Origin of the sequence: Vibrio lentus (genome assembly GCF_002875945.1) — a bacterium.
In the GTDB taxonomy this organism is placed as follows: Bacteria; Pseudomonadota; Gammaproteobacteria; order Enterobacterales; family Vibrionaceae; genus Vibrio; species Vibrio apostichopi.
Genome location: NZ_MCZK01000006.1, coordinates 1 through 101,850 on the forward strand (window position 1 = coordinate 1; position 101,850 = coordinate 101,850).

The 101,850-nt window shown below is 44.4% G+C and carries 95 protein-coding genes and 2 pseudogenes; 39 read left to right on the forward strand and 58 right to left on the reverse strand.

All coding sequences use genetic code 11. The annotated features are described in order from the left end of the window. Nucleotides 1–1,560 (forward strand): tetratricopeptide repeat protein (locus BCT49_RS00320; RefSeq protein ID WP_102433701.1); only part of this gene is annotated, 1,560 nt, incomplete at its 5' end. Nucleotides 1,561–1,670: 110 nt separating this feature from the next. Here the strand turns inward: BCT49_RS00320 and serS are convergent. From serS to lrp, 5 genes are all read right to left on the reverse strand, one after another. Then, entirely contained in the window at nucleotides 1,671–2,978 is a 1,308-nt protein-coding gene (gene serS / locus BCT49_RS00325; protein ID WP_102433702.1) for a serine--tRNA ligase, read from the reverse strand. A 142-nt stretch (nucleotides 2,979–3,120) separates the two neighbouring features. Next, on the reverse strand, nucleotides 3,121–4,476 hold the full coding sequence (locus BCT49_RS00330) for a replication-associated recombination protein A (protein WP_241908003.1): 1,356 nt from the start codon (nucleotides 4,474–4,476) through the stop codon (nucleotides 3,121–3,123). A gap of 64 nt (nucleotides 4,477–4,540) precedes the next feature. Further along, nucleotides 4,541–5,137, reverse strand: coding sequence for an outer membrane lipoprotein chaperone LolA (gene lolA, locus BCT49_RS00335; RefSeq protein ID WP_029222615.1), 597 nt, complete (start codon nucleotides 5,135–5,137; stop codon nucleotides 4,541–4,543). A gap of 238 nt (nucleotides 5,138–5,375) precedes the next feature. Then, nucleotides 5,376–8,495 (reverse strand): DNA translocase FtsK 4TM domain-containing protein, encoded by a 3,120-nt coding sequence (locus BCT49_RS00340; RefSeq protein WP_102433703.1) that lies wholly within the window; start codon nucleotides 8,493–8,495, stop codon nucleotides 5,376–5,378. A 163-nt stretch (nucleotides 8,496–8,658) separates the two neighbouring features. Further along, entirely contained in the window at nucleotides 8,659–9,153 is a 495-nt protein-coding gene (lrp, locus tag BCT49_RS00345; RefSeq protein ID WP_004734558.1) for a leucine-responsive transcriptional regulator Lrp, read from the reverse strand. 156 nt (nucleotides 9,154–9,309) lie between these two features. Between lrp and ald the strand changes: the two genes are divergently transcribed. After that, on the forward strand, nucleotides 9,310–10,434 hold the full coding sequence (gene ald / locus BCT49_RS00350) for an alanine dehydrogenase (protein WP_017107652.1): 1,125 nt from the start codon (nucleotides 9,310–9,312) through the stop codon (nucleotides 10,432–10,434). Between the two features lie 163 nt (nucleotides 10,435–10,597). On the opposite strand, the gene BCT49_RS00355 is transcribed toward ald, so the two are convergent. After that, entirely contained in the window at nucleotides 10,598–11,800 is a 1,203-nt protein-coding gene (locus BCT49_RS00355) for a methyltransferase (protein ID WP_102433704.1), read from the reverse strand. 184 nt (nucleotides 11,801–11,984) lie between these two features. Next, entirely contained in the window at nucleotides 11,985–12,959 is a 975-nt protein-coding gene (gene cysB / locus BCT49_RS00360; protein WP_102433705.1) for an HTH-type transcriptional regulator CysB, read from the reverse strand. Between the two features lie 322 nt (nucleotides 12,960–13,281). Between cysB and BCT49_RS00365 the strand changes: the two genes are divergently transcribed. Both BCT49_RS00365 and miaE read left to right on the forward strand, forming a co-directional pair. Further along, a complete protein-coding gene (locus tag BCT49_RS00365; RefSeq protein ID WP_102433706.1) occupies nucleotides 13,282–14,046 on the forward strand; it encodes a DNA repair protein in 765 nt (254 codons plus the stop codon). Between the two features lie 104 nt (nucleotides 14,047–14,150). After that, nucleotides 14,151–14,945 (forward strand): tRNA isopentenyl-2-thiomethyl-A-37 hydroxylase MiaE, encoded by a 795-nt coding sequence (miaE, locus tag BCT49_RS00370; protein WP_277869401.1) that lies wholly within the window; start codon nucleotides 14,151–14,153, stop codon nucleotides 14,943–14,945. Between the two features lie 119 nt (nucleotides 14,946–15,064). On the opposite strand, the gene pyrF is transcribed toward miaE, so the two are convergent. The 11 genes from pyrF to BCT49_RS00425 all read right to left on the reverse strand — a co-directional run bounded on the left by pyrF (nucleotide 15,065) and on the right by BCT49_RS00425 (nucleotide 26,436). Then, entirely contained in the window at nucleotides 15,065–15,760 is a 696-nt protein-coding gene (gene pyrF / locus BCT49_RS00375; protein ID WP_102433707.1) for an orotidine-5'-phosphate decarboxylase, read from the reverse strand. A 123-nt stretch (nucleotides 15,761–15,883) separates the two neighbouring features. Next, complete coding sequence (lapB, locus tag BCT49_RS00380) at nucleotides 15,884–17,059, reverse strand: lipopolysaccharide assembly protein LapB (RefSeq protein ID WP_102433708.1); 1,176 nt, start codon at nucleotides 17,057–17,059, stop codon at nucleotides 15,884–15,886. A 12-nt stretch (nucleotides 17,060–17,071) separates the two neighbouring features. Then, complete coding sequence (locus tag BCT49_RS00385; protein WP_017057039.1) at nucleotides 17,072–17,344, reverse strand: LapA family protein; 273 nt, start codon at nucleotides 17,342–17,344, stop codon at nucleotides 17,072–17,074. A gap of 129 nt (nucleotides 17,345–17,473) precedes the next feature. After that, a complete protein-coding gene (gene ihfB / locus BCT49_RS00390; RefSeq protein WP_010439923.1) occupies nucleotides 17,474–17,758 on the reverse strand; it encodes an integration host factor subunit beta in 285 nt (94 codons plus the stop codon). A 121-nt stretch (nucleotides 17,759–17,879) separates the two neighbouring features. After that, nucleotides 17,880–19,550 carry a 30S ribosomal protein S1 gene (rpsA, locus tag BCT49_RS00395; RefSeq protein WP_017057038.1) on the reverse strand — a complete coding sequence of 557 codons (1,671 nt, stop codon included), beginning with the start codon at nucleotides 19,548–19,550 and terminating at the stop codon, nucleotides 17,880–17,882. A 106-nt stretch (nucleotides 19,551–19,656) separates the two neighbouring features. Beyond that, on the reverse strand, nucleotides 19,657–20,337 hold the full coding sequence (cmk, locus tag BCT49_RS00400) for a (d)CMP kinase (protein ID WP_017107644.1): 681 nt from the start codon (nucleotides 20,335–20,337) through the stop codon (nucleotides 19,657–19,659). A gap of 278 nt (nucleotides 20,338–20,615) precedes the next feature. Further along, the gene (gene kdsB, locus BCT49_RS00405; protein WP_102433709.1) at nucleotides 20,616–21,362 is read right to left on the reverse strand and encodes a 3-deoxy-manno-octulosonate cytidylyltransferase; all 747 of its coding nucleotides are present in this window, start codon (nucleotides 21,360–21,362) and stop codon (nucleotides 20,616–20,618) included. Continuing rightward, nucleotides 21,362–21,541, reverse strand: a complete 180-nt coding sequence (locus BCT49_RS00410; RefSeq protein WP_004736429.1) for a Trm112 family protein — start codon at nucleotides 21,539–21,541, stop codon at nucleotides 21,362–21,364. The genes kdsB and BCT49_RS00410 overlap by 1 nt, the downstream gene beginning before the upstream one ends. Continuing rightward, nucleotides 21,522–22,529, reverse strand: a complete 1,008-nt coding sequence (gene lpxK, locus BCT49_RS00415; protein ID WP_102433710.1) for a tetraacyldisaccharide 4'-kinase — start codon at nucleotides 22,527–22,529, stop codon at nucleotides 21,522–21,524. The genes BCT49_RS00410 and lpxK overlap by 20 nt, the downstream gene beginning before the upstream one ends. 15 nt (nucleotides 22,530–22,544) lie before the next feature. Then, entirely contained in the window at nucleotides 22,545–24,293 is a 1,749-nt protein-coding gene (msbA, locus tag BCT49_RS00420) for a lipid A ABC transporter ATP-binding protein/permease MsbA (RefSeq protein ID WP_102433711.1), read from the reverse strand. A 31-nt stretch (nucleotides 24,294–24,324) separates the two neighbouring features. Further along, complete coding sequence (locus BCT49_RS00425; protein WP_372166549.1) at nucleotides 24,325–26,436, reverse strand: DNA internalization-related competence protein ComEC/Rec2; 2,112 nt, start codon at nucleotides 26,434–26,436, stop codon at nucleotides 24,325–24,327. A gap of 215 nt (nucleotides 26,437–26,651) precedes the next feature. On the opposite strand from BCT49_RS00425, the gene BCT49_RS00430 reads away from it, so the two are divergent. Next, on the forward strand, nucleotides 26,652–27,164 hold the full coding sequence (locus BCT49_RS00430) for a DUF2062 domain-containing protein (protein WP_102433713.1): 513 nt from the start codon (nucleotides 26,652–26,654) through the stop codon (nucleotides 27,162–27,164). A 198-nt stretch (nucleotides 27,165–27,362) separates the two neighbouring features. On the opposite strand, the gene lolE is transcribed toward BCT49_RS00430, so the two are convergent. The 3 genes from lolE to lolC are packed head-to-tail and all read right to left on the reverse strand — an operon-like array spanning nucleotide 27,363 to nucleotide 30,501. Further along, on the reverse strand, nucleotides 27,363–28,607 hold the full coding sequence (gene lolE, locus BCT49_RS00435) for a lipoprotein-releasing ABC transporter permease subunit LolE (RefSeq protein ID WP_102433714.1): 1,245 nt from the start codon (nucleotides 28,605–28,607) through the stop codon (nucleotides 27,363–27,365). Then, complete coding sequence (lolD, locus tag BCT49_RS00440; RefSeq protein WP_017083246.1) at nucleotides 28,608–29,300, reverse strand: lipoprotein-releasing ABC transporter ATP-binding protein LolD; 693 nt, start codon at nucleotides 29,298–29,300, stop codon at nucleotides 28,608–28,610. It lies immediately after the preceding gene. Continuing rightward, on the reverse strand, nucleotides 29,293–30,501 hold the full coding sequence (gene lolC, locus BCT49_RS00445; protein ID WP_198595797.1) for a lipoprotein-releasing ABC transporter permease subunit LolC: 1,209 nt from the start codon (nucleotides 30,499–30,501) through the stop codon (nucleotides 29,293–29,295). The genes lolD and lolC overlap by 8 nt, the downstream gene beginning before the upstream one ends. A gap of 227 nt (nucleotides 30,502–30,728) precedes the next feature. Here lolC and BCT49_RS00450 point away from each other — a divergent pair, with 227 nt between their 5' ends. The 4 genes from BCT49_RS00450 (at nucleotide 30,729) to BCT49_RS00465 (ending at nucleotide 36,278) form a co-directional block, all read left to right on the forward strand. Further along, nucleotides 30,729–31,298, forward strand: coding sequence for a PilZ domain-containing protein (locus BCT49_RS00450; protein ID WP_102433716.1), 570 nt, complete (start codon nucleotides 30,729–30,731; stop codon nucleotides 31,296–31,298). Nucleotides 31,299–31,304: 6 nt separating this feature from the next. Beyond that, nucleotides 31,305–34,766 carry a transcription-repair coupling factor gene (gene mfd / locus BCT49_RS00455; RefSeq protein WP_102433717.1) on the forward strand — a complete coding sequence of 1,154 codons (3,462 nt, stop codon included), beginning with the start codon at nucleotides 31,305–31,307 and terminating at the stop codon, nucleotides 34,764–34,766. 62 nt (nucleotides 34,767–34,828) lie between these two features. Then, entirely contained in the window at nucleotides 34,829–35,596 is a 768-nt protein-coding gene (locus tag BCT49_RS00460) for a peptidoglycan binding protein CsiV (RefSeq protein ID WP_017109953.1), read from the forward strand. Between the two features lie 136 nt (nucleotides 35,597–35,732). Next, on the forward strand, nucleotides 35,733–36,278 hold the full coding sequence (locus tag BCT49_RS00465) for a GNAT family N-acetyltransferase (RefSeq protein ID WP_017107634.1): 546 nt from the start codon (nucleotides 35,733–35,735) through the stop codon (nucleotides 36,276–36,278). 99 nt (nucleotides 36,279–36,377) lie between these two features. Here BCT49_RS00465 and BCT49_RS00470 read toward each other — a convergent pair whose 3' ends face one another. The 7 genes from BCT49_RS00470 to hinT form a co-directional block, all read right to left on the reverse strand. Continuing rightward, nucleotides 36,378–37,667, reverse strand: a complete 1,290-nt coding sequence (locus BCT49_RS00470) for an NAD(P)/FAD-dependent oxidoreductase (RefSeq protein ID WP_102433718.1) — start codon at nucleotides 37,665–37,667, stop codon at nucleotides 36,378–36,380. A gap of 511 nt (nucleotides 37,668–38,178) precedes the next feature. Further along, nucleotides 38,179–38,718 carry an alpha/beta hydrolase YcfP gene (ycfP, locus tag BCT49_RS00475; protein ID WP_017107632.1) on the reverse strand — a complete coding sequence of 180 codons (540 nt, stop codon included), beginning with the start codon at nucleotides 38,716–38,718 and terminating at the stop codon, nucleotides 38,179–38,181. A 108-nt stretch (nucleotides 38,719–38,826) separates the two neighbouring features. After that, nucleotides 38,827–39,681, reverse strand: coding sequence for a phosphotransferase (locus BCT49_RS00480; RefSeq protein WP_102433719.1), 855 nt, complete (start codon nucleotides 39,679–39,681; stop codon nucleotides 38,827–38,829). 154 nt (nucleotides 39,682–39,835) lie between these two features. Beyond that, on the reverse strand, nucleotides 39,836–40,426 hold the full coding sequence (gene lpoB, locus BCT49_RS00485; protein WP_102433720.1) for a penicillin-binding protein activator LpoB: 591 nt from the start codon (nucleotides 40,424–40,426) through the stop codon (nucleotides 39,836–39,838). Nucleotides 40,427–40,564: 138 nt separating this feature from the next. Continuing rightward, nucleotides 40,565–40,948 (reverse strand): YcfL family protein, encoded by a 384-nt coding sequence (locus BCT49_RS00490; RefSeq protein WP_102433721.1) that lies wholly within the window; start codon nucleotides 40,946–40,948, stop codon nucleotides 40,565–40,567. After that, on the reverse strand, nucleotides 40,948–42,339 hold the full coding sequence (locus tag BCT49_RS00495; RefSeq protein ID WP_102433722.1) for a COG3014 family protein: 1,392 nt from the start codon (nucleotides 42,337–42,339) through the stop codon (nucleotides 40,948–40,950). Before BCT49_RS00495 ends, BCT49_RS00490 begins: the two co-directional genes overlap by 1 nt. A gap of 525 nt (nucleotides 42,340–42,864) precedes the next feature. Beyond that, nucleotides 42,865–43,215 (reverse strand): purine nucleoside phosphoramidase, encoded by a 351-nt coding sequence (gene hinT, locus BCT49_RS00505; RefSeq protein ID WP_004736268.1) that lies wholly within the window; start codon nucleotides 43,213–43,215, stop codon nucleotides 42,865–42,867. Nucleotides 43,216–43,491: 276 nt separating this feature from the next. Here hinT and BCT49_RS00510 point away from each other — a divergent pair, with 276 nt between their 5' ends. After that, on the forward strand, nucleotides 43,492–45,483 hold the full coding sequence (locus BCT49_RS00510) for a methyl-accepting chemotaxis protein (RefSeq protein WP_102433723.1): 1,992 nt from the start codon (nucleotides 43,492–43,494) through the stop codon (nucleotides 45,481–45,483). 198 nt (nucleotides 45,484–45,681) lie between these two features. Next, complete coding sequence (locus BCT49_RS00515; protein WP_102433724.1) at nucleotides 45,682–46,848, forward strand: DUF1887 family protein; 1,167 nt, start codon at nucleotides 45,682–45,684, stop codon at nucleotides 46,846–46,848. A 223-nt stretch (nucleotides 46,849–47,071) separates the two neighbouring features. Here BCT49_RS00515 and udp read toward each other — a convergent pair whose 3' ends face one another. The 4 genes from udp to BCT49_RS00535 all read right to left on the reverse strand — a co-directional run bounded on the left by udp (nucleotide 47,072) and on the right by BCT49_RS00535 (nucleotide 52,711). Then, complete coding sequence (gene udp, locus BCT49_RS00520; protein ID WP_004736272.1) at nucleotides 47,072–47,830, reverse strand: uridine phosphorylase; 759 nt, start codon at nucleotides 47,828–47,830, stop codon at nucleotides 47,072–47,074. Nucleotides 47,831–48,113: 283 nt separating this feature from the next. Continuing rightward, nucleotides 48,114–50,465, reverse strand: a complete 2,352-nt coding sequence (locus tag BCT49_RS00525; RefSeq protein ID WP_102433725.1) for a zinc/cadmium/mercury/lead-transporting ATPase — start codon at nucleotides 50,463–50,465, stop codon at nucleotides 48,114–48,116. 168 nt (nucleotides 50,466–50,633) lie between these two features. Then, nucleotides 50,634–52,097, reverse strand: a complete 1,464-nt coding sequence (locus BCT49_RS00530) for an MATE family efflux transporter (protein WP_102433726.1) — start codon at nucleotides 52,095–52,097, stop codon at nucleotides 50,634–50,636. A 197-nt stretch (nucleotides 52,098–52,294) separates the two neighbouring features. Beyond that, nucleotides 52,295–52,711: a CBS domain-containing protein gene (locus BCT49_RS00535; protein WP_017109961.1), complete on the reverse strand. Its 417-nt coding sequence runs from the start codon at nucleotides 52,709–52,711 to the stop codon at nucleotides 52,295–52,297. A 301-nt stretch (nucleotides 52,712–53,012) separates the two neighbouring features. Here BCT49_RS00535 and BCT49_RS00540 point away from each other — a divergent pair, with 301 nt between their 5' ends. Together BCT49_RS00540 and BCT49_RS00545 are read left to right on the forward strand one after the other, a co-directional pair. Next, nucleotides 53,013–53,246 (forward strand): hypothetical protein, encoded by a 234-nt coding sequence (locus BCT49_RS00540; RefSeq protein ID WP_102433727.1) that lies wholly within the window; start codon nucleotides 53,013–53,015, stop codon nucleotides 53,244–53,246. A 164-nt stretch (nucleotides 53,247–53,410) separates the two neighbouring features. Then, nucleotides 53,411–53,707: a hypothetical protein gene (locus BCT49_RS00545; RefSeq protein WP_102433728.1), complete on the forward strand. Its 297-nt coding sequence runs from the start codon at nucleotides 53,411–53,413 to the stop codon at nucleotides 53,705–53,707. Between the two features lie 107 nt (nucleotides 53,708–53,814). Here the strand turns inward: BCT49_RS00545 and BCT49_RS00550 are convergent, their stop codons facing one another. Further along, nucleotides 53,815–54,771, reverse strand: a complete 957-nt coding sequence (locus tag BCT49_RS00550) for a glycosyl transferase family protein (protein WP_102433729.1) — start codon at nucleotides 54,769–54,771, stop codon at nucleotides 53,815–53,817. Between the two features lie 271 nt (nucleotides 54,772–55,042). Here BCT49_RS00550 and BCT49_RS00555 point away from each other — a divergent pair, with 271 nt between their 5' ends. From BCT49_RS00555 to BCT49_RS00575, 5 genes are all read left to right on the forward strand, one after another. Beyond that, on the forward strand, nucleotides 55,043–55,651 hold the full coding sequence (locus BCT49_RS00555; protein WP_102433730.1) for a TetR/AcrR family transcriptional regulator: 609 nt from the start codon (nucleotides 55,043–55,045) through the stop codon (nucleotides 55,649–55,651). A 102-nt stretch (nucleotides 55,652–55,753) separates the two neighbouring features. Beyond that, on the forward strand, nucleotides 55,754–56,086 hold the full coding sequence (locus BCT49_RS00560) for a hypothetical protein (RefSeq protein WP_102433731.1): 333 nt from the start codon (nucleotides 55,754–55,756) through the stop codon (nucleotides 56,084–56,086). 87 nt (nucleotides 56,087–56,173) lie between these two features. Further along, nucleotides 56,174–56,773 carry a thiol:disulfide interchange protein DsbA/DsbL gene (locus BCT49_RS00565; protein WP_102433732.1) on the forward strand — a complete coding sequence of 200 codons (600 nt, stop codon included), beginning with the start codon at nucleotides 56,174–56,176 and terminating at the stop codon, nucleotides 56,771–56,773. A gap of 224 nt (nucleotides 56,774–56,997) precedes the next feature. Continuing rightward, nucleotides 56,998–57,492: a peptidylprolyl isomerase gene (locus tag BCT49_RS00570; protein ID WP_102433733.1), complete on the forward strand. Its 495-nt coding sequence runs from the start codon at nucleotides 56,998–57,000 to the stop codon at nucleotides 57,490–57,492. 298 nt (nucleotides 57,493–57,790) lie between these two features. After that, nucleotides 57,791–58,933, forward strand: coding sequence for a BamA/TamA family outer membrane protein (locus BCT49_RS00575; protein WP_102433734.1), 1,143 nt, complete (start codon nucleotides 57,791–57,793; stop codon nucleotides 58,931–58,933). Nucleotides 58,934–59,040: 107 nt separating this feature from the next. Here BCT49_RS00575 and BCT49_RS00580 read toward each other — a convergent pair whose 3' ends face one another. Next, entirely contained in the window at nucleotides 59,041–59,463 is a 423-nt protein-coding gene (locus tag BCT49_RS00580) for a c-type cytochrome (RefSeq protein WP_102433735.1), read from the reverse strand. A gap of 150 nt (nucleotides 59,464–59,613) precedes the next feature. On the opposite strand from BCT49_RS00580, the gene BCT49_RS00585 reads away from it, so the two are divergent. Next, nucleotides 59,614–60,255 (forward strand): cytochrome b/b6 domain-containing protein, encoded by a 642-nt coding sequence (locus BCT49_RS00585; protein WP_102433736.1) that lies wholly within the window; start codon nucleotides 59,614–59,616, stop codon nucleotides 60,253–60,255. A gap of 17 nt (nucleotides 60,256–60,272) precedes the next feature. Next, nucleotides 60,273–60,701, forward strand: coding sequence for a MarR family winged helix-turn-helix transcriptional regulator (locus tag BCT49_RS00590; protein ID WP_102433737.1), 429 nt, complete (start codon nucleotides 60,273–60,275; stop codon nucleotides 60,699–60,701). 86 nt (nucleotides 60,702–60,787) lie between these two features. On the opposite strand, the gene BCT49_RS00595 is transcribed toward BCT49_RS00590, so the two are convergent. From BCT49_RS00595 to BCT49_RS00610, 4 genes are all read right to left on the reverse strand, one after another. Next, complete coding sequence (locus BCT49_RS00595; RefSeq protein WP_102433738.1) at nucleotides 60,788–61,654, reverse strand: DMT family transporter; 867 nt, start codon at nucleotides 61,652–61,654, stop codon at nucleotides 60,788–60,790. Nucleotides 61,655–61,765: 111 nt separating this feature from the next. Further along, nucleotides 61,766–62,863 (reverse strand): alkene reductase, encoded by a 1,098-nt coding sequence (locus BCT49_RS00600; protein WP_102433739.1) that lies wholly within the window; start codon nucleotides 62,861–62,863, stop codon nucleotides 61,766–61,768. A gap of 14 nt (nucleotides 62,864–62,877) precedes the next feature. Beyond that, entirely contained in the window at nucleotides 62,878–63,255 is a 378-nt protein-coding gene (gene gloA / locus BCT49_RS00605) for a lactoylglutathione lyase (RefSeq protein ID WP_048658258.1), read from the reverse strand. 203 nt (nucleotides 63,256–63,458) lie between these two features. After that, entirely contained in the window at nucleotides 63,459–64,394 is a 936-nt protein-coding gene (locus tag BCT49_RS00610; protein WP_102433740.1) for a LysR family transcriptional regulator, read from the reverse strand. Nucleotides 64,395–64,804: 410 nt separating this feature from the next. Between BCT49_RS00610 and BCT49_RS00615 the strand changes: the two genes are divergently transcribed. The 3 genes from BCT49_RS00615 (at nucleotide 64,805) to BCT49_RS00625 (ending at nucleotide 67,919) form a co-directional block, all read left to right on the forward strand. Further along, on the forward strand, nucleotides 64,805–65,752 hold the full coding sequence (locus BCT49_RS00615) for a hypothetical protein (protein WP_102433741.1): 948 nt from the start codon (nucleotides 64,805–64,807) through the stop codon (nucleotides 65,750–65,752). Between the two features lie 560 nt (nucleotides 65,753–66,312). Beyond that, nucleotides 66,313–66,930: a magnesium transporter gene (locus BCT49_RS00620; protein WP_102433742.1), complete on the forward strand. Its 618-nt coding sequence runs from the start codon at nucleotides 66,313–66,315 to the stop codon at nucleotides 66,928–66,930. Then, entirely contained in the window at nucleotides 66,930–67,919 is a 990-nt protein-coding gene (locus tag BCT49_RS00625; RefSeq protein ID WP_102433743.1) for an efflux RND transporter periplasmic adaptor subunit, read from the forward strand. The genes BCT49_RS00620 and BCT49_RS00625 overlap by 1 nt, the downstream gene beginning before the upstream one ends. Before the next feature lie 104 nt (nucleotides 67,920–68,023). Here BCT49_RS00625 and cyoE read toward each other — a convergent pair whose 3' ends face one another. The 7 genes from cyoE to BCT49_RS00665 all read right to left on the reverse strand — a co-directional run bounded on the left by cyoE (nucleotide 68,024) and on the right by BCT49_RS00665 (nucleotide 77,740). Continuing rightward, the gene (cyoE, locus tag BCT49_RS00630; protein WP_102433744.1) at nucleotides 68,024–68,893 is read right to left on the reverse strand and encodes a heme o synthase; all 870 of its coding nucleotides are present in this window, start codon (nucleotides 68,891–68,893) and stop codon (nucleotides 68,024–68,026) included. 8 nt (nucleotides 68,894–68,901) lie between these two features. Then, complete coding sequence (gene cyoD, locus BCT49_RS00635) at nucleotides 68,902–69,213, reverse strand: cytochrome o ubiquinol oxidase subunit IV (RefSeq protein WP_010439794.1); 312 nt, start codon at nucleotides 69,211–69,213, stop codon at nucleotides 68,902–68,904. Next, nucleotides 69,213–69,830 carry a cytochrome o ubiquinol oxidase subunit III gene (cyoC, locus tag BCT49_RS00640; RefSeq protein WP_010439790.1) on the reverse strand — a complete coding sequence of 206 codons (618 nt, stop codon included), beginning with the start codon at nucleotides 69,828–69,830 and terminating at the stop codon, nucleotides 69,213–69,215. The genes cyoD and cyoC overlap by 1 nt, the downstream gene beginning before the upstream one ends. Continuing rightward, complete coding sequence (gene cyoB, locus BCT49_RS00645; protein ID WP_102433745.1) at nucleotides 69,820–71,898, reverse strand: cytochrome o ubiquinol oxidase subunit I; 2,079 nt, start codon at nucleotides 71,896–71,898, stop codon at nucleotides 69,820–69,822. Before cyoB ends, cyoC begins: the two co-directional genes overlap by 11 nt. A 5-nt stretch (nucleotides 71,899–71,903) precedes the next feature. Then, complete coding sequence (cyoA, locus tag BCT49_RS00650; protein ID WP_102433746.1) at nucleotides 71,904–72,800, reverse strand: ubiquinol oxidase subunit II; 897 nt, start codon at nucleotides 72,798–72,800, stop codon at nucleotides 71,904–71,906. Nucleotides 72,801–73,517: 717 nt separating this feature from the next. After that, nucleotides 73,518–76,616, reverse strand: a complete 3,099-nt coding sequence (locus BCT49_RS00660) for an efflux RND transporter permease subunit (protein ID WP_102433748.1) — start codon at nucleotides 76,614–76,616, stop codon at nucleotides 73,518–73,520. 8 nt (nucleotides 76,617–76,624) lie between these two features. Then, a complete protein-coding gene (locus BCT49_RS00665; protein ID WP_102433749.1) occupies nucleotides 76,625–77,740 on the reverse strand; it encodes an efflux RND transporter periplasmic adaptor subunit in 1,116 nt (371 codons plus the stop codon). Between the two features lie 204 nt (nucleotides 77,741–77,944). Between BCT49_RS00665 and BCT49_RS00670 the strand changes: the two genes are divergently transcribed. After that, nucleotides 77,945–78,559: a TetR/AcrR family transcriptional regulator gene (locus BCT49_RS00670; protein WP_102433750.1), complete on the forward strand. Its 615-nt coding sequence runs from the start codon at nucleotides 77,945–77,947 to the stop codon at nucleotides 78,557–78,559. A gap of 49 nt (nucleotides 78,560–78,608) precedes the next feature. Here the strand turns inward: BCT49_RS00670 and BCT49_RS00675 are convergent, their stop codons facing one another. Then, nucleotides 78,609–79,520, reverse strand: coding sequence for a LysR family transcriptional regulator (locus tag BCT49_RS00675; RefSeq protein WP_102433751.1), 912 nt, complete (start codon nucleotides 79,518–79,520; stop codon nucleotides 78,609–78,611). 163 nt (nucleotides 79,521–79,683) lie between these two features. Between BCT49_RS00675 and BCT49_RS00680 the strand changes: the two genes are divergently transcribed. Then, nucleotides 79,684–79,989 (forward strand): monooxygenase, encoded by a 306-nt coding sequence (locus BCT49_RS00680; RefSeq protein ID WP_102433752.1) that lies wholly within the window; start codon nucleotides 79,684–79,686, stop codon nucleotides 79,987–79,989. 48 nt (nucleotides 79,990–80,037) lie between these two features. Beyond that, entirely contained in the window at nucleotides 80,038–80,412 is a 375-nt protein-coding gene (locus BCT49_RS00685; RefSeq protein WP_102433753.1) for a hypothetical protein, read from the forward strand. A 172-nt stretch (nucleotides 80,413–80,584) separates the two neighbouring features. On the opposite strand, the gene BCT49_RS00690 is transcribed toward BCT49_RS00685, so the two are convergent. From BCT49_RS00690 to BCT49_RS00700, 3 genes are all read right to left on the reverse strand, one after another. Further along, nucleotides 80,585–81,112: a cytochrome b gene (locus tag BCT49_RS00690; RefSeq protein ID WP_102433754.1), complete on the reverse strand. Its 528-nt coding sequence runs from the start codon at nucleotides 81,110–81,112 to the stop codon at nucleotides 80,585–80,587. A 109-nt stretch (nucleotides 81,113–81,221) separates the two neighbouring features. Further along, nucleotides 81,222–81,740: a lipocalin family protein gene (locus tag BCT49_RS00695; RefSeq protein ID WP_102433755.1), complete on the reverse strand. Its 519-nt coding sequence runs from the start codon at nucleotides 81,738–81,740 to the stop codon at nucleotides 81,222–81,224. Between the two features lie 149 nt (nucleotides 81,741–81,889). Next, the gene (locus BCT49_RS00700; protein WP_102433756.1) at nucleotides 81,890–82,852 is read right to left on the reverse strand and encodes a helix-turn-helix transcriptional regulator; all 963 of its coding nucleotides are present in this window, start codon (nucleotides 82,850–82,852) and stop codon (nucleotides 81,890–81,892) included. Nucleotides 82,853–82,904: 52 nt separating this feature from the next. Between BCT49_RS00700 and BCT49_RS25745 the strand changes: the two genes are divergently transcribed. Together BCT49_RS25745 and BCT49_RS00705 are read left to right on the forward strand one after the other, a co-directional pair. Beyond that, complete coding sequence (locus BCT49_RS25745) at nucleotides 82,905–83,081, forward strand: hypothetical protein (RefSeq protein WP_017078910.1); 177 nt, start codon at nucleotides 82,905–82,907, stop codon at nucleotides 83,079–83,081. A gap of 125 nt (nucleotides 83,082–83,206) precedes the next feature. After that, entirely contained in the window at nucleotides 83,207–84,961 is a 1,755-nt protein-coding gene (locus BCT49_RS00705) for an amidohydrolase (RefSeq protein ID WP_102433757.1), read from the forward strand. A 115-nt stretch (nucleotides 84,962–85,076) separates the two neighbouring features. Here the strand turns inward: BCT49_RS00705 and BCT49_RS00710 are convergent, their stop codons facing one another. The 3 genes from BCT49_RS00710 to BCT49_RS00720 all read right to left on the reverse strand — a co-directional run bounded on the left by BCT49_RS00710 (nucleotide 85,077) and on the right by BCT49_RS00720 (nucleotide 88,481). Further along, nucleotides 85,077–85,733 carry a hypothetical protein gene (locus BCT49_RS00710; protein WP_102433758.1) on the reverse strand — a complete coding sequence of 219 codons (657 nt, stop codon included), beginning with the start codon at nucleotides 85,731–85,733 and terminating at the stop codon, nucleotides 85,077–85,079. Between the two features lie 407 nt (nucleotides 85,734–86,140). Next, entirely contained in the window at nucleotides 86,141–87,622 is a 1,482-nt protein-coding gene (locus tag BCT49_RS00715; protein WP_102433759.1) for a serine protease, read from the reverse strand. 379 nt (nucleotides 87,623–88,001) lie between these two features. Then, nucleotides 88,002–88,481, reverse strand: a complete 480-nt coding sequence (locus BCT49_RS00720; RefSeq protein WP_012604442.1) for a hypothetical protein — start codon at nucleotides 88,479–88,481, stop codon at nucleotides 88,002–88,004. Between the two features lie 302 nt (nucleotides 88,482–88,783). On the opposite strand from BCT49_RS00720, the gene BCT49_RS00725 reads away from it, so the two are divergent. The 6 genes from BCT49_RS00725 to BCT49_RS00750 all read left to right on the forward strand — a co-directional run bounded on the left by BCT49_RS00725 (nucleotide 88,784) and on the right by BCT49_RS00750 (nucleotide 93,774). Further along, the gene (locus tag BCT49_RS00725; protein ID WP_102433760.1) at nucleotides 88,784–90,046 is read left to right on the forward strand and encodes a metal-dependent hydrolase family protein; all 1,263 of its coding nucleotides are present in this window, start codon (nucleotides 88,784–88,786) and stop codon (nucleotides 90,044–90,046) included. 318 nt (nucleotides 90,047–90,364) lie between these two features. After that, nucleotides 90,365–91,300 (forward strand): permease, encoded by a 936-nt coding sequence (locus tag BCT49_RS00730; RefSeq protein WP_198595798.1) that lies wholly within the window; start codon nucleotides 90,365–90,367, stop codon nucleotides 91,298–91,300. 76 nt (nucleotides 91,301–91,376) lie between these two features. After that, entirely contained in the window at nucleotides 91,377–91,769 is a 393-nt protein-coding gene (locus BCT49_RS00735; protein ID WP_008221742.1) for an ArsR/SmtB family transcription factor, read from the forward strand. 116 nt (nucleotides 91,770–91,885) lie between these two features. Beyond that, entirely contained in the window at nucleotides 91,886–92,344 is a 459-nt protein-coding gene (locus BCT49_RS00740) for a pentapeptide repeat-containing protein (RefSeq protein ID WP_102433762.1), read from the forward strand. A gap of 256 nt (nucleotides 92,345–92,600) precedes the next feature. Further along, the gene (locus BCT49_RS00745) at nucleotides 92,601–93,167 is read left to right on the forward strand and encodes a TetR/AcrR family transcriptional regulator (protein WP_102433763.1); all 567 of its coding nucleotides are present in this window, start codon (nucleotides 92,601–92,603) and stop codon (nucleotides 93,165–93,167) included. A gap of 100 nt (nucleotides 93,168–93,267) precedes the next feature. Beyond that, a complete protein-coding gene (locus tag BCT49_RS00750) occupies nucleotides 93,268–93,774 on the forward strand; it encodes a GNAT family N-acetyltransferase (protein ID WP_102344704.1) in 507 nt (168 codons plus the stop codon). 64 nt (nucleotides 93,775–93,838) lie between these two features. Here BCT49_RS00750 and BCT49_RS00755 read toward each other — a convergent pair whose 3' ends face one another. Then, complete coding sequence (locus BCT49_RS00755) at nucleotides 93,839–94,723, reverse strand: SMP-30/gluconolactonase/LRE family protein (RefSeq protein WP_102433764.1); 885 nt, start codon at nucleotides 94,721–94,723, stop codon at nucleotides 93,839–93,841. Nucleotides 94,724–94,822: 99 nt separating this feature from the next. On the opposite strand from BCT49_RS00755, the gene BCT49_RS00760 reads away from it, so the two are divergent. Then, nucleotides 94,823–95,719: a LysR family transcriptional regulator gene (locus tag BCT49_RS00760; protein ID WP_102433765.1), complete on the forward strand. Its 897-nt coding sequence runs from the start codon at nucleotides 94,823–94,825 to the stop codon at nucleotides 95,717–95,719. Nucleotides 95,720–96,062: 343 nt separating this feature from the next. Here BCT49_RS00760 and BCT49_RS00770 read toward each other — a convergent pair whose 3' ends face one another. The 3 genes from BCT49_RS00770 to BCT49_RS26035 form a co-directional block, all read right to left on the reverse strand. Further along, a complete protein-coding gene (locus BCT49_RS00770; protein ID WP_102433766.1) occupies nucleotides 96,063–96,455 on the reverse strand; it encodes a Rid family detoxifying hydrolase in 393 nt (130 codons plus the stop codon). A 194-nt stretch (nucleotides 96,456–96,649) separates the two neighbouring features. Beyond that, nucleotides 96,650–96,859 (reverse strand): hypothetical protein, encoded by a 210-nt coding sequence (locus tag BCT49_RS00775; protein ID WP_102433767.1) that lies wholly within the window; start codon nucleotides 96,857–96,859, stop codon nucleotides 96,650–96,652. Between the two features lie 184 nt (nucleotides 96,860–97,043). Then, on the reverse strand, nucleotides 97,044–97,289 hold the full coding sequence (locus BCT49_RS26035; RefSeq protein WP_241908004.1) for a hypothetical protein: 246 nt from the start codon (nucleotides 97,287–97,289) through the stop codon (nucleotides 97,044–97,046). A 168-nt stretch (nucleotides 97,290–97,457) separates the two neighbouring features. Here BCT49_RS26035 and BCT49_RS00785 point away from each other — a divergent pair. Together BCT49_RS00785 and BCT49_RS25750 are read left to right on the forward strand one after the other, a co-directional pair. Continuing rightward, a pseudogene (locus tag BCT49_RS00785) lies at nucleotides 97,458–97,973 on the forward strand (IS6 family transposase). Between the two features lie 12 nt (nucleotides 97,974–97,985). Then, nucleotides 97,986–98,141: a hypothetical protein gene (locus BCT49_RS25750; RefSeq protein WP_198595799.1), complete on the forward strand. Its 156-nt coding sequence runs from the start codon at nucleotides 97,986–97,988 to the stop codon at nucleotides 98,139–98,141. A gap of 435 nt (nucleotides 98,142–98,576) precedes the next feature. Here BCT49_RS25750 and BCT49_RS00790 read toward each other — a convergent pair whose 3' ends face one another. Continuing rightward, on the reverse strand, nucleotides 98,577–99,425 hold the full coding sequence (locus tag BCT49_RS00790) for an MBL fold metallo-hydrolase (RefSeq protein WP_102433768.1): 849 nt from the start codon (nucleotides 99,423–99,425) through the stop codon (nucleotides 98,577–98,579). A 197-nt stretch (nucleotides 99,426–99,622) separates the two neighbouring features. On the opposite strand from BCT49_RS00790, the gene BCT49_RS00795 reads away from it, so the two are divergent. Further along, the gene (locus BCT49_RS00795; protein ID WP_241908005.1) at nucleotides 99,623–100,510 is read left to right on the forward strand and encodes a LysR family transcriptional regulator; all 888 of its coding nucleotides are present in this window, start codon (nucleotides 99,623–99,625) and stop codon (nucleotides 100,508–100,510) included. Further along, nucleotides 100,507–101,163, forward strand: coding sequence for an ankyrin repeat domain-containing protein (locus BCT49_RS00800; protein ID WP_133151624.1), 657 nt, complete (start codon nucleotides 100,507–100,509; stop codon nucleotides 101,161–101,163). Before BCT49_RS00795 ends, BCT49_RS00800 begins: the two co-directional genes overlap by 4 nt. A gap of 125 nt (nucleotides 101,164–101,288) precedes the next feature. Here the strand turns inward: BCT49_RS00800 and BCT49_RS00805 are convergent. Then, a pseudogene (locus BCT49_RS00805) lies at nucleotides 101,289–101,825 on the reverse strand (IS6 family transposase). Nucleotides 101,826–101,850 lie beyond the last annotated feature (25 nt).

The window sequence follows — 101,850 nt, forward strand, 5'->3', positions numbered from 1 at the left end:
AATTACGCAACAAAGCCCATAGCAATGACCATCACAAATGACACAACCTTTGATGTGATCATTTGCGATTATAACTTTGGTAACACCATTAACGGCAAACAGCTATTTGAAGAGTTAAAACAGTCGAAAAGATTAAAGGATGACGGGATATTTATACTTGTCACAGGCGAAAACTCGGCTTTGTCGATCCGCCCTATCTTAGAGCTTCGACCTGATAACTACCTATTAAAACCGTTCAATCGTGAAACATTGAAGCAACGTATTACAAGCTCACTGAAAAAGAAGCTCGTTCTCCAAAATGTCTATAAGGCCGAAAGAGAAAACAACTACCAAGCGGGTTTGGAATACTGTGAAGAATTGGTCGCATTTCATCCCGAATATTTCGCGACGATTCAGCAGTTTCGCGGAAGCTTTCTGTCAAAACTTAAGCTCTACGACGAAGCCAAGAGCGTTTATGAGAAAGCACTTGATGAAGGCAGCTTCGATTGGGCACAAGCCGGGCTCGCGAACAGCCTTGCTAATCTAGGTCAGCTTAACGAAGCACAACATATGATCGAAAGCTTGATTGATTCTGCGCCCACCAGCACCTTGTATCGAGATCAAGCAGCTCAGGTCAACCTGATCAGCAACAAGGTTCCTGCGGCGATTGCACACTTTAAGTTGGCGAGTGAACTCACCCCTGGTAACTCGGAAAGAGAGCTAGCGATCGCGAATCTATGCTTATCAGTGAATGATTCAAAAACAGCGCTACTTCACTATCAAAACTATGTGCAGATCAATCGAGATACCTTTCGTGACAACCTGTATATGAAGCTCAATCATATTCGATTTTTGCTTTATTGCACGTCTGATGGCATTGATAAACAAGCGAATTTGGATCAAGTCAATTACCTGATCTCGAAGATCCCGACCGAGGCTCGACCAGGGCTGCAAACTGACTTAGCACTTATCGCTGCTCACATCGCGATGGAGTCCAAACAGTACCAAAAAGCGGTAACGATATTAACGGCACTGCACGACAAAAATGACTTCGACGCATTCCCAGTGATCTATCACCATGCATGGTTGTTGGACAGAATGAGCTGTGAGAACGAATTTAAAGTTGCAGAGAATCGCTGTGGTCTGTTGATTATCAAAACAGCAAACGAGACTGTTGTTTCCAGTCAAATAACGATGCGTGCTGAGATGAAGAATCGTAACTCAGAAAAGATGGAATGGCTTAAAGATAAGAACATCAGTATTAAGCAGGGGCAATCAGATTATAAATTAGTGCTCGTGGCTTACTTAGATATTCACAGACGTTGCCCGATGATCAAGAACGTATGTATGAACATCGTGAAACTGCTTTCTGTGATTTGGCCAGATTCAATGGGTGCTAAACAAGTGATTACTATCATCAAGCAATGTGATGAAGTGATCACCCAGCTTTATACGATGGATGAGCTGACAAAAAACAACTATCAAAGCTATTACCGAAAAGCGCTATTAGCCTGTAAACAAGCCGATCTAGCATGTAAGCAAGCCGATGAAGTTAATAACGCTAGTTTTGCTTATATGTAACTTCTGTTTATACAACGGCCACATACAAAAAAGGCTTTGCCATTACAGCAAAGCCTTTAAAATATTTTGGCAAATCAGATTAATCTAAATTTGATTAACCTAAATTGGCATTAACCGATGTGCGTTACGCCGCCCATGTATGGCTGAAGTACTGCTGGGATAGCAATACGGCCGTCTGCTTCTTGGTTGTTCTCAAGAATAGCAACCATAGTACGACCAACAGCAAGACCAGAACCGTTAAGTGTGTGTACAAGTTCAGGTTTCTTCTCGCCTTTACGACGGAAACGAGCTTGCATACGACGCGCTTGGAAATCCCACATGTTTGAACAAGAAGAAATTTCACGGTATGTCTCTTGTGCTGGAACCCAGACTTCTAAGTCGTAAGTTTTCGCAGAACCGAAGCCCATGTCACCAGTACATAGAATCACTTTACGGTAAGGAAGCTCTAGAAGTTGAAGTACTTTCTCAGCGTGACCTGTTAGCTCTTCAAGCGCTGCCATTGAGTCTTCTGGCTTAGTGATTTGTACTAATTCAACTTTGTCGAATTGGTGCATACGGATAAGACCACGAGTGTCACGACCGTAAGAACCCGCTTCAGAACGGAAACATGGCGTGTGAGCTGTCATCTTAAGTGGCAGTTCAGCTTCATCAGTAATCGTGTCACGAACCATGTTCGTTACCGGTACTTCCGCAGTAGGGATAAGCGATAGCGTCTTAAGCGGTACATCACTTACTTGCTCAGTTAGCGGGCTTGTGTGGAACAAGTCTTCGCCGAACTTAGGAAGTTGACCAGTACCGTATAGGCTATCGTGGTTCACTAGGTACGGTACGTACATTTCTGTGTAGCCGTGCTCATCAGTGTGAAGGTCCAGCATGAACTGAGCAATAGCACGGTGTAGACGTGCGAATTTGCCTTTCATCACGATGAAACGAGAACCAGAGATTTTAACTGCACTAGCAAAATCAAGACCGCCAGACATTTCGCCAAGATCTACGTGATCTTTCACTTCGAAGTCGTAAGTCTTAGGTTGACCCCAACGAGAAACTTCTACGTTGTCGTCTTCATCTTTACCATCTGGCACTTCTGCGTCAGGAAGGTTAGGAATCGACATTGTGATCGTTTCCAGCTCAGATTGAAGCTCAGCCAATGTTACTTTAGCTTGGTCTAGTTCTGCGCCTAAGTTGCCTACTTCTGCAAGGATACGCTCAGCTTCTTCATGGTCGCCTTTTGCTTTCGCTTGACCAATGGACTTCGATCGAGAGTTACGTAACGCTTGTAGCTCTTCAGTTTTCATCTGAAGGGACTTACGTTTTTCTTCAAGTTCACGAATTGTCTCTACATCAAGGGCGAAGCCTCGACGTGCTAATTTTGCCGCTGTTTCATCCAGCTCAGCTCGAAGTAATTTAGAATCCAGCATTGCTAATCCTATGCTTTAGTTATTTGAATATTCAGTAGTTTGCTACTGAATCACTGCTAAACCCCTAAAACTGGTGCTATTTCGACCAATTTTTAACGATTTAATATAAATTTTATGACTAGGTAACGATATCCAAAAAAGACTACTTTTCATAGCGTTTTTGTGGGCTTTTTGCGTCCAAATCCGCCAGATAATCTAGCTTCTCGCCAATTTTGGTCTCTAAGCCTCGTTTTGTTGGGAAATAGTATTGTGTTTCGCCCATTTCAGACGGCAAATACTTTTCTCCAGCGGCGTAGGCACCTGGTTCGTCATGAGCATAACGGTATTCTTGCCCGTAGCCCATGTCCTTCATCAAAGTTGTGGGTGCATTTCGCAAATGATGCGGCACTTCATATTCAGGAAGATTGTGTGCATCAGTTAAGGCTTGCTTCCATGCGGTGTAAACGGCATTGCTCTTAGGTGCACACGCTAAATAGACAACAGCTTGAGCAATCGCACGCTCCCCTTCAGCTGGGCCAATACGCGTGAAGCAATCCCAAGCTGACATCGCGACCTGCATTGCGCGTGGGTCAGCATTGCCAATATCTTCAGAAGCAATCGCCAGCAAACGTCTCACGATATACAAAGGGTCACAACCCGCCGCAATCATTCGTGCCGACCAATACAACGCGGCATCGGGATTAGAGCCACGAATCGACTTGTGAACTGCGGAGATTAGGTCGTACCAAATATCCCCCTTGTTGTCGAAACGAGCAACCTTCTCGCCAGCCACTTCAGCTAACAACTGCAACGTTATCGCTTTCTCGCCCTTATCGTTGTCTTCTGCCATGTCATACAGCAGCTCAAGATAGTTGAGGGACATGCGTGCGTCACCGTTGACCAGTTCAGCGAGGCGATCTAAGACGTTATCAGCAAAATCAGCAGTCACATCCCCCAACCCACGCTGTTTGTCTTCGATCGCTTGGCGAATGACGAGGGCGATATCATCGGTATTAAGAGAAGTCAGTTTGTAGACACGCGCACGCGACAACAAAGCGTTGTTCAATTCAAAAGAAGGGTTTTCTGTCGTCGCACCGATAAACGTAACCGTGCCATCTTCGATATGAGGTAAGAACGCATCTTGCTGGCTTTTGTTAAAGCGATGGACTTCGTCCACAAATAGAATCGTTCTACGACCTGCTTGCTTGTTCTCACGCGCTTTTTCAATGGCGATACGAATGTCTTTTACACCCGAGGTCACCGCTGATACACGCTCAACTTCTGCATTGGCGTAATTTGCTGCCACTTCTGCCAGCGTGGTTTTACCGGTGCCCGGAGGCCCCCATAAAATCATGGAGTGGATATGGCCCGCTTCCAGCGCTCTGCGAAGGGGTTTACCTGGACCTAATATATGCTGCTGACCGATGTACTGTTCAACAGTTTCAGGTCTCATACGAGCAGCAAGGGGACGAAAATCTTCGTCCCCTGCAAAATCTAAGCTGTAATTACTCAATTGCAATCTCTTGATTCGTTGATGGCATCAATGCCTATCGACTTACTACCAAACGATCTGCCAGTTTGGATCAGTTTCTTTGGTCGTCGACCTCGACACCTTCCGGCGCCACAAAAGTAAAGCGGTCTGCAGCAGGTTTACCTAAATCAACATTGTTAAAGGTAAACTCACCTTTTTGGCCGTCTTGTTCAATCACATTAAAGCCTTGAACAATGCCTTTCTCGGTGATGTTAATCTGGAAATCGCCCTGATTAGAATCTACAGCCGTTGGCGTTAGCGTAAATTGGTTACCCGTTTGCGCGACATTGTAGTTGTCCCAATCACTTTCTTGGTTACGAGTCAGCAACACAAAAGGTGTTTGCGATGTGGCTTGTTCTTGCCAGTAAATACTCACTTGCTCAATGAACGGGCTGTAGTACCACAAGCTTTGACCATCAGATACCAATAGGTTTTCATCAGGGAAAGTGGTTTCCCAGCGGAATAAGCTTGGGCGCGCAATCTCTACCGTACCCTCGCCTTCCATCACAACATCACCGTCAGGGCTGGTTACGACTTGTTTAAAGTCAGCGCTGAAGCCTGCATTCAGTGACAAGCGGCTACTCAACTCTTCTTTCGGAGAAGCGAATACGGAGAAGCTCATAAATAAAAGTGCGAATACTTTTTTCATCAATAGTCCTGTTAAATCATAATACCAATCACAGTAAGCAAGTGATCAGAAATAGCGCCGGGAAAAGGCTTGAGAACAAGGCATAATTTTTTGATAAGTAGTTATTCTACAATCAAAAATTATAACGCAGTTATCGAGCGTTTTAACCAGCTAGGGTGACCAGTTATTTACTACGATTGGTATAAGTCGGTCATGTTTTGGTTTTGACCGACTGAATAGTTATGAGTTCCTATTGGAACTAATCTTTTGGTGGCGCTGGCGCCAAGACTTCTCGGTTACCGTTATGTCCTGGAGCACTGACAATACCTTGAGCCTCTAATTGCTCGACAATTCGTGCGGCACGGTTGTAGCCGATTTTGAATCGACGTTGTACACCAGAAACTGAACCTCGGCGTGAATGAACCACGTGTTCGACAACTTGATCAAACAGAGGATCGACTTCTTCATCACCTTCCATCTTCTCACCCGGCAATAGTGTTTCTGGGGTTTGGTCGCCGTTAGTAATCTCTTCAATATAGTTTGGCTTACCACGAGCTTTCCAGTTGTTCACGACCGCGTGCACATCATCATCAGATGCAAATGCGCCGTGTACACGAGTTGTGTGGCTTGAACCCGGTGGTAAGTACAACATATCACCCATACCAAGCAATGACTCTGCACCACCTTGGTCAAGAATGGTTCGAGAGTCTGTTTTGGTCGACACGGTAAAGGCAACACGTGTCGGGATGTTTGCTTTGATCAGACCCGTAATAACATCCACCGAAGGACGTTGAGTGGCTAAGATCAAGTGGACGCCAGCCGCACGCGCTTTCTGCGCCAAACGAGCAATCAGTTCTTCAACTTTCTTACCCACTACCATGATTAAATCGGCAAATTCATCGACGACAACCACGATGTAAGGCAGTTTTTCCAACAATGGTGCTTCAGGGTCCATGCTGTCGCCCGGCTTCCACAGTGGGTCATGAATTGGGTGCCCAGCTTCCGCGGCCATCTTCAATTTGTCGTTGTAGCCTTTGATGTTACGAACACCGAGCGCCGACATCAGCTTGTAACGGCGTTCCATTTCACCAACACACCAGCGAAGGGCGTTAGACGCATCTTTCATGTCGGTAACGACTTCAGACAACAGGTGTGGAATACCTTCATAAATAGACAATTCCAACATTTTCGGGTCAATCATGATGAAACGAACGTCTTCAGGTGATGCCTTGTAAAGCATACTCAAGATCATCACGTTCACACCTACCGACTTACCAGAACCGGTGGTACCCGCGACAAGAACGTGTGGCATTTTCGATAGGTCAGCAATAACTGCTTCGCCTGCGATGTCTTGTCCTAGAACAACCGTCGTTGGTGATTTAGCCTCTTGGAACTGAGGGCTAGCAACGACATCAGAGAAAAACACCGTTTGACGGCTCATGTTCGGCAGTTCTAAGCCAACATAAGGTTTGCCCGGTATTACCTCGACGACACGCACTGCCAATGCAGAAAGTGAGCGTGCTAAGTCCATTGAAAGACCAGAGATACGACTTACTTTCACACCCGGAGCAAGGTCTAACTCGAATCGAGTGATAACTGGACCAGGGAAAATATCAACCACATCTGCTTTGATTTTGTAATCGGCTAATTTAGATTCAACCAAACGAGCGATTGCTTCGAGCGCATCACGATCAATGAAGGTTTCACGCTTTTCAGGGTGGAACAACAATTCAAGCGTTGGCAATGGTTCTGCTGGTTTAGGCAAGTTAACATCTTGCTGAACGAGGAACGGGTTTTGCGCTGCAGCCATGTTTGCTTGTGCTTCAGAGACAATGTTTTGGAATGCAGCTACGTCTTGGTCTGGATGTACAGGTTCTTCTTCTGTTACCTCTTCCCAAGGAAGATCAACAACTGGCTCTTGGTTTTGCTCAGTCGTTTGCGTCAGCTCTTGTTCGTAAGATGACGGAGCAAGTGGCTCTTCGTCATTATCAACAGGCTCAGCATCTAGCTCTGAATTAGGTTCAAAACTTTGCTCTTCCGTTGTATCGAAAGACGATGAGAATTCTTGTGGTGCTTCTTCTATTTCACCCATTGGCGAAGCGTATAGAGATTCTGGTTGAACATCTTCCGCATCGAACTCGTTATTTACTTCTGGTGAGCTATCCATGACTGGCTCAGCAGTTTCAACTACCGTTTCAGTAGGATTAACTGCGGTTTGCTCATTCTGCATGTATTGCTGATACGCGATCTGAGATTCATGCGCGTCAACCTGCTCCTGCTCAGCAAGATCATCTTCATACATAGCGGCATTTTCTAACTGCTCAATAGTCGCGTTCAATTGTTTAGAACGTTCTACACCTTCTTCTAAGGGCTCTTCTGGTGCTTGGTAAACGGGTGCAGCAGGAATAGGTTCTTGCTCTACGTGTTGAGGCTGAATCTGAGGCTGTTCTTGGACGGGCGCTTCTTGCTTAGCCGGCGCATCAACTGGCATATGAATATTGTAATGACGCTTCGGCGATACAGTATTGTCTAATGCATTCGCAGCATCTGAAGAGTCATTGGTCGCAGAGAAGCTCAGTGCAGGATCAAGCTGATCTTGCTCTGTTGATTCTTTATTGTCTTCTATAGCAGGGACATCGCGGTAAGTTGGCTCTTGATGCTGCTGATGACGTTCTTCGATTAAATCTCGGTCTGCCGACTCTCTTAATTGTGGCTCAAGCAACTCTTGGTCTTCACCACGCGCTTTATTAACAGCAGAGGTAAACAGCTTAATCGCACATTCGCCCAACCATTCAACGATGCTTAGCCAAGAAATACCCGTTAATAGAGTAAAGCCAGCACCCCATAAGAAAAGAAGAACCAATGTACTGCCAAGAACGTTAAGCGTTGGCAATGCAAGACTTGTTAATACGTCACCAACCACGCCGCCTGATGAAAAGTACCAGATATCATCAAAGTTAATATCAGCTAGACCACAGCTGGTAAGAATAAGAACGGTTAAGCCAAGTAAGCGAGTACCCCACAACATGAAGTCGATTTGTTCGTCTTCATTACGTTTGCGGAACAACACCCATGCAGCCACAGTCACTAATATAGGTAGCGGGTAAGCCAGTGAACCAAACACAAAGAAAAGCGTATCCGCCAACCATGCACCTAGGTAGCCACCCGCATTCTGAATGTCACCACCCCACGCCGTTTGCGACCATGATGGGTCTGCAGGACTAAAAGTTAATAACGCAACGGCAAGTAGAATAGAGAAGAGAACACCCAAAATCAGGCTGCACTCTTTGAGACGTTGAGAACCATTCAAACGAGGAGACTGAGGCTCTTCACTCGTTTTAATGATTGTTTCTACTTTATTACTGCTCTGCTTGAACATAAACCAACTTAATAATTAAACGGGATAAAAACATAGCGAACGGCACGAGCCATTCGTTTTCATGAAACTACTGTTGATTTAACCATATCAAACAGAAAAACCCAATTCCAGAAAGCAAGAAAGCGGAACAAATGTCCGCTTTCTTTCATTTCACCAATTATGATTAACGAGTTTTAATCACAAGTTGATTAGTTTGTTTCACTTCTTCCATTACAACGTAAGTACGAGTGTCGTTTACGCCTGGTAGACGCAGTAACGTATCACCCAGCAACTTACGGTAAGCACCCATGTCCGATACACGTGTTTTAAGAAGATAGTCAAAATCACCCGACACTAAATGACACTCTTGGATGTCATCCAGTTTCTGCACAGCGGTGTTGAATTGTTCGAACACATCTGGCGCACCACGGTTCAAAGTAATTTCAACAAACACTAAAAGTGAAGCATCTAGGTACTGTGGGTTCAGCAATGCTGTGTACCCAGTAATGTAACCTTGACGTTCTAAACGACGAACACGCTCAAGACATGGAGTGGGAGAAAGTCCTACTCGTTTTGAGAGTTCAACGTTTGAGATACGACCGTCTTTTTGCAACTCATTAAGAATGTTGCGGTCAATACGATCTAGTTCCTTGGACGGCTTCTTATAATTGTCTGCCATTTTTTATTCCACCTTATTACTTCCTTGCAAAAAAATATACTACAACTTTTTAATATTCGGTATCAAATTCTATCTGAACCTATCTATACTAGATATTAATTCGAAAGAATTACCCTACACATAGATAAAACAACCATAATATAATAAGGAGTCAGGATGATCATTGGCGTACCTAAGGAAATCAAGAACCACGAATACCGCGTTGGTATGACCCCAGCTAGCGTGAGAGAACTAATCTCACATAGTCACCAAGTTTTTGTTGAAACCAATGCCGGTACTGGTATCGGTTTTTCAGACGATGATTACATCGCTGTAGGCGCATCCATTCTTCCTACTGCTGCTGACGTTTTCGCGAAAGCAGAGATGATTGTAAAGGTTAAAGAACCTCAAGCTGTCGAGCGAGCTATGCTTCGTGAAGGGCAAATATTATTTACCTATTTACACCTTGCACCAGATTTTCCACAAACGGAAGAGCTAATCAAGAGCAAAGCTGTCTGCGTAGCCTATGAGACTGTAACAGATAATATGGGTCGCTTGCCACTATTAGCACCAATGTCTGAAGTCGCTGGTCGCATGTCTATTCAAGCAGGTGCACAAACACTAGAAAAATCTAACGGTGGTTGTGGTCTTCTTCTTGGCGGCGTTCCTGGTGTTGAGCCAGCGAAAGTTGTTGTAGTTGGCGGCGGCGTTGTTGGTGCTAACGCAGCACGTATGGCTGTTGGCCTTCGCGCAGACGTAACCATCCTTGATCGCAACGTAGATACTCTTCGTCGTCTTGATGAAGAATTCCAAGGTCGCGCAAAAGTGGTTTATTCTACTGAAGACGCTATTGAGAAGCATGTTCTAGAAGCAGACCTAGTGATTGGTGCAGTACTAATCCCAGGCGCAGCCGCTCCTAAACTTGTTACAAAAGATCACATCGCTAAGATGAAGCCAGGTTCAGCTGTTGTTGATGTTGCAATCGACCAAGGTGGTTGTTTCGAAACTTCACACGCGACAACTCACGCCGATCCAACTTACATCGTTGATGACGTAGTTCACTACTGTGTTGCTAACATGCCAGGTGCCGTTGCTCGTACTTCTACTTACGCACTAAACAATGCAACACTTCCTTACATTGTTAAGCTAGCGAACAAAGGCTACCGCGAAGCACTTCTATCTGATGAAGGTTTCCTAGAAGGTCTAAACGTAATCCACGGTAAAGTGACTTGTAAAGAAGTTGCAGAGAGCTTTGACCTAGAATACGTAGCGCCTGCAGAAGCAATCGCAATGTTTAACTAGTGATGTAGTGACTAACTGAGCGTAAAATTTTCTCGTTGAAGCGTTCAGTTACAACACACATTAAAAAGCCAGTCCGACATCGTCGAACTGGCTTTTTTGTATCTATACCTATTGTTCAATAGCGGTAGGTAACGAGCTTTCTTATACGCTCGTCAACTTTGATCTAACGTTTGTTCTTAACACCATGAATCAGGAGGTTTCGAGGGGTAACACTGCGCTCACAAAACTCTTCTATCGAAGCTTCATAACCTTGTTCTTGCAGATAGATAGCACGATCTAAGGCCAACCATATCTCTAATGGCCGTCTAAATACTTGTTGGACTAAACTCAACTTCTCCATTTCCCAGAAGAGCGTCTCGCCTTGAGCAAAATAGGATTCAAAGTCGATATCCGAACCAAGTGTTATCTCTTTCACTTCAGCTGCCCACTGGCAAAAGGATCTAAAACCCTCAGACAACTCTGATTTTTTGATGCTCGGTACTGGAATGTATTCATCGATATTAAGTTCGGCTTTGAGCAATTTACTGAAGCCCAAACGATAACTCATCTCTAATTGACGATGCCTCTTTACTCTTTCACCGCCAGTGACCGTTTCTTGAAGTGGAATTCTTAAATCACTCTTGCTCAATACTAATACAGAGCTTTTCGCGACAGATGACATCGCTTGATAGGTTTCATCACGAATAAGATGGTAGCAACATGGGGAAATGGTCACTGCTGGAAGCCCATGTGATACAGACTTTTTCACTAACTCGACATGAAGGTCGCCACAAGCATGGAGAGCGACAGCATGTTGGTTTGAATTAAACACATCACCTGCGCTTTCTGAAAAAGCATCGCCTTGAACAAAGTTCATCTCTAGCTTGTGATGATCTGCAATCTGTTGGCCGCTATCACATAGTGACTGTTGCCACTCAAAACTGGTGACTTTTTGATTCGATTGTTTAGCCAAGATTCGACCGAGAAAACCTTTGCCTGAACACCACTCCAGCCACTCTTGTCCTTGGTGATGCTCGAGAGAAGCCTCTCCCATCGCAACAATTTGTTGTAGCTTTCTGCCGGGAATACCATCGGCAGTTCCGCGCGGAAGATCGAGCCCAACAAGCGCAGTATGGTTGAACTGGATATTTTGGTTGGCTTTCTCTAACTGGGGAATGAAACGCGTAAGCTCAGCTAGCAAGTCTTGCGGTTGTTCTTTGAGAGTCTGAATTCTCTCGATACTCAAACTATCCAACCAATCAACAAGAGGACGATTCACATCAGCCCATGGCTGTTGCTGAGTTTGACATAGGTGAAAAGGCTCTGAACGCCAATAGACTTGGTGCTCTAACAAGAATGAGTCGAGAATTGTAAATCGTGAATGCATGCTTCCCCCTATGATGCGTGGATTGTAGGGGGAAGAGACATAAATAGAAAGGAGACATATAGAAAGAAGCTGTATAAAAAGGTGCTATATAAAAGGAGCGTTATCATCAGGCCAAGCTAAAACGAAAAACGGCCTGTTAATTGATAACAGACCGAATAGAAATCTAGGTAAACAAAGTTAGGACCTATCGAACGGGTAGCTCAATATCCTTAAACATCTCTTCAATCTCATCATTTGATTTAAGAGAAATCGCTTGCTCAACAACAGGACGAGTTAGGTGTGGTGCAAAACGCTCCATAAAGTCGAACATGTAAGAACGTAAGAAGGTGCCCTTTCTAAAGCCAATACTTGTGGTGCTCGCACCAAACAGGTGGCTTGCATCAATGGCAACCAAGTCGGTGTCTTGCTCGTGATCAATCGCCATGCTTGCAATCACGCCTACGCCAATCCCCATTCGAACATAGGTTTTAATAACATCGGCATCTGTCGCGGTAAACACGACACGCGGTGTTAGACCAACTTTGTTGAACGCGGTATCTAGTTCTGAGCGCCCAGTAAAGCCAAAGACATAAGTCACTAGAGAATAGGCGGCAAGGTCTTCAATTGACACTAATTGCTTTTGCGCCAGAGGGTGATCTTTGGTGACAACAATCGAGCGATTCCAGTGATAACAAGGCAACATAATCGCATCTTGATATAAATGAAGCGCTTCGGTCGCAATGGCAAAGTTAGCAGTGCCTTTGGCTACCGCTTCTGACATTTGACTTGGCGTTCCCTGATGCATGTGAAGCGACACTTTAGGGTAACGCGCCGTGAAACCTTTAATTACATCCGGCAGAGCATAACGAGCTTGGGTGTGCGTCGTTGAAATGTTCAATGTTCCCATTTCAGGGTGAGTGTGTTCACCGGCAACGGCTTTAATGCTTTCAACACGAGCGAGAATCTCTTGAGAGATACGAATAATATCTTCGCCAGCTTGTGTCACCTGCGTTAAGTGTTTACCACTACGCTCGAAAATCTGAATGCCCAACTCATCTTCTAGCAATCTAACTTGCTTACTAATACCAGGCTGTGATGTGTATAGACTCTCTGCAGTCGCAGACACATTTAGGTTATGGTTTAGAACCTCAACAATGTACTTCAGTTGCTGTAACTTCATATCTAACCTCGTAATCCTTTACTCATTTATGTGCTAACTTATTTGCAAAGAGAGCGTCATAGTCTCGTGTAATATAATTAATAGTTATAACGCTTCATGCACTAAATTGATAGAAAAATTGAGTTTTTATAGGTTAACAAACAAAAACATCAGTATCGCTTTGCAACCGACTCCTCATTCTCATACATTAGTTGGTAAATTTTGATTGCCGATTGCGCTCAACAAGAGATAATCAGAAATTGCAATTTACGAGTGCCGATACACAATGGAATCGTGTATCCTCTCCAGTTAGCTATAGAAAACAACAAGCAGACACAAATATATGAATATTGATTTAATAATCGCCTTAGTCGCCGTTCTTTTGGTGTTGGTTTTAGGCTACAACATCATGCTTCAATACAAAGTTAAGGTAGAAACAGCGAAGAAACAGGAAGCTTCTCGTTATCTAACCATTATTGACGGAACTGAAGAGTTGATTGGCAATGCTCATCACATGCCTTTTAGCCAAGACCTTCTTATATGCTTAAATAACCGAATCCTTGATGCACTTGAAAACATGTATCAACTTGATCCTAAAAATAAGCAGCTTCTGCAACGAATCGAAAGCGTAAAACAGCAGATCACACAGCTAAAAGAGAACTACCAAGGTGGTGAAAGTACTACTTTCCGTGTTCCTAGCAGTGATAAGCAAGCAATCATGATGCTTAAGTTGGTTAAACGCCTTCGCGATACGGTTCGTAACGAACACAATAAAGGCCGCTTTGATACTCAAGCTTACGTGGTTGAAAATGCTCGCCTAGAAACGATCCAGATTCGTATCAATATTGAAAACGTGATCAAACGTGCTAACGATTCAATTTCTCGCGGACAACCAGGTACGGCGATTCAGCTATTACGCAAAGGCATTGATGCTTTAGCGACTAAGAACGATGCGTACTCTAATCAAGCAAAAGAAAAACTTCAGCAGATGTTGAACGATCTTGATCAGAAACGCCAAGACAAAAATGCTCAAGACTTACAGCAAATGGAATCTAAAGAGCGTGACGACGATATGGATGCCCTCTTCGGTCAGAAGAAGAAATGGTAACCGTCTAACTCAAACACGAAAAGGCCGCCTCATTTGCATTAAATAGGCGGCCTTTTTTGTGCCTAGTGAATTTCCTTTCTTCGTATAGGGAGATCTCATGAGCTGTGATAAAATCGCGCATTATCAACAAACTTGCCCCGACCATGTATCAAGAATTATTAGCCCCAATCCACTCTTTTCTTAAAGCTGAAACGCCAGATTCATGGATAGATGAAGCCAAAAAGCCTGAAAACCTTCATATCATTTTACGCGATCACATGCTTTGTGAGCTCAAAGCCGCTCAAAGTGCTTTGTTCCTTATCCGCAAGTATGCGGTAGATAAAGAAAGCGCAAAGCAACTGAATGAGTGGATATTGCCATACGAGCAATTTGCTTATCGTCGTATCGGAGACTTAGAGTCTCTACGTGGTAAAAGTAACGTATCTAAGCAAATCACAGCAAAAGAAGGCTGTAATTACTGTGCTGACCTGATTGATAAAATGGTACTGCTAATTAAAGAAGAACTGCATCACTTTTATCAAGTTATGGAGTTGATGGTAAAGAAAGGCGTGACGTATCAACCGATTGAAGCGGGTCGTTATGCTAAAGGTTTAATCAAGCAAGTGAAAACTTACGAGCCAGACGCTCTGGTTGATAAGCTGATCATCGGTGCGTTTATTGAGGCTCGTTCATGTGAACGCTTTGCTAAGCTTGCTCCTTTCTTGGAAGAAGACATGGAGAAGTTTTACGTCTCCCTACTTCGCTCAGAAGCGCGTCACTATCAAGATTACCTTGAGCTAGCAGAGCAAATCGCAGGGAAAGATATCTCTGAGCGTATTGCTCACTTTGCGCAGGTAGAAGCTGACCTAATCACGTCAGAAGACAGTGACTTCAAATTCCATAGCGGCGCTCCGGTTTAAGCTCAGAACAGAGAAGCCGAGACACTCCGAAACAATTTATATCTCGTCAATAAATAAGAAGGCCAGCAAATTGCTGGCCTTCTTCATTCGTGTCGCTGTATTGCTATCTAAAAATAGACTTAAACTAGCGTGCCGTTGATTTCAGCAAGTACGGCTGCAGGGTCTGTTGCTTGAGTAATTGGACGACCGATAACTAAGTAGTCTGAGCCAGCTTGAATTGCTTGAACTGGCGTCATAATACGCTTCTGGTCACCTACGTCAGCGCCTACAGGACGAATACCAGGAGTCACAAGCTTGAACTCTTTGCCCAACTCACCTTTCAGTAATGAAGCTTCTTGAGCAGAACATACAACGCCATCTAGACCTGAGTTCTTAGTCAAAGACGCCAAGCGCATTACCTGCTCTTGTGGTTGAATGTTCAAACCAATACCCGCCAAATCAGATTGTTCCATGCTGGTTAACACGGTAACGCCGATGAGTAATGGACGGTCTTTACCGTAAGGTTCTAGAATTTCGCGTGAAGCCGTCATCATGCGTTCGCCACCGCTCGCATGTACGTTCACCATCCACACGCCCATCTCAGCAGCAGCACGTACCGCTTTTGAACATGTGTTTGGAATATCGTGGAACTTAAGGTCTAAGAATACTGAAAAACCACGTTTATGTAATTCACGGACAAATTCAGGGCCAAACAGGGTAAACATCTCTTTACCGACTTTTAAGCGGCAAGATGCTGGATCGATACGATCAACAAAGGCTAATGCATCCGCTTGGTTGTCATAATCCAATGCTACAATGATTTTTTGGTCGTTCATTTCATCTCCTAACGCAGTTAACTTTCTTTAAATAATCACTACAAGTAATAGCGACAAATAACAGTCATAAAAATGCAGCCCGAAAGCTGCAATTATTAATTTGGTCTAACAATGACCACAAATCTATTCACCATCTAGCCCACGAATAGGCTTGATCGTCCCCCACCCCTTACATGAAGGGCAGTGCCAATACATCGAGTGTGTCGCGAAGCCACACTGACGACAGCGGTAATGAGGTTTAACTTTAAGTTGTTCACCAACCATAGACTGAAGAGTCGTCAGACTGTCTTTCGCACGACCTTCTTCTGCTTCAGCAAGATGGTAATCGATTAATCGATAGAAGCCTTTCATGGTTGGGTTTTTAACCAGTTGCTTGGTCAACAGCTCTTGAGCTGAGCCAACATCTTCATGATGGGCAACCAACTGAGCAAGCATCAATTCAGCCGAAACACCGGCTTTCTTTTGAATACAGGCTTTTAGGAATTCAACAAGTTCAGCCTCTTGGCCAAGCTTGTGGTAACACTCAGCAAGGGTTGGAAGCACCTCGCTGATAAAATCGATATCTTGTTCAAGCACGGACTCAAGACAGGTAATCGTCTTCTGGTAATCTTCATTCGCTAAATGGAACTTACCTAAAGCAATACTAGCTCGAACACACTTAGGGTCTTCAGATAGCGCTTTTTTAAAATGCTGAAGTGCCTTAGAACGATTACCCTCAGCTTGCTCTTGCATTGCAAGCTCACACCAAAAGTGCGCAACAGTTGCACGCATCTTTCTTTTTTTCTTACCAAGCTTAACGAGAATATTGCCGTAATGAATCGCCTTGTTCCACTCTCGAGTTTGCTGATAAATAGCGACCAACTGTTGCAAAGCACCCTCTTTATGATCAGGTTCTTCTACAAGCTGTTCAAAGATTTTTTCAGCGCGATCGAGGAAGCCAGAGACCATATAGTCTTTTGCGAGTTGTTGCAGTGCGAGGTTTTTTTGATCGAGAGTTAGCCCCGAACGAGAGATAAGGTTTTGGTGAATTCGAATAGCTCTATCTACCTCGCCTCTTGAGCGAAATAGATTACCCAAGGCCAAGTGAGTATCAATGGTTTCATTGTCTACTTGAAGCAGTTCGATAAAGTGATCGACCGCTTTGTCAGATTGGTCCGACAACAATAGGTTCAAACCCGTCACATACTGGCGGGAGATCTGGTGTGATTGCTTTTGTTTTTCTTGCTGAGCATTACGATTACCCATATACCAGCCGTAAGCGGCTGCAATAGGTAAAAGTAAGAACAGTAACTCTAACATCAAATATAGCCTTTAAGCTTTAGTAGCAGCAGCTACCTGCTTTGATTGCTTATTGAGTTGTTTTTTCAAGCGATGAATTTTCAGCTGAGATCGCATGTGCATATTACCAAAGACCAACCAAGCAAGGCCAAAGCCTGAAACGAAGACAACACCTAATAAGCTTGATAAGTGGAAGTCACCTTGTGCTAGTAGGTAATTGAAGTTCACAGTGGTTTGGTTCTGAGAGCCTAAAGCCAGTGCAATTAGGAAAAGTGCGATAACGGCGACTATTTTTATAATTTTCATAGTTCATCACTCATTGGTTGGTTAGCTGTACGATTATGCAGGAAAATTACTAATCAGACCACCATATTATGGTCATAAAAAAGCGGCATACATTATAGTATGCCGCTTTTCTTAATTCCGATAAGTAGACTACAATCCTGAATTTACTCGTTCACGTAGCTCTTTACCTGGTTTAAAGTGAGGAACGTATTTACCTTCCAACTCTACCTTGTCGCCAGTCTTTGGATTACGTCCAACACGAGGCTCACGGTAGTGAAGAGAGAAGCTACCAAAACCGCGAATTTCGATTCGGTCACCACTTTCTAGTGTTGAAGCCATATGCTCTAAAATGTCTTTTACAGCGTCTTCAATTTCTTTTGCAGAAAGGTGCGTTTGCTCAGCGCACAGTCTTTCAATCAATTCAGACTTAGTCATAGTTACCCTCGTTGGTTTTCTTTTTAGAAATTATAGACCTATCGGAAAAATAAGCAAAAAAAAAGGAGCCTTACGGCTCCTTTCTTGGCTAGATAGCTATAATTCTCTTAACGAGAAGCTATTATTCGCCTTTAGCAGCTTTGAATGCGTCTGCCATTGCGTTACCGAACGCGCCTTCATCAGACTTGTTCAGTGAAGCCATTGCTTCTTGCTCATCAGCTTCATCTTTAGCTTTGATAGATAGGTTGATTACGCGGTTCTTACGGTCTACACCAGTGAACTTCGCTTCAACGCTGTCGCCAACGCTTAGGATTAGAGATGCATCTTCGATACGGTCACGAGAAACTTCAGAAGCACGTAGGTAGCCTTCAACGCCTTCGATTAGCTCGATAGTAGCGCCTTTAGCGTCAACTGCAGTTACAGTACCGTTTACAAGAACACCTTTCTTGTTGTCAGCAACGTATGCGTTGAACGGGTCGTTTTCCATTTGCTTAACGCCAAGAGAAATACGCTCACGCTCTGCATCTACTGCTAGAACAACAGCAGAGATTTCGTCGCCTTTCTTGTATTCACGTACAGCTTCTTCGCCGGCAGCGTTCCAAGAAATGTCAGATAGGTGTACAAGACCGTCGATACCGCCTTCTAGACCGATGAAGATACCAAAGTCAGTGATAGACTTGATCTTACCAGTAACTTTGTCACCCTTAGCTTGCATTTCTGCAAATGACTGCCATGGGTTAGCTTTACACTGTTTCAGACCTAGAGAGATACGACGACGTTCTTCGTCGATATCAAGAACCATAACCTCAACTTCGTCGCCAACATTAACAACTTTAGAAGGGTGGATGTTCTTGTTAGTCCAATCCATTTCAGAAACGTGTACTAGACCTTCAACGCCTTCTTCGATTTCAACGAAGCAGCCGTAGTCAGTTAGGTTCGTAACACGACCAGAAAGTTTGTGACCTTCTGGGTAACGCTTAGCGATTGCTACCCATGGATCTTCGCCAAGTTGCTTAAGACCTAGTGAAACACGAGTGCGCTCACGATCGAACTTAAGAACTTTAACTAGGATTTCGTCACCAACGTTAACGATCTCTGATGGGTGCTTAACACGCTTCCAAGCCATATCAGTGATATGTAGAAGACCGTCAACACCGCCAAGATCAACGAATGCACCGTAGTCAGTAAGGTTCTTAACGATACCTTTAACTTCAGTACCTTCTTGTAGAGTTTCAAGAAGTTCGTCACGCTCAACACTGTTTTCAGATTCGATAACAGCACGACGAGAAACAACAACGTTGTTACGCTTCTGGTCTAGCTTGATTACTTTGAACTCTAGCTCTTTGTTTTCTAGGTGAGCAGTGTCACGGATAGGACGTACGTCTACTAGAGAACCTGGAAGGAAAGCACGGATACCGTTAAGTTCAACAGTGAAACCGCCTTTAACTTTACCGTTGATGATACCAACAACAGTTTCAGCTTCTTCACAAGCTTTCTCAAGTACGATCCAAGCTTCGTGACGCTTAGCTTTCTCACGAGAAAGTTGAGTCTCACCGAAACCATCTTCAACAGCGTCTAGAGCTACGTCTACTTCAGCACCAACTTCAACTTCAAGTTCGCCAGCAGCGTTCTTGAATTGTTCAGCAGGGATAGCAGATTCAGACTTAAGACCAGCATCTACAAGAACGAAACCGTTCTCGATAGCTACTACAGTACCTTTAACGATGCTGCCTTGTTGGAATTCAGTTTCAGATAGAAACTCTTCAAAGAGTTGAGCAAAAGATTCAGTCATTATTTAATCTTCAATAATTAAACGTCCATGGGTATCCTACCGCATGGGGTTGATAAATTCGCCGGTCATCATCCTTGCGACCAACGTTCGTACTAGCTCGGCGAAATTACCCAGCCAGTTTCGATTCAATATAGTGTAGTGCTTTTTCTACTACTTGTTCGATGTTCATCGAGGTAGAATCAAGCACAAGCGCATCCTCAGCTGGGCGTAATGGCGCAACTGGGCGATTACGATCTCGATCGTCTCGCTCTTGGATCTCGCTCAAAAGGTCGTCAAATTTAACATCTAACCCCTTCTCTTGCAACTGTTTAAGGCGGCGGTTCGCACGCTCTTCAGCACTTGCATCTAAAAATATTTTCGCTTCAGCTTCAACAAATACAACGGTTCCCATGTCACGACCGTCTGCAACTAAACCAGGAGCAGCGCTAAAAGCACGCTGGCGACGCAGTAGTGCTTCACGAACACGAGGAAGAGCCGCTACTTTTGAAGCAGCCATGCCAGTTTCTTCTTTACGAAGTTCACCAGACACATCTTCACCTTCCAAGATAACCTTAACCAAGTCACCTTCAGCAATAAACTGTACATCGAGGTGAGTAGCAAGCGGTACCAAAGCATCTTCCGATTCAGTATCTACACCGTGGTGAATTGCCGCTAAAGCCAGTACGCGATAGATCGCACCTGAGTCTAGAAGATGAAAACCTAGCTTGTCTGCTAGTAACATACACAGGGTACCTTTACCTGCACCACTTGGTCCATCAACCGTAATCACTGGGCTTTGAGAAGGCATCTTTTACTCCACGTTTTGTCGTAAGTTGTATTCTGTACTAGCAGATCGCCACTACTTTATAGGCGGCATATTATAAAGAAAAATTGAAAGTCGAGCGAGGTAATTCTCAGATAATTCAGAGTTGATGATGCATAAACGAATGCAACCGACTCAATATCCCCTAGCTTAGTTCAATAAAACACACATACACGTTCTGTAGACGTAAAAAAGCCCCGCAATAAGCGAGGCTTTGTGATTTTGCATTTTTGTAGAGCAAAGAAGTAGTCGCTCAAAGAAGCTTAACCAATAATAGCGCGAACCGCTTCTAAGTCTTCTGGCGTATCAACACCCGCAGCCGGTGCTTCAGCCGCAACGTCCACATGGATTTTCTCTCCGTACCACAGCACTCGTAGTTGCTCTAGGCACTCAATACGCTCAAGGGAACTTGGTTCCCAATTGATATACGTATTGATGAAACCCGCTCGGTAAGCGTAGATACCAATATGACGCAGCAAAGGTGATTCCGCGGCCGTACCATTATTCGCGTAAGCATCGCGATCCCAAGGAATCGTTGCTCGGCTAAAATACAGTGCGTATCCGTCTTTATCCGTTACGACTTTCACAGCATTAGGATTAAACACTTCATCAGCGTGAGTAATTTCTACACCTAGCGTTGCCATGGGTGCTGTGCTATTCGCCAGGTTATTTGCAACCTGATTAATAATTGCAGGTGGGATAAGAGGCTCATCACCTTGAACATTCACGATAATATGGTCATCGGGAATGTTCATCACCTCAACCACTTCAGCTAAACGCTCTGTACCTGATTCGTGATTCGGAGATGTCATACAAACGGTCGCACCAAATGCTTTAGCCGCTTTCTCAACTCGAGCGTCATCTGTGGCGATAATAACGTTATCAGCACCCGCCTTCATTGACTGTTCGTAAACCCATTGGATCATCGGCTTTCCACCAATATCAGCCAATGGTTTTCCTGGCAAACGGCTCGATTGATATCTTGCCGGAATGACAACCGTAAACGACATTATTTACCCTCATCCATTGAAACGGTACGAGCTTCAGGCTCTAGAAGAACAGGGATACCCTCTTTGATTGGGTAAGCTAGGCGGTCAATTTTACAAACAAGCTCTTGCTTATCCTTGTCAAAAGTTAGTTTACCTTTACATACAGGGCAAGCAACGATCTCAAGCAGACGGTGATCCATAGTATTCCATAACCTCTTTTATTCTTTTTAAAATTTGCTGTTGCGAATCTTCATCAAACTGTGCAGAAACTGGAAGATACCACCAATTTTCTTGCGCATAGTCTTCGCATTTAACAGCGTCTTTTTCTGTCATAATCATGTTCATACCTTTTTTTGCTAAGGCATGAAGTTCATCTTTATCAAAATCTTGATGGTCTGCGAAACCCTGTGTGAAAACCACATCACCATCAAGATCTTCTAATGTTTTAAAAAAGCGCGGTGGATGACCAATACCAGCAAAAGCCACCAGCTTTTGCAGTTTTTCTACTGGTACTTTCTGACCCGTCTTAAGATTAACGGCTTGGCTTGGTAGCAAAGACATTGAGAACTCGCGCCCTTGGGCTTTACCACCATTGTTAACCAAAAAATCCACGGTATCTAAGCGTGATACAGGCTCTCTTAATGGCCCTAAAGGAATGAGACATTCACTACCAAAACGTCTCGAACCATCGATAACCGCAAATTCAATATCGCGTTCAAGGGCATAATGCTGAAGGCCGTCATCAGTGATAATGACATTAACACCTTCGTTCAGCAAAGCCTTCACTGCATTGGCACGGATAGGGTCAACCGCGACTGGCGCCCCTGTTCGCTTTCGAATCAACCGAGGTTCATCACCCGAATATTCAGCAGGCGTGTTCTCGTCCAACACTAATGGATAACTAGGGGCTTTCGCGCCATACCCTCGAGAAACCACACCAGGTTTGAAACCATTGGCTTGGAGCATTTCAACTAACCAGATAACCACCGGAGTTTTACCATTGCCACCCGCGGTAATATTACCGACAACGATAACTGGCAAAGGTGGGCGATAGGTTTCTTTCTTCCCAGAAAGATACGCTTCGCGACGTTGACTGCTGATCATTTTGAACAGCAGACTCAACGGCCACAGAAGTGGCCAAAGTAGATATTTCAACGGATGATTGTTAAACCAAATCTTTTCGATCACAACAACGACCTAATCTTATCCGCTGAACTGAATTCGATGCAGCTGCGCGTAAGCACCATCATGTTCAATAAGTTCTGCGTGTGCGCCTCTTTCTACAATTTGGCCATCATCAACTACTAAGATCTCATCGGCTTGCTCGATAGTAGATAAACGGTGTGCAATAACCAGTACCGTTTTATCTTTTTGCAACTCATCCAAAGCCGATTGAATGGCTCTTTCTGATTCCGTATCCAAAGCCGATGTTGCTTCATCTAGGATCAGTACTGGAGCTTCTCTTAACAACGCTCGTGCAATTGCAATACGTTGTCGTTGCCCACCAGATAGGCTTGCACCGTTCTCACCAACAATCGTATCGATGCCGTTTTCCATGCCTTCGATAAATTCAGTGGCGTGCGCAAGCTTAGCAGCATGTTCAATTTGTTCGCGCGAATAAACCTCACCAGCCGCATAGGCAATGTTATTGGCAACCGTATCGTTGAACAGATGAACATTTTGAGAAACAAGAGCAAAATGCTCACGAAGATTTTTCAGCTCATAATCTCGGATGTCGTGTCCATCAAGTTCAATAGAGCCTGAGTCCACATCATAGAAACGAGTAAACAGGTTGGCAATGGTACTCTTACCAGAACCAGAACGCCCGACCAGCGCGACCGTCTTACCTTTCGGAATGTTGAAGCTCACCTTATCAAGTGCTGGTTTCTCTGCGCCCTCATAAGTAAACGTCACATCTTTTACAGCAACTTCACCGCTTACGGTTGCAGGTTTCAACGTACCTTTGTTTTGTTCTGTGTCGAGATCCATCAAACCAAATAGAGTGGTACTCGCCGCCATACCGCGTTGGAACTCAGACGTTACGTTAGTCAGTGCTTTCAGTGGACGTAACAAACCAAACATAGCCGAGAACACAACCGTGAACGTACCAGCCGTTAGTTCAGCTTTAATAGAGTCGACACTCGCCAAGTAAAGAACAACCACAATTGCGATCGAAGCAATCATCTGAATAATTGGGTTCGCCGCCGCTTGAGCCGTTACCAGCTTCATGCTTTGTTGGCGCATCTGATTACTAACGGTATCGAAACGACCTCTTTCTAAGTCTTGACCACCGTAAGTTAGAACCACCTTATGACCTTTCAGCATTTGTTCTGCTGAAGAAGCCACGTGACCCATGCTGGTTTGCATGTTCTTAGAAATCTTTCTGAATCGCTTCGATACAATACTGATTGCCCAAGCTACAAAAGGAGCAACAGCAAATAGCACCAAAGACAACTGCCAGCTATTCCAGAACATCAGCGTCAACAAGCCAATGATGCTGGCACCTTCACGGACAATACTGACCAAAGCCTTACTGGTTGCAGCAGAGACTTGCTCTGAGTCGTAAGTAATACGAGATAGCAGCGCGCCCGTTTGCTCTTTATCAAAGAAAGACACAGGCATGTGCATGAAATGACTGAAAATTTTACGTCGAATCTCCATCACCACGTTGCCAGAGACCCAGCTCAAACAATAGGTTGAAACGAAGCCACTCACACCACGAATGAACATCATGGCAAAGATAATAATAGGGAGCGTGCGTAAAAAGTCAGATTCAGCGTTACCAAAGCCTTCATCAAGTAATGGCTTTAGTAATGAAATCATATAAGTATCAGAGACGGCATTTATAATAAGCGCAATAACCGCAACACCAAGGCCGGCCTTATACAGTCGAATATAAGTCCAAAGTCTTTTAAATGTGACCCAAGTGGTTTCATCTGTTTCTGTTGACATAGAATCGCTTAATTTTCTCACAATAATCTATCTATTCTACTCCCTTACGGAGCATCTGCCTATACCACTGCCTCCCCTGATGTTCTCTAATCGTATGATATTTCCAACCTTCCTTACTGGTAGTGATGGTTATTTGTCCACTTTCACCCGTATCTAGCCACGTACTTCCGGCTTCTCGATAACGTTCTACGACAGATTGGCTTGGCATACCCCACTGGTTTCCTTTAGACAATGAAGCGATAGCCAACTGCGAAAAAACAGCCTCGATAAATCGAGCAATAGAAGAGGTTGAGCTACCATGATGAGGAACCAGCATTACATCACTTTTGAGTCGCGTAGCTTCGCGTGCAAGTAACCACTCACTGACCAATTCAATATCTCCGGTAAGAAGCATCGAAAACTCAGTGCTTGGCTCATAGATACGGACAACACATGAATGAGGGTTATATGCTCTCTCAACACTTTGGGGCGGCCACAACACCTCAAATTCGACATCTTGCCAACGCCAAGACTCTCCAATCACACAAGCTTGATCATTAAACGTAGAGTGACTACTGAGCGAGACTGGAGGTTTAAGTCTTTGGCTGGCGCGTATCCATTTAGGCTTATAGTGAGAAAGTAATGCCTGATACCCACCTGCATGGTCAGAATCGAAATGACTGATAATCACCCCATCAATTTCCTTTATTCCCCTTCTTTCTATCGTAGGTATCAATAACGACTCAACCACAGAACCGCCCGGCCATGCATTACCAAGATCATAAACAACAATCTGGTTATTTTTTTGAAGAACAACCGACAAACCATGTCCAACATCCAAGATATCGACTCTCAATACTTCTGGTTTCAGCTTTCCAAATTCCCACCATAAAACAAATACAGCACTGGCGAAAAACATCATTCTACGATGAAAGTAATGACGTAAAAGACTTAATAGAAAAATGAAAAACACGAACAAAGCAACGAGTTCATCATCAACCGTGACCCAAAAACGTTCAGAGAAAGGCAGAGCGAAAACAACGGGTGTGAGCGATAGATCCACCAGAGTCCACAAATAACCAACGATATTGTCCTCTGCCCAGATGGATTCAAATATTAAGCTGATAAACATCGCTAAAAACAGCAAAGGAATCGTCACTATCGAAACCCAAGGCAGCAGGAAAAAGTTGTATAACACCGAGACCAAACTAAACCCTTGAAAGAACAGCATTGAAAAAGGAGCCAATAACAACGTCAGCATTAACTGGATTTTAAATAGCACGAAGAGTTTTGTGAGTAGAGGGCTTTTGTAAGAAGAAAGATGAGTATTAGAAGCAATATAAAGAACGGCTGCTAACGCTCCAAATGAGAGCCAGAAGCTACTCGAAAGTACCGAAAATGGCCAAATGAACAACACGACACAGAGACTCAAGGCCACATATCGAATCAAATTGATATTTTGACCTCGCCAAAGGAAATAGCTCCCAATGATGCACATGGTTAGCGCCCTAAGTGTTGGTAAAGTAAACCCTGCAAACCAACTATAAAAATACGCGAGCCCAAGACCAAATACAGTCGGAAGCCAAATTAAATGCGATGCCCCTAACCTAACGACTCTCCCCAATTGGTAACCGATTCCAAAAGCAATGCCAATGTGTAACCCTGAGATCGCCATTAAGTGAACAAGCCCACTGCTCTTAAGCAAATCCCAGCGCTGTGATTGAATGAATTCTCTATAACCAAAGCTCAACGCCACAATCAGATCAGAGTTATCCACCTGATTGATCGTTGTCAAAGTCCTTTCGAACCATCGAGCGCGAAAGTTTGTACTAGAATGAATGCTAAAGCCTGTTCCCGCTTGATAGGTAGCATTAGCGACGATTCTTTCACTGAACAGATGCTTTTCTAAATCAAACCCGGCCTCGTTGAGTTTTCCAAAAACCGGCTTCATTGACACCGAGAGATGAACCTTATCTCCAAGCGTTAGCTTGAAAGGGGTAAACAACCGCAATTTTATCAATTGTGGAAAGATTAATTTTTCGCCGCCAATTGATCTAACTACTATTACGCTTTCAAAACCATGGCTATTTTCACTAAAAAGGCTAACAACCGAAGCATTTATGGTAATATTCTGGCCAGATTGAAATAACTGACTCGTTTGTATTTCGATTGCATTTCCAAGGCAGATAACTAGTATCAATGCAGTTACTGGACCTCTTGCACACCGGAAAACGCTATACTTTATTAATGCGAAAAGTAACAACAGCATTAATGATGCCCAAACCCAATGTGGCATCACAGGCCAAAAGCTGGCAGACACAACTGTCGCAGCAAATGAAATTAAGAACCAAGTGTTAAACAAGAGAGTAGCTTCCTCCTATGCCAAGAAAGTTTATCAAACGATTTATGCCTGACCATGAGCTCATCAAGCGTCAGAAAGCATTGAAAATTTTTGGCAATGTTTTGTACAACCCCAACTTATGGTGCCTTAATCGTCGCTCTGCGGCTGGTGCGTTCGCTGTTGGGTTATTCATGGCGTTTGTCCCTTTACCAAGTCAAATGATTATGTCTGCAGGCCTTGCGGTTGCATGTGGTGTTAACCTACCGCTGTCTGTCGCACTGGTTTGGATCAGTAATCCCGTGACTATGCCGGTGCTGTTCTACTTTGCTTATAAAGTAGGCGCGTTTGTTATGCATGTGCCGCCTCAAGCTTTCCATTTTGAATTGTCTTGGGATTTCATCTTGGCGCAAATGAGCACCATCGGACCTCCATTCCTATTAGGTTGTCTGATTTGTGGTGTTATCTCTGCGATGATTGGCTACTTTGGTATTCGCGGGTTATGGCGTTATTCAGTCGTAAGAAGCTGGAAGAAACGACAAGCAAGGTACTGAAACTATCGTTGGGTGTGGGTGAATTGAAACTCACACTATGAGAAATCAGAACAATATCGGCTCTCTGCAATATTGGTATGTAACCAAAGTCGTAAGAAATGCAGTTTGAATTCAATAAAAAAGGATCCCATCAGGGATCCTTTTTTGTTTGTGTCGGTTGTACATAGCAAATCATGCCATGGCGTATTACTTAGAGCATTACTTCGAACTAAGCACCGATGCTGGGTTCAACTTAGCCGCTCGTGATGCTGGGTACCACGTAGCCAGTAGGCTTAGAACAATAGCAGTTCCAGAAACGACAACCACATCTGTCATATCGAGTTGCGAAGGCAAGAAGTCGACAAAATAGATATCACCGGACAAAAATTGGTGATCAATAAGCTTCTCAAGCCCTTTGATAATCGTGGTTAGGTTAAGCGCGACTAACACGCCTATTGCACTGCCCACCAAACTACCTAACACACCTGAGAATACGCCCTGCCAAACAAAAATGCGTTTCACAAGGCCGTCCGATGCGCCCATGGTTCTTAATATTGCGATCTCTGATGCTCGGTCTTTTACTGCCATCATTAGCGTCGAGACAATATTGAAACAAGCCACACCAATAACCAGTACCATCACTAGATACATGATGGTGCGAACCAACTGGATATCTCGATACAAGAAACCAAACTTCTGTTGCCAGCTTCGCAGGTACACATATACATCTAGTTGGTTGCCCACTTCACGCACAATCGAGTTTGCGTTCAGCACATCGGTCACTTTTAAAGAAACCCCTGTCACTGCATCGCCTAGGTTTGCGTAGATTTGCGCATCGCCAATCGGGATTAGAGCCAAGCTGTGATCTATTTGGCCGTTGAGCGTCAGCAAGCCAACGACTTTGACTCGAACACGTTTAGGTGCTTGAACTTTCACCGACCCATTCACCGTAGGGATCATCAGAGTCAGGTAATCACCGACTTTTGCGCCGAGTACATTGGCCACGCCAGAACCCAAGATAATCTGTTGTTGCCCTGCCTTAAACGCGCTCCAAGCTTGCTTATCGATAAAACTCGATAGGCTCGATACTTGTTGCTCAAGTTGTGGGTCAACACCTCGGACTTCAATCGCTTTTAGCTCTTTGCCCTTTTCGGCAAGCGCAGTAATTTTCACATAAGGTGCCGCCGCTACAACATCATCATGCTGGATCGCTTGTTCGATTACATGCTCCCAACGAGTTACAGGTTCATTGACTCCCTCGAACTCCCCATGTGGGATAACAGAAAGTACTCGTGACTGCAGTTCACGCTCAAAGCCATTCATCGCAGATAAACCAATGATGATCACCGCGACGCCGACAGCAATACCGATCGTCGAAGACAGAGAGATAAACGAAACCATCTTGTCTCGTTGTTTCGCCCGACTAAATCGACCGCCTATTAATAGAGATAAAGAAGAAAACACTTAGCTCTCCTCTTTTTCTACGTTAACCAGTAAACCGTCTTGCATGTGCAGTTGGCGATCCATCTTGCCCGCAAGTTCACCATCATGGGTTACAACCAAGAAAGCGGTATCGTATTCGCGGTTTAATTCACGCATTAAATCGTAAATAGATAGTGCCGTGTTGTGGTCAAGGTTACCTGTCGGTTCATCCGCCAACACCAAAGCCGGCTTATTAACTAAAGCTCGCGCAATCGCCACACGTTGTCTCTCACCACCAGAAAGCTCCGAAGGTCGGTGGTCAACACGATGACTTAGCCCTACTTTATCCAACAAACGCTGTGCTTCTTCTTTTGCTTTAGCAGGCTTTTCACCACCAATTAGCAACGGCATCGCTACGTTTTCAAGCGCCGAGAAATCCGAAAGAAGATGATGGAATTGATATACAAAACCAAGGTGTTGATTACGAAGCTTCGCCTGCTTATTCGAACTCAAAGACGCTAAGTCCTGCCCGAGAAAACTCACGCTGCCGTCGGAAGCATCATCCAATGCCCCTAAAATATGCAATAGCGTACTTTTACCTGAACCAGAGGTACCAATGATTGCAACCAGCTCACCTTTTTCTATTTCGAAGCTGACACCTTTGAGGACTTCGGTATCCAACGAACCCTCGCGGTACGTTTTACGGATATCATTACATTGAAGAAAATTACTCATAACGAAGGGCCTCAGCAGGTTTCACAGAAGATGCACGATAAGAAGGAAATACAGTCGCAACAAGGCTAAGTGCAATAGCCAAAACCACAACAACCGCAATTTGGATTGGGTTAATCAATATTGGCAGTTGTCCACCAAATGAGAACAGAGCAACACCCATCGCCTCTAAAATAGTATTGAGGTTCGATGCTAGAATCACGCCAAGAATGCCACCAGATAATGCACCTATCACACCACTACTTGCACCTTGAACCATGAAGATACCCATGACTTGACCATCACGCATGCCTTGCGTTTTTAAGATAGCGACTTCGGATTGCTTCTCCATCACCACCATGATCAGCGCAGAAATAATATTAAACGCCGCAACACCGATAATCAGCCCCAGCATCAAGCCCATCATATTTTTTTCCATACGAACAGCTTGGAAAAGCTCTCCACGTTGGTCACGCCAATCGCTCCACACCCAACCTTCCGGTAACGGGGTGTTCGATAAATCTGCGACTTCAAATGGGTCATCAAAAAACAGTCGCCAGCCTGAAATCGTATCAGACTTATAACGCATCAAACGCCCTGCATCTTGAATGTGTGTGACCATCAACTGCGCATCTATATCCGAACCCGTATTAAAAATACCGGCTACGGTGAAATTTCGTTGGCTAGGTATACGACCTAATGGTGTGTATTGGCTGGCACTGGTGACCATTAATCGAACTTTGTCACCCATAGACACTTTCAAGTTTCTTGCCAAGGTATGACCAAGGAAAAGCTGATACTGACCCGCTTGAAGTGAAGACAGCCTGCCAGCAATTAAGTGATTCTGAAGAGGGTCATCGGAATTGGGCTCAATACCGATTAACAGACCCGCAGATAACTGAGCTGGGCTTTGGATCACCGCTTCACTGCGAACAATAGGTTCAACGTGGCCATTGAGCGACATTTGCTCCGCAAAGCTAGGCGCTTGAGCAGAAAGTGACGTTGTGCCTCCTTGCTCGTAAACAACGGCTTGAGGAAGTACACCAAGAATTCGGTCTTTTAACTGCGCTTCGAATCCATTCATTACCGATAAAACAGTAACCAAAGACAGCACACCAATGGTGATTCCGGCCGTCGACATATAAGAAACAAAACGGCTAAAGCGATCACCTGAACGGCCTTTCAAATAACGCAGGCCAACAAACAATGAAATAGGATGAAACATACTTTGAACCATCTAAAGGAGATGCGGGTTAATGTAACGGGTATTGCCGTTACTGTGTAGGGGTTAATTGAAAATATAGAGTGAATTAACTCAATTAGTTAGGCTTGAAAAACAGAACCTTGTCAAATAGCCAACTTTCAAACAACTATTTGAGACTTTCAATTAACTGACCTTGATTACTGCGGCCACATAGCGATAATCAATAGATCACTTCAAGGAACTAACGCATGACAGAACAAGAGTTTTTCACCGTTCACCACAGCCTTACCGCTAATATTGAGACAATGGACAGTAACTTCGCTTTACCTTCTCAAATTCAGTTCGAATCGGAGATCCCTGCCCCTTTTGTTGTGGCAAGTGAGTTTAGCCAATTGGACCTATTAGCCGACAGTGCTCGCAACGAACTGAAAAACAGCGACTTGAAGAATGTCATCAGTTTATTGGATGCACAGAACTCTAAATTAAACCTCTTGTTGAGCTTTATGTTATCGCAACAAGATGATGAACAATTTCGTACCCACACTTATTCATTTGGCGCGAGTCAGTTCTCTTGTTTTTCAAAAACAGATATAGAAGCGGGTCGCTTAGTTAAAGCCAAGCTCTTCATCGAGCACCCTGCGGCCGCTATCTATTGTTACGCGGAAGTCTTCGCTAGCGAACCTAAAGACTCAGGCTTCGAAATCAAATTTAAATATGCTCATCTTCGTGATACTGACCAAGACTTGCTGATCAAGGCTGCACTTCATCAACAACAAAAGCTCTTACGTCAACGCTCTCTAGAACGAGATAACAAGTAAATAGACATGACAAAACAATCCATTTTTACACTACCTAAGCTCAAAGGCGCCGGTGATAAAAAACACATCGGTAACCTAGTTGGTTCATCTCTCGCGCTTGCTATTGCTAAACTCGCCGAGCAACATAACAGCCATACTTTACTTGCAGTGCCCGATCCTCAGATCGCACTCAAGCTTCAATCAGAAATTGAGCAATTTACGTCACATGAAGTGGCGCTATTTCCTGATTGGGAGACACTGCCATATGACAGCTTCTCACCACACCAAGAGATTATTTCTGACCGTATCGCCCGACTTTATGCACTGCCAACGTTAAAAGATGGCATCACGATCGTTCCGATCAGCACGCTACTACAGCGTCAGTCGCCGCGTGACTTCTTGTTGCAGCATACCTTAATGGTAAAAACCGGCGACCTCTACTCGCTGGAAAAGCTACGCCTTCAACTCGAAAAGTCAGGCTATCGCTACGTAGACCAAGTGTTTGGCCCGGGTGAATATGCGAGCCGAGGTTCAATTCTCGACTTGTTCCCGATGGGCAGCAAAGATCCATATCGTATCGACTTTTTCGATGACGAGATCGACACGATCCGTACTTTCGATCCTGAAAACCAGCGTTCTATCGAAGACATCTCTGAGATCCGTTTACTGCCAGCACACGAGTTTCCAACCTCAGAAAGCGCAATCGAAGATTTCAGAATTCGCTGGCGTCAGCAATTCGATGCGCGCCGTGAACCAGAATCTGTCTACATGCAGGTTTCAAAAGGAACGTGGCCTGCCGGTATTGAATATTGGCAACCGCTGTTTTTTGACCACACCGAAACCTTATTCGATTACGTTGCCGATGAAGCGCAACTCTTGGTTCTTGGTGACGTAGAAACAGCTGTTGATGCTTTCCTTACCGACGTTGACTACCGATACGAACAGCGTGGTGTTGACCCATTAAGACCCCTGCTGAGTCCAGAGCAATTATGGTTGAAAAAAGATGAGTTGTTCGCTCACTTTAAGCAAAAACCACAAGTGAACCTGAGCTTAGACACGATTGAAGAAAAAGCTGGCCGCATCAACCTGCCGGTTGCATCACTGCCAGACTTGAGTGTTCAGCATCAAAACAAAGAGCCTCTGGCCAATCTCAGAAAATTCACGGAAGCCTTCGATGGCAAAGTGGTTTTTTCGGTTGAGTCTGAAGGTCGCCGTGAAGCGCTGAGTGAATTACTCAGTGGCATTAAAGTACGACCAAGTGAAGTTGAAAACCTGGATGCGGCCATTAAAGCCAAAGACAAGTTCAGCCTCATATTAGGTTCGGCTGAACACGGCTTTATCCAGGAAGAGCAAAGCATCGCTCTTATCTGTGAAAGTGATTTATTAGGCGATCGCGTTGTACAGCGTCGCAAGAAAGATAAGAAAAGCGTTAACAGCGATACCGTAATCCGTCACTTAGCGGAACTTAAACCGGGTCAACCAGTTGTTCACATTGACCACGGTATTGGCCGCTACATCGGCTTGCAAACACTCGAAGCCGGTGGCATGAAAACCGAATACGTGACACTTGAGTATCAAAACGATGCCAAGTTATACGTGCCGGTTGCTTCTCTGAACTTGATTGGCCGTTATTCAGGTGGTGCTGAAGATTCTGCACCACTGCACAAACTCGGTGGCGAAGCATGGCAGAAAGCTCGCAAGCGCGCTGCTGAGAAAGTCCGTGACGTTGCCGCAGAACTACTTGATGTTTACGCTAAGCGTGAGCTCAAACCTGGCTACAAATTTGTATTGGACCGCGGTCAATACGCGACCTTCAAATCGGGCTTCCCGTTTGAAGAAACCGATGACCAAGCGATGGCAATCAATGCAGTGATGTCTGACATGTGCCAAGCAAAAGCCATGGACCGCTTGGTTTGTGGTGATGTGGGCTTTGGTAAAACAGAAGTCGCAATGCGTGCCGCGTTCGTGTGTACCGATAACGACAAACAAGTCGCGGTGCTAGTACCGACTACCCTACTTGCTCAGCAGCACTTTGAAAACTTCCGAGACCGTTTCGCCAACTTGCCAATTCGTGTCGAGGTTCTGTCTCGATTCAAATCAGCCAAAGAGCAGAAGTTAATCATGCAAGATGTCGCTGACGGTAAGGTTGATATCTTGGTGGGTACTCACAAACTGCTTTCTAGTGAAATCAAATTCCAAGACCTTGGCTTGCTGGTTGTCGATGAGGAACACCGCTTTGGTGTACGTCAGAAAGAGAAAGTGAAAGCGATGCGTGCTGATGTTGATATCCTAACGCTAACCGCAACGCCTATTCCACGAACGCTGAATATGGCGATGAGTGGCATGCGCGATCTGTCGATCATCGCAACGCCACCAGCACGACGCTTAGCGATAAAAACCTTCGTTCGCGAGAGTGACGATGCGGTAGTAAGAGAAGCGGTACTGCGTGAAATCATGCGTGGTGGTCAGGTTTATTTCCTGCACAACCAAGTCGACACCATTGAAAAAACAGCCGAGTCTCTACAGAAGTTGATACCTGAGGCTCGTGTCACCGTTGCTCATGGACAAATGCGAGAACGCGAACTAGAACGCATCATGAATGACTTCTACCATCAGCGTTTTAATCTGTTGGTATGTACTACCATCATCGAAACAGGTATCGATGTTCCGACAGCCAATACCATCTTGATGGATAGAGCCGACAATCTCGGTTTAGCGCAACTGCACCAATTACGTGGTCGTGTGGGTCGTTCACACCACCAAGCTTACGCCTACATGCTAACACCGCACCCGAAAGCGATGAGCAAAGACGCCATCAAGCGATTAGATGCGATCGCCTCTTTGGAAGATCTGGGCGCTGGATTTACCCTAGCGACTCACGATTTAGAGATTCGTGGCGCGGGTGAACTGTTGGGTGATGAGCAGAGTGGTCAGATCCAATCGGTTGGCTTTACGCTGTACATGGAAATGCTTGAGCAGGCCGTTGAAGCATTGAAAGAAGGTCGAGAACCTTCTCTTGATGATCTGTTGCGTGAGCAAACTGAGATAGAAATGCGCCTACCTGCGTTATTGCCAGATGACTATATCCCAGACATCAATACTCGATTATCGACCTATAAACGTATTGCGAGCGTAAGTGACACTGATGAACTGGCAGAGCTAAAAGTTGAGCTGATCGACCGCTTTGGTAGTCTTCCTGATGCAACCAAGAACTTATTATCAGTTTCTGAGCTAAAATTAGCCGCTGCGTCGATTAAGGCGAAGAAAATTGAAGCTCACGACAAGGGCGGATTCTTAGAATTCTACCCAGATGCTGACATAAACCCGGCCTACCTTGTTAAACTATTGCAATCCCAACCGCAAAAGTTTTCAATGGAAGGACCAACAAAGTTCAAGTTTACGATACCATTGGTAGACAGACGGAAACGAATTCAATTTGTTAGTGATTTATTGGGCGAATTCAGACAGAACTTGCTGCCTTCGGCATAAAACCCAATCCACTGCACATATAAATTATCCAGCCGTAACAGCGGCTGGAAGACGGAGTAAAAATGAAAAGACTGATCCCACTGCTACTATTGTTCGTCTCACTGCCAAGTTTGGCTCAGAGACAATTTGATATAGAAGTGATCATTTTCAAGCGCGCAGTTGATGCAGAAAAAGTCAACGAGTCTTGGCCGAACACTCAGCCGAAGATTTCACTTGAGCGCGTTGGTTCATTTCAAGATACCCAATACCGCTCAAAGAAAGGCGTACAAATGCTGCCTTACTCAGAGTACAAGCTAACGCCTCAGAAAGACAAACTGCGCAAGCACGCTGGCTTTGAAGTTCTGATGCATACCGCTTGGCGTCAAGGCGACCAAGGTAAGAGCTCGGCACCTGTTTTCCATATTCAAGCAGGCAAAGACTTCTCTAAAGATTTCAATGCAGATGGTTCTGAAAAAGGTGCTATCACCGCAGGCAGTGCCGATGGATTCAAAGAAGAGACCATTGATAAGCCACTCTACGAACTAGACGGTAAGCTACAGATCTACGTACAGCATTACCTATACGCTGAAACCACACTAGATTTAAAAGCGCCAAGCGTTCGTGAAGTGACTCTGAAAGAACAGCCTATTGAGTTAGACACACCAGTAAGCGGTGCAGACAGCAATGTTCAAGTGGGCAACTTAACTGAGATCTCACCGACAGTGCAGGTAGAAGAATTCCTTAAGAGCTACCGCATGGATCAAAAGCGTCGTATGCGTAGTACAGAAACTCACTACCTTGATCACCCACTTCTGGGCATGGTGATTCAAGTTAGACGTGTAGCTCAGTAAGTTACTTGCCGATTCGGCTATAATTACACAAACAATTCAAACCGCCCTCCTAGTGAGGGCGTTTTATTAAGTGCTATCTATCTTTATTTTGTACTGAATCTTTTATTCAGTACTTACATGTAATTCGGTATTTCTTATGAGCCCTGACTTCCAGATAAATACTCAACACCTCAGCCTCAAAATTATTGAAGCGACAGACGCTCCAGAGTTTTCTCGGTTGATCCAAACATCCCCTAGCTTATTTCCCTGGGTAGACTGGTGCCACGATGCGTTCTCTATTGTAGAAGCCGAGAAATTCATTCTGGCTACCCGCTTAAATTGGGTAAAAGCAGACGCATTTGGATTTGGTATTTTTGAACGCCACAGCAATCAGCTGGTTGGAATGGTGGCAATCAATGAGCTTTACCATACCTTCAATATGGCAAGTTTAGGCTATTGGGTTGGCGACGAATTTCAACGGAAAGGGATCGCGAAAGAAGCGATGTTGACCTTATTTGAGTTCTGCTTTGCCCAACTGAAACTAACGCGTTTAGAGATTGTTTGCGATACAGAAAACCTACCAAGCCAAAGGCTGATTGAGAAGTGTGGCGCAGAGCGTGAAACCATTGCCAAGAACCGTTTTATCTTTAACGGCAAGCCAAAAGACGGCGTGGTTTATTCCGTGTTACCTCCAACCTCTTAAGTTCTTTAGTTCTTTAGTAAGCATAAACAGCACATCATCGACACGATCAAAAAAGAGCTCCGAAGAGCTCTTTTTTATTCGCAGAAAATCACCAAGTAATTAGTGCAGCTTTAGGTTTGGACGCAACACACGGTTGATTCGGCCTACCAACATCATTAATGACGTTTTGATGATGCCATGAAGCGCGACTTGGTGCATTCGATACAGCGAGATGTATACCACACGAGCAATGCGACCTTCGACCATCATTGAGCCTTTAGTCAGGTTACCCATCAGGCTACCTACCGTAGAGAAACGGCTTAGTGAAACAAGCGAGCCTTTGTCTTTGTAGACATAATCTTTCAGGTCACGACCGTTCAGTTTAGCAATGATGTTGCTGAATGCGCAGCTTGCCATTTGGTGAGCCGCTTGTGCACGAGGTGGTACAAATGAACCGTCCGCCTGTGTACATTGTGCCAAGTCACCGATAGCAAAGATGTTGTCATCAAGCGTGGTTTGCAGTGTATTTTTCACAACCAATTGGTTGATACGATTAGTCTCAAGACCGCCAATATCTTTCAGGAAATCTGGTGCTTTGATACCCGCAGCCCAAACCATGATTTGCGCTGGAATCTTATCGCCATCTTTGGTTGTTAGGCCTTCAGAATCAGCCTGAGTCACCATAGTGTTAGTACGCACGTTAACACCAAGCTTAGTTAGCTCAGAATGCGCTGCGCTCGAAATACGAGGTGGTAGAGCTGGAAGGATTCGCTCACCCGCTTCAACAAGGTTAACATTCAGCTTGCTTGAATCTAGATCACCAAAACCGTAAGTTCGAAGCTCTTTCACAGCGTTGTGCAGTTCAGCAGAAAGCTCTACACCTGTCGCACCAGCACCAACAATCGCGATATCCACAGTGCCTTGACCGTTCTTAGCGTGAAGTTTTAAGAACTGGTTATTCATTTCCGTACGGAAACGGTGAGCTTGTTCTGGGCTATCAAGGAAAATACAGTTGTCACGAACGCCAGGAGTGTTGAAGTCATTTGACGTTGAACCAATTGCCATCACTAGAATGTCATATTCCAGTTCACGGCTTGGCATCAGCAATTCACCGTGATCATCTTTCAGTTCGCTCAGTGCAATCACTTTACGCTCACGATCGATGTCGTTCAGGCTGCCCATTTGGAAATCGAAGTAATGGTTTTTTGCATGTGCGCGGTAGCTTAATGCATCAACACCTTCGTCCAATGAACCTGTTGCTACTTCATGAAGTAATGGTTTCCATAGGTGGCTTGCTTTACGGTCAACCAGAGTAATCTGGGCACGTTTTTTACGACCTAAAGTGCGGCCTAGCTTAGTTGCTAGTTCTAAACCACCAGCACCACCGCCTACTACGATAATTTTTGTCACAATGACAATCCTCTACAAAATGAATAAATGGGGTTCGGCTCGATTACTCCAACCGATAAATTCTATGTATCTACTCGGCCTTAAATGCGAAGGCTGTTATAAATAGGATAACCGCGAAAAAGAATAACGACAGCTCACCGAGTAGTTAGAGGGATTACAAGCAACAAACATTGGCTTGTTGCTTTGCTCACGTGGATAAAAAAGGTGACTACCTGAGAGGTAGAGCACAAATAATGGGCAAGTTTTATCACTCGCTCTCAATTTTTCTTGATATTTATCAAAATATTTTGCTTGGGAACATTATATATAGCAATAAGATGACCGCAACAAAAATCCTTACCCTCAATGAGGATTCGGGGATAATTAGTTAACGTTTGCGCAAGCTTATCGATAAATGCGTAAACTCATCGATAAAACATATACAACTGTTTTATCAATGCCAGTTTCTAGGATTCAGATGTAAAAAAGCAGCACTCAAATGAGTGCTGCTTTTATAAAATAGAAGGGTGAATTAGGCGTTTTTAAACGCTTTCATTGCTTGAAGATGTTGAGAGATCTTTTTAAATTTATGACTCTCTTTTTCATCCCAGATTACCTCGTAGTAATCGCCAAGTTCAGCTTCCGTTCGCGTATTGTCGTGAATTTCATCTTCACGAGACAACACAACCAAACAGCGTCCCTTGTTTTTCATACGATACTGAGCGACACACTTAGTCGCAATATCTTCATACTCTTCAGGACGGTCAATTCGACCCACCATATTGTTCTCTGGTTGCAGATTAGGGTTGAAAACCACCTGCTTAATCCCACATAAGAAACCAATACGCTCTGACCAAAAACCCCCTAAACCAACACCACAGATAATGGGATGTGGATCATCAGATTGTTCTATCACTTTATGCACTTCTTTAAGAAGATGCTGCATATCGTGCTTTGGATGCAAAGTACTGTAGTTGATGAAACGAACGTCATCATCAATGAATTGCAACTGCAGTATTTTTTCGTGATTGCCCGGGCTAGTTGAGTCGAAGCCATGTAGATAAATAATCATTAGTACCTCCCTGTTGAATATTGGTACGTTTTAATTAATCTAACATGAAAAATAAGGTTTTAAAGGGAACACCAACGAAATTATATTTTTCACTTCCTAAACGTGATCCTAGCTACAGAAAGTGTGACTCAATAACTCAGCTTCACGCAGATAACTTTCATCGCCCCAGAGTTGATGTGCCAGTAAATACCACAACATGGCCATCATTCGACTTCGAGGCAACCAAGCCTCTACACCATCAAGCCAAGGCTGAACATCATGAATGCCTCTTAGCTGGCAGTACTTATTAACCGCTTCGATAACTGGCACCTCAGCAGCCGCAATCGTTAAGGTCAAGTCGAGCCTAGGGTCTGCTAGCGCCGCGTACTCCCAGTCAATGATCTTAATCCCACCTTGGTTCTTCACAAGGTTATAGCCACCGAGATCAAAATGACACAAAGACAGGTCAACACTTGGGATACTTGGAGCCACCCGCCACTCTTGATAAATCTTGGTGCAGATTTCAGTCTTATGAATCGCATCAAGTTGAAGCCAGTAATGATCGACTCGCGCTGTGAAACTGAACGGTTGGAGCGGCAATCGCGCGGTATTAACCAAATGCACCGAGATCAGCGTCTTCAACAAATCCTCAAGCTCTAAGCCTTCGTAAAGAGTCTCACCCGCAATCCATTCAACCAATAAGCCTTGCTCATTGACCACTATTGGACTTGGCCCAATACCTAGCCGCTCAATTGCAGAGAGCACTTGATACTCTTCATGACGAGAGATAAAGAAGGCTTTGGTGATCGGTGTGATTGGACGCCAAACATACGCAGTGCCATCGGCTAACACCAACTTCCAACATCGATTGGTCAAACCGCCTGTCAGCGTCTGTGCTCTAACCCGTGGTTCAGAAAAGTAACCATCCAGCGAACTCAAACTGGTATCAAGAAGCTTAGCCTCAGCCCAAGAAAAAATTGCCATTGCTCATTCCCTATAAACGTTTCCATTTCCCTACAAAAAAGACACTGACCAAAAGCCAGTGTCTTTTATTAACAGCACATCATGTACTGCATTGGCGTGTGACCAAATCAAACGCTGTCTTTACCGGCTGCGTTTGGTTGGCAAGTAAGCGAGATTAAAGACCCAGTAGGCTCTTCGATTGTTGCTTACGGATTTCAGTCTCGTCAGCCCATTCAATCAAGCCAGACTCAAGATCCATTAGACGCATTGTCATTTTGTAGTATACGTCTTCATCGCTACCGTCTTTCTTAACGATGCTTGATAGGTTGCCGTACAGCATGTACTGAGCACCAACCATTTTACCGAACTGGATTGCTGAGCTTTGGTTTACAAGCTCATCGTTGTTTTGGAAGTTCAGTTGGTCACGAACAGACTCTACACGGTCCATATCAACGAAACGGAACTTACCAGAGTTCAGCATTTTAGTACTGATAGTGTCTGTGATTGACTCAGTATCGATGTGCTCACTGGTTTTGTTCTTAATGCGTTCTACGAATACGATTGGACGCTGCTCACGTGTGATGTAAGAAACAGAACCAGAAGCCATCATGCTATCGACCATTTCGCCAGCAATCGTTTGAAGATCTGTTGAACCGAAATCGATTGTTGTGGTTTCTACTGCTTGTGCATCACCGTAGCTTACCTTGTTTGAACAACCGCCTAAAATAACCGCTAAACCTAGTAGCGTAATGACACTCTTTTTCATTTTGTTTCCTCAACTTATCACTGAGCGGGGTTACCCTCACTCTTAAATTCTTATATTAGCGAATCAATGAATCCGCTTTCTGTAGCCCGAATCGATATTAACTCGAGCTCACTTTAACTATGTCTATTCTCGTAGAGCTTACTGCTCTCGGAACTGAACTCGGAACTGAGTTGCTTTCGGGTTTACCGACACTTCCGACAACGAAATACTTTCAAAGCCACGAACAATCGCTTGCTTCCAAGGGCCTTGCTTTAAGTTGACCTCAAGCCCAGCATCGTCGTACCAGTAGAAACGATAAAGGATATGTTGATCGCCTTTATAGTTACTGTTTAAACGCACAATACCTCTTGTGTGACCATCAATTTGATCAGTGCGGATATCATCAACCACAAGTCGACTGCCTAGCACGTTGTCACCAAAGAATACGTTTTGAGTTAGGCTATCAACCCTTACGCCTGCTGTGTTATCAGCACAACCAGCCAGAGCGATGACCGCTGCTACGCTCACTAACCACTTTTTCATTACAGCCTCCCTAGCTGTTTATGCCACATTGTTGCGTTATTGCCTTGTCGAGAAATCCAAACCAAGGTGGTCTGCCCTTCTCTAATATCAAAGTCATACGTTCTAGCACCCGCTTCTAACGTATATTGACCGCTATTTGCTACAAACGTGCTGCTCTTGATCTCTGCGGGTAAAGATTGCCAGCTGCGCGTGTCTGGTTGTTCCGTAAAGGTATTCCAAACATTGAACAGAATGTTACCGACATCGTTGCCTTGGGTCGCTTCTTTACGAATGCGATCTTTCGCGACGACACGCAGTGCTTGGCGAATAACAATACTCGTCATGCGCTCAGATAAATCGTTTTGAGCCATTGCGTTTACATCCGTGATCAAGTGTTCTTGTAACGGTTGTCCACTGATTCGTAAGGCAGAAAAACGCTCTACGTTTTGGCTCGGATAATATGGCAGCGCCAGAGAATATATTGCCCCTTGATCGCGACTGTCATAAATAGGTAAATCTAAACGCCAGCTGTCCATGGCTTGAACCGCGCTCTGCTCTTGCAGCACAATCACACGGCCTTGACCGCTGCCAATCTTAGACGATTGTTTGTAGCGTTTTTCAAGTGTCGCTAAATCTTGTCGCATTCCTAAACGAGCGGCTGTTGCCATGGTTCTATCAATAATTTCTTGGTTCTCTGGCATCACGGCCAAAGCACGTCGATAATCTACATAGGCGCTGTTTAAGTCATTTGATGCTTCATAAAGCAGACCCGATAAAAACATCAGATACGCGTTCTGTACTGACTGCAGCTTTTTACCCGCGTCGGGGTAATTCGCAAGGATACTACCCACATTGGCAGACAAACCCTGCTTCTTCGCATCGTTGGCTGCACTTTCTAATTCAGCTTCACGTTGCTTCTTCGCTTGTTCTTGAACTTGGTTGGCGCGACGCATTTCGATCACCGCACCTTCTAAATCGTTCTTCTTGAGATAATTTAAACCGAGATAGAGATGAAGAAAGCCTAACTCGTAATCAGGCGGTACATACTCGGTAATATTATCATTCACAGCCAACGCACCCACACTGGTTGCACTGTCTGAAATAGAAATCACGGCTTTGTTTTGTTGATCTTTTACTGCCTGATCAGCCAATTCAAACGAAGACTTACTCTCAGGGTATTTTTGATCCAGCAGATTAATTCTGCCTCTTTCAAAGTTATCAAGGATATCGCCCGCTGCGTAATCTGGTAACTCTTGTTGAGCCTCTGAATAATCCCCAGATTTCACTGCTTGATAGATATCTTTGTTTTGCGCGCTGTAATGACTGAACAGGCTACCTGCAGACATACTCGCACAACCCGCGGTCAACGCCGATAATAGGGCAATGGAAGCGAATCTTAACTGTTGCTTCACTTATCGTCTCCGTGCATGTTTAAAATGCCAACTTTGTTAGGGTCTGCTGACCTTTCGTGGTTAAATTTTGTTCGAGATAGAATCGTTTTAGGCGCGGCAAGGAGTATATAGCCTAGTCATTCTAAGTTAATACTTCTTAACAAAGCATAAAACGATTCTAGCCGAACCCTTCGGGCAGTCTTTGTGGTTCATTTCTACTGCGTTATCAGCTTCTCATGTAGACTAGCTACACTTCAAAGCCTCTGCCTTGTAGAAATTTCCCACAAAGTGCTGCAAAAATCAGCTCGAAAGATCAACAGACCCTAGTCTCATTATCAAAACGAAACCTGTTGTTAAAAGGATCTCAGGCAAGTTGTTACCTGCTTAATTTAGCTCTGCCTAGGTGATGCCGATATTCAGACAACAGATAAAACTTAAAGTTGGCATACAAACAACAAATTTTCCAACTGGCTGTTTATGTTAGTTAACCCATTCACTTGTATTAACGAGCTCATTAACTTTTTCGTTAGCGCATTAGCCTTTTAATTAGCTCATTAAAAGAGGGCCAAGCGGACGACCACCCACTAAATGCATGTGAATATGGTAAACCTCTTGGCCACCGTGAGAATTACAGTTCACGATAAGACGGTAACCATCTTCTGCGATGCCTTCTTCTTTTGCTAACTTACGAGCAACAGTAAACATGCGTCCCATCATTGCTTCATCTTCCACTTCAACATCGTTGGTTGTAGGAATAAGCTTGTTTGGGATGATTAGGATATGGCTAGGAGCGCGAGGGTTAATATCACGGAATGCCGTTACTAAGTCGTCTTGGTATAGCAGATCTGCTGGGATTTCTTTATTGATGATCTTACTAAAAATGGTTTCTTCAGCCATGTTTCTCTCCGATAAAACATTGAATTTTTAATGCTTTGAGTATGCGCTATGCCGCATCAAACCACAATAAATCTGCTCTAAAGCATAATAAAAAACACCGTTCAAATCAAAGAAAACGAGTCTTAGCTCTCAAGAATGGCATATTGGTTATAACTGAGCGTTATTTTTGACGTGTGCGTCATAAAATGCGTAAGCGGAGCTCAATAGAATGCTGACAATTTTGTTAGTTTTACTTTGACCTGACATTAGGTCTGCATTTTTATTAGGGAGAAAGCCATGAAGGGATCTGTGATCAAGCGTATGTACGCTGGTTTCGCACTGATCATCATCATGTTCGCAGTCACGATAACCATCATGATGAACAGCATGAATCAGATACACAGCAATTTTGAGAGTGTCTCAGAAACCTCATTGCCGCTTGTTGCGCTTTCAAATCAAACAAGTGTCCAATTGCTCTCTGCTGATAAGTCATTCAAAGACTTCTTAACCACACAAAACGCTGAACGTATGGCTGCAATGCGTTCAACATTTGCCGAATCACAAGACGCTTTCTCTGAAGTATTAGGAAGATTAGAAGCCGCGAGTGAAGACAACATCACTCTCGTTGAGCGTGTTACTCAGTTAAGAGCCATGGAAGAGCGCTACTTTACTGAAGCCGCAGAAGCGATGACCAACTATGTGGCAATGTTCGAAGCACAAGAGCAAGTACAAAAAGCATCGCGTGATTTTCAGCGCTTACATTCTGAATTAACAGTTGGAATGAAAGAGTACGTTGCCGACCAAAAAAGCATCTCTGTAAAAGTAATGGCGAAAAGCTACTTCATCAAACTGCAAGACGCTGAGGTTATCACTTCAGATGCGCTAGCAAGCTCTGATGTGGCATTCGTGCAAAAAGCCGTGAACCAAAACAAGAAGGCCGTGACTCACCTAAATTACGCATACCGTGGTTTAGCGACACAACTGCCTGCGCTTAAAAATGTCTTCGATGAATCGGTTCAGAAATTCACCAAAGACGTAGGCCAGAAAGGCGGCGTACTAGATAAACACAACAACTACCTGCAAGCGAAACAAGCGCTGTACGTCAACATCGCAAACCTAGCCGTTGAAGTTGACCAAGCAATGGCGGTATTGGATTCATTCAATGTGACTGCTGAAGAGCAACTCAACGCATCTTTAGCTGACGCGAGTAGCATCTACGACAAAGGCCTATTCAACGCAATTGCGATTGGTATTGTTGTTACCGTATTTGCAGCCGCGATTGGTTACCACATTGCACACAGTGTAAGAGAGCCATTAACTCGTATTCTAGGCACATTAGAAGGCCTGACTGAAGGCGATATGACTCAGCGTATCGATATTCGTTATGACAACGAATTCAGCCGTGTGAGCCGTCACATCAACACCTTGGCCGACAATCTACGCAATATTCTGGTGAAGCTGAATGACGCTTCCGATGACTTAACGAAGACTGCAAGCGTAAACCAAAAAACCTCTACAGAAACACAGGCTCAACTGAACAGCCAACGCGAACAAACGGCAACCGTCGCGACTGCGATGACAGAGATGTCTCATTCAGTACAAGAAGTGGCAAACAGTGCGCAAAGCTCTTTAACCATGGTTCAACAAGTGGAATCGGCTTCTGAATCTGGTCGTCAAATCATGAACACCAACATCAGCACCATTAACCAACTTGAGGTTCGCTTGACCGAATCTGTAGGTGCGGTAGGTGAGCTGCAACAGATGAGTAGCCAGATTGGTTCTATTCTCGATGTTATCCGCGGGATTGCCGAGCAAACCAACCTACTCGCTCTGAATGCAGCGATCGAAGCGGCGCGTGCCGGTGAACAAGGTCGTGGTTTTGCCGTTGTTGCCGATGAAGTTCGAGTGCTTGCACAGAAGACGACACAGTCAACGTCTGAAATCGAGACCATGATCAGTAATCTGCAATCAAGCTCGAAAACGGCAAGCAACGTGATTGAAAGTTGTATGAGCGACATGGACATGTCGGTTCAACAAGCTTCAAGCGCAAACAGTGCCATGGAAGAAATCCAAGCATTGATTCTAGAGATCAGCCATATGAGTACACACATCTCTCAAGCAGCCGCTGAGCAGAGTGAAACTTCTGGCGATATCGCGCGCAACATCGAAGACATCAACCACATTGCAGATGCAAGTTATCAAGCAATGTCATCGATTGCAGAAGCGAGCCAAAACCTAACGATTCTGGCAAATCAGCAAGGTGATTTGGTTCATCAATTCAAGCTATAGGTAGCTGAGAAATTGATAGATATTTAGTGAAAATATTGGGACTTATTACCCAATAGTGGTAACTATTTGAACAAGGGCAACTTTTATCAAGGGTTGCCCTTGTTTTTTATGATCTTTGTCATTATATGATTATTAAGGCTTGCTGCTTCCCGTTTTTTTCTTTCACCTTTATGAGCGAGCCGCTATTAAGGAATTTATATGGCTGTTCATGTTGGCATTATCGATCAAGACCCCATTCGCTTGATCACCCCACTACTCGATAACCGAACGATCAGCACTCATATCGTGTTTATCGGCGACAAGAATCAAGTCAGTATGTACCAACGCTTAGACAGCGTTTTACAGAAGCGCGACATTACCAGTGAGTTTTTCGAGATTCCAACCCTCGTAAATACATCTGCGATTAAAGCCTCTATCCAAAACCTTGCCGAAGACCTCAAAGCTCGTGGAGAAGAAGTGAAACTCAACGCGAGTTGTGGCCTTCGTCACCGCCTACTTTCTGTGTACGAAGTGTTCCGCACTTACCACTGGCCAATCTTTGTGGTTGAACCGAACAGTGACAAGCTGTGCTGGTTATACCCAAGTGGTAAAGAAGACGCACAAGTACAAGACCGTATTACCATCGACGACTACCTAACGGTGTTTGGTGCTCGTGGTGAATTCAGCGATGTACAGCTGTCTCCGCAACTTGACCAGAAACTGTATGAACTGGGTGAACGTTGGGCAAGTAACGCATTAGAGTTAGGTCCAGGCCTCGCAACATTGAACTACCTTGCAACAACCTGCCGTAAAGAACAGAAGCTCGATGTCGGCTTGTCTGAAAAACAACAAGGCTACCGTGAACTCAACATGCTACTGAGTGATTTAGTAGAAGCGAAGATTGCCACTTATGACAATGGTATTTTGACGTTTGCCAATGAAGATGCACGACGTTTCTCAAACGGTGAATGGCTAGAGACTCTGGTTCACAGCACAGTTAAACAAATCCAAGATGACATGCCGACCATCCAAGACCGTTCTTTGAATGTTCAAGTTTACCGCCAATTAGGTGAGCGTGAGGTTCGTAATGAGCTTGATGTTGCTTCTGTCGTGAACAATAAGCTGCACATCATCGAATGTAAGACCAAAGGCATGCGTGATGATGGTGATGACACCTTGTACAAGCTGGAATCGCTGAGAGACCTATTAGGCGGCCTACAAGCACGTGCCATGCTAGTGAGCTTCCGCCCTCTTCGTCATAATGACATCACACGAGCAGAAGACCTTGGCCTTGCGTTGATTGGTCCTGACGAATTGAAAGATCTGAAAACACATCTAACGGCATGGTTTACCGCAGCCGGTGGTGATGAAGATTTAGAGTGCTAAAAACCAATAGACTCTTGAGAGCTCAACGCTCTTAAGTAAATTTAAAAAGGCGAATGACGATTAAGTCACTCGCCTTTTTTGTTCTCCGCCTATTCGTCTGTTTCGCTCTATTTTCATCTTTCAACTATCTATGCTTTTAATTTCTTTACCCCATAAAAAATGGCCGCATCATTCGATGCGGCCATTTTTAAATCTTGGAAACAGACTTAATGCATTTTAAAACTTAAAGCATTTTACGAGCAGCTTCTACAACCACTTTGATTGAACGAGCTTCTGTTACTTTTAGCGTTTCGTGATCAGGCGTCTCTTTTTGAGTACGGTTGATGATTACACCAGCAACACAACCTGCTTTCAGACCAGAACTTGCACACATTGTTAGTAGTGTTGCAGATTCCATCTCGAAGTTTAGAACGCCCATGTCTTGCCATTCTTGCATAGAACCTTGGAAACGCTTAACAACGCGACCAGAGAACGTGTCGTAACGCTCTTGACCTGGGTAGAACGTATCGCTTGATGCCGTTACGCCCATGTGAACTGTTGCACCTGATTCGTCAACTGCCGCTTTCATTGCTGTTGCTACTTCGAAGTCAGCAACTGCTGGGAACTCCATTGGAGCAAAGTGCAGGCTAGCGCCGTCTAGACGAACAGAACCTGTAGAAACGATCATGTCACCCACGTTTACGTGTGGTTGGATAGCACCAGTAGTACCAACACGAAGGAAAGTGCGAACACCCAGTTGAGCTAGCTCTTCTACAGCGATAGACGTTGATGGACCACCGATACCTGTTGAACATACAACAACTGGCTTGCCGTCTAGTTCTGCGCGGTAAAGTGTATATTCACGATGGCTAGCAAGAAATACTGGATTCTCCATCTCTTCTGCAATTTTTTGTACACGAGCAGGATCACCAGGGATGATCGCAAGAGTAGCACCGTTAAGATCTGCTTCAGTAACACCTAAATGGAAAACAGCTTGAGACATAGTTCGCTCCTTTTGGCTTATTGGGCTTTTTACCCTTATTTAAGCTCATAGTAAATTCGTGGGGTACGAACACACTCTAACCAAGCTCATTACAAAATGAAGTGACACGCGTCACACCAATGATCGCAACAAGATTTCAAGTTTCACGAAAAACCGATTGGCATCACAAAAATAAGCAATCCATACGCCTACGTTGCATACTAATGAGACAAAAAACGCCTTTAGCTTATTAAGGCTAAAGGCGTTTATTGGCATCAAAATACTGGATATTAGCTAGAAGTGCTTAATCCGCTTTAGATTTGAATCGAAGCAATCGCAATGCATTCAATGTGACCAATGCCGTCGCACCACTATCGGCTAATACCGCAACCCACAAACCGGTAATACCCAATAAGCTTGTCACCAAGAATACGCCTTTCAAACCGAGCGCCAGAGCAACGTTTTGACGGATGTTATTCATGGTCGCTTGCGACAGCTCAATCATCGCTGGTAGTTCAGTCAGGCGGTTATGGGTCAGTGCTGAGTCAGCCGTTTCCAAAGCCACATCGGTTCCCCCACCCATCGCGATACCCACATTAGCGGTTTTCATCGCCGGCGCATCATTGATGCCGTCACCGACCATCGCAACATGTGACTGTTGAGATAACTCTTCAACATAGGTCACCTTGTCACTTGGCAGTAGGCTCGCTTTGTATTGCATACCAATCTTGCTACTGATCGCGGCTGCACTGCGCGGGTTGTCACCCGTCAGCATAATAGATTGAATGCCCAGATCGTTAAGTCGTTCAATCGCAACTTTCGCATCACTACGCAAGGTATCTTGCCAAGCAATCAGACCAATCACGTTAGTTGCTGGCTCTTGAAGCTCTTCTTGATGCTTAACCTCTAGAGCAAGAACAACCGTCTTACCTTCGCCTTCAAGGGCTTCAACTTGTGCCACTACTTCAGAAGCGAGGTCGAACGTGACTTTAGACGGTGCGAGAACTTGGTATTTAACACCATCAACATCGCCTTCAACACCACTGCCGATCAACGCCTTCTTATTCTGAGATTCTGGAATCTCAATGTTCAGCTCTTTGACCTTGGCAACCAGTGACTGCGCCAATGGATGAGTAGAACCCACTTCAATTGCACCGACTACGCGTAGCATTGCGTCTTGCTGCCAATCAGATAAAGGTTGGATATCGGTAACCTGAGGTTTACCCTCCGTCAATGTGCCCGTTTTATCAAAAGCGATGGTTTGAATTTTACCAAGCTGCTCCAGTGCCGCTCCGCCTTTAATCAGCGCACCACGTTTCGCAGCTGCTGCCAAACCAGAGGTAATCGCTGCTGGCGTAGAGATAACCAATGCACAAGGACAAGCAATCAACAATAGCGCTAAACCACGATAGACCCACGTTTCCCATGGCTGTGCGAACAGCAATGGTGGTGTGATGATCACCAGAAGCGCGACAACCATCATCAATGGTGTGTACCAACGGCTGAATTTATCTAGGAAGCGCTCTAATGGTGCCTTGCGAGATTCGGCTTCTTCTATCAGGTGTAGAATACGGTCAATCGCATTCTCGCCCTGCTTTGAAGTAATCGTAATACGCACGACTTTATCAACCACCACGGCACCAGCCATGATGTTGTGACCTTCGATGTGTTCAACTGGGATAGATTCGCCCGTTAAAGCACTTTCATCAAAGCTTGCAGCATCGGTGATTAGCTGGCCATCAGCAGGCAGACGAGACCCTGCCGCAACTTCGATGACATCGCCAGGAACAAGATCGCTAACTTCGACTTCGACACGTTCGCCGTTAGTAATCTTGGTCGCATTCTCAGGGACGAGTGCCATTAAGGCTTGAACACCACTTCTTGCTCTTGATGAGGCAAAAGCTTCTAAGCGTTCACCGATCAAGAACAACAATAAAACCATCGCGGCTTCTGCGGTTTCACCAAGATATAAAGCGCCAAGAGCTGCGACACTCATTAGTGTTTCGATTGCAAAAGGTGTCCCTGAACGGGCAAGTTGAACCGCTTTTTTAGCAACAGGATAAAGCCCAAGTAAACAGGTAACGACGAATAAACCTTCGCTCAGTTGAGGCTGTGAACTTTTAAGTAAGGCGGCGATCAGCATAGAGACTGCAATCGCTATAATTTGCCAATTAGGTTGGATGTGAGCTTGCCAAAAGGTCTCTGGTTGTTGTTTTTGTTTCTTGGAACCCACTTCCGTCAATGGGAAACCCGTTTTGATAGAGACTTGTTCGATGGTTTCAGCAAGGTTTTCACTATCGAATTTAACAACAAGCTTTTCGGTAGCGAATAAAACTTTAGCTTCAATAACACCTTCGATGTTACTGACCGCTTTTTCTATTTTTCGAGCACAAGCTGGACAGTCCATTCCAGAGACCAGCCAACTTTTGGAAAATTGGGCGTTAAGAGACTCAGTTAAGGGTAGCCGGTCTTCTTCTCCACTGTCTGAACCACAACAATCATCTGCTGATGCAGAAGCCGTCGTAGAACTGCAGCATGATGAAGACGTGCCTGCGGCGGTAATGCTGGTAATTTTAGGACTAGAACAGGTCGCCCCAGTCGCTTGCGGTTGAACGTCCACTTTTGTTGAGCGGCACGCTGCATGTTTTGCGCACATAATGTATCTCCTTAATACTCAAAAAGCCTTAAGGTTGTTGCCAGTAGAATGAGCAACCAAACCTTAAGTTCCTTAAAAGTATAAACCTTGGAGGTAACTCCAAGGTCAAGAAGAAGTTTTCAATCTCTTCGATTTTTTATCGAAAGCCATTGATGTTCTTACATGGTGTTACTGCGGCTTCAGCTCAGTACCCTCTTCTCTATTCGCTGATACATCATCAATCAGAACCGCATCATGTGAACAGAAAGGTTGAGTGTTCAAGCTGACAATCGATACATCGTCTTCAACTGGGTCGATTTGAGATCCCGCCATCAGTTCAGCAACATGATAACGCAGTACCAAAATACCAAGCAGACCAAATACGACGTTACCCAGCGCTTGTCCATACAATACGCCCAGAGCACCATACCACTGCGATCCTAAATAAACAAAAGGCAGAGTCCCTAATGTCGCTTTTCCTAAGTTCAACGCCGTTGAATACAGTGGTTTACCTAAGTTATTAAACGACGTATTCGCGACAAAGAGTGCACCATTGAATGTGAAGGTCAAAGCAACATAGGTACAGAAAGCCGCGACAATAATCGCCGCATCTCCTTGTAGGCTAAAACCTTGAATGATGTAGTCTTGAACCAAGTACAAAAGAATACAGACCGCGATGGTATAAACCGTGGTCACCAACAATGAGTTATTCAGCGTCTCCTTCACTCTGTCTACTCGATCAGCACCAAAGTTCTGCCCGATGATTGGACCAACAGCGCCAGAAAGCGCAAATATCACCGCGAAACACACAGGGGTCAGACGGCCAATCACCGCGAAACCAGCAACGAAATCTTCGCCATATTGCGCGATACCTGTGGTGACAATCGCATTGCCAATCGGCGTAGCGGTATTAGTAATAATGGCAGGAATAGCAATCGCAAGAATAGGACGAATGTTAAGACGCCACTGCACCATCGAGGGCGGAGCCACCAGTTGATGGCTGCGTATCAACGGATACAGTGAGAAAAAGAGAACCGAGAAACGCGCAATAACAGAAGCAATCGCGGCCCCTTCAATGTTCCAGCCAAAACCAAAAATGAAGAGAGGGTCTAAGATTGCGTTAACAATACCACCAGACAAAGTTGCCCACATCGAACGCTTGGCATCCCCTGCAGCTCTTAACCCTGCACCCGCAGCCATGGCCAACGCTAACAGTGGCCCACTCGGCAACAAGATTTGCAGATAGGCCTGAGCACGTTCAGCAGCCACACCTTTGGCTCCAATCGCGGCCAATAATTCAGGGATGTGTGCAAACATAATCGCGGTAACGGTTGAGCTAATCACAAATGCAGTCAGCATTATACTGGTGCTTAAGTTTCGGGCTTGGTCTCTATTTTTTGAGCCAATCGCTTTAGAAACCAAGGCTCCCATTGCAATCGAGGTACCAATCGACACTGAGGTAGAGAAGAAAGTTAAGGTACCTGCAAAGCCCACTGCCGCCGCCAATTCGACCTGACCGAGCATACTGATGAACAGCATGTCGAGTAAATCGACGACAAACAACGCCATCAAACCGACAGAGCCAGCTCCCGACATCACCAATATGTGGCGCATCGTTGAACCTTCTACAAACTTTGCAGTTTGATTTGACATGAAACCTCCAAAAGCTGAAACACCACACACTAAAGCTCAATAGGCTTGGGATAGACAAATGCCGATCTACAAAAACAGATCTATAAAAGCTTACCTACAAAACCTGATCTGCCCAGAAAAGCTCTACACAGAAAAAAGGCGCTAGTGCGCCTTTTGTCAATTGTTGGTGTTGAGAAAAATAATCGTTCTTATCACTACTATACAGGATGTTTGAAACATTCATCCAAGTTCTTGCCGATTGCTCTTAAAACATCGGTTCGAGTGATGATCCCAACCAGCTTTCTATTATCGATAACCGGGTAAGCTTTTGGTTTACCTACTTGCATCATGTCAGCCAACTCAATAATGGATAGCTCAGGTGATACGGACAGTACCTCTTGGTACATGCAGTCACCTACAATGTGTGTGTCCTGACAAAAGTAGCTCACTTTAACTAGCTTCTCTAGTAGATCCTGCTCAGATAAAAAACCAATCACTTGTTCTGTTTCATCGATAACAGGGCCACCCATATGATGACTCTTCATCACTCGATCTAACGCTAGGCTTAACGGCATATCAGGAGTGAATGTCACAACCTGCTGCGTCATGTAATCTTTCACTTTTATTGAATGCATTGTGTTCTCCCTAAATACTTTCCGATAGTTCTTTTCTATCTCGTTAACTTAATTGTTGTCTAAAATCTTGATTTTACTAAATGGATTTCAACAATTTTATTGATAGGTAAAACCTTACAAGCCCCTAAAACGAGACGGTAAAAGGCTCGAGCGTGTTTTTATGAATCAAAAAAAAGAAAAAAAGAGCCCTTACAAAGCCTTACTTATTCTTTCTTAACCTTACTTAAGCGCACTAGCCTGAATGAACCAATCCTGTAACCTGCACCAAATAAATAATTTAAAAGTTACAATTGGACCTTTTATGCAACACAACAAGAGCATGTACGCGTACATCTATTCAGGAAAAGACGGAACCGAGAACACATTGGTTGCAACCATCAATAATGAAGAGAAACCACTGATCTCTTGTTGCGCTGATGAGATAAAACGAATGTCTAGCTTGGCTATTGATCTGGCCTCAAAACACAACTTGAAAGTGAAGCTGGTCAAATACCAAAGAGAACAAGAGATCGACTTCGGGTTATTCGTTAAATAGCCGACTTATCACTCATGCCACCGTCGATAAGGTTGCGGAGTATTGTCAATGACACATGAATACCGTATTTTATGAGCAGTTATTGAGTGGTAACCTAAGTAACGCCGAGTAGCCAAGGTTACCGACTTTGGTTACCCGCTTTACTCTTATCCAAACGGCCCATTATGACTTCGCTTCGTTCATCTCAAACTTATCTCGCTCACAATCTATCTAAGCTAAAAAGCTACTTTGGCGATCTATTGGATTTCCAGTCCCGCATCTGGGTAATACACATCTTTGAAGACTCCATTACCGATCAGTCATTTGTGATCAATGAAGATGGCTTCAACGAGCCGTTAGAATGGATGAAGAAACGCCACTACCAGCCTTCGATGTTAGAACGTGTAGAGAAGATGAAGATTTCACAAGTTATTGAATTGAAATTTGAAGACAAAATGCATCGACTGATGCGAGTAAAATAGCGTTTATTACTTACCCACGAGTAGAAGCAGCAAGACACAAAAAAGGCCAGCATTCGCTGACCTTCTCTAAATAACTCTCCGAACCGCTATACACTTATGACCAAGTGCTAGCGAGCACAATACGCATCCCAAAGGCGGATGGCTTTTGTGTAGGCTTCGGTTTTATCGTGCGTTTCAGCGAAAATAATCGCCGTCATGCTGTCGACAACAGTGTTTGCCATCAATTCCATCTCATCTTCCGGCGTACCTAGAACACACTCACTCGGCAATGAAATATCAGAGTTCATCATCTCTTCCCAATAGAAGGATTCAACCTTATCAGGAGAACTCATCCACACCGTTTGGCTAACCTTAGGGTTGTATTCCGACTCACCGTTCATGCCTTTGAATGAAATTACCGAGTGGGATTTATTGCCAATCACATACTCAACTTCTGCATGAAGTTGTGGGAAACCAGGGTGAAAACTGCCGCGTAAACCTAAACGACCGCCACCAGGGTTTAATGCACGAACCACGGTGTTGATTGGAGTACGTAGACCATAGCGGTGCTTCCAACCGATCATGGTTTGAGCTTCAGGTGCGAAATTCGCCAAAGGTAAATAAGCAATACCATCCGCTTCTAGTATCTGTTTTGCATCTTGTGGATCTTCAGCACGACGAACACCCACTAATTCCAAGTGAGTCTCTGCGTGTGTGCGACCGCTTGGCTTATCCATATAGCCATGCATCAATACCTTGTAGCCATTGTCAGCTAAGATTTTTGCCGCCAGCAAATTCCAAGGCTTACCACTCGCGGTATCATTACGCTTACCGGCGTAGCAAGGCCAATCAATATCCGCACCCAAATCAGGCACGCGAGATTGGAAAGCTTTTACAAAGCCTGCGATCTCTTCATTGGTTTCATTTTGCACACGAATTAACATCAGTAGCATAGCCATTTGGTCGTCTCCGACCTCTCCGCTTAAATACTCATCCATGATGCGATAGGCTTGTTCGAACGATAAAGGCTTACGCCCTCTTTCCCCTCGTCCAACAGTACGAATACACTCTAAAATACTACTCATTGACTGTTAATTCTCTTCCGTCGATAACAATAAAAATTCAATCCTTCTTCGATTCTATGACACCCATAGCGCGTTGAAAAGCGATTCAATCACTCTCATAGCTATCCACCCTACTCTCACAACTATCCATTTCCCTTATCCGAGCTAATAGTTAACGCAACCGTTAAGGTAACGGAATTCGAAAAGGAAACTCACTGGTGTTCTAAAAGTAAACTTCGTGGTGTAAAATTGGCGTAAGCAATGCTAACCGCACATATTGAGTAGTATCCAGATGACTGTAAAAAAAACACTGAGCCAAAGAAAACGCGAATCTATCGTGGCCGCTGCCATCGCAGAGTTTACCGAGCATGGCTACAAAGCCACCAGCATGGATAAGATCTCTAGCCGAGCAGAAGTTTCTAAGCGCACGGTTTACAATCATTTCGCCAGTAAAGAGCTATTGCTAGATGAGATTCTCGACAGTATTTGGAGCAAAACGCTCGCGGCGACCCATTTCCCTTATCAAGCGGAACAACCACTTGCTGAACAACTCGCATCGATTGCCAATCAAGAACTTGAGCTTTTAGAATCAGAAGGCTTTATCGACTTATCTCGTGTGCTGTTTTCGGAATACTTCCACAATGCAGAACTGGCAAGTCAGGCAATGGAGAAATATTCTCAAGCTGAAAGTGGCCTGACTATCTGGATAAAAGCCGCATTAGCGGATGGTCGCTTAGTGGAACTCGACCCATTGTTTGCCTCGACTCAGTTTATTGCTCTGCTCAAGTCGTTTGCCTTTTGGCCACAGATCATTGGTCATGCGCCCTCACCCGATGCACAACATAAACAAGTAATCATCAGCTCCAGTGTCGAGATGTTCCTGAAACAGTATCAAGCGTAATAAAAGTTGAGCTCGACTAAGTTTTGTTGGGTTTGATTAGAGATGCACAAACGAGTGAGGTATGATTCGCCTGCTTTACTCGTTCACCAAGACTAAGAATTCATGCCAAAGTTGATCAGCAAAATTTGGGTACACGCTTTCATGCTATTCGCTATGTTAATAGCCACCATTAGTGTGGATAGCATCGCGAGTAACAATGTTGCGCTGGCCTCTCAAAATCTATCAACGTCCGTAAGCACCTCAGCACCTTATTCAACAGCACAACCCAACATTGAACATCATTGTTGTGGTTCAGTCTGCTTGTTAAAAATGCCACCACTCATCGTTTCTGAGACATTCAACACTCAAATCGAGTCGTTGGCTTTAATCGAAAAAGAGCCCTCACACAAAGCGATCATGTCGCCTAAAGCGCCTTACCGCCCTCCTATTTCTTAATCGTTTGTCCTTTTTGGCACAACCTGCCACCACAAAAAACGGCGTTATCGCTGTACACAATGACATCCGAATTTAGGAAATTACCCAATGAAAAAGCTATTTAGCCTATTTGCAGCTCTGATCATGAGCGCATCTATTAATGCCGCTCAATTTGAAGAAGGCACTCACTATAAGATCCTTGATGTAGCAAAAGCCGACAAGCCCGTCGTGACTGAGTTTTTCTCGTTTTACTGCCCGCACTGTTACAAGTTTGAAGGGGTAATCAAGTACCTTAAACAAGACCTGCCAAAATCTGCAGAATTCCAAAAAGTACACGTTGCCTTTATGGGTAACGACATGGCAGTGCCTATGGCGAAAGCCTACGCCACCATGGTTGCGTTGGGTGCAGAAGAAAGCATGATTCCGGCAATGTTTGCTCAAATCCACGAGATGAGACAAACACCAAAAGATGAATCAGAACTGCGCCAAGTGTTCATCAATAATGGCATTGATGCGAAGAAGTTCGATGCGGCTTACAACGGCTTTGCTGTGAATTCAATGCAAAAACGTTTTGATAAAGAGTTTGATGCGAGCACATTAACAGGGGTACCTGGCGTACTGGTTAACAACAAGTACATCGTGAAACCAGAAAAAATCACCAGCTATGAAGAGTACAACCAGCTGGTGAACTACCTTCTAACGCTTTAATCAAAAACGATAGATTTTAAAACCTCAAAAGCCAGCGACCTGTTCGCTGGCTTTCTTGTCTGTATGTGTGAAGTGAGCTTGAGAATGAATGTTTGAAGATCACTCAGATCACCCTTGAATACACGTCAGAATCACAGTTCACTGGCATCCGCTGTTATTTCTCATATACTGCAACCATATTTGGTCATTCACGACTCAGCAGTACTTCAACATTAGGTAACTTTATGATTACTCTTACCACTAACTTTGGCGACATCGAGATCGAACTCAACCTTGAAAAAGCGCCAGTAAGTTCAAAAAACTTCCTTAAATACTGCCAAGAAGGCTTCTATGAAGGCACCACGTTTCACCGCGTGATTGAAGGCTTTATGATTCAAGGTGGTGGACACACCATCGACATGACAGAGAAACCAACACACTCACCTATCGTCAATGAAGCAAACCGTGGATTAAAGAACGTGATTGGCTCTGTGGCAATGGCTCGCACTGACGCACCGCACTCAGCAACAGCCCAATTCTTTATCAACCTTGACGACAATGATTTTCTTGATCATACCGCGACCAGCAACGCAGGTTGGGGCTACGCAGTGTTTGGTAAAGTATCGGCAGGCATGGACGTGGTTAACAAGATTGCTGTCGCTCCAACGACCACTCGCTGGGGACATGAAGATGTGCCATGCGAAGATATCGTGATTTCGAAAGTCACCATTAACGACTAAAAGTTACTATTAACGACTAAATGGTCTGGCTGACGACTGAGCTTTATCGCTAACGGTTTAACTATAGATCTAGCGACTAAGCCGCCACAATCGGCCACCAAGAAACAACCTCAAATGGTGAGTTCCCCTCTCACCATTTTTAATGTCCATGTTATCAATTGCACTTATTTTTGTACGGTATATTTCCAATACCTACCATTCACCTGCTATTAATCAGTATTCGTGACGTGTTATTATCGCCGCTCGCCGACTATGAAAGTTGAATGCGATTCACTATACATTGGACGTAACACCATACATGACTCGACACTCTTTTTTGACAACAGCCTTTCTTTCGACTGTTGCCAGTTTCTCCAGTTCAGCTTTTGAAGTTGATACGCGAGAGTCACAAGAACCTGAACTGAATGACCAATTTCGTGTCATTGCTATCCCCTTCTACGATCCAAGTGTCGATACTGGGATTTCGGTTGTTCCTATCTACAACTTTTACGCAGATGGTGAAACCAAGAACGCATCAACCTTATCGGCAACCCTGACTTATACCCAGAACGACAGCTACTACATAAAAGGTAATGCTGACCTTTTATTAAACGGTGATTCCTTGCGGTTCACTGGTGAAATGGGCTTCTCTAGCACCAACATCACACTGGTTGATCTTGTCGATACCAACCATCAAGAATACGCTTTCGATGGTGATTTTTATTTTAAGGTCTACGACAACATTTATCTGGGCACTGGGTTAAATTACTCTACCGCTCGCTATCTAGGGGATACGCCTCGCGATGATCTTTTGCTTAAACTCACAGGGTTTAATGAAGAGTATGAAGCGGACATGGGAGCAAAGCTTTCATTCTTATGGGACGAAAGAGAGCATTACTACTATCCGTATCACGGCTTTTTATTTGAGCTGACTTATGAAGATCATGGCGCTTGGTTAGGCAATGATGAAGATGCGACCTACTCTTCGTTGTTTTCTGACTACCGTTTTTTCTACAGCTTGACGCACAATGACAATCACATCATTGCAAGCCGATGGGTGACTCGATACCTACTCGATGCAGAAAATGCACCAAGCAGCGCATACAGTACTTATGGTCGACAAGGGCGAAACGTTCAACGAGGTTTTGTCGCAGGGGATCACATTGCCTCGCACATGACCAACCTTGAGATGGAATACCGCTACTCTATTTCTGGCTCATCAATTAACTTCTTGAACAACGTAGCCGTCGTTGGTTTAACTGGTGTGGGCAAGGTGTTTGGTGAAAGGCTCAACCCGAAAGACCCTTATCACAGCTTCGACGAAGGTGAGCTGTTATCTATGGTTGGCCTCGGATTACGTTATCGACTATTGCGCCAAGAACGTATCAACGTGCGCATGGATTTCACCTACAACAACGAAGATGAAGTGCTGGCGTATTTTAGTTTGGGTGAAAACATATAATTTAAGCGAACTTCAGCTAAGCCCTAGCTTATTTGTTATTTTCAGCATCAAGCCTGTCGCGATTCGATTCGCACAGGCTTTATTGTTTTTAGGAGCGTCAAAATGACTTACCAACGCGAACGATAAGTACGATGACACGCTCGGCATGTGTTGTTGGCAGCATCTAACCCACGCTCAGCCTTGCTAAGGTCCTGTTCAATACTCGCTTGCTGTAACTCTGTAAAACCTTGGTTCATCTGTAGCATCAGTTGGTTGAATTTCTCAGGCTTACTCCACACAGCTTCTGTTGCCTTACCGCCCATGTCACTCACAGCAAAACTGTTACTCAGTACGATTCCGTGCTCAACCAAACTCTGGCTTAACTCCTCAACCTTCTTCCAATCTGCATTTCGGTTTCCTAATTCTGAAGACACTTGTTTATTGAGCTTTTCAATTGAGCTAAAAGCCTGCTGGCGATTGTTCACGGCTTCAGTTGCAGCAACAGCCATCACTGGCACGGAGATAAGTAAAGCGATAGTCAGTTTTTTCATAGTGTCATTCCTGTTCATTGGTCGGTTGGTTTGTTGATCTTTCAATCGTAATCGATGAGATGCATTTAATTTACACAACAACAGTTGCATACGCAACTATTGTTGTGTAAATTAATATCACTTTGAAAATGACAAGCAGGAAACTGAACAATGAAAATCTGGGATCTACCGACTCGACTCTATCACTGGCTGCAAGCAGCTCTGTTTATTGGCCTTGCCGTATCTGGCTTTAGTGGCAATGGCCCACACATTTATTTAGGGTTAGCACTGTTTAGTTTGATTCTGTGGCGCTTGGTCTGGGGAATGATTGGCAGTGATACCAGCCGTTTTTCGCAATTTGTTAGTTCTCCTCGCTCTGCTTGGCAGTACTTACGAGGCCGAGTTCAACCTAAGCCGGGACACAATCCTCTAGGTGCTTGGATGGTTGTAGGCATGATCACTACGTTGTTCGTGCAATGCATAACTGGCCTCGCAATTGCGGGGTTCTTCGACACATTGCCGTATTCAGAAGTCATCATCACAGACGATGTCTTTGACCTATTCGCCACGCTTCATGCCATTGCCGCACGTATGTTAATCGCTTTTGTCGTGCTGCATTTATTGGCTATCTTGACCTACAAACTGCGCTCAAAGCCTTTGGTTCTCGCTATGATCACAGGCAAACAAAATCAATCGTTATCTACCGCTCATTTCGGAAATGGCACTCAATTGGCTTTTTCATCAAATAGAAAAGCGTTGTTGGTGCTAATTGCGTCGGTATTAGTTACGATGGCAATAGTTGTTATGTCATAAAAATTAGGGACTAACGAATGCCAGAAGAGTTTGATAGACAGAATAGTTTTGGATGGATGATCAATGTGATCGCCAACAAAGCGACCAAAGATTTCGACCTTGAGTTAAAGAAACACGGCTTAACCATCGCATTGTGGCCAACCTTGATGTGTTTATGGGAAGAAGAAGGGGTTACCCAGCGTGATATTGCCGCGAAGTCTAAAGTAGAAAACTCAACAACAACACGAACATTAGATAAGTTGGAAAAGCTTGAACTGGTAGAACGTAGAGCCGACCCACACAGCCGCCGCTCTTTTAGAATCTACCTAACAGAGAAAGGTAAAGCACTTGAAGAAGTGTTAATACCCATCCCAGTTAGGTTAAATGAAGAACTGATGGCAACGCTTGATGCACAAGAGCAACAACAGATGATCGGCTTACTTAAGAAAATGGTCGCCGCTGTCTAGCTCGATAGCTCGATAGCTCGATAGCTCGCGCTGAAGAAAGCACTTAGAAACTAGACATCAATAGACCCTCGCCCTAAACGAGGGTTTTATTTTCTTCGCGACCATTTGATGTAGCAAAACAGTGAACCGATAATCAAGGCTCCACCCAACAATTTCTGCATTTCGACCGTTTCTCCCAACATGCTGACACTAAGTAATAGTGTCCATACTGGCTCTAGAATCATGATAAGCGCCGCTACTTCCATGTTCACGGAGTGCTGCCCTACCGTTTGCAATAAGTAACGAATAGAAGTTGCGATAACAGCAGACACGATAAACCAAAAGATGAGCGTTTTGGTGATTTCAAACTCCGGTTGAGCGGTCATAGACGCAAACGCCATCCCACTGATACCGACCACAAAAAGCTGTACGCAAATCGAAGCAATTGGCTTGATGTTAGTAATAACACGCTTGTTCATCACAAAGTGGACAGAGAGCAACATTGAAGCCAATAGGAAGTAGATCTGACTTTGTTCAACGTGCCAACCGTTGGTGAGAGTAAGCAGCAACATACCCATGATCGCGATAGGAAATGATTTCCAAAATGCACGATTAGGCTTAACTCGAAACAGAATCCAAGAGACAAATGGCGCGATGATCATAGCCAAGCTCATGATGAATGCACCTTCAGACAAGCTTTCAGTTACCGATACGGCAAACACCCAAACCTGCAATGAGGCAGACAACAATAGACCAACGCCACAAAGCGACAGGATCTGCTTAAGAGATAGCTTGCGAATATGATGAATACAGAATGGCAGTAAAATCAGGCTCGCCACGAAAAATCGCACACCAATGAACACTGGCCCAGGCATTTCCATGACCACCAACTTAGAGGCAATCCACCCAACACCCGCCAGCAAAGTGGCACACAAGAGGTAAAGCTCGCCACGCATCGCTTTTACGTTCATCATTTTTATTCGATCCAATAACAAAAAAAGCAACCTGACTCTGCAAGGTTGCTTTTTATAAACTCTTAACAGGATCAAGATACTATCTCAATACTCTGCTTCAGGCAGCAGTTTTTAGCCTGCGTATTCAGGGTAATCAGTTAAGCCTTTTTCAGCACCACCAAACAAGGTGTTTGGATCGTGCGGAGCCAGCGGAAAACCATTTTGAATACGAGCGGGTAAATCAGGGTTCGCAACGAATGGACGACCAAAGCCAACCATGTCTGTTACGCCTTCAGCAACCGCTTGCTCGCCACGTTCGCTATCGTATTTACCTGCATAAATCAGAACACCTTTGAACGCTTCACGAACGGCAGCTTTGAATGCTTTTGGCGTTTCAGGCGCGTCATCCCAGTCTACTTCTGCGATGTGCAGGTAAACGATCTTGTACAGATTTAGGAATGCTGCCGCTGCTGTGTAAGTTTCTACAGGCGTCGCATCAACCGTGCCATTTAGCGAAGTAAACGGAGCAAGACGAACACCAACACGCTCAGCGCCAATCGCCTCAACCATAGCTTCAACCACTTCACCTAAGAAACGTAAGCGGTTTTCAGTTGAACCGCCGTATTCATCGGTACGGTTGTTTGCTTCAGAGTCAATGAACTGGTTAATCAGGTAGCCATTTGCTGCGTGAAGTTCAATGCCATCAAAGCCTGCTTCGATTGCATTAAGCGCCGCTTGGCGATATTGCTCAACCACTCCTTTGATGTCTTCTTTGGTCATTTCACGAGGTTCAACCACATCAACAAAGCCCGGCTCATCAGTGCCATTATCGATGAAGACTTTTACGTTTTCCGCTTTCATCGCAGAAGACGAGATTGGCTGTTCACCGCCGATGTTATCTGGGTGTGTTACACGGCCTACATGCCAAAGTTGAGCGAAAATAACGCCCTCTTTTTCATGCACTGCATCGGTTACTTTTTTCCAACCCGCGATTTGCTCTTCAGAGTAGATACCCGGTGTCCAAGCGTAGCCTTGACCCAATGGTGAAATCTGAGTGCCTTCTGCCACAATCAAACCCGCAGAAGCGCGTTGAGCGTAGTAAGCCGCCATCATTTCGTTTGCAGAATTACCAGGTTGCGTTGCACGAGAACGAGTCATCGGAGGCATAACAATACGGTTTTTTAGTTCGATGTTACCAAGTTGAATTGGTTGAAATAGGGCGTTTGTCATTGTCATTTCCTCGATTAACCTAGTTGAATCAGTTCGATTTGGTAGCCGTCTGGGTCAGTGATAAAAGCGATGTGTGTTGAACCGCCTTTTACTGGACCCGCTTCGCGAGTCACATTGCCACCCAGCGATTTAATCTTGTCACACGCCGCGTAAATGTCTTCCACACCCAATGCTAAATGGCCAAAAGCGTTACCCATTTCGTATTCGTTGGTATCCCAGTTATGAGTCAGTTCGATGGTTGTGCCGCCTTGCTCGTAACCAACAAAAACTAAGGTGTAGCGGTAATCGTTATTGTCATGGCGCTCAAGCTCTTTCATACCCAATACCTTGGTGTAGAACTCAATAGACTTATCTAGATCAGCAACTCGAATCATTGTGTGTAGGAATTTCATATTTCACCCTTTTTAGCCCAGCAACGTGGGCCGATATAATCGTGAGTGGAGGTTATCCACTTCTTTCTTAGGGTTAATATACGGACTGACAGCAAATAAATGAAATTATCAAAAATTCTCATTGTGATAATTTTTTGTTATGAGGAATTTAATACAGATGATTTGCTATGGGTGGTATTGACAAGCGAAAGGCAGGGGTGCAATCAGAAAGCGGAACGCCAACTGTTGAGCGTCTTAGACATGTCATTCGTGGTATTGATAACCTGCTCTCTGAACCACTTATGGGCCGGATCGTTATTCTGCTTTTTCAACCAGATAAGGTAATGAGAGATCGGTTGGTAATCGAAAGGTGGTTTGAATAACTGTAAATCAAAACGATCCTTAAACTGAATCGCCAATGACAGCGGCGCAACCGTGATGTAATCAGACTGACTGCACAGCAGTAAGTTATTGAACAAAGAACTGCCGTGAATCACAATCTTACGTCGAGATAAGTCTAATGAGGTGTAGTGGCTCAAGCTTCTCACTTGGCGACGTGTCCTAGCCAAAACCGCATGTTGCTCACTCAAATACTGCGCTTCGGTGATCTCGCCTTTGATTCTCGGGTGTCCATTTCGGCAAACAATCACAAACTCACTGTCATAGAGCTTTTCGCTAACCGTACTTGGATGCTCAGGCAACACAATGTCGATCATCACATCAAACTTTTGAGTCAGGAGATCTTCGTGAACTTGATCATCAGTATCCGGTTGATCATAGACCTCTAGGGAGAGTCCTTGGTTAGGCAACTGAGAAAACCGGTTGAGCAACAGCCACTGCAAATGTTCAGGAACCGAAGCCACAAACCTGCGCTCTGTGGAGGCTTCATCAAACAGTGTCATGCCTTGAAACACGCCGTTAAGCTCTTGGATCGGTGTTTTAACTTGTTCATACAAACTTTGAGAATAGGCAGTAGGCACCACTCCTCTTCCCTTACGAACAAATAACTCTTGCCCTATCTCTGCCTTCAAACGTGCCAGTGCCGTACTAATGGTCGACTGATTGGTGCCAAGATGATCAGCGGCTTTACTCAAACTGCCTTGCTCCATCACCGCACAAAATACAGCTAATAAGTTAAAGTTCGGAATGTCATTACTCATGATTCTGTACTCATTAGGCGATAGATTTAATTATCTTATCGTAAAACCGATAGAATGAAACAACCGACGCCCATCGAGAAACAAAACTGAGAAGGAAACAGCATGCGGTACAGTGAAGGTCTTCCATTTGATGAGTAAAATACCACTTAAACACCTCGCGGATATCGTGGTCAACCGTATGACCAGCATGCATGGCCAACGCTCATAACTAATGCCAATATCGTATATTGAGACAATTCTTAAATCGCTTTTACTCACCGTCAGATTTTTACGACATTTAACTACCAATTCAACGTAACATCGCTCAAATTGTCTCACTTATCATGACACTGTGTCCCCGTACGGTTTATATACATTCCCATTTTGAACTCTACAATAGCGGGATATTAAAACGACCCACGGTATAAAAAATGAAAAACAATAAAATACTCCCGCTACTTCTTAGCTGCGCGGCAGTGGCTTACTCAGGTTCGGCTCTTGCTGAAGCCGAAAAACTATCTGTTACAGAAAAGCTGCCCGTTAAAGAAAAACTCTCCGTTGAAGAAGCCGCAAAGAAATCGGCAAACCCAGTATCGGATGTGTGGATGCTGATCACTCAAAATGACTACACCTTCCTAGAGAAAGAAGATGGCCACCATGAGATGCAGAACCGCTTCAGCTTTCAACCAGTAATGCCTGTTCCTATTATGGATGGTGAATGGAACTTGGTGAACAGAATCGTCGCTAACCATTACAGTGCACCAGGTGATCGCGAAGACGGTGACTTCTTTGAAGGTCGTACAAACGGGATGGGCGATACAGTTTTCCTATCTCTTGCAGCTCCAAACCGTGACGATGGCTTTATCTGGGGTGTGGGTCCAACCATGATTGCACCAACCGGTACTGATGGCTTAACTCAAGATAAATGGCAAGTAGGCCCTGCAGCTCTAGTGGCAAGGTTAGGTAAAGAAACTGGACAGCCAATGAACATTGATAGTTGGAACGTCGGCATTCTTGCTCAGCAATGGTGGGATGTGGGTGGCAGCGACAGCGTAACCGAATCAACCAACCAAGCGGATATCCAATACTTCTTAAACTATCGAGTGAGCAACACCGCATTGATCGGCATGACACCGAACATTCAAATCGATTGGGAAAAAGACGGCTCAGACCGATTCACGGTGCCAGTTGGCCTTGGTTACATCGACATGTTTAAAGTTGGCCCAATGCCTGTCCGTTGGGGTATTGAACTTCAATACTACGTAATGAAACCAGATGCGAATGTTGGCGCAACGAACCCATCAGAATACGTTCCCTACTCGCCAGATTGGAATCTAAAGTTCTTTGTTGCTCCAGTTACGCTTAACCCGTTCAAATAACACCCCTGACGCTGGTCAAATTTTTTCATATTTTTTGGCCAGTCTTCCTGATGATTTTTTACTCACTTCTATGATCCAAGCCAATTTAATCAACAAAATTTACCTCCTTAGTTTGAGCCTATTCAAATAAACGTGTCTATTCATGCAATCCCCCACCCATCTATCGTAATTACGATAATTCAAAATCGGATTCTCCGGTAGATACCACCTATAACACTTTCTATCATTCGGCCAACAAATCAATTCTTAACCTAAACAGCACACCTATAAATGTGTAGATAAATCGCGTTGCGCGCATCACGGAGGATGTTCCAAAAACCAATGCAAACCTATTCTCACAATGGTTAACGTTACTTTAAGAATGATTTCTTCAGGTCTAATTAGCCCTGTATTTTTGAGAATTCGTGGCCAGTTGTGGCGAATCGATTTTTAATTGTTATCTATTACTTTTGTTTATCACACGTCATCGTTTTGACCGATATTCAACACCCTTTCAGATGCCATCTAAAAGTCTTGCCTCTCGGCTGCACGTTCTCTCTCCTTACTTTTTAGGTTGAGATATGAAATTCCTTAAAATTGTTCTGCAGAAAGTCTGGGCTGTGGTGATGGTTCTCATCAAGTTCTGTCTATTTATGGCACTCATGTTTGCAGGTGCTTGGGTGCTCGCTCCGATGGGTAAAATCCACTCTAAAGACATCGATCTTTCTCAGTTCAATAACCATCCGAACGAGATGATGATGACGTTCTTCCAAACTGAGTTCTTCTCCGGTTATCTATTTTCCGTAACGATGGCTGTGGTTCTTGCTGCGATTTACGGCATGTGGCAGGTACACGAAGTCGGTGTCCATAAAGCGAAAGAACACAAAAGTGCTCACGTACAAATTGTCTTCGCACTCTCTCTTTGTGGCTTGTTCATTAGCAAAACCTTCTGGGTAATCGCACTGGTTATTGCACTCGCTAACTGGAAACACATCGGTCAATCGATCAGTGATGTGATTCGTCGTGGTGTTCAACCTAAATCAGTTAGGAGCAAGTCTGTTGAGAATGAGTCTTCTAAAACAGATGCAACTCCAACCAAAGATGAGAACAAGACAAGCGACGACAGCAAAGTAACCGACGAACAAGCAACAAAAAAAGCAGAGTCTGAACAGACACCCACTGGAAAAGAGGCCGCATAATGAAAGAGATGATGATCCCATACATTCTGATTGTATGGTCCCTGTTCGCGACTGGCGCATTAAAAAAGAGCATTAAGAACTACACGTGGGCTGCGATTGGCGGTGCCGTGATTCTAGGTTTATTGGCTATCGTGTCTCGCCTATGGGCTCCGGTTGATATGACCAATTCGACAACGGTTAAAGCGCCACACGCTGTGATGTCTCCAATCTTTGGCCAACAGATTGATGAAGTGTTTGTTGATCACAACCAAATCGTTAAGAAAGGCGATGTCATTTATACCTTAGTCGATATCGACTCAGCCGCAGACAAAGCGAAGATTGAGTCTGAGATCGTGCAAAAAGAAGAAGAGATCAAACAGATGTCTCGCGATTTAGATCGCGCAGAAACATCGCCTGAAATCTTCAACATGCGTGACGTGGAAAAATACAACTCAGACCTTCGCGTGATGCATGCTGAACTGACATCATTAAAAGCCGATCTACAGAAAGTAAACTGGGCGCAAGATAAGAAAACCATCAAAGCAGAATTTGACGGCCAAGTATCGATAGTCAACATTGCTGAAGGTTCTGTGATGGGTAACATGCACCTTTACAACACCAGTAAAAAGTTCCTAGAGATGCGTATCTCAGATCAAACTTACGGCTATGTTCAAGTAGGTGATTTTGCAGAGTTCTTTGTGGATGCTTACCCTGGTCACGTATTCAGAGCCAAAGTTCATAGCTTTACCACAGGTACAGGTGAGTCGAGTATTTCTCCACTTCAAGGACCACAAAGCGTTGGTCAACACGTAGTGCAAAATGGCAATGGCCTAGGCCGTACTATCGTACTCGAAATCTTCGAACCAGAAGGTTACAACATCCCAATTGGCGCAGCTGGTTCTGCTTGGATTTCAGCTGAGAAGCCGCATCCATTCTGGGGCTTCATTGATGTGATTGGCGCAGCAACCGTTCGCCTACAATCGTACAAGTCTTACCTAGGCGCTTGGTAAACAAGTTACTCACTAACAGTTAAATAAAAGACAAACAAAAATACCCCGCTGGTCGGGGTATTTTATTTGTGCGAATAGCTTAATAGATTATCCCTGCTTAAACCTCACAAAAAAGGCAGTGGAATCAGTTCGAGCCCGAGGACACCACTGATACTCATCACCACCAGCAGAGAGACCTTGAAGACGGTCTTTGACCACTGAATGTAGTTGAGGCAATCGACTTTTCGAAATGTCACTTTGGTCCACATAAAGCAAACCGCTGCCGACACCGCTAGGTATTCGTAACCCGCTTCTCCGAGCAAAAATAGCCCCAGAGCAACCGCGCCAAACGCCACCACATACGCTTTCATGTGTTGATGTGCTTTGTCGACGCCCTCTTTCACCGGTAACACAGGAATGCCTGCATCGCGGTAGTCTTGAATGCGAAACATCGCAATCGCATACGAGTGTGGCATCTGCCATAAACAGAACATGATGAACAATAGAACGGCTTCTAAGCTCAGGTAGTTCGTGACACCAAGGTAGCCAACTAGCGGCGGAACCGCGCCAGAAATACTGCCGACTAAGGTGCCGTAAACGGAATTACGCTTGTACCACATGGTGTAAAAAAAGACGTAAAACACATAGCCAAGCAACACCACCACCGCAGACATCGGATTAACGAATTGAAACAGCAGCGCCGTGCCTGCCAACAACATGACTAACGCATAGATAAACGCCACGTCTGTGTTGATGTTGCCCTGAACCAATTCACGGTTCTGGGTACGTTTCATTTTCTGATCGATATCTCGGTCAAAGATGTTGTTCACCACACAACCTGATGCAATCACAAGCCCTACACCCGCTAACGTTGTCAGTAACAACATCGCACTGGCTGGTTCTGTTTTTGCAGCGAGGAAGAACCCCGCCGCAACAGAAATCAGGTTGCCGAAAATGATGCCCGGTTTGGCAATAGACAAATAACTTTTCAGCATACCCTAGCCTACAACTTCATGTTGACGTTCATGTTGTAGATGATCCATACCGAGCCAGCGATAAGAATCAATACAACAATGGCGGTAAACATCAGTGACACCAAGTTCCAACGCCCATCGGACGATTTCGCTTCCATGTGCAAGAAGTACTTAAAGTGCACAAAGATTTGTACTAGCGCACAACCGAACAAGATCACGTAAGTTTCAGTGCTTGGTAACGCATGCGACCACACAATGTAGAACGGAATAATGGTCAGAATCAGTGACGCAATAAAGCCTTTCACGTAATCCGTTGCACCGCTATCTAGATGCTGTTCCATTACATCACCCCCATTAAGTACACGATGGTAAATACACAAATCCAAACGATATCAAGGAAGTGCCAGAACAAGCTCAAGCACTGGAAGCGCATCGACATGTTATCGTTCAAGCCTTTGGTTGATAGTTGGTGATACGCCACTGCCATCCAAATCAAACCGAACGTTACGTGCAAACCGTGTGTACCAACCAAGGTAAAGAACGCAGAAAGGAACGCACTCTCTTGAGGACCATAGCCTTCTGCAATCAAATGATGAAACTCATACACTTCCATACAGATAAAGGCTAAGCCCAATACGAAAGTAACTTTTATCCATCGCTTCAGTCCGGTCACGTCTTTGCGCTTCATTGCAATCATGCCAAAGCCAAAGGTGATACTACTGAACAGCAGCATCATGGTTTCGACAAACACGAACGGCAGTTCAAAGATGTCTTTACCTGTCGGCCCTGCGATAGATCCACTCTCAAGCACGGCATAAGTCGCGAAAAGCGTGGCAAACAGGACACAGTCACTCATCAAGTAAACCCAGAAGCCAAACAACTTATTGCCCGCAGCTTCGTGGTGATGATCATGCGAGTGTGCAAGATCATAAGTGTGTGACGGAGTATTAGCTTGCATACGTCGTCTCCAAGTCATCTTTATTGTTGTTATCACTGTCACCGTCAGCGCTGTTACCACGACCAGAATTGTCGCCTTTCACTGACTGTTTCTTTGCTTCTTCAAGTTGTGCACGTCGAGTCGCTTCAATCGCTTTGATCTCTTCAACTTCCACGTAGTAGTCCACATCGTCGTTGTAGCTGTGTTGAATACACGTCACCACGATGCCTACTAGGCTTGCCGCCGCTAGCCACCAGATGTACCAGATCATTGCGAAGCCAAATGCCAACGCCCATGCAGACACATAAATGCCTGTTGGTGTGTTCTTCGGCATGTGAATACGTTCGTATTCTTCTTCCTGAGTTGGATCAAACTCACCACTTTGCTTTTGATACCAGAACGAATCGATCTCATCGCCCTTAGGCAGTTTTGCAAAGTTGTAGAACGGCGGTGGTGAAGACGTTGCCCATTCGAATGTTCGTCCGCCCCACGGGTCACCGGTTAGATCTCGGTTTTGGTCGCGGTCACGAACACTCACGTAAATCTGCACGAACTGACAAACAACACCCATCGCAATCACGCCCGTACCTGCAGCCGCAACCGCCAGTAAAGGGAAGAACTCAGGATTGATGTCTTGGCTCAAACGACGCGTCATGCCCATAAAGCCCAGAGCGTAAAGCGGCAAGAACGCCATTAAGAAACCAATGATCCAGCAGTAGAATGCGCGTTTGCCCCAAAGCTCATTCAGAGTGAAACCGGTCGCTTTCGGGAACCAGTAGCCAATTGCTGCAAAACAACCGAATACTACGCCGCCGATGATCACGTTGTGGAAGTGCGCAATCAGGAATACCGAGTTATGCAGAATGAAATCCGCGCCCGGAACCGCCATCAACACGCCCGTCATACCACCAACGGTAAAGGTGATAAGGAAGCCCACGGTCCACATCATTGGCGTGGTAAAGCGGATACGACCTTTGTACATGGTGAACAGCCAGTTGAAGATCTTAACCCCGGTTGGGATAGAGATAATCATGGTCGCGATGCCGAAGAAGGCATTCACATTGGCGCCAGAACCCATGGTAAAGAAGTGATGCAGCCAAACCACAAACGCTAAAATAGTGATCGCCACCGTCGCCCATACCAGCGAGGTATAACCAAACAGCTTTTTGCGAGAGAAGGTTGCCGTCACTTCAGAGAACACACCGAAGATAGGCAAAATCAGGATGTACACCTCAGGGTGTCCCCATGCCCAAATCAGGTTCACATACATCATCACGTTGCCACCAAGGTCGTTGGTGAAGAAGTGTGTGCCGATGTATCTATCCAACGTCAGTAGCGCGATAGTAACCGTTAAGATAGGGAAAGAGATAATGATCAGGATGTTGGCACACAAAGATGCCCACGTGAATACTGGCATCTTCATCATTGGCATAGACGGAGTACGCATGCGCAAAATAGTCGCGAAGAAGTTCACACCCGTTAATGTGGTACCCACACCGGATATTTGCAGCGCCCATATCCAATAATCGACCCCGACTCCCGGACTGGCCTCAATGCCAGAAAGCGGCGGATACGCCAACCAACCCGTACGGCCAAATTCACCTAAGCCCAATGACATGTTGGTTAGGATGATACCCACCACAAACAGCCAGAAGCTCAGGTTATTCAGATAAGGGAATGCAACATCACGAGCACCAATTTGCAGCGGCACGATGATGTTCATCAGGCCGATAACCAAAGGCATCGCGACGAAGAAAATCATGATCACGCCGTGAGCCGTGAAGATCTGGTCATAGTGGTGCGGAGGTAAATAGCCCGTCTCACCGGCTGCAGAAAGCAATTGCTGACTACGCATCATTACTGCATCGGCAAAGCCACGAACTAACATCACCATTGCCACAGCAATGTACATGAAGCCCAATTTTTTGTGGTCTACAGAAGTAAACCATTCATTCCAAAGGTATTGCCACTTACCGGCTTTTGTTACCGCATACACCACTAAACCACCCACTAAAGCGATCATGGTTAACGTGAACAAAATAATGGGTTCGTGGTAGGGAATTGAGTCTAGAGTTAATCTTCCAAACATGACGATTATCCTTGGGTTTCCGGCAAACAGTTCATTGAACCAGGGTGCTGGGTCACGACATCAGTGAATAAAAATGGTGGGATACTGGAGAAAAAAGTCACAGGTTCAGCAACACTTGGCGCAGCCAATGAACGGAATTGCTCCCAGTCTTCAATACGGTCTGGGCTAGCTTTCACTTTTTCCACCCAGTTTAGAAACGCCACTTGGTCAGGCATTGCTGATGCGGTGAATTTCATTTGAGAGAACCCTTTACCACTGTAGTTCGATGCAAAACCTTTGAAGTCACCTTCATGGTTAGCAATCAAGTTCAGCTTGGTCACCATTCCCGGCATCGCGTAGATCTGCGAACCAAGACGCGGGATAAAGAACGCGTTCATGATGTTGTCTGAAGTTAGCTTAAACGTCACCGGTACATCTTTCGGGAACGCAACATAGTTAACCGTCGCAATGTTTTGCTCCGGATAGATGAACAGCCACTTCCAGTCCAGAGAGACCACTTCTATCACCATAGGTTGCACATCACTTTCCAGAGGCTTTGAAGGCTCTAGTTCGTGTGTTGTTCGCCAAGTGATGGTGGCAAGAATCGCGATGATGATGATTGGAATCGTCCATACCACCACTTCGATCTTGGTTGAGTGCGCCCAGTCAGGTGCATACTCTTCTGTGTTATTACTTTCGCGGTATCTATAGGCAAAGTAGATGGTCATCAGAATCACGGGGATGACGACAATCAGCATCAGCAACAGAGCCGTGATTATCAGCTCCTTTTCCTGAACGCCAACGCTACCTTTTGGGTCGAGCAATGCGGAGTTACATCCTTCGAGCATCAGGACGGTTCCCACCAAACCAATCCTCGACAGATTTGCTCTCGATAAAATGCGTTTATATCTTGAAGCTTCCATTAACTTTCTCGATGGTTATCCAGCCTCAGAACGAACGCCCGAGTACTGGTTGTCATGGTCATTAGAATATTTATGTGTTGAGCATGTGAAACGACGCATCTCAAAGCGAAACTGAATTAAACCCATCTCAACACAGTTAAAACGACAGCACAGCGCAGCCGAAACATTGCCGCGCGGTTAAAACCACACAAAAAACATGACTTAATTGTTACACTTTGAAATACATTGTTACATTTGGCGCATTATGAGGAGTCGAAATTGAAAGCTCACCAAACAAACTTGGAAACTAACCTTCCAGTTATGAAAGTGAAACATGGAAAACAGAGAGGAAATCAGCTGCACGACATAGATGTGCTACACATGCAAAACCAACGCTGATAAGGGATGAGTAAGAATCTTAGAAACTAGCGACCAACAACGATGAAGCGAGGTGATGTTTGGGTACATTAGAAAGAGCGAATTAAACAAAGCGTGATGAACGTCAAATTTATGAATTCACATAGGATTTTAATGGTATTTAGAAAAGATATTGCTCCAATCGGAAACCCATTAGATATTCGAATAACACACGGCTCTTCATTGATAATAATGCCAGTTAGGTGTCGAAAAACAGTGGCAAAGATCGACCTGGAAAGCCGATTTGATGAGTATTTTGATCTGTTTAAAGTGGGTATTACTCCCCTCAAAGGAGAGGAGTAATCGTCATTAAGAGAGGGATTATTCTGTTGCTGTGACGACTTTCTTGCGCTGGTTTTTAGTCATTAAGTGATAAACCACAGGCACAAAGTAGAAAGAAATAAGCGTGGTTAATACCGTTCCGCCCACAATTGCGACCGCGAACGGAGGCCAGAAGCCACCACCAGCGATGATCAATGGCATAAAACCGCCAACGGTTGTGATCGTGGTTGAACTGATATGACGAGTACACGACATCACGGCCTCAACTACCGCATCCACATTGCCTGATGAAGCTTGTTCATCCAGTTTCAATTCCGTCAGAATCACGATGGCAGCATTAATCGCTAAGCCCGCAATCCCGAGCATGGCTATGATCACCGTAAAACCAAATGGATACCCGAAGATCCACACCGACAGCAAACCTAGGCCACCAGCCAATCCTGCTACCATGAAGATGATGCTACTCATTCGGAACGAGTTAAACGACATCACCACCACCAACACCATCAATACCACCACAACGGCGACATTCGAGATAAGGCTGTTGACTGAATTGTCACGCTCAGCGGATTCACCACCAAAACCTATCGTATAGCCCGATGGCATCTCATAGCTTTCTAAGCGTTTTTGGAACTCATTAAGGACAGTTTGAGGCAAGACACCCGCTTCAATGTAACCCTCAATGGTATTCACACGCTGCCCGTTACGACGAGTAATCGCGCCGCGACTGGTGGTCAGTTCAAGCTCTGCCAGAGTCGAAACATTAATCCCCGTGGAGTAGACATCAGAACTGATTGGCAAACGAATATTGCTTAAGTGCGCCAAGTTTTCACGCGCATCATCCGCGACACGAACACGGATTGGCACCGATTCACTGCCCTCAATCACTGAGCCACTTTCACGACCTGTAAGCGTAGTTTGAAGCATGCCAGCAAACTGATTGAGTGAAATCCCGTTAAGTTTCGCGGTGTCTTCATCGACCTTTAACCACACTTTAGGCGTACCAGGCTGCAGTGTTTCTCGCGTGTGAGTAACATGAGGAACACCTGCCAAAATCAAACGTACATCTTCACCAATCGCTTTTAACGTATCGAGGTTTTCACCATACACACGCAGCTCAACTGGCGCAGTAAATGGAGGCCCTTGATTAAGCTTTCGTACCAAGATTTGTGCTTCCGGCACCTCGTTATCTAACACCTTTTGCAACTCAGGAATCAGCGCATTGGCTTGGTCAAAGTTCTCTGTTTTGACCATCGCTTGCGAGAAGTAAGGCGCATTGTTTTGCCTTGCCTGCAAGTTGTAATAGAAAGATGGGAAGTTAGCGCCCACTAGCCAATCTATACGCTCTACTTCTGGATAGCGATGAATGATGTCGTCGATTTTTTCAGAGGTGTTTTTCGTCGCATAAATGCTCGCTTGAGGCGGCATGTACACCTGAATCTCAAACATGTCTCGATCTGATGGCGGGAAGAACTGCTCAGTCAGTTGAGACATACTCCAGTAGCCAGTAAACGGAACCAACAAAACCAAAGCAATAGTGATGATTGGATGCGTGACACCAAAGCGAACAGAAGACGAAAACCAACGTGTTAAAGCGGGGATTCTTAAGCCCGTCATGTACCAATGGTGCTGCCCTTTCTTATCAACGTCGCTGAGTTGTTTAGGCAGTAACTTGGTCGCTAAACCTGCGATTAAGGTATGCGAAATCACGTAAGAACCGATCAATGAGAACGACACAGTAATCGCGATGCCACCGACAAACTCACCCGAAGCACCCTGCATCAGAATGATCGGCGCAAACGCCAATACCGTGGTTAATGTTGAGCCCAGTAACGGCACCCATAAATGTTTCAATGCATTCATGGTCGCTTCTGCTCGCTGTTGTCCTTTCAAGCGATACGCCTGAATGGTATCAACCATTACCACCGCGTTATCCACCATGATCCCGAGCGCTACGATTAAGCCAGTCACCGACATCTGGTTGATTGGCACACCGGTCATCTTCATGATCGACAGCGTAAGCAGTGAAGTCAGTGGCAGAGAAATCGCCACCAATATTGCGGCGCGCACACCTAAGGTCACGAACAGAACAATCAAGATCAAGCCAAAACCGATCATCAAGCTTTTGCCTAAATCGTCTAAACGAGTTTCGGTATAGCCTTGCTGATTGAACAACACGGTGACATCGATATTGCTGGGCAGCTCTTGTTGAAACTTCTCAATAAGAGCATTCGCTCGTGATGTCCAATTATCGACACGAAGATCAGGATGCATTCTTGCTGCGACAATCACGCCCGGCTCACCATCAATAATGGCAATCTGATCTTGTGGGGTTTTCTCGCCACGTCTCACCGATGCAATGTCTTCCATGCGGATGATGTGACCATTGCTGTCAGTCGCGATTGGGACTTGCTTAATACGTTCAATGGAATCAAGTTCAGACTGGATTTCTAAGCCGAAACGAGAATAAGCACTGACCAATTCACCTGCCGAGTTCTTAGCATCAGCCCCTTCCAAAGATTCTGCGATATTGGCACTGGAACGACCTAGCGCGGCAGCATCGGCAGTGCGTAAACTGATTTGAATCTCTTCTTGTGGCATCCCGTATTCATCAACGAATTCAGTTCCCGACAAGGTTCGTAATCGCTTAGCGAGTTCTTTGGCATAACGCCCGAGTGTTAATCGGTCAGGCTCACCGGCACCAGACCAAGTCAGCGCAGTAATCGTGGTAAAAGCGTAGGTGTGGTCACTGTCGAGATCGGGAGAATGAGAACCCGCAGGTAAAATGGATTCGATGTCAGACAGTTTGTCACGCGCTTGAGACCAAACCGGCTCTGGCTCGGTGATGGTGTCATTCAATTCGAGCGTGACAATAGACACGCTCGGCCTTGAAGTTGAACTCACCAGTTTAACTTCACTCAGCTCACGCAGTTTGTTCTCAATTACCTCAGTAACTAAGGTTTCAACACGCTCGGCACTGGCACCGGGGAAGCTGGTTGTGATGTTTGCATAACGGTTGATGATGACTGGGTCTTCTGCACGTGGTAGCGTCATGAACGCAGAAATACCACTCACCATCAGTAGTGCCGTCATTAAAATAAGCAGTCGAGTATTGGAAATAGTCTCTATGATTTTCATACTATTTCCTATTCAGCCGTCACGTTGGCTGGCTTCACGGTTTGACCTGGAACCAAGCGATGTAGACCACTCGCGATCACCTGCTCGCCTTCGGTAATGGCACCACTGACATAGGCTTGTTGGTTATTAGCAAACAGAACCTGAACACTTCGGCGCTCTACTTTATTGTCTTCACCCACCACGAAGATGTTCCACACACCACGTAATCCATCAATCAAACCCGTTAACGGCACCCAATAACCTTGGTCATCGATTTGCTCGTCAAACTTAAGGTAAGCAAGTTGACCTTCTAAAACAGACGCTTGCTCAGGAAAAAGATAACGTAAACCGACACTGCGAGATTGCGTATCCACCATTGCGCCCGGATTCAGCAGAGTCACGGCGAAATCATCTCGCCCGACACGAATACTTGGTGTAGAAAGCGAGCTTACTTTTTTCATCTGATGAGCAGGAATGCCGATAAAGGCTTCTTTGCCTTCAGAAGCGAGCAATGTAAGAGTTGGATTACCGACATTCACCACATCACCCAGCGACACAAAACGCGTTGCGATAGTACCCGAATAAGGCGCACGAACCGTCGACTTAACCAACTTCAATTCATTGCCTTTTACCGAAGCATCAATACGCAGTAAGTTCGCCTGCAACACGCGCTGTTCACTGGTTAACGAATCAATTTCTGCCTCAGCACTGAAGCCTTTTGCTTTCAATGAGCGCTGACGCTTTAAGTTCGCGGCCACGAGACTCAGTTGAGCTTTCACTTCTTCGGCTTGTGCTTTCAATTGGCTAGATTCAGTCTGCAGCAGTTGGGTATCTAACCGGATTAACGGTTGACCTTCGGTTACTGTGTCACCGACGTCCACCAAAATCGCATTTACTTTTCCTGCCAGTTCGAAGCCTAAATTGGCCTGCTGACCCGCCTTAACCACACCCACATATTCACGCTGCACTGCATAAGAGGAAGACAGCGCCAAGGCCATCGTTTCTACAGTTAAAATGGTTTGGACGCTCGAAGCCGCTTCAGCGGTTGAATCAACCGACTCTTGGGCTTGTTCCTTTTCGCCACATCCAACAAGAAAAGCCGATAGAGACAACGCCACCGCACTTCCCTTCATCAATTTATACATACTCACTGTTCCTATGCAGTACTCAATCATGTTCTTTTTTTAGACTAACCAAACCAAACTAGACTGTCTAGTTTGATTATGTTAAAAATAAGTTTCATCGTTAATGATTGATAAAACCATCACAAAAAGCATAATGCTTAGCGCAGAACGAAATGCATCGAACTGAGCAAAGCCAAGTACCAAGCAAGTAACGAGAAACAGCACGTGACAAAAATCATCAAGAGTGAACAGAAGAGATCGCAGATCCTAACCGCAGCAAGCCAGCTTTTCTCTGAGCATGGCTTCAAGATCAATATGGATCAGATAGCGAAAGCAGCGAACGTTTCCAAGCAAACGGTCTACTCTCACTTTAAAAACAAAGACGAACTTTTCGAAACCTGCATGCAAACCAAGTGTGCGGAGCGCGAACTCAGCCCTGCAGCCTTTGATATGAATGCCACTTTGGAAGAAGAATTGGTGAAGTTTGGTGTAAAGTTTCAAGATTTGTTACTTGATGAGCAATCTAGACAGACCTTTCAAAATGCAGTTAGCCAATCCAACACACATCCAGAGATCGCCTCTATTTATTTAGAAACAGGGCCACAGAAGACCACTAAGTTACTCGCTGATTATTTACAGTCGAAAATAGATTCGGGTGACTTAACGCTTTCAACATCAAGTTCACCAATCATTGCTGCACGCCAACTGTTGCTGATGTTTCACGGCAAATCGGCGTATTGGGGATTCTTCGGACACGATAGCGGAGAGTCACAAGAAGAAAGACTTCACTACACGCGTGAATGTGTCGCACTATTCTTAAACGGCAACCAACCTCGTTAATAGCTCTTAGCTCTTAGTTCATAGTTCATAGCTAAGTTTCTCATAGCACTTAGTCCTCATTCTGGGCTGATTCAAGAAGCAGTTCATAGAAACGTTTTGCGGCTGGACCTGTCTTGGCACCTTTCGGCAGAGTCAGGTGCAGCGGTACGTGATAACCACTGCCATTTTCTACATTCAACACCGTGAGCTTGCCACTTCCTCGGCTATCGACAATATGTTTAGGTAGTCTGCAATATCCCACACCCTGCTCTACCGCTCCAAAGGCATGGTCGAAATTATCGACCGTAATACGCTGGCTCGATTTTAACCAACCCACATCCTTTTTCTCGCCTTGCTTTTTACTGCCTTGACTAGCTTGAGCACCTAAATCTCTCACCACAATTTGTGGCAGCGACGACAGCTGATTGAGCGATATGGATGACATGCTAGCTAACGGATGCGAATTCGCTACAACGGGCTCCATCTTAGTGAACCCAAAAGCTTCAGCCGAGTAATTAGTAATTGGCAGGTTGATGATGGCAACATCGGCTCGTTCTTGGGTGACCATTTCCGTCGTCTTAGACAGTGACGTTTCTACCACTTGGATTGAAGTGGTGTTGTTCTCTGCCATAAACGCAGCCATCGGCTTATAAAGACGCTCAAGGCAGCACAAATGATCAACGGCGACCACAATTTCAGACTCCACACCTTTCGCCAGTTGTTCACTGATAAGCTCCAGCTCTCGCGCTTGTTCCAACATGCTGCTCGCCCTGCGCAATAAGGCTTTGCCATCTTCCGACAACACCGCCCTACGACCTTCAACCTGCACCAAAGACACACCTAGTTGGTCTTCCAACTTTCTCAGCGCATAAATCAGCGTGGTGTGGCTCTTATTCAATTGCAGTGCCGCCGCCTGAATGCTGCCAGCGCGGTCTATCTCATAGAGTGTTTGCCATTGGTCTAGGGTGGTCTTTAATCTCATCGGTCTAGAATCCTGACAGTTAATGGCAATATTATGAACTTTTCTGTCTGTTTTTTACAGGTAATATAAATTTCAACAACAAACGAGAATGGCTTGTTTGTCTTAAACACCTATTTTTTATAGCGGATTTTGTTAAACGAAATTTGTTAAACGGAGAAACACCATGAAACTACTACAAGTTGATTTTGAATTTTCAGGCCCATTTGGTGAAGAGATGTCGAACGCACTCGTTGACCTAGCCAAGTCTATCAACAACGAACCGGGCATGATCTGGAAAATCTGGACAGAAAACCAAGCCGAAAAGCTGGGCGGTGGTGTTTACCTTTTTGAAGATCAACTCAGTGCGGAAACTTACTTAGCCATGCATGCCGCTCGCTTGAAAGAGATGGGCGTAGAAGAAGTTCGCGGCGTGATTTTTGACGTAAACCAGCCATTAACTACCATTAACAAAGGCCCAATCAACGGCTAATGGAATGAATAAAGAATTAGCAAAAGGTACGAGATAGAGAGAGAACAAATGAACAACAAAACATTTTTAAGCCTACACGGCATCATTTACGCAGGCTTTGCCTTCGCGTTGTTTTTCCTACCAACGGTCATGTGGCCTATGTACGGCGTGGAAATTAATGACAAGTACGCTTACTTTCTGTCTCAACACACCAGTATCTTCCTTGGTGGTATTGCAGCGATAACATGGTTACTGCGAGATATCGAAGCGGGAATCAGCGCCAAAAAGCTCATCCAAGGTTTGGTTATCGCCAATATGCTGGGTGCGATCATCACACTGTATGCGGCTTTCACCGGTATCTTTGTTGGCTTTGGCTGGAGTGACCCTGCGTTCTTCCTTTCGCTATCAGTACTGAGCGTATTGCAGGTTCGTAAGCAAGCTTAGTGAGTATGATTTTCAGGTAACACAAACAAAAAACACTCGGTACATGCCGAGTGCTTTTGTATTCACCGTTCTATCAAGACCAAAGTTAGGTTCACTAAATAAGAAGTAATCTTGATGTCTGGTTTTGGCTATTGGAGCTTAGTTATTGATAACCCGTTGTTGGTAAAAACAACTATGAGCGACCAAGCATGCGGCTCAGTGTGCCATCTTTGTCCACTAATTGGTGTTTCAATGCACCTAACACATGCAGAGCAAACGCCACCATAATCAAGTTCACAGCATTAACGTGAACGAAAGAAGCTGCAGACTGCAACCATTCCGTTTTCTCACCAGCAGCAATCAACTCAATTCCGAATAGCTCTAATGCACGTCCACCCGCCACACTCATCACTGCACCAGAGATGGGCATCGCCAATGTCACCAACAGTAAAAAATGATGGATACTTTTCGCGGCAATTTCTTGTGCTCTCGTTAACACAGCAACGCTAGCAATCGCGCCTTCTTTCATACGCCATGCCAGACGTGAAAGAGCGACAACTAAAACAATCAAACCTAAAGATTTATGCAGCCCCATTAACTCGCCTTTTTCGGGGCCTCGCGGCATGTCTTCGAATTGAAGCCCAATAACAAACACAGCGATGAACAAAATGCCGGTAAGCCAATGGAAAATAACAGTCTGTTTCGATAATGATTTATTCATAATAACTACTCTATGTCTCTGACCTAGATGTTATTTTGACTCATTATCATTACACATAACATGGTCTTTACGTAAAGTTACGTAAAGACCAATTAACCTCTATATACCGTTATTTTGAGTGCTCCACATAAATCAATTCATCAGTATTGAAGCCGCGCTCTTTAGACATCTTTGTAAACTTCTCCATTACCTCAGACGAAACTTCTGGGGTTCGAGAAAGTAGCCATAAGTAATCGGTATCTGGGCCAGAAACAAACGCGTATTGGTAGTTCTCTTTGTCCAACTCAAACACTACATAAGCGCCATAGAATGGGCCAAAGAATGACACCTTCAGATACCCCTGATCACTGCCTTCGACAAAGTAGGCTTTGCCTTCCGCTTCGTTCCATTCGCCATCTTCATCCGAATAGCCGCGGTTAATCACCTTCACACCGCCATCATCACGCAGGCTGTATTCGGCACTGATGCTATTGAGGCCTCGCTCAAACGAGTGGTCCAAACGAGCCACTTCGTACCATTTGCCCAAATATCTATCCAATTCAAACTGTTGAACGGGTTTTACTGTTTCAGGCATGCCGACACACCCACCCAATAAGATGACACTCAGCAGCAATAATATTTTCTTCATCCTAACCTCGACTTGTTTTAATAGTAATTCGAGTAAGTCATGTGAGAGCCTTAACTTACATCCTTGGTAATACGTTAAATCCGTTTAATTGGTTCATATAACAGTAAATTATTCAGAAGCTTATGTGAATCGTTTAGTCAGTAAATGAATCAGTGATGCTTCATTGCTGACCGGTACTGAGTCGGTGTCACTTGCTTATAGGATTTAAACTGACGATTGAAATTAGCTTGGTTGTCGTATCCCACTTTTTCCAAAATCAAATTCACTGGCAAAGAGGTGTTAAGCAATAAATCACACGCCACATTGAGCCTAATTTTCTTCAATCGTTGGCTAAAACTCTCATTGTAGTGCTTTTGAAATAGCCGCCTGACACTGCTCTCACTAATATATAAGTGACTGGCTAAGTCGTTAACCGAGATATCTCGGATAAAGTTATTCACCAAGAAAGCTTCAATCTTATCCAGCTTATCGCTGACCTCATCTTCGTCTCCCGCATTAAAGACAGGGTTGATCAACTGAATCACGTCTTGGTCATCAAGCAATAGCGCAAACAAAGAAAACAAGATTAGCAGTTGTTGATGTGGTGGCTGGTCCATCACATTGTTCAACAGTTCCGTCGCTTTTTCTGCGGTAGCAGGCGAAAACTGCAGACCTTTCTTTGAATCCTCTAGCAAAGCACGCAGCGGTTCGAGCTCGCGGCAACACGTGATTAATTGCTCTATCCAATCTTTGCGAAACCAAACCACATGCGTTTCACATATTCGTGAGTCGTCCGCGCTCTCTTCTGAATAAATAGCATGAGGCAAATCAGGCCCCACCAAAATCATGTGATTGTGAAACACATCGCTTTGATGGTGCCCAATGAAACTATGACCAGCAAAGTGACGATGTATCGCTATCTCGTATTCTTCATGTCTATGCCAACCGTAGCTTTTACTGTTCTCGACAATTTTCTTATAGCGCCATGACGTGCCAATTCGTTGTGGCACTTTTTCCAAGTAACCTTTCATTACGATGCTCAGTGACTTTTTAATATTGAAAGTATACGCATCAAACCATTCAAATGAGTACATTGACTGAAAAGTATTGAACATTGCGCTAACGATACTCATCCGGTTGTCACCGCTAAATATACTACAAGTGAACTTAACCAGGAGAGCAACTATGGACACTTTATTATTAAAAATCCGCGATATGATTCTTGCCACTCGTCAACAGTGGATAGGCGAGATCACCTACAACCACAACATTAAAGGTGAAAACACTTGGAAACTTTATGGCTATAACTCTCATGAAGAATACAAAAAAGATCTGCGTAACAGCCTAAGACAAGAGTCGTAACTAGAAGCTCATTCAAACGACAGCTTGTTGATTAATCTCAGTTTTTATTTGTCATTCATGTAGAGTTTCACACTGGCCACTCGCTTTCTATACTTATTAAACAGTGGAACATGGGAAATATAAGAATGAACAACAAGCTCACTTTGCCACGCACTGCATGGATTGCATTACTCGCTAGCTTAGGCACTATTTCGCCGGTACTTGCACAAGACAGCACAGCTGCTCAAAGCCAACCGACTATTCAAAATCAAGTAGAGACGAATAGCCAAACCGCAGACCAGATCTTCACCAATGCCGACATCTACGGGCATCGTGAGTCGGACTCGATCGTTACCCATAAAGGCAAGATCATCTTCATTGGCGAACGCTCGCACGCGAAAACTTTTCAAGGGCAGAATACCGATGTCATCGACTTAGAAAATGCCTTTGTGTTGCCGGGGTTCATTGATAATCACAATCATGTTTTTGAAGCCGCCTCAGAGCTAGGTGGCAATTGCGAACTGGATTCTGAAGCCACACTCGAAGAACAAATCCCTTACTTAGAAGCCTGTAAAATCAATGCCGAAACCGATGGTCGAGGCTGGTTAATGGGTTATGGTTTTTCTCTGGAGTCGACACTCGACAGCGACTCTGAATACACACCACTTGAGATCATCGATAGTATTTTTCCAGACCGCCCCGTGGTGATTATGGAGCAAACTTCACACTCAATGTGGGTCAACTCAAAGGCACTGAAAATCGCCCGAATCAGCCAGCAATCGCCAGATCCACAAGGCGGTGCATATCTAAAAGATTCTGATAGCGGAAAACTTAACGGCATCTTATTGGATAATGCTGGCGACCAAATCATGGAGATGGCTTGGAACAGCCAAAGCGAGCTCTTTGAGCAAAATTACCAAGGGTTAATGTTCGGACTTGAAGAGGCCGCTGCACACGGCATTACCACCATAGGTGACGGCCGAATGTACTGGAAACGCGGTTGGTATGACGTTTGGCTAGAGGCAGAACAAAACCAAGATTTAACAGCTCGTGTATCTTTGCGCCCTTGGGTTTACCCATCAATGGCGATCCCGTCTCAGCTCGAAGTATTCGAAAAGATGTATTCCGATGACAAAAGCCGTCTGCTACTGGTCGATCAGGTGAAAATGTACAGCGATGGTATCTTCATTAATGGCACAGCAAAAACACTCGCACCCTACTTGGATACTTATCTACCGCAGTCGCCGAATGGCTTGAACTACATTCCACCAGCACAGATGAAAGAGTGGCTCAGCGCGCTCGATGAAATTGGTTTTAGTGCGCACATTCATGCGATTGGTGATGGTGCGGTTCGTGAATCCCTTGATGCAATCGAAAGCGTCCGTAAACAAGGCTCGAAAAAACCTTACACCCTAACCCACATTGAATTAATCAATGATGAAGATGTTCCTCGCTTCAAACAACTCAATGTCTCGGCAGATTTCCAAGTCGGTTCCGATTACGTAGCCAAGCATCAACACCAATGGGCCGAAGCTTTCCTTGGCGCTCGCCGTGCCAAAGCCATGATGAACCTAGACGCGATACTCAAAACCGACGCTAATATCACCTTAAGCAGTGACTGGAACGTACACGACATCAACCCATTGGTCGGCATCGCGAACAGCTTAATCATGGGAAAAACAGGCCTAACCGATATTTACACAGCCATCGACGCTTATACGATCAATGCAGCTAAAAGCCTTGGGATTGAAGACGTAACAGGTTCCATTGAGGTGGGTAAATCGGCTGACTTCGCCATTCTCGACCGAGACATAACCACAGTGTCAGCAAGACAAATAGCCAAAACACAGGTGTTGATGACAGTGTTGCAAGGAGATGTGGTTTACGACGGTTCAAAATAAACGGACGACGAAAAAGGGTTGGTATTAATACCAACCCTTTTAAATTATTAAATGTTATTTAACTTAATAAGAAAATACGATTCTAGTTTTATATTATTAACTATACGGTCATTTGTTAAATTGCATAAAAATTAACAAGTCGCTCACTGTAACCTAAATTAGCAGGAGTATGATTAATTTCCACTGTAATATTACCAGAAAGCTCACCGTCGGCCTTATATACAGGGCAAGATGCTATATCTGATAAGTATGACTCTTCCGTAGGCGCACTAAAGTAATAGATTTTTTGTAGGTTACATTCACCTACCTTCATTCCCAACGCTTCAACTTCCGAGCGTTGACGGTAATAATTCGGGCCAATGTCTAGAAGATATTCAGGGCTATGAGTATAGATCTCGCTGGTATAATGCTCAGCAAATTCACTCTCAGCAATGAAGTTTTCATTCTCCATGCTGTAAAGAATGTTCAAATGCCAATAGATGAGCTCAGACTCATCACTCGTTGATTGACCCGGTTTTGAATATACACATTGGATCTGACTATGAGGGACTTCCAAGCCTTGATTTGCTTGGATATTATTGCGAAGCGTGTTGATCCCACAACGATGCAACGTAAAGCCATCTTGCTTCATCGATTCAGTCACTTGATTCATCGATTGGTATTGAACGTAGACACCTTCAGGCGATTCACCTGTGATAACGTTACTATTATCAGCATAAGCAAACGGACTTAGGCAGGCGGTTACAGACACTAACGCTATTGTTTTTTTCATTATTATTTTTCCTTTATGATTGGCGGCAGGAAAATAACTCAAAAATAAAATATGCAACATAGCGCTTATTGATATTTGTGATCTTGGTTAAAGCAATGATTGGTTTTATGAATGTTAAAGTTTGCCATCAGGTATATCTTCCCTCTAGAACTAACAACACCTCAAAAATATAATGGTTAATTGGGAAAGATGAATATTTAAAGAACATCTACATTTCACTAGCATTAACTAATCAATATTTAAACCAAATTGAAAATTATTAATCATTCTGTTTAATTATCAAAATAAAAAAGACGAGCCTATATGACCCGTCTTTTTATTATTAATTTAGTCTAACGTATTGGCTCGATAATGACCGTTATATAAATAGAGTTATCGAGTTAAATATTTTCTTGATTTGAATATGGTCACTGAGATTGCGACACAGAAAGAGACACACCAGAGAAACTGCGGAACGCGTTAATCATAATGTAGAGGTCTTCATCAGCCTTAAGTGCATCGCAAGACTCGAAGTTACCGGAACGATACGGGCGACAGTCGTAGTCACTTTTGGTTGGCTGTTGTCCAGAACGAATGTATAGGTCGGCATCCCCAACACCAGAATTAATCGTAACGGTAACACCAGCAGTACGATTCGCCGCCTTAAGTACAAACAGTTTTTGGTCGCCTGAAGTCAGTGCGATATCGGAGACTAAACTGTCTAAAGTCACTTCCGGGATTTCATTCTTAGGCTCACCAACCGAGCCATTAGGTAGCACGTCATTGAAATGCGAAGCCACCAATGGCCAAATCTTGCTGATTTTCACGCCTTGGTTTTCGCAGCCTCCGAAATGATGTAAAGCAATGGCTTTGTTGTTATCGGTTCGCAGAACAGGTGACCCAGAAGAGCCTCCAATCGTGTCACAGAAATAACCAGTATCCGTATTTGACCCTCGGCCATTCGCTGAAGCCACATCGATCTGACACAATCCTGAACCATTTTGATCACTCTCAATGGCAAGCTCTTTCGGATTACCCGCTCCGTGTTGAGGAATATAAATCCCATCACCGAACATCGGCTCTTGAGCGTCTAACCCTAGATAACCAAACGACGCTATCTTTGAAAAATCATCGACGGTAAATAGCGTGTAATCCAGGTCATAATCGGTGCTGAGTATTTTATTCCCCATCACTTTAACCGTTGTCGCCATAGAACCATCACACGTGCGACGCTGATAGTTAAACCACACCTCGGTATTTCTCAACTCAGACTCTGATGCGACACAGTGGTTATTAGTGAACATATGGTTGTCTGGCCCCACACGCCACGCCGTACACAAGCTGCGACCATTAATGAGTAGCCTTGCGACGGGTGTTGTCCAAGCCACTTTGTCTGCGTGAGAGTCTTCCCAGCAAACAACGTCTTTGCGTTCATTCACACCACAAGTCGATAGCGTCGCTAAGGCCTCTTCGTCTGCACTTTTACCTGCCATGTAGTAATCAATTTCAAACTGAACATGCTGACCGTTTGAATTGGAGATTGATTCAATGACGACAGAATCACTGGAGATCGATTGAGCAAACCAACCTATTTGGCTGTCACGGTACTCCAGAACCTCACTACTGGTGCTTGACTTAAGACGTAGCACGCTGCCTTTCGGTACATTAAGAGACTTGAAATGAAGCTTAATGAATGACGCACCAGCGTGTTCAAGTTGCAGTGTGTGTCTACCACCCGATGTCTCAACCAACTCTTGGTTCGACAACTGATATTTCACTTCATCGGCAATAACCGGAAGATCTGGTTGAACGGGAGGATACGGTTGAACGGAAAGGTGCGGTTGTGCATTAACGAGCGAAGAAAAGAACCATATTATCGCAAGCCCAAGGTTAGATAAGATTACTTTCATTGGATTTCCTTTATCGGTTTGTGGTGTTCCCTTCACAAACATATGTGTAAAAAACACATATGACACAATATGCATATTGATTTTTGAGTAAAGAAATATCGACACTAACGACAGTTTATGAATTTCAATGAGATAGCGCTCTATTTCGCCAGTTTTGGGCAAAGTACCTGTACACCATAGCGTCCTAAGTAAAACGAAAAAGAATCATGACTTCGTTATGGTTTTTGCTAATCTGAAGATAGGTTCGGCAGAGCTCTTGCGGGATATTTCGTACTTTGATTGGCGATTAATACAAAACTAAAAAAGGGCTAGCAAACCTGCTAGCCCTTTTCAATTGTGGGTTCATTCCGAACTCCCCTATGTTCTATTCTACTTATGCTTAAGCTGTCTTTTCTTTCAAGTTTGATTCTTGTTTATCATCAAGTGCAAAGTAGATCTTCGATACAATCACTTCAGCAATCAGAATCGTAAATACCACGGCGAAGAACGCCACCACACCATTCCAAGGGCCAGTAAAGCTCACCTTCTCGCCAAACAGTAAGTTAATCGCTTCTAGCATCACGAACTTTGAACCCACCAAGATGATGTAAGTCGTGATTGCTCGGTAAACCTTAGGTGCGGTACCCGGCTTACTTTTGAAGTGCTCGGCAATCTTGTGTTCCAAACCAATAGAGAGCTTCAACAATAACTGCAGCAGCAAAGCCGCTATCAAAGAGATAGTGAAGGATTCAATGTTGACGAAGTCCCAGTACTCATCGAAAAAGTTAAGGACCACTAAGTCCACCAGCACAGCTAACGTGTAACCTACGAATAGACGTTGTGGTGTGTTGAACCCATAAACTTTGTCTGATTTAGTCATTCTGTTTCTCTCTAATTGGATAAGTAGCCTCGATTTGAAATACATCTTAGCGTTCGAATCGGAGCAAAACTTACCATTTGATGACACCACAACCATTCCATTCAAAATTGTTAGTTTTTATCGGCTGTTCATTTCTCACGTCAGTAATTAGCTTTCCTCTATAAAGCAATTTTTAAAAATATAGAAAAGCACCAAAAGATAAGTCTCGTCATTGCTTGTCACCAAATGGCCATTCTTCAAATGCTGCGCCCCATATGATGACCCCATCAGCGACACACACTCATTTCCAAAAGGTGGAGACTATGAAAAAGCTAATCACTAACGCGAACGTATTTAACGGTGTTGATAACAACCTAATCGAGAACGTATCACTTCTTATTGAAGACAACTTGATTACTCAAATTGGCGAGATTGATGCAACGTTAGCGGATGAAATCATTGATGCTCAAGGTGGCACGGTAATGCCAGGTTTGATTGATGCGCACGTTCATATCACGCTATCTGCGTCTTTTAATGTCATTGACACCATGACTCGTGAAGAAGTGGCGATTCGCTCAGCAAAGATTTCAGAAGAGATGCTGATGCGCGGCTTTACCACCATTCGTGATGTGGCGGGTAACACCCTCGGCCTTAAGAAAAGTATCGACAACGGCTACGCGACTGGCCCACGTATTCTTCCTTCGATGGCGGCGATATCTCAAACCTGTGGTCACTCCGATTACCGTCAAAACCAAGCGCAAGAACGATTAGCTAATGGACACGAAGACTCGCCAATGATGAAGCAAGGCGCAATGAAAGTGGCCGATGGCCGTTCAGAAGTATTGAAAGCAGTACGTGAGCAGCTGTTTATGGGTGCTTCACAAATCAAGATCATGGCTGGCGGCGGTGCATCATCAACCTTCGACCCGCTAGACACATTACAATTCACTTCTGACGAAATGGAAGCCGCAGTACAAGCCGCTTCAGACTACGGTACTTATGTTGCTGCGCACATCCACACCTCCGATGCGATGCGCCGAGCAGCAGAAGCAGGCGTGATGTCTTTCGAACACGCGACAATTATGGATGACGACATTGCCGAGATCATCAAAGAGAAAGGCATTTGGGTGATTCCGTCTTACTTTACCTCTTCATTGATTGCAGAACGCAAAATTCCGCTGCCGAACGAAGAGACATACCGCAAGACAGAGCGTGTAGGTAAAGCGATGTTTAAGTCGGCAGAACTGATTAAGAAATACGACATCCAAAACATCGCCTTTGGTACCGACTGTGTTGGCGAAACCTACGTCCATGCCACTCAACTGAATGAGCTTGGTGCGATTGAGCAAGTGTTCGATACCATCACGGCACTTCGCATGGCGACATCAAACTGCGGACGCTTGTTCGAAATGTCGACTTACCAACACCCTTACCAAGAAGGCAAGCTAGGTCAGATTGTTGAAGGTGCGTATGCCGACCTATTGATTATCGACGGTAACCCACTGGAAGGCGTAGCGTGTGTGGCAAATACAGAGACACAAAAGCTGATCATGAAAGACGGCAAGGTGTATAAAAACACCCTTTAGTTAAGAGCCTAAAAATTAAAATAAACAACCTAAAGATCAGAACAAACAACGGTGTTATGGCGGATTCGTCATAACACCGTTTTTATTTCAGCCTCTAATCCTCTTCCCTTAAACACCCTCCCCCCACTTCTCACAAAAACCTAATCCACTGATTATTAAAATTAAATCCATTCAAAACGCAGCCATCCCGAAAGAAAACCACAGGCCACAAGCACGCTTATCCTTGTCTATTTTCAACCAATCCAAATATACACACTTGCACGATTGTGCATGTATGTATATGATCAAGCCTCTTTTCACTTGCTAGAGATTCCAATTGTGGATGCTAAATTAGTTATTGCGTTAAATGAGTTCTTTTATGTGGCCAAAGGTCTGGTCGTTATCATCGCTATTGTGTCGGTTCTGACTGGCATCATGCGGGAGTATATCCCTCAAGATAAACTCCAAGCGACGCTGACCAAGCACGATAAATGGGGAACCTTGTTAGGCGCATTGTTCGGAATGTTGACCCCATTTTGTAGCGCAGCCGTGGTTCCGGTGACCATGGCAATGGCGTCGATGGGTGCATCATTAGGTACTGTGATGAGCTTCATCATCTCCGCGCCACTGTGTAACTTCATCGTATTGGCGATGGTGTACGCCGCGTTCGGATTGAAGATCACCGTGGTCTACTTCTTGGTAACCTTTACCGCAGCTGTTCTTGGTGGTTACTTGATATCCAAATCACCTTGGAGAAACGAGATCAAACGTGGTGCTGAGCTTGAAGACACCAAAGGCAAAGGCTGCTCCGGTTCGAGCAATAACAAAAACACAGGCAACACTTGTGGCGCGGCTCCTTCTTCAGCATCAAGAATGCGTAATGCAATGGGCGGAGCTTGGGCTTTATTCAAGCGAATCATCCCGTATGTACTATTGGGTGCGGCGATCAGTGGATTCTCGGCGGCTTACTTGCCTGCAGACTTGGTAGAGAAATACGTGGGCGGTGACAGCTTCCAATCTATCGTGATCGCTTCATTGATTGGTATCCCGCTTTACCTGCGTATCGAGATGGCAATTCCGCTGCTTAACGTGTTAATTGCCAAAGGAATGGGCTTAGGCGCGGCATTGGCACTAATTATTGGTGGTACAGGTGCCAGTTTGCCTGAAATCGCGCTAGTATCTGCAGTTCTAAAAAGAAAAGCCGTAATCGCGTTTGTAGGAATCGTCTTAACGACAGCCATCATTGGTGGCGCTATCTTCCAATACGTTGTGTAAAATCGGTTACTCAGAACAAAATAAAACTTCGCGCCGCTCATAAAGAGTGGCGCTACTCAGTTGGAAGGGTAAAACCATGATGGATGAAAAATACATTGATTCGCTAAAAGCCTTATCAGAGCCTAATCGACTGCGATTGTTCTGGTTGTTCCTGCATGTGGATGAATGCATGGCAGTGGCTGAAGCAATGGACATCATTGGTGAAACTCAATACAACGTGTCTCGTAATCTAAAAATGCTCTACAAAGCTGGCCTGCTCAACCATGAGAAGAAAGGCAAGTGGGTGTTCTACACCTTAAAAGAGCAAACCGCTCCGCACTGCAAAGCCTTGGTCGATTCAGTAAGACACTTGCCTGAAGACGATTTCAAAGAAGTGGTTAAACGATGCCTGATTCGTTTATCAATGCGAGTGGATGGCGAATGTGTTGTCGGCCCAGACAGCGAGATATGGCACAGCAAGATTAGCTAGCTCTCGATAGAAAGAAGCTCAATAGATAGAAGCACGATAACAAAAGACGAGACAGCGAGAGACGAAACAAAGGGATACCCAATATCAGTATCTCTTTTGAAAATGGTGGTGTAATTATGAATACCTACACTCAGCAAGAGCTTGATTCTATTCTTGAACAACACAAACTGTGGCTAGAAAACCAAGGCGGCGAACGAGCGCAATTACGTAATGCCGACCTAAGCCACTTAGTACTTCAAAACCTAGACCTGCGTTGTGCCAGCCTAATCCGAGCCAACTTTAGTGGCGCCGATTTATCAGGCACAAACATGAATGAGACTGACATCACCTACGCCAATTTCAGCCACGCGAACCTGAACAACGCGACGTTTCGCGATGCCGACTTACGAAACGCAGACATGAGCCACGCACAAATGCTCAACGTTGATCTGTATCGTGCGGATCTATTCCGTACCGATTTCAGTCACGCCAATCTCGATGATGATGCCCTCAACTGTGTCGACCCAAGCAAAACCATAATAAAACTGCGTAACCCGAACCAAGAATGTTTTGCCGCCTCGTTAGGCAAACAATAAACCAACTAACTCCGTTCTATAGCTAAAGAGCCTCCCCGTTCTTTAGCTTGCTGCTCTTCCTAAACTTCCGTTCCTGATAAATCTCGAATCCAAACAAAATGCAGTTCGACGTCACTCTCACTTAAGAAAAACCAGCCAAACATCGATCCTAAAAAACGATCTTTAAAGATCTTGCGCCCCCCTTCGTTGTTGTATATTATCCGCACCATGAATTACAGACCGGATAGTCGGTTTGTAAATTAATTGAGTGATTCCCATGGACAAGAAGCAGCAAGCAATCCAAGCCGCGATTGAATTATTCGCGACACAAGGCTTTGAAAAAACGTCTATCTCACAAGTGTGTGAAACGGCGAAAGTATCGAAGGGCTTAGTTTTTCATCATTTCAAAAACAAAGATGACCTACTAAGACAAGTGTTTGTTCGCATGGCTGAAATCATTAGCGAAGTCGGTGAAAATGTTGACCAATCTAGTGAAGGAATGTCGGTAAAAGAGAGATTTGTGAATCTTATCGAGCACATCTTCTTGTCAATGGCCGACCCACAACAAAAACGGTTTTATCAACTTGATTACCAATTGAAATGCCAGCCCTCAACAAGGCTGATATTGAAGGATCTGTTGGATGAACGATACCAGCAGATGATGACCTCTTTCGAAGTCATTTTATGTGACATCTCAAATGCCAACAGCATTGTCGATGGCCACATGTTAATCGCCGATATCGATGGTATCGCACTCAATTACTTGTTCTCGGATGGTGATTACCCGTTAGAACAAATTAAAGAACGCTTCATAGCTAAGTACTTACTGCTACTGGATTTATAAGTACCTCGCTTAAAAGCTCAATAAAACGTTGTTGGCTATCTAAAGTAATTAGATATCTGAAAACGCTGACAACCAATAATTTAAGTTAGGAATTTTTCAAATGAAAACCCCTTATGAAATTCAATACGAAGCTTTCGCCGCTGCAGGCGGGCTTTACGACGAACGCCATGCAAAACTGTACGCAGAATTTGCCGACGATCTTATTGCCGACGGCAGCTTTTCTATCGTGCATGAAGGCGTAGCACACGCATGCTATACCCCAATCACAATAGACGCAGCGCCACACCTGAAGTGTTATGTACTTGCACCTTTAGCGGTATTGCCAGAATACCAAGGCAAAGGCTACGCGACTCGATTAATGGAAGAAGCCGAGAAACAACTCGACGCTGACGTTATCTTCGTGATGGGCGAACCGTTCCACTACGGCAACCGTTACAACACGCCACACAACGTGCTTCCACCAGTAAGAACACTTGCACCTCTTGAGTGCTGGTTCGCTAAAGCACTTACTCCTGGCGCACTAGATGGCGTGGGAGAGTCTACCTCTAGCGTCACTGGCCCTTACGCAAGCGAGCTAATGTGGGGACACCCAAGCGAGCAGGTTTAAGGTAAAGCAGATACGAAAAATGGAACGCTCGGGCGTTCCATTTTTGTTTTCGCTTTGTAAGACGTTACTTAAGCTTAAACACCAACACTTTGTTGTATGCCGTCACCATTAGTAAGTCTTGCTGTTTTCCGCCAATTTCTAGATTACTAATATGGCCCGCATCGATAGCAACAAAGTCTATTTGCTTACCGTCTTTATCGAACACACCCACACCACCATGCGCTGCAACAAACAGGTTGTCATCAGCATCAACAGCAACACCATCAACCATAGGTTCTGAGCCAGATACCGCTTTCACTTGGGCAAACTGAGTCTTATTGCTGAGTGACTGGCCATCAACATCAAATCGGTATACCCAGCCATCAGACGTGTCGGCAACGTATAACGAAGATTCATCAGAAGAGAAAGCGATGCCGTTTGGTAGCTTGAACTCCCCCGTGATCAGCTTTAGATCGCCATCTAAGTAACGATAAACGCCGTTAACCGGTTGCTCGGGTTCTGCCTTTGTTGGGCCGTAACCTTGGATGCCAAACGGAGGATCAGTGAACCACACGCTGCCATCGCTGTTAACGGTTAAGTCGTTCGGACTATTAAGCAACTTGCCGTTATACGTTGCAGCGACAATCACTTTCTCTCCGTTGCCCTGACGGTACGACAGCTTTCTATCATGGCGAGCAGCCCAAAGATTGCCTTTAGCATCAATATCGAGACCATTGGCATAACCAGAGTTGTCATCAAAAACGCTTAACTTGCCTTCAAGATCGTAAGAATAGGTTGTGTTGTTTGGAATATCGCTAAACAAGAAACGTTGATGTTTCACATCCCATGTTGGGCCTTCAACAAACCCGAATGAGTCTCCAACCAGTGTTGGATTACCTTCTACAACAGAGGCTGCTGAAACATTCATAGAGGCTGCCATTGCAGCGGTAATAAGTAGTAATTTGTTCATTGTTCTTCTCCTTTCTGTTTACGTTTTGAATCTTAGTTTCTTGAAAGAGTAAGAAAAACAGTACAAAATGACTTCACTGTTTACTAAATGGTGTTAATGATGAATTTGATTTATATGCAGACCTTCTTGACTGTCGCCGAAGAGCAAAGCTTCACCAAGGCCGCTGAAGTATTGGATGTGTCAAAAGGTTTGGTGTCTCGGCATGTACAACGACTCGAAGAAACATTGAACTCTAAGCTGTTTCACAGAACGACTCGTTCTATCAGCCTCACAGAAGTGGGTGAAGAGTTGTATTCGAAAGCGAAGCAAATTCAACTATTAGCAACCGAAGCGGAAATGCGTGTCTTAGACATGACGCAGGAAGTGGCAGGCGATTTAAAAATTACCGCACCGATAGAGTTTGGGCGTGCGCTTTGTCGTCATATCATCCCTACTTTCAAGCAAGAGTATCCAAAAGTGGATTTGATTCTCGACTTTGGGCCGATGAAAAAGAAGATAGAGTCTGGCGACTTTGACATTGCTTTTAGAGCCTACGATGAACTGCCTAATGATGTGATTGCCAACGATCTCGGGCATATCCGCAATGTTCTCGTTTGCAGTGCGGATTACGCATCAACTTACCCACTCGCCACCACCAAAGACATCCATAAATGCAGCTTCATTCTTAACAGTCAAAATGAACGTTGGAATCAGCTGGAGTTGATCAATGGTGAGCAAACCTACCATGTTGAAGTAACCGGAAGCGTTAGTTCGAATACTTATAGTTCAATTTTAGAGTTAGCGATGCAAGGGATAGGTGTCGCCAGCTTGCCGTTCTATCAAGTTGAAGAGCAGCTCAAGCAAAGTGAGCTTATTCACGTGTTCCCAGAATGGTCGATAAAAGCCCAAAAGCTAAGTCTTATCTATGCTCAAAGAAGGGTAACACCGCAGAAGTTGGTCACTTTTAACCGAGCGGTAAAAGAGTGGTTGGAATCGAATAACGCTTATACGTTGTGAGTTTTAGAACGCTGAATCTTTCAATTGGAATGCATGTGCGTTCCATTCATATCAGGGTCAATCGCAGTGCTTTCAATAGCTGATAGGCTGCCATGTTTTAGTATCGAGATGATCATACATCACCTCTTAATCAGGTGGCCAAATTAACTATACCACTACACTCGAAAAATGTAATTCTTACTCATTTCGCGATACTTAGGTGATAAAAGCCATAAATATAATAGGTTGCATTGGATTTGTAAGATTTACACCATTAAACATAAGGAGAAAAAGTACGCACTAAGGTATGTCTAAATAATAACCCCAGCTCTAGGCTGGGGCTAAAAAACGAAACAAGTAACAGCTAAGGCGCGACAGCAACGGCCTCTATTTCAATCAGGGCATTGAGAGGAAGTTTCGATACTTCGATGCAGGTTCTCGCGGGAAAAAAATTGGCGCCGTTCTTAATAAAGAAATCGTTATAAATTTCATTTACCACGGAAAAGCTCATCATATCGGTAAGGTCGACGGTTGTTTTCACTACATCTGACATGTCAGCGTCTGCATGGAGCAAAATCGCTCTCATGTTCTCTAGACACTGCACGGTTTGCTTCTCCAGACTACTTTTGACCAAAAGTCCGGTATGAGGACTTAATGGTAATTGACCTGAAGTGAAAATTAGCCCACCAGTGATGACCCCTTGAGAATATGGTCCTATCGCTTTTGGGGCTGCTTGAGTATCAATGATTTTGCGCATGTTTTCCCAACCCTATTCGTTTTATATTTCTCAACCAAGCTATAGGATTAGCTGAAAAAACACTTATTATTTAATCATAATTAAAAATAAATTACTGATAGAAAAGAAAAATGTGTAATGAATTTGCTTCATTTGGTTTGGGGCTTTGAAGTGCGAAGCACGGACAAAGCCCACCATCTGGCTAACTAGCCCATTCACTCACTAAAACCCCCGCTCGAGCTTTCGGCTTGGAATCGTTCTACTTGTTCAATGAAATCACAAAAATCCTGCTTACTTTCAATGTGAGAGCCAGATTGCTGTAACACAACATTTAAAGCCTTCACCATTTGACCAACTGGTGGGTTAAGGGCAGCTAACCTTTCAAACAGTCGAACTAGTCGGGTATCTAATACAAATGCTTTCATTACTTAACCTCAAAACGTGTTTGAACCATCTCTTTATTCTGCGCTTTAGCTACACGTACTTTTTCAAACGCGCTCTGGTGGCCATTGGCCACTTGTTGTCGATTGAGTTGATATGTTTTCAACAGCTCTATTAGTTCTTTGCCTTGCGGGTTCGTTAAATACCAATGATTCGGCTCTGATTTCTTTAGAGATTCAGAATATTCCAGAATGCGAAAGCAATGATCAGCGAAGCCGATTTCAGTGCGATAGCCTCAAAGATTTCGAAATCGAACTCTTCATCTTTTTTTAGCCTTGAAGATTCAGAGCAGTGAATCAAAACTGACAGCGGCGCAATTTTCATTGTTGTAGAGCCTGACGGATGCAACGGGGATACGTTGCTCGCTTTTACGGGCTTAGTGCTGTGAGTGTGCAAAGAAAGGGAATGTGGCATGGTGTGCTTCCTTGGGTTATTAGGGTTTCATCGTCGTTTTCGCCTAACTTCCCAACTGACGGCACGGTTTTCACCGTCAAAAGCGCGTAGCGTTCATTTGGTTCTGTCGCAAAGTTTGAGCCTTTAAGTTAAAATTTGCTTAATTTCTATTCATGATACTGATTCTCAATGTTTAAAGGCTGCCACTTTCCCTCTGAAGTTATTCTCGAAACTATCCGCTATTACCTTGCATACAAACTCAGCTATCGTGAAATTGAATAGATACAATTAGAGCGAGGTGTCGTTGTAGATCATGCCACTATCAATCGTTGGGTTATCAAATTTGCCCCATTATTAGAGCATAGAGCGAGGCGAAGAAAGAAGCCGGTGTCTGACTCGTGGCGTATGGATGAAACCTACATCAAAGTTAAAGGTAGGTGGGTTTACTATTACCGAGCCGTCGATAAATTTGGAAATGTCATTGATTATTATATTAGTCCGAAGCGTGATGAGGCTGCTACTAAAGCCTTTCTGAATAAGGCTATTTCACAAAATGGCTTACCAAGTAAAGTAGTCATAGATGGAAGTAAGAGTAACTCCGCGGCCATCGATTCGATGAATGTTCAGCTCTGGTTGACGGGTTACTTTATGCTCTCAATAGTAGAGATATTAGACATTAAATATTTGAACAATATCGTTGAGTAGAGTCACCGTTGGGTGAAGCAGAAAGCGCATCAAGCGCTAGGTTGGAAATCAATGAAAGGAGCCTTGGCCAGTTTGCATGGGCGTGAAATGTGGACGATGTTGAAACAAGATCAGATAGATGTTGAAGGCCAGACGGCCTTTGAGCGATTCTACGCACTCGCAGTATAATTGTATCTGTAGGATGGGCCTGTCACGCCTCTAACTAGATTTGCGACAGAACCGATATCATTTTTGGTGAGCTTTCGTGTCCAGCGGCGAAACGCTGGTCGCTGAACATCGATTTAGAGAAAGTTGGGGTTGAGTTTCGTTGTGCTAATGCGTTGGTTCCACTCTTATCGATAACCACTTTTTCTGGTAAAGAAGGCGCGAGCCGCTTTCCATCACGGCGATCGCAGAGTGAAAAATCAACGATATGGCCGTGCTTATCAGTTGCAACAGCACTAATGCAGAGTTTATGACGCGCCTACGGATAGAGCATTGTAGGTAGAAGCTGCTGAGCTTCTGCCACAAAACATCCAAAAATATAGTTATCGTTCGATTCGATAGACTATCTAATGAGCTGAATTATTGTATTACAATCCGTCTCGATATTTGAGGTCCTTTCTACCCTGCATGTACCATCGAAAGAGCCATTCGTTGTATATGAGCTGGTAATTCTTCATACTGTTTCCAGCTTTTGTATTTAGGTAGTTCAATTTCTTGTTGCAACTCATAATAGGCATAATCATATAGTGAGCCTTTATGAGTCTTACGCTTGTCCTTCAGCTTTTGTAGAACATTATCGTAAATGTCATTGTATAAGCCTCGGTATTCATGCAAAGCCTTGACAGAGCTACCGTTAGAATGAGAATCGATTGCATGTTCTAAAGGCCATTCCGAAAGAGTATTCAATGCAGCCCAAACCCCCACGCCATTTAAAGTTGGTAAGTACTTCCCTTTGGTAATTTTGCCGTCCTGATATAAATCAGAGCTATAAACAACCTTTTCACCTGGGACATAAATAGCACTAGCTGAAAATCCATCGCTTGCACCTAGAGCGTGCAACTCTACATTTACGTTACCCAAATCTATACTAAGATACTCCTTATACATCACATCAATTTTATCAGGAGCCATTTCTAGAGGATCGTACTTGAGGACTTGGCTAGCTGATTCTTGTATATAGCTTTTTGCCCCTTTAAATACCTCACCTCCACCTATATGGTCAAAATGATCTTGGGAATAAGCGATATGCGTAACTGGCTTATTTGTTACTTTTGTTAACTCTTTTTTCAAAACTTCAGCTCGTTTACTATTTGCAGGATCTGTTATTAACACCCCACTATCACCGACTACAACAAGGCTCCCATAATGACCGTGATAGAAGTGATATGTATTTTCTGTCAACTGTGTTAGCGCATACGAAGGCAGACTAACAACCGTTAACGCTATCGCTGTCAATGCTATTTTCATTTGTGTTACCTCTTAATAGTGATTTAATTAACTCAATGGAGTTCATAATACGACTGATAATAAACAGAGCAAAATAACTAGAGTGGATAGCGATTATTTCTTATTGTTATACCCAAGGAGAGATAAGTTCATATAGAATCTACAGTTGCTAAGGTAGAGGACGTCATCGGATGAACTTAAGAAATATAGATTTGAATATGTTAGTCATACTAGAGGTACTACTCGAACAGCAACATGTATCTCGAGCAGCTACTGTGTTATGTATGAGTCAACCAGCAGTGAGTAAACATCTTAAAAAGCTTCGGGATCTATTTAGGGACCCATTGTTAGTCACAACCACTGAAGGCTATTCTCTCTCTGACAAAGCACTCATACTCCAAACTGAGTTGAAGCCATTATTGAGTGCACTAAGGGATATAGTGGAAAACGAAACTTTCGATGTACAAACAACGACAAGCACTATGAGCTTTTATGGGCTTGACACAGAGAGCTGTGCTTTTTTTGTAAGATATTTGCCTTTTCTTCAGAGGCAGGCTCCAAATATGCGATTTACTGTAACGAACAGACCTGCGGATCCATTTAAATTATTAGAAGCTGGTGAAGTACATTTTGTAATCTCTGGCTTACGCCCTACATACAGCTCACATCAGATATACCACATTAAGATCTGCAACACTCGATTTGTCGGTATTATGGGAAAACAACATCCTAAAGCAACAATACGAAACTTTACTCTTAACGACTATTTAAGCTGTAAGCACGCTGTTGTTGCAATTAGCGGGCTAGGATCCAGTGAAATTGATGATATTCTAGCTCAACAGAAGCTGAACCGTGATGTTGCCTTTAAGCTATCAAGTTTTTCCCTAGCGGCTTCGCTATGCGAGACAAATGATATTATTATGGCTGTTCCCGATATTGTCGCAACACAAATAGAGGAGCGATACAATATTAAGTTATTTGAGCTACCTTCTGAAGTGACGCCAACACCTTTCGATGTTCATCTCTATTGGCATCACAGGAACCATCAAAACGTTGTATGTCAGTGGGTTCGTCGTCAGATCATTAACAAGAGGGAAGAAGTTTGAATGTATTACGCTCGATGTTTGCGCTACCCATATTATGGATGTTTTACGCAAATGCTTTCGAGAGTCATAAATTAGACGCTATATTTGGTATCACTGAAGCAAAAGATATCAATTTACTAACTTCTCTTATAGACAAAGATAAGGTAAACCAGAGAGATGCATTGGGAGATACACCGCTTCTTGTGAGTGCCCGTGTTGGTGATATACGCACGATGTCGTTACTTTTAGAACAAGGTGCAGATATAAATGTTCTTGATGTTAAGAAAAGAGACATTCTAAACATTGCCATTTCTACCTCTAATATAAAAATGGCTAAATGGGCATTAGCTAATGGTATTGACCCAACATTACTTACGTCAGTATATCAAGGATCAGCACTGATTTACGGAAGCCATCAAGGTGCTGTAGAAATAGTAAGTTTACTAGTAACTGCTGGTGCACCGCTTAATCGGAAAAACAATATTGGATGGACAGCATTGCTTGAAGCGATTGTGTTAGGGGATGGCTCTAAGCCCTATCAAGATATTGTTAAAATTCTAGTAAATGCTGGAGCCGATATTTCCATCGCAGATAGTAACGGAATTACACCGTTACAACATGCTGAAAGCCGTGAACACTCAGAGATTGCCAGTATTCTACGAAGCGCCCTATGATCTTATTTGGTTCTGTCGCAAATCTAGTTGAGGTGTGACAGACCAACCCTACAGGTACAATTATACAGCGAGTGCGTAGAATCGAGCAAAGGTAGTCTGGCCTTCAATATCTATCTACTCTTGTTTCAACATCGTCCATGCAAACTGGTCAAGGCTCCTTTCATTGATTTCCAACCTAGCGCTTGATGCGCTTTCTGCTTCACCCAACGGTGACTCTACTCAACGATATTGTTCAAATATTTAATGTCTAATATCTCTACTATTGAGAGCATAAAGTAACCCGTCAACCAGAGCTGAACATTCATTGAATCAATGGCCGCGTAGTTACTCTTGCTTCCATCTATGACGACCTCTCTTGGTAAACCATTTTGTGCAATAGCCTTATTCAGAAAGGCTTTAGTAGCAGCCTCATCACGCTTCGAACTAATATAATAATCAATGACATTTCCAAATTTATCGACCGAACGATAGTAATAGACCCACTTACCTTTTTACTTTGATGTAGGTTTCATTCATTCGCCACGACCCAGATACGTGCTTCTTTATACGCCGCGCTCCAATTGTATCTCTTCAATTTCACGACAACTGAGTGTATAGACGAGATAATAACGTATGGTGTAGTGGCTCAGTGAATTTGGCCCAAAGGTTAGAGGTTTTGCAATACCCCAGGGGCTCTTCTCCGCTTAG

Coding starts and splice junctions, on each gene's coding strand:
- mfd (WP_102433717.1), top strand. CDS start 31,305: ATGACAAAACAATCCATTTTTACACTACCTAAGCTCAAAGGCGCCGGT.
- kdsB (WP_102433709.1), bottom strand. CDS start 21,362: ATGTCGTTTACGGTTGTCATTCCGGCAAGATATCAATCGAGCCGTTTG.
- BCT49_RS00340 (WP_102433703.1), bottom strand. CDS start 8,495: ATGTTCAAGCAGAGCAGTAATAAAGTAGAAACAATCATTAAAACGAGT.
- BCT49_RS00570 (WP_102433733.1), top strand. CDS start 56,998: ATGATTACTCTTACCACTAACTTTGGCGACATCGAGATCGAACTCAAC.
- ycfP (WP_017107632.1), bottom strand. CDS start 38,718: ATGATTATTTATCTACATGGCTTCGACTCAACTAGCCCGGGCAATCAC.
- BCT49_RS00525 (WP_102433725.1), bottom strand. CDS start 50,465: ATGTGCGCAAAACATGCAGCGTGCCGCTCAACAAAAGTGGACGTTCAA.
- BCT49_RS00580 (WP_102433735.1), bottom strand. CDS start 59,463: ATGAAAAAACTGACTATCGCTTTACTTATCTCCGTGCCAGTGATGGCT.
- BCT49_RS00465 (WP_017107634.1), top strand. CDS start 35,733: ATGAGCCCTGACTTCCAGATAAATACTCAACACCTCAGCCTCAAAATT.
- lolD (WP_017083246.1), bottom strand. CDS start 29,300: ATGAGTAATTTTCTTCAATGTAATGATATCCGTAAAACGTACCGCGAG.
- BCT49_RS00430 (WP_102433713.1), top strand. CDS start 26,652: ATGCCAAGAAAGTTTATCAAACGATTTATGCCTGACCATGAGCTCATC.
- rpsA (WP_017057038.1), bottom strand. CDS start 19,550: ATGACTGAATCTTTTGCTCAACTCTTTGAAGAGTTTCTATCTGAAACT.
- BCT49_RS00745 (WP_102433763.1), top strand. CDS start 92,601: ATGGACAAGAAGCAGCAAGCAATCCAAGCCGCGATTGAATTATTCGCG.
- BCT49_RS00620 (WP_102433742.1), top strand. CDS start 66,313: ATGAAATTCCTTAAAATTGTTCTGCAGAAAGTCTGGGCTGTGGTGATG.
- BCT49_RS00540 (WP_102433727.1), top strand. CDS start 53,013: ATGCAACACAACAAGAGCATGTACGCGTACATCTATTCAGGAAAAGAC.
- BCT49_RS00410 (WP_004736429.1), bottom strand. CDS start 21,541: ATGGATCACCGTCTGCTTGAGATCGTTGCTTGCCCTGTATGTAAAGGT.
- BCT49_RS00490 (WP_102433721.1), bottom strand. CDS start 40,948: ATGAAAAAGTGGTTAGTGAGCGTAGCAGCGGTCATCGCTCTGGCTGGT.
- BCT49_RS00515 (WP_102433724.1), top strand. CDS start 45,682: ATGGCTGTTCATGTTGGCATTATCGATCAAGACCCCATTCGCTTGATC.
- BCT49_RS00545 (WP_102433728.1), top strand. CDS start 53,411: ATGACTTCGCTTCGTTCATCTCAAACTTATCTCGCTCACAATCTATCT.
- BCT49_RS00480 (WP_102433719.1), bottom strand. CDS start 39,681: ATGGCAATTTTTTCTTGGGCTGAGGCTAAGCTTCTTGATACCAGTTTG.
- BCT49_RS00710 (WP_102433758.1), bottom strand. CDS start 85,733: ATGAAAAAAACAATAGCGTTAGTGTCTGTAACCGCCTGCCTAAGTCCG.
- BCT49_RS00615 (WP_102433741.1), top strand. CDS start 64,805: ATGAAAAACAATAAAATACTCCCGCTACTTCTTAGCTGCGCGGCAGTG.
- BCT49_RS00530 (WP_102433726.1), bottom strand. CDS start 52,097: ATGTCAAATCAAACTGCAAAGTTTGTAGAAGGTTCAACGATGCGCCAC.
- serS (WP_102433702.1), bottom strand. CDS start 2,978: ATGCTGGATTCTAAATTACTTCGAGCTGAGCTGGATGAAACAGCGGCA.
- BCT49_RS00450 (WP_102433716.1), top strand. CDS start 30,729: ATGACAGAACAAGAGTTTTTCACCGTTCACCACAGCCTTACCGCTAAT.
- cyoD (WP_010439794.1), bottom strand. CDS start 69,213: ATGGAACAGCATCTAGATAGCGGTGCAACGGATTACGTGAAAGGCTTT.
- ald (WP_017107652.1), top strand. CDS start 9,310: ATGATCATTGGCGTACCTAAGGAAATCAAGAACCACGAATACCGCGTT.
- BCT49_RS00705 (WP_102433757.1), top strand. CDS start 83,207: ATGAACAACAAGCTCACTTTGCCACGCACTGCATGGATTGCATTACTC.
- BCT49_RS00695 (WP_102433755.1), bottom strand. CDS start 81,740: ATGAAGAAAATATTATTGCTGCTGAGTGTCATCTTATTGGGTGGGTGT.
- BCT49_RS00550 (WP_102433729.1), bottom strand. CDS start 54,771: ATGAGTAGTATTTTAGAGTGTATTCGTACTGTTGGACGAGGGGAAAGA.
- BCT49_RS00760 (WP_102433765.1), top strand. CDS start 94,823: ATGAATTTGATTTATATGCAGACCTTCTTGACTGTCGCCGAAGAGCAA.
- BCT49_RS00715 (WP_102433759.1), bottom strand. CDS start 87,622: ATGAAAGTAATCTTATCTAACCTTGGGCTTGCGATAATATGGTTCTTT.
- lapB (WP_102433708.1), bottom strand. CDS start 17,059: ATGTTAGAGTTACTGTTCTTACTTTTACCTATTGCAGCCGCTTACGGC.
- BCT49_RS00775 (WP_102433767.1), bottom strand. CDS start 96,859: ATGAAAGCATTTGTATTAGATACCCGACTAGTTCGACTGTTTGAAAGG.
- BCT49_RS00365 (WP_102433706.1), top strand. CDS start 13,282: ATGAATATTGATTTAATAATCGCCTTAGTCGCCGTTCTTTTGGTGTTG.
- BCT49_RS00600 (WP_102433739.1), bottom strand. CDS start 62,863: ATGACAAACGCCCTATTTCAACCAATTCAACTTGGTAACATCGAACTA.
- lpoB (WP_102433720.1), bottom strand. CDS start 40,426: ATGAAAAAGAGTGTCATTACGCTACTAGGTTTAGCGGTTATTTTAGGC.
- ihfB (WP_010439923.1), bottom strand. CDS start 17,758: ATGACTAAGTCTGAATTGATTGAAAGACTGTGCGCTGAGCAAACGCAC.
- BCT49_RS00735 (WP_008221742.1), top strand. CDS start 91,377: ATGATGGATGAAAAATACATTGATTCGCTAAAAGCCTTATCAGAGCCT.
- BCT49_RS00385 (WP_017057039.1), bottom strand. CDS start 17,344: ATGAAAATTATAAAAATAGTCGCCGTTATCGCACTTTTCCTAATTGCA.
- msbA (WP_102433711.1), bottom strand. CDS start 24,293: ATGTCAACAGAAACAGATGAAACCACTTGGGTCACATTTAAAAGACTT.
- BCT49_RS00590 (WP_102433737.1), top strand. CDS start 60,273: ATGCCAGAAGAGTTTGATAGACAGAATAGTTTTGGATGGATGATCAAT.
- BCT49_RS00690 (WP_102433754.1), bottom strand. CDS start 81,112: ATGAATAAATCATTATCGAAACAGACTGTTATTTTCCATTGGCTTACC.
- BCT49_RS00555 (WP_102433730.1), top strand. CDS start 55,043: ATGACTGTAAAAAAAACACTGAGCCAAAGAAAACGCGAATCTATCGTG.
- BCT49_RS00755 (WP_102433764.1), bottom strand. CDS start 94,723: ATGAACAAATTACTACTTATTACCGCTGCAATGGCAGCCTCTATGAAT.
- pyrF (WP_102433707.1), bottom strand. CDS start 15,760: ATGAACGACCAAAAAATCATTGTAGCATTGGATTATGACAACCAAGCG.
- BCT49_RS00750 (WP_102344704.1), top strand. CDS start 93,268: ATGAAAACCCCTTATGAAATTCAATACGAAGCTTTCGCCGCTGCAGGC.
- BCT49_RS00665 (WP_102433749.1), bottom strand. CDS start 77,740: ATGTATAAATTGATGAAGGGAAGTGCGGTGGCGTTGTCTCTATCGGCT.
- lolC (WP_198595797.1), bottom strand. CDS start 30,501: ATGTTTCATCCTATTTCATTGTTTGTTGGCCTGCGTTATTTGAAAGGC.
- BCT49_RS00680 (WP_102433752.1), top strand. CDS start 79,684: ATGAAACTACTACAAGTTGATTTTGAATTTTCAGGCCCATTTGGTGAA.
- BCT49_RS00720 (WP_012604442.1), bottom strand. CDS start 88,481: ATGACTAAATCAGACAAAGTTTATGGGTTCAACACACCACAACGTCTA.
- cysB (WP_102433705.1), bottom strand. CDS start 12,959: ATGAAGTTACAGCAACTGAAGTACATTGTTGAGGTTCTAAACCATAAC.
- BCT49_RS00625 (WP_102433743.1), top strand. CDS start 66,930: ATGAAAGAGATGATGATCCCATACATTCTGATTGTATGGTCCCTGTTC.
- BCT49_RS00740 (WP_102433762.1), top strand. CDS start 91,886: ATGAATACCTACACTCAGCAAGAGCTTGATTCTATTCTTGAACAACAC.
- BCT49_RS00770 (WP_102433766.1), bottom strand. CDS start 96,455: ATGCGCAAAATCATTGATACTCAAGCAGCCCCAAAAGCGATAGGACCA.
- BCT49_RS00700 (WP_102433756.1), bottom strand. CDS start 82,852: ATGAGTATCGTTAGCGCAATGTTCAATACTTTTCAGTCAATGTACTCA.
- lrp (WP_004734558.1), bottom strand. CDS start 9,153: ATGGCAGACAATTATAAGAAGCCGTCCAAGGAACTAGATCGTATTGAC.
- BCT49_RS00725 (WP_102433760.1), top strand. CDS start 88,784: ATGAAAAAGCTAATCACTAACGCGAACGTATTTAACGGTGTTGATAAC.
- cmk (WP_017107644.1), bottom strand. CDS start 20,337: ATGCCTTCTCAAAGCCCAGTGATTACGGTTGATGGACCAAGTGGTGCA.
- BCT49_RS00660 (WP_102433748.1), bottom strand. CDS start 76,616: ATGAAAATCATAGAGACTATTTCCAATACTCGACTGCTTATTTTAATG.
- BCT49_RS00510 (WP_102433723.1), top strand. CDS start 43,492: ATGAAGGGATCTGTGATCAAGCGTATGTACGCTGGTTTCGCACTGATC.
- BCT49_RS00565 (WP_102433732.1), top strand. CDS start 56,174: ATGAAAAAGCTATTTAGCCTATTTGCAGCTCTGATCATGAGCGCATCT.
- lolA (WP_029222615.1), bottom strand. CDS start 5,137: ATGAAAAAAGTATTCGCACTTTTATTTATGAGCTTCTCCGTATTCGCT.
- cyoE (WP_102433744.1), bottom strand. CDS start 68,893: ATGCTGAAAAGTTATTTGTCTATTGCCAAACCGGGCATCATTTTCGGC.
- BCT49_RS00535 (WP_017109961.1), bottom strand. CDS start 52,711: ATGCATTCAATAAAAGTGAAAGATTACATGACGCAGCAGGTTGTGACA.
- cyoA (WP_102433746.1), bottom strand. CDS start 72,800: ATGGAAGCTTCAAGATATAAACGCATTTTATCGAGAGCAAATCTGTCG.
- BCT49_RS00560 (WP_102433731.1), top strand. CDS start 55,754: ATGCCAAAGTTGATCAGCAAAATTTGGGTACACGCTTTCATGCTATTC.
- udp (WP_004736272.1), bottom strand. CDS start 47,830: ATGTCTCAAGCTGTTTTCCATTTAGGTGTTACTGAAGCAGATCTTAAC.
- BCT49_RS25745 (WP_017078910.1), top strand. CDS start 82,905: ATGGACACTTTATTATTAAAAATCCGCGATATGATTCTTGCCACTCGT.
- BCT49_RS00610 (WP_102433740.1), bottom strand. CDS start 64,394: ATGAGTAATGACATTCCGAACTTTAACTTATTAGCTGTATTTTGTGCG.
- BCT49_RS00355 (WP_102433704.1), bottom strand. CDS start 11,800: ATGCATTCACGATTTACAATTCTCGACTCATTCTTGTTAGAGCACCAA.
- BCT49_RS26035 (WP_241908004.1), bottom strand. CDS start 97,289: ATGCCACATTCCCTTTCTTTGCACACTCACAGCACTAAGCCCGTAAAA.
- BCT49_RS00790 (WP_102433768.1), bottom strand. CDS start 99,425: ATGAAAATAGCATTGACAGCGATAGCGTTAACGGTTGTTAGTCTGCCT.
- BCT49_RS00575 (WP_102433734.1), top strand. CDS start 57,791: ATGACTCGACACTCTTTTTTGACAACAGCCTTTCTTTCGACTGTTGCC.
- BCT49_RS00595 (WP_102433738.1), bottom strand. CDS start 61,654: ATGATGAACGTAAAAGCGATGCGTGGCGAGCTTTACCTCTTGTGTGCC.
- BCT49_RS00585 (WP_102433736.1), top strand. CDS start 59,614: ATGAAAATCTGGGATCTACCGACTCGACTCTATCACTGGCTGCAAGCA.
- BCT49_RS00675 (WP_102433751.1), bottom strand. CDS start 79,520: ATGAGATTAAAGACCACCCTAGACCAATGGCAAACACTCTATGAGATA.
- cyoB (WP_102433745.1), bottom strand. CDS start 71,898: ATGTTTGGAAGATTAACTCTAGACTCAATTCCCTACCACGAACCCATT.
- hinT (WP_004736268.1), bottom strand. CDS start 43,215: ATGGCTGAAGAAACCATTTTTAGTAAGATCATCAATAAAGAAATCCCA.
- cyoC (WP_010439790.1), bottom strand. CDS start 69,830: ATGCAAGCTAATACTCCGTCACACACTTATGATCTTGCACACTCGCAT.
- BCT49_RS00460 (WP_017109953.1), top strand. CDS start 34,829: ATGAAAAGACTGATCCCACTGCTACTATTGTTCGTCTCACTGCCAAGT.
- BCT49_RS00795 (WP_241908005.1), top strand. CDS start 99,623: ATGTTAGTCATACTAGAGGTACTACTCGAACAGCAACATGTATCTCGA.
- BCT49_RS00685 (WP_102433753.1), top strand. CDS start 80,038: ATGAACAACAAAACATTTTTAAGCCTACACGGCATCATTTACGCAGGC.
- gloA (WP_048658258.1), bottom strand. CDS start 63,255: ATGAAATTCCTACACACAATGATTCGAGTTGCTGATCTAGATAAGTCT.